This window comes from Corynebacterium meridianum (assembly GCF_016342265.1).
Classification (GTDB): domain Bacteria; phylum Actinomycetota; class Actinomycetes; order Mycobacteriales; family Mycobacteriaceae; genus Corynebacterium; species Corynebacterium meridianum.
The window spans coordinates 1-115,343 of the sequence record NZ_JAEIOS010000012.1 but is presented as its reverse complement, the minus strand read 5'-3'; the positions used below and the strand labels follow the sequence as shown (position 1 = coordinate 115,343).

Annotated in this window: 88 protein-coding genes and 2 pseudogenes (1 of these 90 running past the window's edge); 28 read left to right on the top strand and 62 right to left on the bottom strand. The window is 65.4% G+C overall.

Annotated features, from left to right (window positions below):
• Window positions 1–205 carry the 5' end (the start) of a tryptophan--tRNA ligase gene (gene trpS / locus JDV75_RS07100; RefSeq protein WP_198738568.1) on the bottom strand. The gene continues 836 nt to the left of window position 1, outside the view, so the window shows 205 of its 1,041 coding nt (coding positions 1–205); it begins with the start codon at window positions 203–205; its stop codon lies beyond the left edge, outside the window.
• 175 nt (window positions 206–380) lie between these two features.
• Here trpS and JDV75_RS07095 point away from each other — a divergent pair, with 175 nt between their 5' ends.
• From JDV75_RS07095 to JDV75_RS07075, 5 genes are all read left to right on the top strand, one after another.
• Complete coding sequence (locus tag JDV75_RS07095) at window positions 381–3,662, top strand: cobaltochelatase subunit CobN (protein ID WP_198738567.1); 3,282 nt, start codon at window positions 381–383, stop codon at window positions 3,660–3,662.
• A gap of 157 nt (window positions 3,663–3,819) precedes the next feature.
• Window positions 3,820–4,728: a magnesium chelatase ATPase subunit I gene (locus JDV75_RS07090; protein ID WP_248096006.1), complete on the top strand. Its 909-nt coding sequence runs from the start codon at window positions 3,820–3,822 to the stop codon at window positions 4,726–4,728.
• A complete protein-coding gene (locus JDV75_RS12220; protein ID WP_198738566.1) occupies window positions 4,725–6,260 on the top strand; it encodes a VWA domain-containing protein in 1,536 nt (511 codons plus the stop codon). The genes JDV75_RS07090 and JDV75_RS12220 overlap by 4 nt, the downstream gene beginning before the upstream one ends.
• Window positions 6,261–6,515: 255 nt before the next feature.
• Window positions 6,516–6,929 (top strand): helix-turn-helix domain-containing protein, encoded by a 414-nt coding sequence (locus JDV75_RS07080; RefSeq protein ID WP_198738565.1) that lies wholly within the window; start codon window positions 6,516–6,518, stop codon window positions 6,927–6,929.
• A gap of 3 nt (window positions 6,930–6,932) precedes the next feature.
• Window positions 6,933–7,538 carry a VapC50 family PIN domain-containing toxin gene (locus tag JDV75_RS07075; RefSeq protein ID WP_198738564.1) on the top strand — a complete coding sequence of 202 codons (606 nt, stop codon included), beginning with the start codon at window positions 6,933–6,935 and terminating at the stop codon, window positions 7,536–7,538.
• 145 nt (window positions 7,539–7,683) lie between these two features.
• Here JDV75_RS07075 and JDV75_RS07070 read toward each other — a convergent pair whose 3' ends face one another.
• Both JDV75_RS07070 and JDV75_RS07065 read right to left on the bottom strand, forming a co-directional pair.
• Entirely contained in the window at window positions 7,684–8,313 is a 630-nt protein-coding gene (locus JDV75_RS07070; protein WP_198738563.1) for an MBL fold metallo-hydrolase, read from the bottom strand.
• The gene (locus JDV75_RS07065; protein ID WP_198738562.1) at window positions 8,313–9,398 is read right to left on the bottom strand and encodes an S-(hydroxymethyl)mycothiol dehydrogenase; all 1,086 of its coding nucleotides are present in this window, start codon (window positions 9,396–9,398) and stop codon (window positions 8,313–8,315) included. The genes JDV75_RS07070 and JDV75_RS07065 overlap by 1 nt, the downstream gene beginning before the upstream one ends.
• Before the next feature lie 178 nt (window positions 9,399–9,576).
• Here JDV75_RS07065 and JDV75_RS07060 point away from each other — a divergent pair, with 178 nt between their 5' ends.
• The gene (locus JDV75_RS07060; protein ID WP_198738561.1) at window positions 9,577–10,113 is read left to right on the top strand and encodes a DJ-1/PfpI family protein; all 537 of its coding nucleotides are present in this window, start codon (window positions 9,577–9,579) and stop codon (window positions 10,111–10,113) included.
• Between the two features lie 369 nt (window positions 10,114–10,482).
• On the top strand, window positions 10,483–11,634 hold the full coding sequence (gene fucO, locus JDV75_RS07055; RefSeq protein WP_198738560.1) for a lactaldehyde reductase: 1,152 nt from the start codon (window positions 10,483–10,485) through the stop codon (window positions 11,632–11,634).
• A 128-nt stretch (window positions 11,635–11,762) separates the two neighbouring features.
• Here fucO and JDV75_RS07050 read toward each other — a convergent pair whose 3' ends face one another.
• The gene (locus JDV75_RS07050) at window positions 11,763–13,763 is read right to left on the bottom strand and encodes a YncE family protein (RefSeq protein ID WP_198738559.1); all 2,001 of its coding nucleotides are present in this window, start codon (window positions 13,761–13,763) and stop codon (window positions 11,763–11,765) included.
• Window positions 13,764–14,035: 272 nt separating this feature from the next.
• Here JDV75_RS07050 and JDV75_RS07045 point away from each other — a divergent pair, with 272 nt between their 5' ends.
• From JDV75_RS07045 to JDV75_RS07015, 7 genes are all read left to right on the top strand, one after another.
• Window positions 14,036–14,236: a hypothetical protein gene (locus JDV75_RS07045; protein ID WP_198738558.1), complete on the top strand. Its 201-nt coding sequence runs from the start codon at window positions 14,036–14,038 to the stop codon at window positions 14,234–14,236.
• A 374-nt stretch (window positions 14,237–14,610) separates the two neighbouring features.
• Entirely contained in the window at window positions 14,611–16,380 is a 1,770-nt protein-coding gene (locus tag JDV75_RS07040) for an L-fucose isomerase (RefSeq protein ID WP_198738557.1), read from the top strand.
• 39 nt (window positions 16,381–16,419) lie between these two features.
• Complete coding sequence (locus JDV75_RS07035) at window positions 16,420–17,880, top strand: rhamnulokinase (RefSeq protein ID WP_198738556.1); 1,461 nt, start codon at window positions 16,420–16,422, stop codon at window positions 17,878–17,880.
• Between the two features lie 65 nt (window positions 17,881–17,945).
• The gene (locus JDV75_RS07030; RefSeq protein ID WP_198738555.1) at window positions 17,946–18,611 is read left to right on the top strand and encodes a class II aldolase/adducin family protein; all 666 of its coding nucleotides are present in this window, start codon (window positions 17,946–17,948) and stop codon (window positions 18,609–18,611) included.
• A 46-nt stretch (window positions 18,612–18,657) separates the two neighbouring features.
• Window positions 18,658–20,049, top strand: coding sequence for a sugar porter family MFS transporter (locus JDV75_RS07025; protein WP_198738554.1), 1,392 nt, complete (start codon window positions 18,658–18,660; stop codon window positions 20,047–20,049).
• Window positions 20,050–20,087: 38 nt separating this feature from the next.
• Window positions 20,088–20,513, top strand: coding sequence for an RbsD/FucU family protein (locus tag JDV75_RS07020; RefSeq protein ID WP_198738553.1), 426 nt, complete (start codon window positions 20,088–20,090; stop codon window positions 20,511–20,513).
• Window positions 20,514–20,644: 131 nt separating this feature from the next.
• Window positions 20,645–21,658 carry a substrate-binding domain-containing protein gene (locus JDV75_RS07015; RefSeq protein WP_198738552.1) on the top strand — a complete coding sequence of 338 codons (1,014 nt, stop codon included), beginning with the start codon at window positions 20,645–20,647 and terminating at the stop codon, window positions 21,656–21,658.
• On the opposite strand, the gene JDV75_RS07010 is transcribed toward JDV75_RS07015, so the two are convergent.
• Together JDV75_RS07010 and JDV75_RS07005 are read right to left on the bottom strand one after the other, a co-directional pair.
• Entirely contained in the window at window positions 21,645–22,556 is a 912-nt protein-coding gene (locus JDV75_RS07010) for an exodeoxyribonuclease III (RefSeq protein ID WP_198738551.1), read from the bottom strand. The genes JDV75_RS07015 and JDV75_RS07010 overlap by 14 nt on opposite strands.
• A gap of 99 nt (window positions 22,557–22,655) precedes the next feature.
• Window positions 22,656–23,906 carry an MFS transporter gene (locus tag JDV75_RS07005; protein ID WP_248096015.1) on the bottom strand — a complete coding sequence of 417 codons (1,251 nt, stop codon included), beginning with the start codon at window positions 23,904–23,906 and terminating at the stop codon, window positions 22,656–22,658.
• Between the two features lie 267 nt (window positions 23,907–24,173).
• On the opposite strand from JDV75_RS07005, the gene JDV75_RS07000 reads away from it, so the two are divergent.
• Window positions 24,174–26,387 carry an NADP-dependent isocitrate dehydrogenase gene (locus JDV75_RS07000; RefSeq protein WP_198738550.1) on the top strand — a complete coding sequence of 738 codons (2,214 nt, stop codon included), beginning with the start codon at window positions 24,174–24,176 and terminating at the stop codon, window positions 26,385–26,387.
• 303 nt (window positions 26,388–26,690) lie between these two features.
• Here JDV75_RS07000 and JDV75_RS06995 read toward each other — a convergent pair whose 3' ends face one another.
• The 10 genes from JDV75_RS06995 to JDV75_RS06950 all read right to left on the bottom strand — a co-directional run bounded on the left by JDV75_RS06995 (window position 26,691) and on the right by JDV75_RS06950 (window position 47,160).
• A complete protein-coding gene (locus JDV75_RS06995) occupies window positions 26,691–26,966 on the bottom strand; it encodes a hypothetical protein (RefSeq protein WP_198738549.1) in 276 nt (91 codons plus the stop codon).
• A 464-nt stretch (window positions 26,967–27,430) separates the two neighbouring features.
• Entirely contained in the window at window positions 27,431–28,573 is a 1,143-nt protein-coding gene (locus JDV75_RS06990) for a hypothetical protein (protein WP_198738548.1), read from the bottom strand.
• A 13-nt stretch (window positions 28,574–28,586) separates the two neighbouring features.
• Entirely contained in the window at window positions 28,587–29,579 is a 993-nt protein-coding gene (locus JDV75_RS06985) for a hypothetical protein (RefSeq protein ID WP_198738547.1), read from the bottom strand.
• A 6-nt stretch (window positions 29,580–29,585) separates the two neighbouring features.
• Window positions 29,586–32,153: a GAP1-N2 domain-containing protein gene (locus JDV75_RS06980; protein WP_198738546.1), complete on the bottom strand. Its 2,568-nt coding sequence runs from the start codon at window positions 32,151–32,153 to the stop codon at window positions 29,586–29,588.
• A 7-nt stretch (window positions 32,154–32,160) separates the two neighbouring features.
• Window positions 32,161–34,920 (bottom strand): SaeA-related protein, encoded by a 2,760-nt coding sequence (locus JDV75_RS06975; protein WP_198738545.1) that lies wholly within the window; start codon window positions 34,918–34,920, stop codon window positions 32,161–32,163.
• A gap of 64 nt (window positions 34,921–34,984) precedes the next feature.
• Window positions 34,985–37,792 carry a hypothetical protein gene (locus JDV75_RS06970; protein ID WP_198738544.1) on the bottom strand — a complete coding sequence of 936 codons (2,808 nt, stop codon included), beginning with the start codon at window positions 37,790–37,792 and terminating at the stop codon, window positions 34,985–34,987.
• Window positions 37,792–41,409, bottom strand: a complete 3,618-nt coding sequence (locus JDV75_RS06965) for a tubulin-like doman-containing protein (protein ID WP_198738543.1) — start codon at window positions 41,407–41,409, stop codon at window positions 37,792–37,794. Before JDV75_RS06965 ends, JDV75_RS06970 begins: the two co-directional genes overlap by 1 nt.
• A 54-nt stretch (window positions 41,410–41,463) precedes the next feature.
• The gene (locus JDV75_RS06960) at window positions 41,464–44,334 is read right to left on the bottom strand and encodes a vWA domain-containing protein (RefSeq protein WP_198738542.1); all 2,871 of its coding nucleotides are present in this window, start codon (window positions 44,332–44,334) and stop codon (window positions 41,464–41,466) included.
• Window positions 44,335–44,399: 65 nt separating this feature from the next.
• Entirely contained in the window at window positions 44,400–44,759 is a 360-nt protein-coding gene (locus JDV75_RS06955; protein ID WP_198738541.1) for a hypothetical protein, read from the bottom strand.
• Between the two features lie 790 nt (window positions 44,760–45,549).
• A complete protein-coding gene (locus JDV75_RS06950; protein WP_198738540.1) occupies window positions 45,550–47,160 on the bottom strand; it encodes an inorganic phosphate transporter in 1,611 nt (536 codons plus the stop codon).
• 195 nt (window positions 47,161–47,355) lie between these two features.
• Here JDV75_RS06950 and JDV75_RS06945 point away from each other — a divergent pair, with 195 nt between their 5' ends.
• Together JDV75_RS06945 and JDV75_RS06940 are read left to right on the top strand one after the other, a co-directional pair.
• Window positions 47,356–48,132 (top strand): hypothetical protein, encoded by a 777-nt coding sequence (locus JDV75_RS06945; RefSeq protein ID WP_198738539.1) that lies wholly within the window; start codon window positions 47,356–47,358, stop codon window positions 48,130–48,132.
• 175 nt (window positions 48,133–48,307) lie between these two features.
• Complete coding sequence (locus JDV75_RS06940; RefSeq protein WP_198738538.1) at window positions 48,308–49,624, top strand: O-acetylhomoserine/O-acetylserine sulfhydrylase; 1,317 nt, start codon at window positions 48,308–48,310, stop codon at window positions 49,622–49,624.
• A gap of 411 nt (window positions 49,625–50,035) precedes the next feature.
• Here the strand turns inward: JDV75_RS06940 and JDV75_RS11950 are convergent, their stop codons facing one another.
• Entirely contained in the window at window positions 50,036–50,182 is a 147-nt protein-coding gene (locus JDV75_RS11950; RefSeq protein WP_232958312.1) for a hypothetical protein, read from the bottom strand.
• A gap of 13 nt (window positions 50,183–50,195) precedes the next feature.
• Here JDV75_RS11950 and JDV75_RS11945 point away from each other — a divergent pair, with 13 nt between their 5' ends.
• Window positions 50,196–50,747: a hypothetical protein gene (locus tag JDV75_RS11945; RefSeq protein ID WP_232958311.1), complete on the top strand. Its 552-nt coding sequence runs from the start codon at window positions 50,196–50,198 to the stop codon at window positions 50,745–50,747.
• 23 nt (window positions 50,748–50,770) lie between these two features.
• On the opposite strand, the pseudogene JDV75_RS12325 reads toward JDV75_RS11945, so the two are convergent.
• The 6 genes and pseudogenes from JDV75_RS12325 to JDV75_RS06910 all read right to left on the bottom strand — a co-directional run.
• Window positions 50,771–51,298: pseudogene (locus tag JDV75_RS12325) on the bottom strand (HtaA domain-containing protein); the annotation flags it as partial.
• A gap of 272 nt (window positions 51,299–51,570) precedes the next feature.
• The gene (locus JDV75_RS06930; RefSeq protein WP_198738536.1) at window positions 51,571–52,569 is read right to left on the bottom strand and encodes an HtaA domain-containing protein; all 999 of its coding nucleotides are present in this window, start codon (window positions 52,567–52,569) and stop codon (window positions 51,571–51,573) included.
• Window positions 52,570–52,604: 35 nt separating this feature from the next.
• Window positions 52,605–53,426: a heme ABC transporter ATP-binding protein gene (locus tag JDV75_RS06925; protein WP_198738535.1), complete on the bottom strand. Its 822-nt coding sequence runs from the start codon at window positions 53,424–53,426 to the stop codon at window positions 52,605–52,607.
• A 1-nt stretch (window position 53,427) separates the two neighbouring features.
• Window positions 53,428–54,483: an iron chelate uptake ABC transporter family permease subunit gene (locus JDV75_RS06920; RefSeq protein WP_198738534.1), complete on the bottom strand. Its 1,056-nt coding sequence runs from the start codon at window positions 54,481–54,483 to the stop codon at window positions 53,428–53,430.
• Between the two features lie 24 nt (window positions 54,484–54,507).
• A complete protein-coding gene (locus tag JDV75_RS06915) occupies window positions 54,508–55,638 on the bottom strand; it encodes a heme/hemin ABC transporter substrate-binding protein (RefSeq protein WP_418884387.1) in 1,131 nt (376 codons plus the stop codon).
• A 67-nt stretch (window positions 55,639–55,705) separates the two neighbouring features.
• Window positions 55,706–57,697 (bottom strand): HtaA domain-containing protein, encoded by a 1,992-nt coding sequence (locus tag JDV75_RS06910; protein WP_198738533.1) that lies wholly within the window; start codon window positions 57,695–57,697, stop codon window positions 55,706–55,708.
• 243 nt (window positions 57,698–57,940) lie between these two features.
• Between JDV75_RS06910 and JDV75_RS06905 the strand changes: the two genes are divergently transcribed.
• Complete coding sequence (locus JDV75_RS06905) at window positions 57,941–58,471, top strand: hypothetical protein (protein ID WP_198738532.1); 531 nt, start codon at window positions 57,941–57,943, stop codon at window positions 58,469–58,471.
• Between the two features lie 110 nt (window positions 58,472–58,581).
• Window positions 58,582–59,730, top strand: coding sequence for a homoserine O-acetyltransferase MetX (gene metX, locus JDV75_RS06900; RefSeq protein WP_198738531.1), 1,149 nt, complete (start codon window positions 58,582–58,584; stop codon window positions 59,728–59,730).
• 25 nt (window positions 59,731–59,755) lie between these two features.
• Here the strand turns inward: metX and JDV75_RS06895 are convergent, their stop codons facing one another.
• Complete coding sequence (locus JDV75_RS06895; protein ID WP_198738530.1) at window positions 59,756–60,088, bottom strand: DUF3017 domain-containing protein; 333 nt, start codon at window positions 60,086–60,088, stop codon at window positions 59,756–59,758.
• A gap of 14 nt (window positions 60,089–60,102) precedes the next feature.
• On the bottom strand, window positions 60,103–60,960 hold the full coding sequence (locus JDV75_RS06890) for a bifunctional methylenetetrahydrofolate dehydrogenase/methenyltetrahydrofolate cyclohydrolase (RefSeq protein ID WP_198738529.1): 858 nt from the start codon (window positions 60,958–60,960) through the stop codon (window positions 60,103–60,105).
• Window positions 60,961–61,048: 88 nt separating this feature from the next.
• Between JDV75_RS06890 and JDV75_RS06885 the strand changes: the two genes are divergently transcribed.
• Entirely contained in the window at window positions 61,049–61,537 is a 489-nt protein-coding gene (locus JDV75_RS06885) for a tRNA (cytidine(34)-2'-O)-methyltransferase (RefSeq protein ID WP_198738528.1), read from the top strand.
• A 9-nt stretch (window positions 61,538–61,546) separates the two neighbouring features.
• Here the strand turns inward: JDV75_RS06885 and JDV75_RS06880 are convergent, their stop codons facing one another.
• The 8 genes from JDV75_RS06880 to JDV75_RS06845 all read right to left on the bottom strand — a co-directional run bounded on the left by JDV75_RS06880 (window position 61,547) and on the right by JDV75_RS06845 (window position 71,608).
• Window positions 61,547–62,248 carry an iron dependent repressor, metal binding and dimerization domain protein gene (locus tag JDV75_RS06880; RefSeq protein ID WP_198738527.1) on the bottom strand — a complete coding sequence of 234 codons (702 nt, stop codon included), beginning with the start codon at window positions 62,246–62,248 and terminating at the stop codon, window positions 61,547–61,549.
• A gap of 27 nt (window positions 62,249–62,275) precedes the next feature.
• Window positions 62,276–63,151: a metal ABC transporter permease gene (locus JDV75_RS06875; protein ID WP_232958309.1), complete on the bottom strand. Its 876-nt coding sequence runs from the start codon at window positions 63,149–63,151 to the stop codon at window positions 62,276–62,278.
• Window positions 63,148–64,119, bottom strand: coding sequence for a metal ABC transporter permease (locus JDV75_RS06870; protein WP_198738526.1), 972 nt, complete (start codon window positions 64,117–64,119; stop codon window positions 63,148–63,150). Before JDV75_RS06870 ends, JDV75_RS06875 begins: the two co-directional genes overlap by 4 nt.
• Complete coding sequence (locus JDV75_RS06865; RefSeq protein WP_198738525.1) at window positions 64,109–64,885, bottom strand: metal ABC transporter ATP-binding protein; 777 nt, start codon at window positions 64,883–64,885, stop codon at window positions 64,109–64,111. Before JDV75_RS06865 ends, JDV75_RS06870 begins: the two co-directional genes overlap by 11 nt.
• Window positions 64,886–65,018: 133 nt before the next feature.
• Entirely contained in the window at window positions 65,019–66,221 is a 1,203-nt protein-coding gene (locus JDV75_RS06860; RefSeq protein ID WP_198738524.1) for a metal ABC transporter substrate-binding protein, read from the bottom strand.
• A gap of 240 nt (window positions 66,222–66,461) precedes the next feature.
• Window positions 66,462–67,922, bottom strand: coding sequence for a PH domain-containing protein (locus tag JDV75_RS06855; RefSeq protein WP_248096043.1), 1,461 nt, complete (start codon window positions 67,920–67,922; stop codon window positions 66,462–66,464).
• A complete protein-coding gene (locus JDV75_RS06850) occupies window positions 67,919–68,395 on the bottom strand; it encodes a PH domain-containing protein (protein WP_198738523.1) in 477 nt (158 codons plus the stop codon). Before JDV75_RS06850 ends, JDV75_RS06855 begins: the two co-directional genes overlap by 4 nt.
• Window positions 68,396–68,434: 39 nt before the next feature.
• The gene (locus tag JDV75_RS06845; RefSeq protein ID WP_232958308.1) at window positions 68,435–71,608 is read right to left on the bottom strand and encodes an error-prone DNA polymerase; all 3,174 of its coding nucleotides are present in this window, start codon (window positions 71,606–71,608) and stop codon (window positions 68,435–68,437) included.
• Window positions 71,609–71,862: 254 nt separating this feature from the next.
• Between JDV75_RS06845 and JDV75_RS06840 the strand changes: the two genes are divergently transcribed.
• The 3 genes from JDV75_RS06840 to JDV75_RS06830 all read left to right on the top strand — a co-directional run bounded on the left by JDV75_RS06840 (window position 71,863) and on the right by JDV75_RS06830 (window position 74,630).
• Complete coding sequence (locus JDV75_RS06840) at window positions 71,863–72,756, top strand: MetQ/NlpA family ABC transporter substrate-binding protein (RefSeq protein ID WP_198738521.1); 894 nt, start codon at window positions 71,863–71,865, stop codon at window positions 72,754–72,756.
• Window positions 72,757–72,906: 150 nt separating this feature from the next.
• Window positions 72,907–73,950 (top strand): ATP-binding cassette domain-containing protein, encoded by a 1,044-nt coding sequence (locus JDV75_RS06835; protein WP_198738520.1) that lies wholly within the window; start codon window positions 72,907–72,909, stop codon window positions 73,948–73,950.
• Window positions 73,947–74,630: a methionine ABC transporter permease gene (locus JDV75_RS06830; RefSeq protein WP_232958307.1), complete on the top strand. Its 684-nt coding sequence runs from the start codon at window positions 73,947–73,949 to the stop codon at window positions 74,628–74,630. The genes JDV75_RS06835 and JDV75_RS06830 overlap by 4 nt, the downstream gene beginning before the upstream one ends.
• Window positions 74,631–74,788: 158 nt before the next feature.
• On the opposite strand, the gene pelF is transcribed toward JDV75_RS06830, so the two are convergent.
• From pelF to JDV75_RS06805, 5 genes are all read right to left on the bottom strand, one after another.
• Window positions 74,789–76,651, bottom strand: coding sequence for a GT4 family glycosyltransferase PelF (pelF, locus tag JDV75_RS06825; protein WP_198738519.1), 1,863 nt, complete (start codon window positions 76,649–76,651; stop codon window positions 74,789–74,791).
• Window positions 76,648–78,150, bottom strand: coding sequence for a hypothetical protein (locus JDV75_RS06820; RefSeq protein WP_198738518.1), 1,503 nt, complete (start codon window positions 78,148–78,150; stop codon window positions 76,648–76,650). The genes pelF and JDV75_RS06820 overlap by 4 nt, the downstream gene beginning before the upstream one ends.
• Before the next feature lie 629 nt (window positions 78,151–78,779).
• Window positions 78,780–79,826: a putative glycoside hydrolase gene (locus JDV75_RS06815; protein ID WP_198738517.1), complete on the bottom strand. Its 1,047-nt coding sequence runs from the start codon at window positions 79,824–79,826 to the stop codon at window positions 78,780–78,782.
• Window positions 79,823–81,427: a glycosyltransferase gene (locus JDV75_RS06810; RefSeq protein WP_198738516.1), complete on the bottom strand. Its 1,605-nt coding sequence runs from the start codon at window positions 81,425–81,427 to the stop codon at window positions 79,823–79,825. The genes JDV75_RS06815 and JDV75_RS06810 overlap by 4 nt, the downstream gene beginning before the upstream one ends.
• Window positions 81,424–82,461 (bottom strand): sucrase ferredoxin, encoded by a 1,038-nt coding sequence (locus tag JDV75_RS06805; RefSeq protein ID WP_198738515.1) that lies wholly within the window; start codon window positions 82,459–82,461, stop codon window positions 81,424–81,426. Before JDV75_RS06805 ends, JDV75_RS06810 begins: the two co-directional genes overlap by 4 nt.
• A 152-nt stretch (window positions 82,462–82,613) precedes the next feature.
• Here JDV75_RS06805 and JDV75_RS06800 point away from each other — a divergent pair, with 152 nt between their 5' ends.
• Complete coding sequence (locus JDV75_RS06800; RefSeq protein ID WP_198738514.1) at window positions 82,614–83,285, top strand: AMIN-like domain-containing (lipo)protein; 672 nt, start codon at window positions 82,614–82,616, stop codon at window positions 83,283–83,285.
• A gap of 9 nt (window positions 83,286–83,294) precedes the next feature.
• Here the strand turns inward: JDV75_RS06800 and JDV75_RS06795 are convergent, their stop codons facing one another.
• The 4 genes and pseudogenes from JDV75_RS06795 to JDV75_RS06780 all read right to left on the bottom strand — a co-directional run bounded on the left by JDV75_RS06795 (window position 83,295) and on the right by JDV75_RS06780 (window position 87,797).
• Complete coding sequence (locus JDV75_RS06795; protein ID WP_198738513.1) at window positions 83,295–84,911, bottom strand: Y-family DNA polymerase; 1,617 nt, start codon at window positions 84,909–84,911, stop codon at window positions 83,295–83,297.
• A complete protein-coding gene (locus JDV75_RS06790) occupies window positions 84,908–85,732 on the bottom strand; it encodes a hypothetical protein (RefSeq protein ID WP_198738512.1) in 825 nt (274 codons plus the stop codon). Before JDV75_RS06790 ends, JDV75_RS06795 begins: the two co-directional genes overlap by 4 nt.
• Before the next feature lie 115 nt (window positions 85,733–85,847).
• Window positions 85,848–86,543: pseudogene (locus JDV75_RS06785) on the bottom strand (response regulator).
• 48 nt (window positions 86,544–86,591) lie between these two features.
• Complete coding sequence (locus JDV75_RS06780) at window positions 86,592–87,797, bottom strand: ATP-binding protein (RefSeq protein ID WP_198738511.1); 1,206 nt, start codon at window positions 87,795–87,797, stop codon at window positions 86,592–86,594.
• A gap of 113 nt (window positions 87,798–87,910) precedes the next feature.
• On the opposite strand from JDV75_RS06780, the gene JDV75_RS06775 reads away from it, so the two are divergent.
• On the top strand, window positions 87,911–89,236 hold the full coding sequence (locus JDV75_RS06775) for a PspC domain-containing protein (protein WP_198738510.1): 1,326 nt from the start codon (window positions 87,911–87,913) through the stop codon (window positions 89,234–89,236).
• On the opposite strand, the gene JDV75_RS06770 is transcribed toward JDV75_RS06775, so the two are convergent.
• The gene (locus JDV75_RS06770; protein ID WP_198738509.1) at window positions 89,224–91,488 is read right to left on the bottom strand and encodes a hypothetical protein; all 2,265 of its coding nucleotides are present in this window, start codon (window positions 91,486–91,488) and stop codon (window positions 89,224–89,226) included. The genes JDV75_RS06775 and JDV75_RS06770 overlap by 13 nt on opposite strands.
• A gap of 298 nt (window positions 91,489–91,786) precedes the next feature.
• Between JDV75_RS06770 and JDV75_RS06765 the strand changes: the two genes are divergently transcribed.
• Entirely contained in the window at window positions 91,787–92,239 is a 453-nt protein-coding gene (locus tag JDV75_RS06765; RefSeq protein WP_198738508.1) for an excalibur calcium-binding domain-containing protein, read from the top strand.
• A 72-nt stretch (window positions 92,240–92,311) separates the two neighbouring features.
• Here JDV75_RS06765 and guaA read toward each other — a convergent pair whose 3' ends face one another.
• The 3 genes from guaA to guaB all read right to left on the bottom strand — a co-directional run bounded on the left by guaA (window position 92,312) and on the right by guaB (window position 96,761).
• Window positions 92,312–93,898, bottom strand: a complete 1,587-nt coding sequence (guaA, locus tag JDV75_RS06760) for a glutamine-hydrolyzing GMP synthase (protein WP_198738507.1) — start codon at window positions 93,896–93,898, stop codon at window positions 92,312–92,314.
• A gap of 75 nt (window positions 93,899–93,973) precedes the next feature.
• Window positions 93,974–95,182, bottom strand: a complete 1,209-nt coding sequence (locus JDV75_RS06755; protein WP_198738506.1) for a GuaB3 family IMP dehydrogenase-related protein — start codon at window positions 95,180–95,182, stop codon at window positions 93,974–93,976.
• A gap of 52 nt (window positions 95,183–95,234) precedes the next feature.
• Window positions 95,235–96,761: an IMP dehydrogenase gene (gene guaB, locus JDV75_RS06750; protein ID WP_198738505.1), complete on the bottom strand. Its 1,527-nt coding sequence runs from the start codon at window positions 96,759–96,761 to the stop codon at window positions 95,235–95,237.
• Window positions 96,762–97,001: 240 nt separating this feature from the next.
• Between guaB and JDV75_RS06745 the strand changes: the two genes are divergently transcribed.
• On the top strand, window positions 97,002–97,373 hold the full coding sequence (locus tag JDV75_RS06745; RefSeq protein WP_198738504.1) for a DUF5319 family protein: 372 nt from the start codon (window positions 97,002–97,004) through the stop codon (window positions 97,371–97,373).
• A gap of 92 nt (window positions 97,374–97,465) precedes the next feature.
• On the opposite strand, the gene JDV75_RS06740 is transcribed toward JDV75_RS06745, so the two are convergent.
• The 16 genes from JDV75_RS06740 to JDV75_RS06665 all read right to left on the bottom strand — a co-directional run.
• Entirely contained in the window at window positions 97,466–98,422 is a 957-nt protein-coding gene (locus tag JDV75_RS06740) for a hypothetical protein (RefSeq protein WP_198738503.1), read from the bottom strand.
• Complete coding sequence (locus JDV75_RS06735; RefSeq protein WP_198738502.1) at window positions 98,419–99,015, bottom strand: sigma-70 family RNA polymerase sigma factor; 597 nt, start codon at window positions 99,013–99,015, stop codon at window positions 98,419–98,421. Before JDV75_RS06735 ends, JDV75_RS06740 begins: the two co-directional genes overlap by 4 nt.
• Before the next feature lie 257 nt (window positions 99,016–99,272).
• Window positions 99,273–99,731, bottom strand: coding sequence for a YbjN domain-containing protein (locus tag JDV75_RS06730; RefSeq protein ID WP_198738501.1), 459 nt, complete (start codon window positions 99,729–99,731; stop codon window positions 99,273–99,275).
• Window positions 99,731–100,156: a YbjN domain-containing protein gene (locus JDV75_RS06725; RefSeq protein WP_198738500.1), complete on the bottom strand. Its 426-nt coding sequence runs from the start codon at window positions 100,154–100,156 to the stop codon at window positions 99,731–99,733. Before JDV75_RS06725 ends, JDV75_RS06730 begins: the two co-directional genes overlap by 1 nt.
• Before the next feature lie 71 nt (window positions 100,157–100,227).
• Window positions 100,228–100,698 carry a YbjN domain-containing protein gene (locus JDV75_RS06720; RefSeq protein WP_198738499.1) on the bottom strand — a complete coding sequence of 157 codons (471 nt, stop codon included), beginning with the start codon at window positions 100,696–100,698 and terminating at the stop codon, window positions 100,228–100,230.
• The gene (locus JDV75_RS06715) at window positions 100,698–101,138 is read right to left on the bottom strand and encodes a YbjN domain-containing protein (RefSeq protein ID WP_198738498.1); all 441 of its coding nucleotides are present in this window, start codon (window positions 101,136–101,138) and stop codon (window positions 100,698–100,700) included. Before JDV75_RS06715 ends, JDV75_RS06720 begins: the two co-directional genes overlap by 1 nt.
• A 119-nt stretch (window positions 101,139–101,257) precedes the next feature.
• Complete coding sequence (locus JDV75_RS06710; protein ID WP_198738497.1) at window positions 101,258–103,945, bottom strand: hypothetical protein; 2,688 nt, start codon at window positions 103,943–103,945, stop codon at window positions 101,258–101,260.
• Between the two features lie 29 nt (window positions 103,946–103,974).
• Entirely contained in the window at window positions 103,975–105,804 is a 1,830-nt protein-coding gene (locus JDV75_RS06705; protein WP_198738496.1) for an HSP90 family protein, read from the bottom strand.
• Window positions 105,805–105,957: 153 nt separating this feature from the next.
• Complete coding sequence (gene groL, locus JDV75_RS06700) at window positions 105,958–107,574, bottom strand: chaperonin GroEL (protein WP_198738495.1); 1,617 nt, start codon at window positions 107,572–107,574, stop codon at window positions 105,958–105,960.
• 11 nt (window positions 107,575–107,585) lie between these two features.
• A complete protein-coding gene (gene groES / locus JDV75_RS06695) occupies window positions 107,586–107,885 on the bottom strand; it encodes a co-chaperone GroES (protein WP_198735305.1) in 300 nt (99 codons plus the stop codon).
• A gap of 203 nt (window positions 107,886–108,088) precedes the next feature.
• A complete protein-coding gene (locus JDV75_RS06690) occupies window positions 108,089–109,609 on the bottom strand; it encodes a PKD domain-containing protein (RefSeq protein WP_198738494.1) in 1,521 nt (506 codons plus the stop codon).
• 71 nt (window positions 109,610–109,680) lie between these two features.
• The gene (locus JDV75_RS06685; RefSeq protein ID WP_198738493.1) at window positions 109,681–110,124 is read right to left on the bottom strand and encodes a hypothetical protein; all 444 of its coding nucleotides are present in this window, start codon (window positions 110,122–110,124) and stop codon (window positions 109,681–109,683) included.
• A gap of 139 nt (window positions 110,125–110,263) precedes the next feature.
• Window positions 110,264–111,298, bottom strand: coding sequence for a tRNA (adenosine(37)-N6)-threonylcarbamoyltransferase complex transferase subunit TsaD (gene tsaD / locus JDV75_RS06680; RefSeq protein ID WP_198738694.1), 1,035 nt, complete (start codon window positions 111,296–111,298; stop codon window positions 110,264–110,266).
• 77 nt (window positions 111,299–111,375) lie between these two features.
• The gene (locus JDV75_RS06675; RefSeq protein WP_198738492.1) at window positions 111,376–111,915 is read right to left on the bottom strand and encodes a GNAT family N-acetyltransferase; all 540 of its coding nucleotides are present in this window, start codon (window positions 111,913–111,915) and stop codon (window positions 111,376–111,378) included.
• Entirely contained in the window at window positions 111,915–112,652 is a 738-nt protein-coding gene (tsaB, locus tag JDV75_RS06670; protein ID WP_198738491.1) for a tRNA (adenosine(37)-N6)-threonylcarbamoyltransferase complex dimerization subunit type 1 TsaB, read from the bottom strand. The genes JDV75_RS06675 and tsaB overlap by 1 nt, the downstream gene beginning before the upstream one ends.
• A 705-nt stretch (window positions 112,653–113,357) precedes the next feature.
• The coding region (locus JDV75_RS06665; protein WP_198738490.1) for a tetratricopeptide repeat protein at window positions 113,358–115,343 on the bottom strand (1,986 nt) is incomplete at its 5' end.

The window sequence follows — 115,343 nt, the reverse complement described above, 5'->3', positions numbered from 1 at the left end:
GTTCCTTCGGATCCTGGTCGACGGTGATGGCGTGCAGATCCGGGATGAAGTAGAACGCCTCGAACTCGTCCTGCAGGTTGATCCACTGCTTCAGCGCACCCAGGTAGTTGCCCAGGTGATAGGAGTCGGCGGTGGGCTGGATACCGGACAGCACACGCTGCTTCGTGGTGGATCGATTCTGCTCGGAGGGGTTCTGTTCACTCATGGATGCCACTGTAGTCCGGGGACCGGTGACGGAGTTCAACAGATGGCACACGGAGGTCATGAACCTCTGCGAGAATGCGGATGACAGGACCTGTAGCTGCCCTTTGGCTGGTTTTGGAGCCACTAAGGTGGGGAACGATCACCACCCATCCCATCCCCACGGAGCCGCACCACACATGACCACCACCATCGTCGCCTGGGGTTTCACTGGCCCAGCGCTGCTCACCATCGGACGGGCCGCCGATGAACTGGCCCGGGAGCACCATATCCGCCTGATCCGCGTGCCGCTCGACGATGACCTGCCCCCGGAGGCGGACGTCGTGTGGGTGCAGGGGGCGATGAATCCCATGCTCGGCGAGCGGATCCTCGCCGCGGTTGGTGAACGGCCCCTGTTCTCCTCACCGCCCGTCGCGCAGTCCCTCCAGATCGCCACGGCACACGGCACCGGGATGGGGCGTCCGCCTCGGAACCCCTCGCCGGAGGCCCGGATCGCGCTCGCGCTCCGCCTGGTCACGCCGGGCCGTCTGGTGCACGCGGGCCGACTGTCGGCTCTGGTCGCGGGCCACACCGACGTTGACCCGGGGCCGATGCCCGACGACATCCCCCGGGGAATCTTCGACACCGGCGGCGGGCCCGAGCACCCGGTGGGCACCTGCGGGATCATCGGCACCGGGCTGAACGTCGCCGCGGGGGACGCGGACTATCTGCACACCATCGCGCACGCCCTCAACAGCCTCGACGTCGCCACCCACACATGGCTCGGTTCCCCGGAGGACATGCCGGGCGACATGAAGAGCCGGGTGGACGTGTGGCTGAATCTCACCGGCTTCACCGCATGCGGTAACCACGGTGCACCCGCCACGGACAAGGGCGCCGCACTCGCGGAGGAGACGGACGCGCAGCTGCTCACCCCGGTCCCCCTGCAGCGCGGCACGCTGTCGGACTGGCGCGCGGAACCCGGGCCGGTGGGCCTGTGGCCCGCTGCGGTGAGCATGAACATCGCCGTGCCCGAGCTCGAGGGCGCCACGGTGCCCTGGGTGTTCATGGGTCGCGACGCGGACACGAACCACCTCACACCGGACGACGCCGCGGTCGCGCGCCTGGCGGAACGGGTGCGGCGCACCATCGACCTACGCCGTGCGCGGCCCGCCGACCGGAAGGTCTCGGTGACGATCTTCGGCTACGACGGCGACGGCACCGTCGGCACCGCAGCCCAGCTCGACGTCTTCGCCTCCCTCCACGCACTCCTGCGCCGACTGAAGGAGGAGGGCTACACCGTCGAGGTACCGGACACCGTCGAGGAACTGACGGACATCCTCGTCGGCGACGGCGCCGGCGGGGCACGCTCGCAGGCCAGCGAACTCGCCCGGTGGCGGGCAACCGATTACGCGAGGGTGCTGGGTGAGCACGCCGCACGCATCGACGGCCCCTGGGGTCGACTGCCCGGCACCGTGGACACCGACGGCCGCGACCTGATCATCCGGGGAGCCCGCTTCGGCAACGTCATCGTCGGCGTGCAGCCACAGTTCGGGGATGTCTCAGACCCGGCCGAACTGCTCATGGCGAACGACTCCACGCCGTCGCACAGTTTCGCCGCCTACTACCTGTGGCTGGAACACGTCTTCGTCCACGACGTGATGCTGCACTTCGGAACCCACGGCGCACTCGAGTTCATGCCCGGCCGCCAGACCGGGCTCGCCGCCACCGACTGGCCGGTCCTGCTCACCGGCTCCGTTCCGCACCACTACCTGTACGTGATGGCGAATCCGGGCGAGGGCACCATCGCGAAACGACGCTCAGCGGCGAGCCTCATCACCTACCTCACCCCACCGCTGGCGGACGCCGGTCTCTACGGCGCGCTAGACGAGCTGGCCGAGCTTCTCGACGCCCACCTGTCCTCCGGCACGGGACCGGGACCGGTGCCGGAGGAGATCATCGACGCCGCGCTCCGCGCCGACTTCACCGGGGAGCAGGCGCAGGATCCGGCCGAGCTGCGGCGCGAACTGGAACGGGTGCGCCGCTCCCCCATCGCCCTCGGCCTGCACACCGTGGGTCGTCCGATGGAGCAGCGGCAGACGGCCCGTTCCCTGGAACTCGCCGCCACCTACCTCGCGGACACCGGCGAGGCGGAGCGCACGGCGATCCTCGCCGACCTGGAGGAGAAACTGCAGTCCAACACCGAACTGGACGCGCTCATCCGGGCACTCGCGGGCGGCTACACCCCGCCGGTCGTCGGCGGTGACCCGGCACGCCGCCCCGACGCCCTGCCGACGGGGCGGAACCTGCACGCCATCGACCCCGTCTCCGTCCCCTCCGCCTCCGCCGTCGCGCGGGGCAGGAAAACCGCGGAGCAGCTCATCGCCGCGCACGTCGACGCGCACGGCAGCCATCCGGAGTCGGTGGCGATCGTACTGTGGGGCATCGACAACATCAAGACCGGCGGCGAGGGCCTCGCCCAGGCGTTCGCGCTGCTCGGCGTGGAACCGGTCGCCGGCCCCCGGGGCCGCGTGGACACCTTCCGCATCCTCTCCCCCGAAGAGCTCGGCCGTCCCCGGGTGGATGTGGTGTGCACCCTGTCCGGTGTGTGCCGCGATGTGCTGCCGCAGCCGGTGCAGCTCCTCGACGAGGCAGTGCGCGCCGTCGCGGCACTCGACGAACCCGACGGACTCAACCCCCTGGCCGCCCACGCCCGCGCCCACGCTGAGGAGATGGACACCACGGCGGTCGAGGCGGCGACCCGGATCTTCTCCGCGGCGGCCGGGTCCTACGGCACCGGGGTGAACAAACTGGTTCAGGCCGGCGACTGGGACGACGAGGAGGATCTCGCCGAGATGTACCTGACCCGAATGGGCCACGCCTGGGGCATCGGGGCCGACGGTACGGATGCGGGCGCGGTCCTGCGGAAGGTGCTCGGCACCGTCGACGCGACCTTCCAGAACGTCGACTCGGCGGAGACGTCCATCGCCGGAATCGACCACTACTTCGAGTTCCTCGGCGGGGTGACCAGTGCGATCACCCAGCTTAGGGGCGACGCCCCGGCGTCATTCGTCTCCCAGTCGTGGGCGGCCGACGTCAACGTCGGCACGCTCCGGGACGCGATGCAGCTCGAATCACGCACCCGACTGCTCAACCCGAAGTGGGTCGAGGGGCAGCTCGCCCACGGCTACGCCGGAGTCGCACAGGTTCGGACCAGGCTCGAGAACACCTTCGGCATGCAGGCGACCACCGGCACCGTCGACGGCTGGGTCTTCGACCGCGCCGCCGAAAACCTCCTCCTCGACGAGGACGTGCGGAGGCGCATGCAGCGGGCCAACCCCGCGGCGGTGAACTCAATGACCAACCGCCTGCTCGAAGCCGCGGACCGGGGACTGTGGGACGCCGACCCGGACACCCTCGACCGGTTGGAGGACATCGCCGACCACCTCGACGGGGTGCTGGAGGGCATCGAGGAGATGTGAACGGGACACCGGATGACGTTGAACATCAGGGGACACCGGCGCATCACCTCCACAGAGATGTCCGTCCCGTTCCCGCTCACCCGCCTCGGTGACGACAGCCGACGCAGACGGAAGTAAGGTGTGCACAAGACCCGGAGGAATCGAAGGAGCCTTACCAGTGCCCACTTACCCGTTCACCGGAATCGTCGGCCAGGACGAGATGAAGACCGCCCTGCTGCTGTGTGCCGTGGATCCACTGATCGGTGGCGTGCTCGCGCTCGGTGACCGTGGCACAGGGAAGACCACCACGGTGCGTGCCCTCGGAGCCCTTCTGGAAGGGGCGGGGCTGAGCACTCCGGTGGTGGACATGCCGCTGGGTGTGACGGAGGACCGGGTGATCGGGTCCCTCGACATCGACGCCGCCCTCGCCCGCGGGGAGACGAAGTTCCGCCCGGGGCTGCTGGCCGACGCACACGGCGGTTTCCTCTACATCGACGAGATCAACCTGCTCGACGATCACCTGGTGGACGTGCTCCTCGATGTCGCGGCGTCCGGGGTGAACATCGTGGAGCGTGAGGGCGTCTCGCACACCCACCCGGCGCGGTTCGTGCTCGTGGGGTCGGGGAACCCGGAGGAGGGTGACCTGCGGCCGCAGCTGCAGGACCGGTTCGGGCTGGCGACCTGGGTCACCACCATCACCGATCCCGCGGTCCGCCTGGAGATCGTGCGTAACCGCCTGGCGTTCGACCGTGATCCGGATTCCTTCCTGGAGTCCGTGTCCGCCCGGCAGGGTGAGCTGGGTGGGCGGGTGGTGGCCGCCCGCGGCCTGCTGCCCGATGTGACGCTCGATGACGGGCTGCTGGCACGGATCATCGAGGTCTGTGCCGCCGCGGGCACCGTCGGGCACCGGGCTGAACTCGTGGTCAGCCGGGCGGCCGCGGCGCACGCCGCGCTCGAGTCCAGGGGCTCGGCCGAGGAGCGGGACGTGCGCGCCGTCGCGAAGCTGTGTCTGCGGCACCGTGTCGCCCGCGAGGCCTTCGAGACGCCCGCGGACGTGGAGGAACGGCTGGATTCGGTGCTGGCGTGATCTCCTCCGACCTGCGCCGTTGGCTGTATGCCTGGGCCCGTGCGCCGCGGGTGGGGCTGGTGGTCACCGGGGACCCGGCTCTCGTCGACGCCGCCTGGCCGACGCTCCGGGAGCTCGCCGGTGGCGTGTCGGTCACGCCCGGGATGGAGCTGCCCGAGATCGACCGGACCACCGGCACCGCACGGACCGCGGTGGTGGCCCACGGTGACGTGCTCGCCACGGAGCAGGCCGCCGCGATCACGAGCCCCCGGGTGCTCGTCCGCGCCGCCGACCTGAACGAGGTACCGGGCGCGCTGCTGGACCGCTGCCACCTGATCCTCCCGTTGACGGATGCCGGTGGCGGTGACCCGGTGGCGGTGCTCCGTTCGCTTCTCGACGGCTCGGGCGTGCTCGGGGAAATGACCGCGGATGGTTCTCCCCGTGTCGAGGTGCCGGTCGAGCGGATCGTGGATCTCCTCACCGCCGCCGGGCTGGCTGGCCACTGCCTCGATGTCCCGGCCGTCCGTTTCGCCGCGGCGCTCGCCCGGGCCGGAGCGGATGAGGATGAGATCCTGGCCGCGGTGCACGCGCTGATCATCGCACCGCGGGTGCCGGACTCCCCACCACCAGCGCAGCAACCGCCGCCACCTGACGAGCCCGCCGAGGAACCGGAACCTACGGAGGACACGGAACCGGATCAGGAACCGGAAGATAAACCGGAACCGCCGCGACCCCGGGACGGGGAGGAACCGCCACAGGACTCCGACGGGGAAGAGTCCCCTCCCCCGCCACCGCGACTCGGCCGGGGACGTGCCCGCGGCCCGCGCTGGCCGGGCGGCGGGGGTGCACTCGAGCCCTCCCGGACGCGCGGACGGCCGCGCCGCTCCGTGGCGATGCGGAATCCGGGTGAGTCCCTCGCACTGTTGCCGACGCTCGCGACCGCGGCCCCCTGGCAGCGTGTCCGGCGACGCGCGAACCCGGACGATCCCCGCGGTGTTCTCCTGGAACGGGACGATCTGCGTACCCAGGTGCGTCTGTCCCGGGGCGGTGAGCTGGTGGTCATCGTCGTCGACGCGTCAGGGTCGATGGGCGTCGGGGCGATCCGCACGGCGAAGGCCGTGGCGCTGGGTGTGCTGGAACAGGGCTACCGGCAGCGGAACCGGGTGGCGATAGTCATCGCCCGCGGCCGGGAGGCCTACGTCGGGCTTCCTCCGACGAAGTCCGTGTCCCGCGCCCGCGACTGTGTACGTTCTCTCCCGACCGGTGGCGGCACACCGTTGGCGTCAGCCCTGTTGCTGGCGGCCCGGATCGCCGGAAGGCAGGATCCCGAGCGTGTCCGCGCACTGATCCTCACGGACGGTGCCGCGAACGTCGGTCTCAACGCGACGGGAAAGGAGGCCGCCCGCGCGGATGCCGTGCGGGCCGTGCGGCAGCTCGCAGCCGCGGTCAGCGCCGTCGACGTCGTTCCGCTGAACGCGGGTCGGGGACGGCGGCGCCGTCGGCGGCCCGGTGCCGGGGACATCGGGTGGCTGCGCGCGGCCACGGGCGGGTGACCGTACGGCACAGCCACGGTCATTAACCCTGTCGTTGCACCGGTGAATTCTTGTACGATCAACACCATAATCACCAAAACGCGCAAAACGAGCAGTTATCTCTGAAGGGTTCCCACCATGTCCTCCCCTTTCCACGCCACACACCACGTTCCCGTCACGGAGGACTCCACGACGAGAGAAAAACAGCTTCAGGTGGTCACCGACTTCTGCTCCCACCTGGAGAAGCGGACCGGGCGGTCCACTCCCCCCCGTTGCATGCTCACTGACTCCGAGACCAATGAACAGATAGAGTTGCCTCCGCAGTTCTTTCCGGTTCTACGACAGGCCGCTGAGGCCATGCGCCGTGGCCAGATCGCCACGATCATTCCCCGTGAGACCGAGGTGACCACCCAAGAGGCCGCCGACTATCTGGGTGTGTCACGATCGACGATCGTCCGCATTCTTCAGCGTGGTGAACTTCCCTACGTGAAGATAAATCGCCACCGCCGGATTCGATTCACGGATCTCGAGACTTACCGCAACATGAAACAGCAACGACAGTTCGAGGCATTGGCCGATATACCCATCGACGGCCATGAATCCGAGACCCCGGACGCTGACCATTTCCGTAACATCCGAAAAACCGTGGCAGCACACCACGGGGCGACCCGCCAGCCGACGGACAGCTGAATAGTGTTTACCGCGACCCTCGACACCTGCACGTTGTGGCCGAGCATCCAGAGGGATTTTCTCCTGTCCCTCGCCGTGGAAGGTCTCTACACTCCGCGGTGGAGTGAGTTGACGCTGGAGGAACTCCGGCTGTGTGAGATCGAGAAAGCCGGGGCCAGCGGATCCCAGGGGAGCGAAGCGGAACGTAAAGCGAGCAGGCTCATCCTCAACTTGCGTGAAGCTTTTCCGGACGCCACCGTATCTACGGAAGGAACCGTCCCTCCCGCCGAACTGCCCGATCCCGACGACTGGCATGTTCTAGCTGCATCCGGTATCGGTGCGTCGTCCATCATCGTGACATCGAATCTGCGGGATTTCCCGGAATACTGTCTACCTGACGGCGTTGAAAAGGCGATTCCTCCTGCGGAATTTGCAGCTGATACCGTCGCACTGTCCCCGACCCGCGCATATCATGCCCTTCATGCAGTCCACACCCGGCGACGAAACCCACCGCTGACCATCGGCAGCTACATAGACATCCTCGAAGACCGCTACGCTTTCCATGAAGCGGCGGAACTACTTCGGCGGGAGCACACGAAAATGACCTCCTCTCCCGGATACCCACCGTAGGAGACTGGACCGACGGTCCCAGCACCATCACTCCAGCGGAATTCTACGTGGACACACAATCCACCGGTGGAATGATCAGGCAGCGGAAACCGCGGATCTCCAAATGCGAACGATCAACCATGTTCCCCCGGGCGAACTTGGGCCGTCAGTGTCCGCGCTCGATCCACTCCCGCAGATGCGGCTTCTCCGCGCCGATGCTCGTCTCGTCGCCGTGTCCGGTCTTGACCACGGTCTCATCGGGCAGGGTGAACAGCCGCGTGCGGATGGAATCGATGATGGTGTCAAAGTCGGAGTAGCTGCGTCCGGTGGCCCCCGGTCCGCCGTTGAACAGGGTGTCTCCGGAGAACACGACGCCGAGGGACTCCGCGTGGAAGCAGGTCGATCCCGGGGAGTGCCCGGGGGTGTGCAGGGCGGTGAGCGTCGTTCCCGCGATGTCGAAGGTGTCGCCGTCCGTGATCCGGTGATCGGGTGCCGTACCGGGGAAAACCTTCTCCCAGAGCACCTGGTCCTCCGGGTTCATGTGGATGGGGGCGTCGACGAGCCCGGCGAATTCACGGGCGTAGCGGATGTGATCGTCGTGGCCGTGGGTGAGCAGGATCTTCGTCACCCGACGGTCGCCGACCACCTCCCGGATGGCGGCGGGATCGTGGGCGGGGTCGATGACGATAACCTCTGTATCATTCCCGATAATCCAGACGTTGTTGTCCACCTCCCACGTTCCCCCGTCGAGTGAGAAGGTGCCGGAGGTGACGATGTTCTCGATGCGCGCGCCCATCACAACTCCACCACCGAACGCAGTACCGTGCCGCTGCCCATTTTGTCGAAGGCCTCCTCGATGTCGTCGATGCCGATGCGCTCGCTGACGAACGCATCCAGGTCCAGTCTCCCCAGTTTGTACTGTTCCACCAGCATCGGGAAGTCCCGCGACGGCAGGCAGTCGCCGTACCAGGAGGACTTCAGCGAACCACCGCGCGCGAAGATGTCCAGGAGGGGCAGTTCGAGTTTCATGTCGGGGTTGGGAACACCGACCAGGACGACGCGACCGGCGAGGTCACGGGAGTAGAAGGCCTGCTCGTAGGTCTCCGGGATGCCCACGGCGTCGATGACGACGTCGGCGCCGAATCCACCGGTGGCCTCGCGGATGGCCGCGACAGGATCGGTGTCACCGGAGTTGACGGTGTGTGTCGCCCCGAGTTCCCGGGCCGTGGCCAGTTTCCCGTCGTCGAGGTCCACGGCGATGATGGTTGTCGCGCCGGCGAGCTGTGCTCCCGCGATGGCCGCGGTGCCGACCCCGCCGCAGCCGATGACGGCGACGGATTCTCCGCGTTTGATCTCACCGGTGTTGATGGCCGCGCCGATACCTGCCATGACACCGCAGCCCAGGAGCCCGACGGCGGCGGCATCGGCGTCCCCGTCGATCCTGGTGCACTGCCCTGCCGCGACGAGGGTCTTTTCCGCGAAGGCACCGATCCCGAGCGCCGGGGACAGTTCGGTACCGTCCTCGAGGGTCATCTTCTGGGTCGCATTCGCGGTGTCGAAGCAGTACTGCGGTTGCCCCTTTGCGCAGGCGCGACACTGCCCGCAGACGGCACGCCAGTTGAGGATCACCCGGTCGCCGACGGCGACATTGGTCACACCCTCCCCGATTTCCGCGACGACCGCGGTGGCCTCGTGCCCGAGGAGGTAGGGGTACTCGTCCCCGATCCCACCGAGTTTGTAATGCAGGTCGGTGTGGCAGACCCCGCAGGTGAGGACGTCCACCACCACCTCCCCGGGGCCAGGGTCGGGGACGTTGATGGTGACGGTCTCCACGGGGGCGTCCTTCGCCCTGGATACGACCGCCCGAACTTTGTGGGACACGATTGACCACTCCAGTTTCCTCGGAATCAGCTGTGTGCTGTGTACGGCGGCCACCCTACCAACCGTGCCTCCGGCGGTTCGGGCACAGCTGATTCCGGAGATGTCGGGGGGCCGTCGGCGGTGTCGAGTGAGCCTCGCCTGCATGGCGGAGTTCCACTGCGGGACATAGCCTCGTGGCATGGCTGACACAAAAAAGATCATCATTGTTTCCACCGACTTCGGCACCGAACAGGCGGAGATCGTCCAGCCCGCCGACAAGCTCCGTGCTCTCGGGCACGACGTCATCGTCGCGACCCCCACCGGCGAGGACGTCCAGACACTCGAAGGCGACAGGGACCCGGCTTCCGTCGTCCCGACCGACGTCAGGCTCAGCGAGGCCGTCGGCCCCTTCGACGTCGTCGTGCTACCCGGCGGGACCCTCAACTCCGATGCAGCCCGCATGGACGAAGAAGTCCGGAACCTGGTCAAGCAACAGGCGGATGAGGGGCGGGCCGTCGCCGCGATCTGTCACGCTCCGTGGGTACTGATCGAGAGCGGGGTGGCCGACGGCAAGACGATGACCGGCTACGACTCGGTGCGCACGGACCTGCGCAACGCGGGTGCCACCGTCGTGGACGAGTCGGCGAAGGTCTGCACGGCGAACGGCTGGACGCTGATCACCTCCCGTAATCCGCGTGACCTCGACGACTTCATCCGTGCGATCGACGGACTCTGAGTCCGTTCACACTCCGAAAAGCGCCGCTCGGCAGGAACGGGCCCTGCACTTCCGCGCACGCCGTGCAACATGGGAATCCATCCCTCTCCGTAATCTGCCCGCCAGGTGGCCTGGGGCGGGCGACCCGGCGAGTCTCTGTCAGATACCGCCTCCATAGTGGACGCCTCAGGTGACACGGAGAACACCAACTGGGAACGGTCACATTCACTCCGCTGGCGTATAGTTGTTGTCGCGTCCGGTTGCTCTGAAGGACTTGTTTCCAGCGTGTGGTTGAGACAGGTCCGATCACCTCCGGACGGCCGCCCGGGACCCCGGTCGGCGAGCGGACCTGACCAGGGCCACCCCCGGTGGCCCAGAAAGTCGAAACCCATGACGCACAGAATGATCTTCAACCAGACCTCCTACTTCGGTCGTGGGGCGATCTCCAACCTCGTCCCCGAGCTACGTTCCCGCAACCTGAACAAGGTTCTTCTCATCACCGATGCGATCCTCCTGGAGACCGGGGTGACCGCCAAGATCACGGATCTGCTCGACGAAGCCGGATTCCCGTACGAGATTTTCAGCGACGTCCGCCCCAATCCTCCGGTGGAGAACGTCAAGGCCGCGGTCGAGGTGTTCAAGAAATGCGGTGCGGACGCACTGATCGGCCTCGGCGGTGGCTCGCCGCAGGACACCGCCAAGGCAGTGGGCATCATCGCCGCCAACCCCGAGTTCGCGGACGTCATCTCCCTGGAGGGCGTCGCGGACACGAAGAATCCCTCGGTACCGATCATCGGCATCCCCACCACAGCCGGTACCGCCTCGGAGACGACGATCAACTACGTCATCACCGACACGGACAACCAGAGGAAATTCGTTTGCGTCGATCCGCACGACATTCCCGTGCTGGCCATCGTGGATCCCGACCTGACCGATTCGATGCCGCGTGGCCTCAAAGCCGCGACCGGTCTCGACGCCCTGACACACGCGATTGAGGGCTACATCACGAAGGGTGCCTGGGAGCTGTCGGATTCGGTCCACATGACCGCGATCCGAATGGCCGCGGAGAACCTCGAGAAGTCCCTCGAGGGCGACGCGGAAGCCGGCGAGAAGATGGCCTACGCCAGCTACATCGCGGGCATGGGCTACTCCAATGTCGGTCTGGGTCTGGTGCACGGCATGGCCCACCCGCTGGGCGGCCGCTACGGCGCACCCCACGGTGTCGCCAACGGCATTCTCCTGGCACCGGTCATGCGTTACAACGCCGAGTACTCCGGAGAGAAGTACCGCGACATCGCCGACGCCTTCGGCGTCAAGGGCGCGTACGACATGCCGCTCGACGAGGCGCGCAAGGCCGCGTGCGACGCGGTCGCGGACCTCACGGTGCGGGTCGGCAACCCCACCAAGGTCTCCGAGGTCGGGGTCGACGAGTCCGGTCTGGACGCCCTGGCCGACGACGCGTTCGCCGACGTCTGCACCCCGGGCAACCCGCGTGAGGCCACCCGGGACGAGATCCGCGAGATCTACGCCTCCCTGCTCTGATCTCTGTTTCATTCACCCGTGGGTGAACGATGGAAAAAGGAAGGACCGCCCCGGGATCATGATCCCGGGGCGGTCCTTCCTCATGGCTCCGGCTCCTCGGTCACTTCGAGGAACCGAGCCGGTGGTTCCTACAGCTTCGGGAGATTGAAGTGCCCGAGAAGTCCGGACTGGACCGCGTGGAACAGGCCTCCGATGAGTGCACCTAGGGCGGCGAGCACACCGAGGATGGCGAGCAGTCCGCCACCTGCGAAGGCGTTGGATCCCTTCACGTCAGAGGAACCCGGAACCTCCGAGGACCCCTTGATGTCGGTCGAGCCGTTGCCTGCACGGTCGACGGTGACCTTGTAGATGGTGTCATTCTCACCGAAGTCCCGTGACGGCTTGGTGGTGATGAAAACGTTGCCGTTGCCGTCGGTGGAGAGCTGGTTGGGGAGGTAGTCGATCCGCCGGGTCGCGGTGACCGCGAAGGTCTCCGGGTCGATCAGGTTCACCGTGGCGCCGAGGCGGTTGATGGAGTAGACCACGTCGTTGACCGAATCGTAGAGCACATCCAGCGGGCTCGCTCCGGTGGTGATGGTGGAGATGACCTCACCGGTGTTCAGGTCGATGACCTTGACCCAGGAAGGTGCCTGCGTTGCGACATAGAGGCGGTTGCGCTTGCTGTCGAAGGCGACGCCTGCACCACGGTCCCCCTGAACCTCGGGATTGCCGAGGTCATAGGTGGTGACCTTGTTGTCCGCACCTAGTTCGATCTTGGCGGCCGTCTTTCCGGTGAAGTCCACGGTGTAGATGGTGCGGCCCGGCTGGTCGAGCTTCAGCTCCATCGGGCCCTTCTGGAAGTTCGGGATCGAGATGGAACCCTTCTCTTCGAGCGTGTTGCCGTCGAAGATGCGGATGTTCTTCTCGGAGACATCCGTGTCGTTCCTGGAGGTCACATCGCCGACGTAGACGAGACCGGTGGTCTCATCGACCACGATGTCACGGGGGTGAGACATGCCCGACACGTTGACGGGAAAGGCCTTCTTCACTGCTCCGGTGGTCGCGTCGTAAGCGGTGACCGAACCACCGAGGGTGCGCCCGACCCACAGGGTCTTGTTCTTCTCGTCGACCGCGATACCGAACGCCCTGTCCTCGCGCGGGGTGACCTCACCTTCGGGGGTGACGATCGGATTGAATGTCGGGTCAACCTCGAGGGTATCGGGATTCAGCTTGAGAATCTGGGAGTGCTCGTCGAGGTTGAACGGCGCACGGGTGACGAAGAGGGCATTGAGCTCTTTCGAATACGCGGACTGGTAGAGACCGGGACTGACCTTCTTCTCCGCGATGACGTTGATCCGATTCTCGTTCATCACGTCAACGGCGGGAGTCACACCGTTGCGGCGGGCGACGAGAGTCTTCTCTGTGCCGTCGATGAGGCGCACCGTGGCGCCGATGGCCTTGCCGATGAGCGACTCATCGTTGGGGATGCCGACCCCGGGGACGACGAGGGTGCCGTCATCGTCAGCGGTGTAGGTGGCACCGTCCGGAAGCCAGTTCTGACCGTCAACACCGACGGCGACCAGCGTCGCACCGGGCTCAAGGTTCTGCAGCGTCGCGGTGACGGTGCCCCCGAGGGAGGTGTACTCGATGGCGGGCGCCTCGGCGCGTCCGAAGAGGACGGACTGCCTGGCCGCACGACCACCGACGAATTCAACGTCGACGCTATGGGTCACATCACCGGCGGTGAACGTGAGAGGAAGGGTCTTACCGTCGGTGTCCTTCGATGACGGTGTCATGACCACGGCTTCCAGCGCCCCGGTCTCGGAGGCCTTGACCGAATCAACCGCGGCACCCTTACCGTTGACGATGACGAAGAACTGTGCGGCTTTTCCGTCGACGGTCACGGTCACGTCCGCACCGTTGGGGAAGGCGCCGTCGCCCACGGACACGTTGGCCACGGCAACGGTTCCCCGGTTGATTCCGGTAGCCGTGATGGCTGCGGCTTCCGAGGCAGCCGTAGTCTCGACAGCGGCGTTCTCCAGTGCCAGGGCGCCCGGTGCGGTGACAGCGATACCGCCGGCGAGAAGAGTGGTGGTGACCAGTGCGGCAAGAGCCCGCCGACCGGAACGGTTATGTGGCATTACGCTCACGAAAAACTCCTAATAAGAGGTTGTCTTCAACAAGGGGAAGCATCTGAGGGAAGGACGGAGCAGCAATAATCCAGCCAACCTCAGCACAGGCTAAGCTAATCCCATTCGGAATGTGGGACAACCCCAGCCCCGCGACAGTGTCCACAATCACTGGATTTCCGCGCCACCCCCGTACACCTCGACCGCGAGCCCACCCGAAGCGCCCCCCACCCCGAAGCCACGCAACGACATTCCGCAAATCACCTACCACCCCCTTGCTAGGCTTGTGGATCATGAAACGGAAACCGGGCATCACCAAAGTCGAGCTGACAGTAGCCAGCATCGCGTTCGCGCTGCTGATGGCGTGGACCGCCGGCTACATCGACACAGCTCGGCCCGTCGTCTCAGCCTGCATCGTCGCGGCCATCTTCGCACTGTGCTTCACCGTCTTCGGACTGGCCGCCAAGGCCTACAGCCACTTCTTCCGCAACTAGCCGACACGTCCGTCGGCGTACCCAGCCCCGCAATCCTCGAGCACATGCTCAGATGCGGGGCTTTCCCACATTCACCGACCTCCGGGCGTTGACACAGGCCAACTGTCGCAAGGGAACCATTATGTGAGCGTTCCCATTTCTTCCAGTTAACTCAAAATAGTGACGGTGGACACTGCGGTGTTCAATTAAGCACCCTTTCATCAGGCATTATATTCCAGTGATCGGCGTCACCCTTGACTTTAATAGTCAGCCTCGATCACACTCAAGTAAGAACGTTCACATCAGTGGACGAACACAGGCTGGAGCGCTTGAAGTCGCTGTTGATAGCGCACCAACTACATGGGATCGTTCACACAACCTGGAAAGGATCCATCATGACCAACCATCCGGCAATCGGTATCCGCCCCCTCATCGACGGTCGTCTCGGCGGCGTTCGGGAGTCCCTTGAGGACCAGACCATGGAGCTCGCGCACAACGTCGCGAAGCTGCTCCGTGAGAACGTCCGCTACACCGACGGTGAGCCGGTCGAGGTCGTCATCGCCGACACCACGATCGGTGGTGCAGCAGAGGCCGCCGCCTGCAAGAAGAAGTTCGACGCCCACAACGTCGGCGCCGACCTGACCGTCACCTCCTCCTGGAACTACGTCACCGAGGTCATGGACCTCGATCCCTCCATCCCCCACGCCATCTGGGGCTTCAACGGCACCGAGCGTCCCGGCGCGGTCACCCTCGCCGCCGCACTGGCCGCCTACACACAGCTGGGCATCCCGGCCTTCGGCATCTACGGCCACGATGTCCAGGACGCCTCCGACGATGGGCTGACCGATGACGTCGTCGCGCAGATCCTCAAGTTCGCACGCGCCGCCATCGCCGTCGGCCAGATGAAGGGCCGCAGCTACCTCGCGATGGGCACCGTGTCCATGGGTATCGCGGGCTGCCGCGTCCCCGAGGTCGACATCCTCAAGTACCTCGGGCTGAAGTCCGAGTACATCGACATGATCGAGTTCGACCGCCGCATCAACCAGGGCATCTACGACAAGGACGAGTACGAGATCGCCCGCAAGTGGGTGCGGGAGAACCTCGTCGAGGGCGAGAACCCCAACCCCGAGCACAACCGTCTCTCCGAGGCCGAGTACGAGGAGCAGTGGGACTACATCACCAAGATGACCCTCGTCGCCAACGACCTCATGAACGGCAACCCGAAGCTCAAGGAGATGGGTTTCGCCGAGGAGGCCCACGGCCACGACGCCATCGCGGCCGGCTTCCAGGGACAGCGCCAGTGGACGGATTACAAGCCCAACGGCGACCTGCTGGAGACCATCCTCAACACCAGCTTCGACTGGAACGGCAAGCGTCAGCCCTCCATCCTCGCGACCGAGGGTGACGTGCTCAACGGACTGGCCATGCTGCTGAACAACCTGCTGACCAACCGCTCGCAACTGTTCAGCGACGTGCGCACCTACTGGTCGCCCGAGGCGGTCAAGAGGGTCACCGGATACGAACTCAGCGGACACGCGGCCAACGGTTTCGTGGACCTGCGCAACTCCGGCGCCACCGCGCTCGACGGTGCCTGCGGCGCCAAGGACGCCGAGGGCAATCCCACGATCAAGCCCTGGTGGGAGATGACCGACGAGGACATCGAGGCCGACATCAAGGCCAGCACGTTCCACGCGGCCATCAAGGAGTACTTCCCGGGCGGCGGCTTCTCCACCCACTTCAACACCCCGGGTGACCTCCCGGTCACGGCTTCCCGCCTGGTGATGGTGGACGGCCTGGGCCTCGCTCTCCAGGTCTCCGAGGGCTGGACGGTCATGGTTCCCGATGAGGTCCGCGACACCATCGCCGACCGCACCAACCCCACCTGGCCGACCACCTTCTTCGCCCCGCGTCTCACGGGCGAGGGTGCACACCGCAGCGTCTACGACTGGATGGACAACTGGGGCGCCAACCACACGGCAACCGGCTACGGCCACTTCGGCGACGAGCTGCTGACCCTGGCGTCGATGCTCCGCATCCCGGTGTTCATGCACAACATCGAACCCGAGCGCATCTTCCGCCCGCGGGCATGGTCCAGCTTCGGCACCACCGATCTGGAGAGCGCGGACTTCCGGGCCTGCGCGAACTTCGGGCCCCTGTACCGCTGATCCCCCGTCCATCCCCTCACTGAAGTAAGGAAGACTGTCATGTCCCCGAGCCAGTACGCCGCCGTAGCTCTCGATCTCGGTTCCTCCAACGGTCGCGCGATCGTCGGAGTGCTCAACGGCGGAACCCTGAAAATGCAGGAAGCCCACCGTTTCCCGCACAAGGTGGACACCGTTGACGGCGCGCTGGCCTGGGACATCGACCGTCTCCTGGACGGTGCGATCGCCGGAATCACCATCGCTCGCACCCGGGTCCCGATCGCCATCGACTCCATCGGGGTCGACAGCTGGGGCGTCGACTACGCGCTCGTCAAGAAGGACGGGCAGGTCGCGCTCCCGGTGCGGTCGTACCGCGACACCCGGATGGCGGAGCACCGCGAGAAGTTCAACGAGGCCCTGCCCGCGGACCGGGCATTCGCCCTCACCGGTATCCAGCCCGCAGACATCAACACGGCGAACCAGTTGTTCGCCGATCTCCAGCAGCACCCGGAGCTCGTCGACTCCATCGAACGGGTCCAGCTGCTCCCCGACTACTTCGCGTCCCTGCTGTGCGGGGAACAGGCCCACGGCCGCGCGATCTCATCGACCACGGGTCTGGCCACTCCGGGGGCCGCCACGTGGTCGGATGAGGTGCTCGACGCACTCGGCATCCCCCGGCGGTGGTTCTCCGAGATCTCCCGGGACTCGATGGTCCTCTGCCCGGAGACCATCACCGGGATCCCGATGGTCCGCCCCGGTGGACACGACACCGCCTGCGCCGTCCACGCCATCCCGCACGACGGGGTGTCCGCCGAGGACTCGGTGTTCATCTCCTGCGGATCCTGGACCCTGGTCGGCGCCTGCACCGACGAACCCGTACTGAGCGACGCCTGCTTCACCAGCGGCTTCACCAACGAGGTCCGTATCGACGGCGGCATCCGCCTCCTCAAGAACATCACCGGACTGTGGATCCTGCAGGACTGCATGCGCGCCTGGCAGCAGGCGGGGAAGAACACCGATCTCCCGGCGCTCCTGGTCTCCGCGGAATCCGCCCCGAGCATGAAAGTGGTCTTCGACCCGAACGACAAGGTGTTCACCACCCCAGGTGACATGCCCGAGAAGATCCACGCCCGGATGCGGGAACTGTACGGACGGGAACCGGAGAGCACCGGCCAGCTCATCCGCCTCATCCTCGAGTCGCTGGCCATCGCGCACGCTACCGCGATCTCCGAGGTCACCGAATTGACCGGGGCCCGCCCCAAGGTGGTCAACATCGTCGGCGGCGGCTCCCGGAACGGCCTGCTCTGCCAGATGACCGCCTCCGCTACCGGGCTCCCGGTCCTCAGCGGGCCCGCGGAAGCCTCCGCGGCGGGCAACCTGCTCAGCCAGTTCGAGGCCATCGGCGCGATCGAACCGGGTGAACGCGATGGAATCATCCAGCGCTCGTTCACCCCGCTCCGCTTCGAACCACGTGACCCGACCCGCTGGAACGACATGCGCAGGCGCCTCGCAGAGGTCCGATGACGCACCCAGTGCCGCCCCATGCGGCACCACACAATCAATCTCATCCAATGAAAGGAACCCCCAGAATGTCCCACACCGAGTACTCCCACCAGGAACTGCGCGAAGCCATCTGCAAGGTGGGTTACATGCTGTGGTCGCGGACCATGGTCGCCGCCAACGACGGCAATATCACCGCGAAGGTCGACGACAACCACATCCTCTCCACCCCGACCGGTGTCTCCAAGGGACAGCTCACCCCGGACAAGCTCATCGTCATGAACCTGGACGGCGACATCGTCGAGCCCGCTCCCAGCGGCATCCACAAGCCGACCAGCGAAGTGAAGATGCACCTGCGGATGTACCGGGTGAACCCCGACATCAAGGCCTGCGTGCACGCACATCCGCTGCACGGCACCGCCTTCGCCATCAAGGGCGAGGCGCTGACCAAGAAGATGATGCCCGAATCGGTCATCGCCATGCCGGAGATCCCCCTGGCACCGTACGGCACCCCCTCGACCGAGGCGGTCCCGGATTCCGTGGAGCCCTTCGCCTTCACCCACAAGGTCGCCCTTCTGGAGCAGCACGGCGCACTGAGCTGGGGTTCCGATGTCTGGGACGCCTACTTCCAGATGGAGCGCCTCGAGTACACGGCGCAACTGACCTTCCTCACCCGCCTGATCAACGGCGAACGTGAACTGCCCGCAGATGAGATCGAGAAGCTCATCGGCATGCGTGCCCAGTACGGACTCTAGAGGTCCACCCCATCCCCTTCCCCTCCGGACGTTGAAGGACAAGACCATGACGCATTCATCTCCACCCGCCGCACCCGCCGCGAGCACTGAGCTCCCGCGGACGAAACCGATCGTCTACGTGTTCGCCGTTCTCGGCGGCCTCGCAGGTCTACTGTACGGCTACGACTCGGGCGCGATCTCCCTGGCGTTGCCGGACATCTCCCGGCAGTTCGGCCTGAACCCCACCGCGGAAGGCCTGATCGTCTCCTTCCTGCTCTTCGGTGCCCTGCCGTCCATCGCGGTGGCGACCGCCTTCGAGAAGAAGATCGAGCGTCGCAACCTCCTCGTCGTCGGCGCCGTCATCTTCGGTGTCGGCTCACTGGGCTGCGCTCTCGCACCGAACCCCGAGACACTGATGGCGTTCCGTTTCATGCTCGGCATGGCGGCCGGTATCGCCAACATGTTCGGCCTCATCTACCTCTCGGAGATCGCCCCGGCGCATCTGCGCGGCATGATGGCGTCGCTGTACCAGCTCTCCGTCAACTTCGGCATCCTGATCTCCTACGGTGTCGGCCACTACTTCTCGATCAGCGACCGCTGGCAGTGGACCCTCGGGCTCGGCCTGGTTCCGGCGCTCATCTTCGGTATCGGTATGGCACTGTCGCCCCAGTCCCCGCGGTGGTTGATCCGTGACGGACAGATCGAGAAGGCACGCAAGACCCTCAGCCGGGTCCGGGAGACCAAGGAAGAGGTGGACCGTGAGGTCGCCGACATCCAGAAGTCCCTGGAACAGCAGAGCGCCGGGATGAAGGAGCTGTTCGGCACCTTCCGCCCCGTCGTCATCCTCGCCTTCGTGCTGGTCATTTTCCAGGTCTTCACCGGTATCAACGCGGCCGTCTACTACGCCCCGAAGATCTTCGAGCACCTGGACATGGGGGTCAACGCCGGTATCGTCGCCAACTACGGCGTCGGCATCGCACTCGTGATCTCGACCTTCGTCTCACTGCCCTTCATCGACCGGTGGGGCCGGAAGAAGCTGCTGACGGTCTCGCTGGCCGGACAGATCCCGCCGCTGCTGATCCTCACGTTCTTCGCGGAATCCAACGCGACGCTCGCCATCATCGCGGTCTTCCTCTTCGTCTTCTCCTTCGGTTTCGGACTCGGCCCGGTGTTCTGGACCTACGTCCCCGAGATCTTCCCGCTGCGTGCCCGCGCCCTGGGCGTCGGCATCATCACCTTCGCGCAGTACACGATGAACGCGCTGCTGTCGCTGATCTTCCCCGACCTCATCGCCGCCATCGGCACCTGGGTGTTCCTGCTCTTCGCGGTCATGAGCGGCCTGGCCGTCTGGTTCATCCTGACGCAGGTCATCGAGACCAAGGGCAAGTCCCTGGAGGAGATCGAGGAGTACTGGCAGGAGCGGGCGGACATCCCCGCCGAGGCCCTGGTCACCAAGTAGTCCACTGATCCGACCGCTACCGAACAGGAGTATCCACCATGCTGAACAACATCCCGAAGATCCTGAGTCCGGACCTCGTCCACGTGCTCATGGACATGGGTCACGGTGAGGAGATCGTCATCGCCGACGCGAACTTCCCGGGAGCCGAATTCAACGACCACGTCCTCCGGGCCGACGGCCACGGCATCCCCGAGATCCTCGAGGCGATCCTCGAGCTCATGCCGCTCGATCCCTACAACGACTGGCAGTTCGCGCTGATGAACACGCTCGGCGACGATCCCACCCCGGAGATCTGGCCGACCTACCGGAAGATCATCGAGAACGCCGAACCCGAGCACCACACCGAGGGACATTTCGACCGCTTCGATTTCTACGACCAGGCGCGCAAGGCCCGGGCCGTGCTCATCACCGGCGAGACCGCCCTCTACGGCAACATCATCCTGAAGAAGGGTGTCGTTCTCTGATCCGAAGGAGCCGATCTCATACGACGCCCCGCAGAATCCCCGACCCGGATTCTGTGGGGCGTCGTATATTCGTTTCCTCCCCCGGATTACACTGGTATTTCCAGAACCGCAGCACCACGGAGACGATCACTGTGAAATCCGCACCGAACCGCGCGACCATGCGCGACGTCGCAGCCCTCGCCGGAGTGAGCGTCCAGACTGTGTCCCGCGTGCTCAACAACTCGGGTCCGGCTTCCGAGGCCACCAGACGTCAGGTCGAGGACGCCGCCGCGATGCTCAAGTACGAGGTGAACCTCGCCGCCCGGGCACTCGCCTCGAAGCAGTCGAAGACGACGGGGCTCCTCGTGACGGGAGAGATCCGGCACGGCGTGGCCCGGTTGTTCTCCGCCCTCGAATCCGAACTGGCCTCCCGCGGCCGGCACATCGTGATCGCCACCTCCCCGACCGACAGCCCCAGCTCACTGCGCCGGGCGATCTCCTATCTGCACGGGACGAATCCGGACGGCATGGTGGTGCTCGCCCGCACCTCCGACGTGCTCCCGATCATCGCGGCGAAGGCACAGGTCCCCTGCACGGTCATCATCGCCGGACGACACGAGACCAACCGGGTCTCCACCGTGTCCATCGACCAGTACGACGGAGCGATCGCCGCGAGTCAGTACGTCTTCGACATCGGGTGCACCTCACCCGTCTACCTGACCGGTGATCTCCGCTGGCAGGACGCCCAGGTGCGACTCAACGGCTTCCGGACGGTGTGCGCGGCGAACGACACCGAACCGGACTGGCTCATCGGCGACAGCTGGTCGAGCGCCAGCGGATACGCGATGGGACAGCAGCTCCTCTCGAGGGGTCTGCCCGACGCCATCGTCGCCGGCAACGACGACATCGCCATCGGCGCGATGCACGCCCTGTACAAGGCGGGGATCTCGGTTCCCGGTGACGTCTCGGTCGTCGGCTTCGACGACATCCCGCAGGCCAAGTTCCAGAACCCCTCCCTCACCACGGTGCGGCAGGACTTCACGGCGTTGGGGAGAACCGCGCTCGAGGAACTCGACAGGATCATCGCCGGGGAACCACGCAGACACCGGCAGCTGCCCTCCGAACTCGTCATCCGGAATTCGACCCGCCCGCTCAGCGATACGTGACGTTCAGCGGCGAGTGGTCGGACCAGCGCAGCGCATAGTCGCTGGCCTTGTCCACCCAGGTCTTCTCCGCCCGCTCCAGCATGGCGCCGGTCGCCGCCTGGTAGTCGATGCGCCACCCGGCGTCCGTGTCGAAGGCCTTTCCGCGGTAGGTCCACCAGGTGTAGGGCCCCTCGCCCTCCGGCTGCAGACGCCGGGCGACGTCGAACCACCGGGGTTCATCCGGGATCACGCGTTCGGGCAGATCTTCGGCACGGACGTAGTCGACGGCACCGGCGAACACCCCGGCCCCCTCCACCTGGGTGGAGTCATCGGGGAACGTGCCGAAGACGGAGTCCATGAACGCGCGTTCGTCGGGCAGGAACCCGGACTTCTTCCTGTTGGTCCGCCAGTTCTTCAGGTCCTGGCAGCGGTGGCAGATGTTCCAGTCCCCGCCGATGACCATGTTCTCGTGGGCCTCGGCCTGTACCGCCAGGACATCGGTGAACTCGTCGAGGAAGAGGTACTTCTCGTCCTGCTTGGTGGTGTCCGCGGAACCGGAGGGGAGATACAGTGACGCCACCCGCACACCGTGCTCGACGAGGTCCGCTGCGATCCACCTTCCTGCGTCGGCGAAGGACCCGAAACCGATCTCGATGTTCGTCAACGGGGTCCGGGACAGGATCCCGACCCCGGCCCGCCCCTTGGCGACCGATTCCGCACCGGCCCAGTGCCAGCCGGAGTCCAGCGCCGGCGCGAGAGCCTCCCGCGCCTGTTTGTCGCTGGCCCGGACCTCCTGCATGAGCACGACGTCGGCGGTGGACCGCTCCAACCAGGCGTGCAGCCCGAGGTTCTCCTCGCTCCGCTTCTTCACGGCGGCTCGGATTCCGTTGACGTTGACGGTGGTGACGGTGAAAGACATGCCCACAACGATAGTCAGCGACCGCGGCGCGGCCATCCCCGGACCCGGCGTGCGGTCTCCCGTGATCTCCCGGACCGGGTACCGCAACCGAAAACCGCGTCAGAACAGTCCCCGGCGACGGCGCAGTGCCTGCCGTCGCAGGAGGTAGGTCGGTACCCAGATGCCGAGGGCGGCGACGGCGAGGCCCGCCCCGGCGAGCGCCGGAGCCGAGTATCCGAAGCCGTGGGCGATGACCGCTCCGCCGATCGCCGCACCGGACGCGTTCGCCGCATTCAGCGCCGAGTGGTTCAGCGCCGCTGCGAGCGTCTGTGCGCGCCCCGCGACGTCCATCAGCCGGATCTGCAGGGCGGGAACGAGCGTGGAACCGCAGAACCCGATGATCCCGAAATTCAGGGTGCCCAACCAGGGCTCGGACGAGGTGACGGAGAACGCGACGAGGGCGATCGCGATGGCGACGAGCGAAGCGGCGATCCCGATCTCCAGGTTCCGGTCCGCCATCCGGCCACCGACGACGTTGCCCAGCACCATGCCGATGCCGTAGGCGGCGAGCACCACCCACATCAGGTCCGGACGCATTCCAGCGTGCTCCGTCATGGTCCACGTGATGTAGGTGTAGACGGCGAACATACCGCCGAAACCGACGGTACCGATGGCGAGCGTCAGCCACACCTGCGGTCTCGCCAGCGCCCCGAGCTCCGTCGTGGGGCGGGTCGCAGGCATCCGGGTCATGTGCGGCATCAGGCGCCACAGGGCGACGAACGTGCCGGTGCCGATGGCGGCCACGAGTGCGTAGGCGGCCTGCCAGCCCAGCCATTCCCCGAGGGCCTGCGCCGCGGGGACACCGATGACCGTCGCGACCGACAGTCCCATACCGACGAAAGCCACGGCCCTCCCCCGCTGCCCCTCGGGGGCGAGAGAGGCGGCGGCCAACCCGGCGACCGAGAAGTACGCTCCGTGCGGCAGGCCTGCGATGAACCTGGCGGCGAGCAGCAGATGGTAGTTCTCCCCCAGCATCGACAACCCGTTGCCCACCGTGAAGGCGAACATGAGGATGATAAGCAGGCGTCGCCGCGGGATCATCCCGGTCACCGCGGTGATCAGGGGCGCGCCGACGACGACGCCCAGCGCGTACGCGGAGATGATCCGTCCGGCGGCATCCTCCCCGATGGAGAAGTCGGATGCGATGAGATTCAGCAGACCCATCGACACGAACTCGGTAGTGCCGATCCCGAAGGCTCCGGCGGCGAGGGCGAGCATCGTCCACCGCCGCCGGATATCCGAGATCTCGGTCTGGTCAGGAAGCGGGCGGCGTCTGGGTTCGGTGATTTCACGGATTCTTCGCAACTGCACGAGGGAACCGTACTCTCAACTATCGGTGTCAGCCTCACCACGCGGAGCGATCGTGGCGGAGTCGATGGGTGGGTGGTCGCTGTGAGCTGGATCCGGATCGCCCCCGAACCGGGTTGTCCCTCTGTCTCCCGGATAGCGGTACCCGCTGCCCCGGGCGTGCTCCGAACACCATTTCCACCCTTTTCATGGGGTGAGAACGCCACCGGCCGAACGTTGAACAGGTATTCTGAGGAGTCGAACCATATCCGATAATTCTGGGAGTCCCTCTTGGCTAAGATCATCTACACCCGCACCGACGAAGCACCGCTGCTCGCGACCTACTCGCTGAAGCCGATCATCGAGGCATTCGCCTCCACCGCGGGAATCGATGTCGAGACCCGCGACATCTCTCTCGCCGGCCGGATCCTGGCCCAGTTCCCGGACCGCCTGTCCGAGGACCAGCGCGTCGACGACGCCCTCGCGGAACTCGGCGAGCTGGCGAAGACGCCCGAGGCGAACATCATCAAGCTCCCGAACATCTCCGCCTCCGTGCCGCAGCTGAAGGCCGCGATCGCCGAACTGCAGTCCCAGGGCTACGACCTGCCCGACTACCCGGACAAGGTCGAGACCGACGAAGACGCCGACGTCCGCGCCCGCTACGACGCCGTGAAGGGCTCCGCCGTCAACCCGGTCCTGCGTGAGGGCAACTCCGACCGCCGCGCACCCGAGGCCGTCAAGAACTTCGTCCGCAAGTTCCCGCACCGCATGGGTGCCTGGACCGCCGATTCCAAGACGAACGTCGCCACGATGGACGACGGCGACTTCCGCCACAACGAGAAGTCGGTCATCATGCCGGCCGCCGACACCCTCACCATCACGCACGTCGCGGCTGAAGGCAGCGAGACGGTACTGAAGGACAACCTCAAGGTCCTCGAGGGCGAGGTCATCGACGGCACCGTGATGCGTGCCGCCGCACTGCAGGAGTTCCTCGCCGCGCAGGTCGCCCGCGCAAAGGAGGAGGACGTCCTCTTCTCCGTGCACCTCAAGGCCACGATGATGAAGGTCTCCGACCCGATCATCTTCGGCTATGTCGTACGCACCTTCTTCGCCGACGTCTACGCGGCGTACGGGGACCAGCTGATGGCGGCAGGGTTGGACGGCGAGTCCGGCCTGGCCGCGATCTACTCCGGCCTGGATAATCTCGACAACGGCGCCGAGATCAGGGCCGCCTTCGACAAGGCACTGGCCGAAGGCCCGTCGCTCGCGATGGTCAACAGCCACAAGGGCATCACCAACCTGCACGTCCCGTCCGACGTCATCGTCGACGCCTCCATGCCTGCCATGATCCGCACCTCCGGCCACATGTGGAACGCGGACGACCAGGAGGAGGACACCCTCGCGGTGCTGCCCGACTCCTCCTACGCCGGCGTCTACCAGGCCGTCATCGAGGACTGCCGTGCCAACGGTGCCTTCGACCCGACCACCATGGGCACCGTCCCGAACGTCGGCCTGATGGCGCAGAAGGCCGAGGAGTACGGCTCCCACGACAAGACCTTCAAGATCGCCGCCGACGGCGTCGTCAAGGTCACGAACTCCGCGGGTGAGACCCTCATCGAGCACGAGGTCGCCGCCGGTGACATCTGGCGCGCCTGCCAGGCCAAGGACGCCCCGATCCGCGACTGGGTCAAGCTCGCCGTGGACCGCGCCCGCCAGTCGGGCATGCCCGCCGTGTTCTGGCTCGACCCGGAGCGCGCCCACGACCGCAACCTCAACGAACTCGTCGAGAAGTACCTCGGTGAGCACGACACCGAGGGCCTGGACATCCGCATCATGAGCCCGGTGGAGGCCACGAAGTTCTCCATCGAGCGCATCCGCCGCGGCGAAGACACCATCTCCGTCACCGGCAACGTCCTGCGTGACTACCTCACCGACCTCTTCCCGATCCTCGAGCTCGGCACCTCCGCCAAGATGCTCTCCGTCGTTCCGCTCATGGCCGGCGGTGGACTGTTCGAGACCGGTGCCGGTGGCTCCGCCCCGAAGCACGTCCAGCAGCTCGAGGCCGAGAACCACCTCCGCTGGGACTCCCTCGGTGAGTTCCTCGCCCTGGCCGAGTCCCTGCGTCACTTCGCCCGCAGCGGCTACGAGCGCGCCAACGTGCTCGCCGGTGCCCTGGACCGCGCCACCGAGCGCGTCCTGAACGACGGCAAGTCCCCGTCCCGCAAGGTCAACGAGATCGACAACCGTGGCTCGCACTTCTACCTCGCCACCTACTGGGCGGACGAGCTGGCCAAGCAGACCGAGGACACCGAGCTGGCCGAGCTGTTCACCAAGGTCGCCGGCGAACTGAAGGACGCGGTCGACGAGATCGACGCCACCCTCATCGAGGTCCAGGGCGCGCCCGTCGACCTCGGCGGCTACTACCAGCCGGACGATGCCAAGACCGCCGGCGTCATGCGCCCGAGCGAGAAGTTCAACAGCATCATCGACGGTCTGAAGAAGTAGTTCTCCCGGACAGTCACCCGACGGGCCCCACCATTCCATCCGGAGTGGCGGGGCCCGTCGCCCTGGGGGTGGATCTGAGCACCCACCGCTGCCCCTCCGGCGGTGACTGCACGGCGCACGCCCGGCACGCTCCGGGACATTTCATGGCCGCGTGCAGATACGATCCGATCCCCTAGGCATACGAATTCCGGAGCTCCGCAGGTACAGCGATGACATCAGCTCATGCCGTCGGTCACCCGGTGGCCACGTCCCGGGAGGCGCCGTCGTGGTGATCCAGCGATCCATACAGAAACCGGCGACGGGTCAGGGTGCGGTGTCGACGGATCGTCCCGCCTGCTCCAGAAGGTCGATCAGTTCGTCGTTGACGAGTACCTTGCCTTCAGGGGTTTCGATGTAGTTGTTGGGGTCATTGAGGAGCTCCAGCCAGAAGAGCTCCTGCCATCCCCACGCCATCATGCCGACCACAACCACTGACGCGGCCAGGGCCGTCGTGATCAGTAGCCAACGGGCCACACCACGCTCCCAGATCTCCGCGTGTTCGGCGGTGCGGGCCTCCTCCTGCTGGAGGGCCTGACTCATGTCCGTACCGGAGGCTGCAGGATCCCACGGGGGCGCCTGGTTCGGGCTGGCGGTCCAGCCGGGGGCCGGGGCCGAAGGATCGTACGGGCCGGGGTTCCAGCTTCCCTGAGGTGGGTTCGGTGTGTTCATGGTCGATATCCGATCTGTGATGGGTGGGGGGCGGATTCTGTCGTTTCGGTTGTCGGAGGGGTGGGGCTGGACCGGGCCTCAGCGATTGCCCTTACGAAATGGTCTTCTCCGGCCGGTCGTCTTCGTCGGGGCCCCGTCCCGCCCGGGCTGGACGGGTGAGTCCCCCGATCGCGGTGGCCGTTGTTCCGGACTCCGCCCCGCATGGTCGTACCGGTCCTCCGGGCTGCCCTCCGCGCCCCGCTGAGGGTGAGCCGCGAACTGCCGTGGGGAGAGCACGTGGTCCGGTACCCGGGTGAAGTCGGCCACCGCATCGTCGAACCAGAATTGTCCGCCGGTCATCCCAACGCCCCCGGATCCGTCGGATCACCGTTGAGGAGTCCCCACTGCGCCAGGACGTACCGGAATGGGTCGAGACAGCGGAAGGGCGCGATCCCCGACCGCGACACCGATGAGCCGGTCTCCGGCGGGGTTCCCAGGGCGGACACCGCGAAACACCGGTACCGCAGGCGACGTCCGGGCTCATTGAGCCGATTCAGGAAGGCCATCGCGTCGAGGCAACGCAGCAGACTCAGGACCTCGTGGTGGAGCAGCTCCCCGTTGGGAAGGCTGTAGGGCTGGGAGACGTCACCGGATTCACGCCGGAATCCCGCTCCGAAGTTATTCATCACCCGTTGCCAGTTCACCTTGTCCTCGGACCCGTAGTACATGTCCGCCTGGTCGACCTTCGCCAGTTCCTGCATCGTGTCGAACTTCGCCAGCATCAGGGCGATGAGCGGGTCATCCCCCGGCTCGATGAGGCTGAGCAGATTCGACAGGACGGTGGCCGGATCCTCGGTGTCGTGGGTGTCGAGTTTCGGGAGCGACGGAATCGCGCCTTCGAGGAGATTGTTGATCTCCGGTACCCGCACGGGGTCGAACATGAAGATGATCTCATCGGCGAACCGGAAGAACCGCATGCGCTCGCGCATGTTGGGGAAGTGGTCCTGTGCGAAGTCCTCACCTGCGACGTCCCTGATGACGACATTGATCGGCTGGTAGACGCGCTCACCGTTCACGTCGGTTCTCAGGTGGGTACCGATGCGGAAGATCAGCGGCTGATTCTGGTATGCCCCCTCGTTCTCACCGGTGCTCGTCGGTGCGGGCAGACCCATCTGCTCGAAGAGGGGTTCCTCGAACTGTTCGCGGTAGATGTCGCGGGTCGGATCATCGGCGGGTTCGAACACGAATCCATTGTTCTCGACGAGCTGTTCCAGCAGTTTCACGACGACCGCGATGTAGAGGGATTTGCCCGATGCCCTGGCCCCCGCCATCGCGAAGGTCAACGTGCCGGTACCCGCCCACCCGTCAGGGAGTGGATAGCGTTCCGGATTCGTCTGGCAGGGAAGATCCGTGTTCTCCCCCATGATCTGGAACGTGTACGGACAGCGCGTCGGAAGTAGCGCTGTCCTGCGGTCGATGTGGGTCTGCGTATTCGTCATGTCGTTGGGTCCCCTAGAGTTTTCCGCCGACCAGCGTGCGGGCGATGGCGTGCACGTCGTCGGCGATGATGGAGGTGTCTCCGTCCGACAGCGCCTTACAGACCGCCGGGGTGAACAGGGTGTGGGAGCAGTCGCCCGCACCAATCGGGGCACGGGTCGTGAGCAGGTGCACGGGACCGTTGTGCCGGGCCAACGGAGCGGGAAGATCGTCGGAGACGACGAGTACCGCCTCCCCGTCCCGGAGTGGCCGGTTCAGCCGGAATCCGACTTCGTTGTACGGCAGTTCCAGCTGCGCCAGTCCGGCGATCTCGGCGGGACTCTCGAGCGCGCGGTGCGGTTCCCCCGCAGAGCTCGAGACAGTGATCGTCTTCCCCTGTGAGACCACCGACAAGACGCCACAGGCCACGGTGTACATAGCCGCCAAAGCGTCCGGGGGCGTGGTCCGTGACATTGAGGCAGAGGCATCGATCACCAGGGACACATCTCGGCGGAGATCGGCCGGAAGTGTGTCCGCGCCGACCGCGGTACACAGCGTTCCACGGACCCGGCTCGACAGATCATCGAGTTCCACACCGACGATCTGCTGGTTGACCTCGATGACCACGGTCCCGGACTCTCCGGAGAGCGTGCACAGCGGAAAGGATCCCAGTCCCCCTACGTTGTACCGGGGGAACTGCAGGCTGGTGTTCTGCGCTGCGGTCTCACCGTGCAGGAGGTACGACACCTGGGCACTCGCATCATGGGGGAATGCTGTACCCCCCTGCCCCGGTGTCAGCAGAACTCTGACCGACCCGGTGAGGTTGCGCATCCGCAGCCTGTCTCCACGGAACCGGAACTCCACCGAACCGCGCTCCGGGGGACTGGTGATGTCCGCCCCCCGGAGTTGCAGCTCAATGGGCAGCACGGTTTTCTGTTTCGTCACAACCTCGCAGGTCAATTCGCCGAAAGCGGATGCGGGCTGCCCGGTGTCATAGCGGTCGCCGGGTTGCAGTTGGATTGTGGGCATTGCGTTCTACTGCCTTTCCTCACCGGCAGGCGTGCTACCGGTTGACAAGTGGAGTTCGATGAGCTGACGGCGGATCGTCCAATACCGCGAGTTCGGTTTCACGACGGAAGTGCCCGGGTCCCCCAGTCTCTCGTACTCGGCTTCGAGCATCGTCCGGTGTCTTTCCCATACCGCACTGTCTGCGGTCGCCGTGGCGAGGTCGTTCCTCAGACAACGGGTGTAGAAGTCCTGCACCTTTTCGGCGATCGTGTCGTTCACGGGCTGCGCCAACGCGTCCCAGTCGACGACGTGGACGAGCATGTGGTCGAGGGCACCGCGGAACTCTCTGTCGGCCGCGCCATCGGCGCTGAGCAATGGCCCGAGATGACTGAAGTCAGCGACGGTGAAACGCAACCGCAGTAGCGCCAGCACCGCGTCGATATCGTGGGACAGTGGCCAGTGGTTCTCCCCGGGCGGAACGAGAAAATGGGAGTAGCCCGCACGCAACCTGGTGATGATCTGGTCGATACCGACAGGTGGCCCGAATGACGCCGTAAAACTCAGGGTCGAGTATCCCGAGCCGTTCACACCCCTGATGATCCTGTCGATCCGTTCCCGGTTCTCCCACTGGCTGTACCAGTCGTCCCAGCGATCGAGCAGAGGCCCCCGGACAGGCGCAATCCCGGGGTGCCGCTGGAGTTGCTGGGCGAGTTTCCCCGCCACGAGACCGTACAGTTCGACGACGTCGCGGGTCGGGGCGGACCTGGAATCGTGCAGTACCCGGTGCCCGAGGAACTCCACCCTCCGCAGGCCTCCCGTGGCTCCCGCGAATCCGAGGGCCTCACATTTGTCGACACTCGTCAACGACCCCGGATTGCCCAGAAGCCGAAGCATCGGACCGGTGTCCGATTCGACGATGCTGTTCCACCACCCCGAGATCATCGTCCGGGTCTCCGCATCGAGCGGTGGGCATCCGGCGGCGGCGAACCACTCCATGACCACACGACTGTGTGCCGCAACCGCCCCCCAGATCTCCGCCGGTGGTTGCCGGGAATCTATCAGCCCGGTCCTCACCGCCAGGTCCAGCATCTCGACTGCGGCGTCGACACAGGCTGTGGAACAGGCGGATGTGTCCGTACCGGCGGCGGCCAGGGCACCGGAGAAACCCGTTTGCAGCATCGCAAGGACCCGTTCGGACGGGAACGCAGGGGCACGACCGACGGACTCCGGGATGATCCGCAGGTCCCCGGCCGGTTGTTCCCATCCGTTGCCGGTGCACCCCAGGCTGCGCAGTTGGTCCATCACCCCGGCTTCCCACGCGACTGCGGGATCTGCGGGCTCGGGGGCGCGGGTGGCATCCACGTCCCATGATTCCGCACCGCCCGGTTCCCCGGCGACGGGATCACCCCAACCGGTGTCCCCGAACCCGTCCAGATCCACCGCCGCGGAAAGAACTCCGTCACGGTCCACATTCCCCCCGGCGATACCGGGCTCCGCCTGTTCATCTCCCCAGGACAACGTCCCGTCTCCGATCCCGGACCAGGAACTGTCCCCGGTACGTCCGACGGACCCGGATGAGACTCCGCGGAGCGCCGCCAGACCTGCACCGAATCGGGGCACCTCGTGCCTGCCCCTCAGCGGCTCGGTCAGTTCCCTGAACGCGTCGACGATGTCGTCCATGTGACTGTGTGGACCATGCCCGCCGCGGATCAGCAGTTCGGCGGTGTCCGTCGACCAATCGGTCTGGGGGCCCGCGCCTCCACCGTCAACGGATATGACGGTGATCCCGGGACGTACCGGAACCAGGTGCGTGTCGACATCGGGAACACACACCAGGGCCGGTGCACCATCGTGTCCCGAACCGGACACGGCGTTGCCACGCATGAAGGTCGAGAAACGCAGGAGGCGTTGTGCCTCGATCGGAGACATGGTCACGGACACCGCTTTCAGCCACGCGGCGGCGGTCGCACGGTCCGGGACGGGGAGAACGACGGTGGCGACCTGCGATTGCAGGGCGTCCTGGATCTGGTACAGCACACCGGCCCGCCGCTCATCGCGCAGGATGAACCCGATGGCTTCCTCAGCCGTGGGAACGGACCCACCACCCGGACGAGGGCCGCCTGTGGGGGTCCGGGCAGGTTGAACGTTGTCGACCATCCTGATCGTGAACGGCCGGAGGAAATCCGGGGATCCGAAACAGTCGACCGGGTACCACGGTGAGACATCCGACCAGGGCTGCGTGTCCACGAAGGCGTGGGTGAATACGTTTCCCTGCCGGTTCGTGGAGTCCCGGCCCGCGGGAACAGCCTGGAGGTACACGCTGGCCGCCGTACCGCCGATCGACACCTCCGGCAGGTAGGTGAAGCACCTCGGCAGTGCATCCACCTGTGCGTCGCTGATGTAGTCGCTGATCGGTTCAATCGGCGAGAGCTGCGTCACCGCGTTCTGCTTTATCCAGTCCCGCTGCTCCGGGGAGGCGTCGAGGTACGGACCGACCTGCCAGCCGCCGGTCCTGCGTCCGGCGGACGCACCGAAAGACGCGAACGTCACCTGCGCCCAACGTGCGCCCGGGGCGGCGGAACTCACACGGGACATGTGGCCCTCACCCCTGCGCCTGGTACTTCTGACCCGCGGCCGACGCCTGTCGGCGCAGATAACCGATGTTGAGCCACGCGATGTACGGATCGTCCAGCGCGATGCTCTGTCCGTTCTCGTCCTGCAGATCATCCGGGAACACCCGGAGGAACGCGCCGTCCGGGTAGTTCTCGAGCGAAGCGAGGTTGAACGTCCAGTACACCGGCGGCTGCTCCCCGCGTCTCGTGAACTCCCTCGCGAACAGTCCCTGTTGGCCGGTCCAGGACTGATCCTGGTGGATGCAGTCCACCTCCACCCGAACGCCGTCAGCTTTCTCCAGTGGAAGGCGGTCCCGCTGGGCCACCAGCGTGAAGGACCGTTCCTGACCAATCATCGGCCTTTCACCGAAGATCCCGATGGTGAATAGGCCGGGACGCTGCCCGACCGGATGGATCTCGTAGCTCATGCGCACGCATCCCCGGTAGGCGACGGTGCCCCGCTCGCCGAGAATCGATTTACGCTGGTAGACCGTGGATGGTTCGAGGATCACAGTGCCCCGACTCGGTAGCGGCGGGTGGAGCATCATTCCACCGCGTTTCGTGTACTCCTTGCGGTCGATCGTGCCGATGGCGACCGGTACACCGATCTCGTCGCCGCAGTCGTCGGGGTGTTCCTGGTGGTAGGCGGTCACCCGCGATGCTCCGTGGGGCCATCCGAAGGTGAGTAGCTGGTGGGTGACCCGTTCATGCAACTCGATGTTGGTCGCACCACCGACCCGCTTGAACGGCCGGGGGCTCCCGACCCGGCACACCTGCCCGTCCACGTGAACCGGGGTGAGGACGATCGAGTACCAGTCCCTCGGCCACCCCACCGTACATCCGTGGTCGGTCCCCTCGATGCTGTTCTGCCAATCCTGGTCGTCGAAGGTCCGCCGCAGACCGGACAGTTCGAGGGATTCGAGTCCCGTGATCTCCGGAGGTGGTTCCTCCCTGGTCCGGTAGATCCGGACCTCCCCGGAGGGGGGTTGGGCCCAGGAAACCTCGAACTCGGTGCCGTCGAATCCCTCCCGCTCCGTCACGGAGATGTCAACCGCCTGCACCTCAGCGTCCACAAGGACACTCTTCTCCTCCGAGGCGTCCGACATGATCGAATCATCGCGGATCCGCACCACGCGCGCGACGACGAATCTGTGCCTGACCCCTCCCTGCGCCGTCTGCCACTTGAAGCCCTTCCGGTTCGGAAGCTCCGCGCAGATCTCGTTCCGGCGGTGAAACACCTGCCCGTCGTCGGCACAGCTGAATACCGCGACCCGCTCGGTGGGGCCGATGTCCTCCCACTGTCCGGTGATCTCCTGACCGACGGCACTGAGGCTGAAGTTCGTGACGGGATGGATGACGTAGGTCTCGCCGACGAGCTCGGGTTCGGCGCGAAGTGCCCTCTGTTCGTCCACACCGCTGTTGACCCACACCTGGTACATGGTGACGGCCCCGTGCTGCGGCTCGGTCTCGGCCCAGGCGTTCCCGACGGTGACGCACTGCAGGTAGCCGTCCTCCGGGTCCCGTTCGAGGACCCGGTTGTCGCGGACGACACGGTACAGCCGGACCGCGGCATCACCGGTCTCCCCGGGATTCTCGTCGGGAACACTCCAGTCGAGCCGCACCGTCCCGTCCGCGTTGATCGTACGTTCCAACGATGCGCCGGCGATCGGCTGCGGTTCGTCCATCGCCGTCATCGAACGGAAGTTGTTGAAACTGTAGTCGCGGATGTCCTCCGGACGTGGCATGGTCTCAACCTCGGTCCCGGGCGTTTCGTCATCGGTTTCGGGCAGCTCCCGGGTCTCCGCCTCTTTCAGTGGGCTGATCGGGTCATCATCCGTCACCGACGGGACCGTGCCGGGGTCCTCCGACACGGGTGTCTCGGCACGGTGCCAGGAACCGTCTGCCGACTCCGGGGCGCCGGTGGTCCGCTGCTGCGGGTCACCGGTCGGTGTGGACGCAACGACGTCCTCGTCTGCGGTCGCCCTCTGCGTATGCTCCCCCGCCACACCTGCACCGGTTTCCGCCTCTGATTCCCGATCGATGGAGAAAGGCGTTCGAAACGGTGTCCGCCCCTGTCTGTTCCGGGCGTTTCCGCTTCCGTCGCCCGCCTTCGCTGACCTGTTGTTGAAGGAGATGAGGGGGGTGCGCGACGTGCCGTACGGTACCTGTGCGGGGATGGCCCCGGAATCCCCTGGTGCGACATGGTCAGGTGTTCCGTCTCGACCAGCTGGCTCCCGCCGGGTCAGGAAACGCTCCATCGATCGGTTGATCTCTCCGGTCTTGTGCGCCTCGCGGAGATCAAGCATCTCCTTCAACTGCGGGACCCAGTCCTCGACCTGTCTCGGCCGGCCCCTGACCCCTGGTCTCAGCGCAGCGGGGAAATCGTGGGCGATCTTCCGCAGGTGGGCGTCAGTCGGCAGCGCAGCCTCGTCGTAGCGCTTCAACGCGAGAGTCCGCCACCTCTTGAGGATCCCGTAGCGGGACACGATCGGGCCGCAGAACGCCGTCGGATCGTCGTCGAACTCCGCTCCCCTGCCGTCATCGGCCAACTCCACCAGCCGGTTGAGCTCACCGCGCCAGGATTGGACCCGATCCGGGGCGTTGGTGAAATCGATGGCTCCGGTCATTGCCGCGATCCGTTCCAGATGGCCGGGGGCCGGTAGCGCGGTGGCCGGATAGAAGGTCAACGCGTGGTTGTACCACCGATGTAGTAGCTCGAGGCGGGTCTGTCGGGAGTTGATGTTCGACATAATCTGATGCTGCCACCGTTTCAGAGTTGGAGGTTCGTGCCGTGGCCTGATCGCCACCGCGTAGCTACAGGTCCTTCGTCAGGTCACTGTCCAGGAAACTGAACTCATCTTCCGGCCCGTGAGGGCCGGAACTCGCCGGATCAACCGTCGGGAACGACCCCGGACCGAAGCCGGCATCCCCCGGACGGGCGGAGAAGTCGGGACCGAAATCCATCTCCGTCAGCCCGCGACCGGGTTCCTCCTGTTCTCCCGTCTCCCGGAGAACCAGGAAGCTCCGGTTCCCGGATCCGGAAAGCTGGACGAGTACCTGGCTGCTCCCGAGGCAATCCAGCGGCGAAGTACCGGACACGATGGTGCCGGATGCCACTCCGTGGAAGTTCGCCACCCGCCCCTGGTGGGTGATGAACGTACCGTTGAAACGGCCGCTGTCCTTCACCGCGGGGAAGTCCACGAGACGATCTTCCCCGAGGACCTTCCCGTCGGTCGTCGCCAGGGGCCTCAGTAGTTGTTGCCTGCGGGAATCTGTCTGAAGGGCGGTCGAGATGCGCTCCCAACGCCCGTGACTGCGATCAACACCGAAGAAGCTGGGGTCCGACATACGTCGGGACACGACATCGAGGAGGCTCCCTGATCCGCGGCCCGGCTGGGCGAGGAGAGCATCGGTGTTGACGTCGTTGTCTATCCGCCCCTCGCGCTCGTCGATCTCCGCGACGACCCGCTGTTCCGCTTTCTGGAAGCACTCGTCGAGCCAGCCGGTCTGATAGATACCGACGCGGTAGCGCTGCGCGACATCCTGGATGACGCTCTCATCTGGGCGGGCCTCGGCCAACAGCACCGAATCCGGCAGTTGTGTGGCGGGGCACACGGTGTCGACCGCGGCCGCCCGAACCGTACCGAAGGGGTACTGGACGACGGATCCGACCATATCGGACACGGCCAGGAACTGGTTGTAGGCCACCTCACAACGGCGGAGTCCGAGTTCACAGGCCTCGAGGTTCTTCTCGGCGGCCCTCAGGTCGCTCAGATACTGGTCACGGCGGTTGAGCAGGCGAATCTGTTCACCGGTGAGCGCAGCGATCTGAAGGGAGAAGAACAACAGCCACAACACGAACCAGCCACCGAAGTACCAGGACAGCGTCGATCCACTGGCAGAGTTCAGTGCGGTGATCCACAACGGTTCGAACTGCGTGTCGTCGCCACCGAAGATCTGGTTTCCGCCCCACCAGGTGAGCAGAAATCCGATGAGGGAGAGTATCGTCACCCATCCCAGCCACCGCATCGTCGAGGCGAACTTCGAGTGCTCCACGTCGGTGCGCCTCCGTGCCCGGAGCTCCGCGAGTCGCCGCTCCCGCTCCGCGTGCTCTCTCCGGAGGTCAGTTCCGGTTTCGAGAATCGACCGGCCGACGAGATTGGCGAAGCTGTCGGCGTGCTCGTCACGCCAGGTGTGGAAGCTGTTGATGATCTTCGGGATGTTCCGGCTCTGCCCGATGGTCGGATCACCCAGTGATTTCTGGAACCGCTCCGCCCCCGCGATGTCGTAGGGGGCGACCGATGACATGTTGATGCGGTTGAGCAGGTGGTGCGGCAGGTCACGTCCGAAGTGACACCCGGGGCCGGGGACCACGTCGTTCGCGGAGCGTGCCACCCGTGCCTCATCCGGGGCGGAGGGAACCTGCACGGCGACGGGCAACCGGGGTCGGGGGTCCTGTCCGATACTCCGTGGCTTGCCGTCGATCATCGTCAACGACATGTTGACGTACGTTCGCCACATGCCGCGCAGCTCCCGGGCGAGTTCCTCATCCCGGACGGCACCCGCCCTGGGACCGGATCCCCGGGAGACAGTCCCCGGGCCGCGGGGATCCCCGCCCACCTGGACGCGGCTGCCCGTCATACCGTAGAGCTTTTCCTGCAGTTTCAGTTCGGCGCTACGTTTGCCCTCTTCGGTCAACGTACTGAATACCCGTCCGGAGTGGCTGATGAAATTGACCGCGAACGTCTTCATGAACGTTCCGATCGCCTTCCCGATCGTGATCCTCTGGGTATCCTCCACCTTCGGATTGAATCTCGGTCCACGCAACTGGTCGCGGTAGTGGTGCATGAACTCGTCGGTGGCGTTCCTCGTGAACTTCTCCTTGTCCGGAGCGTAGTCCCCGTAGACGAGACGTCCCCCGACGGTTGACACCGGGCGCGGATTGGTCTCGGTGTCCAGTATCCCGAACTTGAGTTGCTGCTGCACCGCCTGGGCGTCGATACGACGGTAGTAGCTGCGGACGAGATGGAAGTTCCCGTCCCGGGAGTGCGGGAATCCGTGCGTCGGATTTCCCTCGATGCCGCACCATACCCCGAACACGCTGGTGACCCCTGCTGCGCAGTACAGCATGAAATCCTCCGAGGGACTGTCGACGTCGAAGGTCACGGCATTGTTGTTCGGCCCGAGTGAGTCCTCCGGCGCGAGCAGGAGATTGACGCAGTCCTCGAATACGGGGAGGTCATCACCCGTGCGCCCGCCGACGCGGGTGATCATGAGGTTGGTCCGCGTGATGCCTTCGTCGAGTCCGGCGTTGAAGAACGGATCGGTCATCCGACGGAACATCCGACGGTTGACTGTCCCGTCCTCCTCGTCCACGACGTTGACGCAACCGAAGCTGATCTTGTCGGGATGGAAACGCTGCAGAGCGTGCTGCAACGTCTCGCGTTCGAGGAATGGCGTTTCGTCGACGCCCATGGACGTGACCGTGGAGTGCTGGTCCTCGAACGTGTCGATGTCTATCCAGACAATGTCCTTGACCAGACCCAGCAACGCGAAATCCTCCAGGGTCTGGCGGACACCGTTGGCGAAGGTACCCCGGGAAATGAGAACCGTCAGTTCCATCACAGGTCATCGGCTCCATCGAGAAAATCTGCGGTCGGATTGTCGAAATCATTCTCCTGGGGCGCGGCACGGAAGGAACTGCCGAACAGGTCACTTTCCGGGGACTCCGGTTCGGGTGGACCCATCTTGTACGCCTCATCGAGCATGAGACTGATCTGCTTCGTCACCTCCGTGATGTCGTAGGCGATGTCACGCAGGAAGGGGAATCGCACAGCGTCACCACGTTTGCTGATGTCCCCCAGATTCTTGGCACCGTAGTTGATCCGCTGCCCCCGTGCGGCCAGATCACCGGGCATTATCTTGCGGGCGAACTCGAAGTTCCGACCTAGCCAGGCCTTCGCAGCCGCAACGCGCTCCTCAGGTGTGACATCCGGACCGGTTCCCTGGATCCGGTCCTCGGGCCGAACCGATGACGCGACGCCGGGCAGCGTGTTCGTGGTCTCATCCGGATAGAGTCCGTCGAAGATCCACCGGTTGAGCAGCCGCACACCCGACAGCACCCGGGCGCCCCGGGTCGGGGTGATCCCGTCGTCGTAGAGACCACGCATCACCGTGTACGGGCGCACCGATTCCATCAGGGGATAGCTACCGGCTCGCATCCACGCGAGGGTGGAGGATTCCAGCAACGCCGGGAGCCAGTCGATCTTGTGCCGGAACCTGCTCGGCGGAGTCAGCATCGGGGCCTCGAAGGCGATCCACTCCTGATTGGTTCCGTCGTAGACCTGAACCGGATTGTCGTCGTCCGTGTCGAGGGTGTTGGGGAACCCGATGCGACCGGTGAGTCGACCGATGTACCAACCACCGATCAACGCGTAACGTTCCGCATCCGACATCGGCATGGCACCCGTCATTGGACGGGCACGACGCCACTTCCAGAACGCCGGATCCTGACCGTGGGTCGAGTCCCACTGGGCACGGATCGGTTCCATGACGGAGTCGAACACGATCGGTGCGTAGTTCGGGTAGGAACCGAAGATGTCGATGGAGCGCTCGATACCCTGTGTCGAGAGATTCTCCCGCAGAGGTTCAGCCTTGTTCTCGGGCTTGTAGTGGTCGTAGCCACCCGCGACGTCGTTGAGTGCCTTCTCGAGGGCGGCATCGCCGGCGAGCGGGATCTTCGAGAAGTTGAAGTGGTAGCTCACGGACTCGCCGTAGAGGCGCTGCACGAGTTCGTTGTTCACCTGCGCGAGTGGCAGGGAGGCGGTCATCGTGCGCTTGAAACAGTCCGCCAGGCGCAGGATCCGCTCGTTGCGCTCCGCGTCGGTCTGCGCGTTGTAGATGTAGTCCCGCAGCGACACCGAGATGAACCGTTCGAAGGAGTAGTCGCGGCGGAGCACGTAGCTGCGTGCCCGCGACAGAACCTGCCTCGGACTGGCGTGCAGTTCCAGACGCGCCGGCTGGGGGTCCCGGTTGTCGTCTCCCGAGCCGGGGGTACGGACGAGTTCGCTGGGCACCCAGGGCTCGACGAGAACGAGGAGGTCGTTCGGTGCCTTGTCGGATCCCGCCGCGGAATCCCAGTCTCCCGCGACGATGGTGCGTGCCGCCTCCTGCAGTGCGGCGCTGTAGTCGACCGCGTCACGGACACAGGCGAGGACATCTCCCTGGAACTGCTGCGGGAACGAACCCACATCGGTGAGAAACACCTCGTTGGCGGCCTGGTAGAACCTCTCCGGCACGCGATCCATGGATTCATCCGGCCACAGGTTGGGTACGTCGGTCTTCACCTGTGCCGCGCCGAGATTGTCGTCCTTGGTGATCTTCATCGCGGCCTCGAGGTTGCGGTGCCCCGCACCGAGGATCTGCGCGAGCGGTACGAGGAAGGACCTGTCGAAGTCCTCCGCTATGGGGACCATGCGACGGGCGACGTTGATGATCGCACTGTGCCGCAGCCGCGGCACGCAGCTCTCGATGATGCGTTCCTCGAATCCCTGACCGTCCTGGATGCGGTTCTTGTTCCCCTGCAACTGACCGCGGAGCTCATCCGACACACGGAAGCCCGGGCTCGTGGCCGCGACAGCCCGCAGCGCATTGAGGGTGTTCTCCCTGAAGTCGTTGCGTAGCTTCTCCAGCAGAGCGGCGGCGTAGGGCACGCCGTACCGCGCAATCTCGGCCCGGAGGATGTCGAGGAACTTCTCCTGCAGGTCATCGGTCTGTGCCCAGTTCCAGAGTCCCTGATAGAGCAAGCCTCCGATATCGTTACCCACCTCCCCGTTGAGCTGGGCGACGGCACCGTCGATGTCGTGGATCCACTGATTTCCGGGGCGGCCGTTGGGAGCCGGTATCCGTTCGCGGAGTTTCCCGGCCATTCCCTGGGTCCAACGGTTCACCTCCGCGTTGAAACGCCAGTCGAGCCAGGCCGGGACCCGGCCGGACGGAGGCAGGAGACGACTGAGTTTGTCCTGGACAATGCCTGAACGCTTCTCGATGAGTTCGTTGATCTGGGTGTCGCCGTCCTCTGCGTTCGTCTCGTCCAGGTGCCCCTCGAGGAGACGCTGCACGGATTCGGAGGCGAGTCGCTGTGCGGCGTATTCTCCGTACCGGTCCCGACCCATCGACAGCTGCGCGTAGCCGAAGGAGGCCCAGGGGATGACATCCCGGTTGTTCACCCCCCAGCCGTATTCAGTCGATTTCATGGAGGTTCCGCCGGTGTTGGTGATGTTGTAGTTGATCAGCCCCTCCAGGGCCGACTGGTCCATCATGAGCGCAGCGAGGCCTCGCCCGAGCGCACGGTAGACGGTCCTCGGTTTTCCGTCTCCGAGCAGTGTGCCCTCGACGCCTGCTTTCACGCCGACGGGGAAAATGCGCTGCAGTGGCATCGGATTGTGGTTCGCGAGAGGGACACCGAGCGCCCGGAACAGGGTCGCGTCATCACGGAAGGCGGCCCCGAACTGCGCGGCTGTGAACTCCGCGAATACGGACAGGGCGTTCGGGTTGGTCCCAGGCCGGGCTGCGGGATCGAACGAGGAGAAGATGTCGGGTGTCACGGCGAACATCGCGATGCGCTGCGGTGGTATCAGATCCGCCAGAATCCGGCAGACGTCCAGCGCCATGGAGGCACCGGCCCCACCCGCCATCGAGGAGACGACGAATACGATCGGTTGATTCGGGGCATCCCCCTGGTGCAGCTTCTTGTGCAGCAGACTGACGTCGTTCGCGCGGGTCAGTTCATCGACCGCGCGCCCCAGCTGCTTCCGGATCTCCTGCGCCTTGGAGAGGAACAGCATGCGGCCGATCCGCCGGTACTGACCCGCTCCCGACGAGATGGCTACACTGACGTCGTCGGGTTCATCGACGAGCCACGACGACACGGTGCCGAGCTGTGCCTGATTTCCGATTGTGGCCGTGACCGTGGTGTCGATCGAGTTGTACTGTGCGTGCGCTCCACACGAGATGTAGGAACCGCCGGCCTGGGAGACGTTGGGCAGCTTGTTGATGGTCTCGCAGTCGAGGGGAACGTCGATGTTGATGAACTGCCAGCCCTTGGGCAGAGTCACCGACGCCGGGGTCGGGTAGTCGTCCGGGAGACGTTCCGCGAGCATGGACTTGAGCTGGTCCATCATGAATGCCAGGGTCTTTGCGCCCGAGCCGCCGCAACCGACGATGAGTGCCTTATGCATAGCGCGTTCCTAATCTGATTGTGTTTGTCTGGATCTCGAGAGGTTGACCGGTGATCAGGGGTGACGCCATTGTGTGGTGTCATCGTCGCCGTCCGGCGGGTCCTGTCTCCCCTGGTAGCTCCCGCCACCGAAATCGCCGGGGCCACCCGCTGTGGGGTTCTCCCCGAAGCCGCCGGGATAACCACCGAAACCGCCGAAGTCGCCGGTCTCCGGGTTCTCCCCGAACCCACCCTGGTAGCCACCGGAATCACCGAATGAAGGAGAAGCACCGAAACCGTCGGAGTCGCCGGTCTCCGGGTTCTCCGCGAACCCACCCTGGTAGCCACCGGAATCACCGAATGAAGGAGAAGCACCGAAACCACCGGACGCTTGCCCGAAGCGGTCCGGTGCGGTGGGAGCAGCGACCGGTACGACCCCCTCCACGTCGTCTCCTCCTCCGGTTACGAACTGTGCCGCAGCCTCCTCACGCTGTTGGTTGAGGAGGTCCACACGTTGCGGGACGTTGTTCGCGATGTTCTCGCAGAGGCTGTCCAGTTCCGCGGCGGAGGTGATCGGGAGACGGGGAAGGACGACCAGATCGTAGTGGCCGGGCTGATCGGGACGTGCGACGAGGAAGGAAGAACCTTGCACGGCCAGAGGCAGCTTCGCGCGGAGGTTCTTCTGGTCACCGTTAGTGTTGACTGACGGAGTCTGCTCGACCCGGACGTGAGCCGGCGCGATGGGATTGGGATGGAAGTGCTTGACCGTGAGTGTGTACGGGCCGGCGGTGACCGTCACACCGTCGTGGCCGGGCACCTGATTGCGGGACGCGTATCCGATGTCGATGCGCGGTGCGGGTTGCCCGTCATATGTGGGGTATCCACTGCTCGCGTCGACGTCTATGATGACCGCGGAGAACGGTGTGTCCGGGATCTTCGCCGTGAGTTTACGCACGAGATAGAGCAACCCGAGTGGGATGAGCAGCGCCAGCAGGAGAGCACCGATGAGCGCCGCGACGAATGTCGTCTTGTTCAGCGGGACGGTCACGTTTCCGCTGGCCGGTACGTGCACGATGGCCTCGTTCGTCCCGTCCAGCTTCGACACCTGGATGGGGATGGTGCCCTTGACCAGTCCGTCCTTCACTTCAGCAACGGTCAGGGTGACCGGAAGCTCCGCCGACTGCCCCTTGTCCAGGGTCAGCGCGTTGCCGACCCCGGTGTGGGCGCCACCGACCCGGATCTCCCCGAAGCCGTCCGGTGCAGAGACGGTGTCGACGACCGAAGCGTCGTCCACCCAGATTTTCCCAGGTCCGGTGACAGGAATATCGACGGTGACCGTGGGCTCGGTCATGGTGAAGGCCACGGTGTCGGAGATCTGCGGCATGTCGACCGGGGTCACAGACAATGCCTGCCTGACCGATACCGGCGCGAGTTTGGTTCCGGGGATGTCGCCGGTACCTCTGGTGGTGATCGAGAGCGTGGCGTCAATCACACCATTGGCGGGAATCTGCTCGATGGAGTCGATCGGTACATCCACCGGATTGCCGCCCGCGACATCGATGCTCCGGCCGAGGACGATGGGTTCCGTGGCGCCCCCCGGGGTGAATGAGACGTCGGCGACGGCACTACCGTCGAGCGCGTGTGGCCGACCGTCGGAGCCCACGACTGACAGGGTCAACGACTGATCCTCACGCACCGCGAGGGAGCCCCTGGAATCGGTGCCTCCTTCAGAGGATGCGAGACTGAGACGCAGATCAGGTTGAATCCGCACCGAGTTGAATACCCGGCCGTCACCCGATGCCCCCGTGAAGCGCAGTTTCCATGCGCCGGCCCAGTCGCCGCCGGTCCGGCGCATCTCACCGACAGCTTCCTGTACCGGCGTGGTCGAGGCATTCCAGGACACCTCCGCACCGGAGAGGGCACCGGAGTTGACGTCGTCGAGGACGAGTTCCTCTCCACCGGGACTGACCAGGGTGAGCTGCGCCCCCTCCCCGAGATCGTCGAGCCCGATGCCGACGAAGCGTACGGAATCGATGGAGTTGTCCAGGACGAAGGTGAAATCCTCCCTGACCCCGGTCACCGCGCTGAGATCGCCGCCGGTCGACAGCGCGCGGTGGAACGCCGCGAACAGCGATCCCACGCTGTCCGCGGGGAAGAACGCACCCCGTCCGGGTAACGAACCGCAGTCACCACCGGCGGTCATCGCCCGCAGAAGACTGAAGTCGGAGCGGTTGTCCGGCGTGTCGAGACCTATCCCTACGTGGGAGATACCGGCCTTCCGCAGCCTGTCCGCGATCCCGTCGGGGGCGCAGAGCTGTTGCCTGGCCCGGACATCCGCTGTGGCGGACCCTTCGGCCGTGAGTGCGCCGTCGGTGAATGTGACCAGCAGTTTACAACTGTCCGGGGATCCCGAGCGGGAGAAGTCGGTGTAGGCACCATCGATCGCATTGGCATAGTTCGTGTACTGCTCGCCGGTACGGTCGCGGGCCCCGTCGATGATCCCGGTGACGTCACCGATGCTCGTCGCGGTCAGGGGCATCCAGGTACCGTAGATATCGGCGTTTTCCGGTGTTGCGTTGTAGTTCTGACCGAAGCCGGCGATTCGGATGTTCGTGGTGAAGCCCTGGTCCTGCTGACGCTCCAGCAACTGCTCGACGAAGGAACGGGCCGCGGGGATGCGGTTGTGCGCGGCATCCGCACCCGGTCGATCGGGGCTGATGGTCCCGTCCTTGACCTCGTGAATGAGAGACTCTGTCTCATCCATGAGCAGGAGCACGTCGAGCGAGCCTCTGGATGAGACGCAGGCCCCCAGCTCAGTCAGCGAATCAGTCTGTGCTCCGGCTGCCGGCGTCTGGGCCGCAGCACCGACAGCACCGACGTACAGAATGCACGCCGCTACGGAGCCAACAGCTGCGACCCGGCGTGCGCTTCGACGGTTCTGGTTCATGTGGATGCGTGATCCTCCGGAGGTAGGTGCAACGGATTCTCGACGGGGACGGATACCTGGGGACATCACAGCTTGCCCACCCAGAGACCGATTTCCACGGCCGACCACACGACAGCGATGAAAAGAAGTGCCACGGTCGCGAAATACATGGCCTGCTTCCAACTGACGATCTGATAGAAACCGAGCGCACGGCGCTTGGTGTCGGCCGTGAAATAGAAGGACATCGCGGTGATTCCGACGACACCCGCCGCGGCCCATGCCACGAGGGACATCAAGCGATAGGGGGAATCGGTTGGCCCAACGGAACTGAAGGTGATGAAGCCGGAGAGAAAGAGACTGATGACCGCGAGAACGAGGCTCGGGACGAGGTTCACCACGGGAGCCGAATTATCGGCGATGGCGCTCGACGGCCCAGCGACAGGCACCGGATTGCTCTCATCGAAGTCGGAGCTACCCGGCACTCCGTAGCCGGAATGGGAACTTCCGTCCCCGTAACCCGATCCATACGGAGGCACCGAACCGCTGTAGTCCCGCGGTTGAGACTCAGCGCCCCAACTCGGGGGACCTGATTCTCCCGGAAAATACTGTCCACCATCGGAGCCCCGACCGAATTCGGGCGTGTAGCCATAGGGGGGCTGTTTTCCGCTCATCGGTGCATCCTTCAGCTTCTGCTCGGGCGCATGAAAGCGCGGTACTTAGCTGTCCGCCTTTGACAGCCCGGGAAGTCACCGCAGTCTATGAACCAAGCGGCTTTCCCCGCACTATTTTCTACAGACAGATATATGAATATCTTATTCGCCCTGTAGCGGCGGTGCACCAGGTTCTCAATCATGGGGGTATGTGCCGCTCAATTTCATAACCGAAATAGTTGCACCAACGACACCCAGGACCGTTCCACCTGCGCAAACCACATGGAAAAGAGGAACTTACCGAGGGGTACCCGAAAACAGTTTCTCCACCCTCTCCTGTTGCAAGCTGCGCCCGCATAAATCGTCGATCCACCAACACCACAGAATCCTGCCGGCTGTCCGACGACATGCATACGCCGCCAGAATGCCGAACCACCGGCACAGGCCGGAACCGTATCTGGACCGTCACCGATTCGGTTGGCCACGAGAGGTCAAAACTCCCACACGGACACGAGGGCACCATGTCGACGGAAACGGGCGGGGTTGGTCCACCTGGTGGACCAACCCCGCCCGTTGAAAACAGTCTCTAGCCGAATACCAACGGCAGGACGAGAACCGTCCCGGACGCGACGAGCGCGGCACAGGGAAGGGTGATCACCCAGGCGAGGGCGATGGGCTTCATGAGGCCCCAGTTGGCGGCCTTGTTGACCACACCGACTCCGAGGACCGCGCCGATGAGGATGTGGGTGGAGGACACCGGCAGCCCCAGCACAGACGCCCCCATGACGACGCCGGCTGCCGCGAGCTCCGCGGAGAATCCGGATGCCGGGTGCATCTTCGTCAGATCCGAACCGACGGTCTTGATCACGTAGCGTCCGATGAACCACAGACCCGCGATCAGCGCAATACCGAGTGCGAGCATCGCCTGCGCCGGGACCGCGGCCTTCGGGTTGATCGCCTCCGTCTTCAGGACGTCGAGCACCGCCGCGAAGGGGCCGATGGCGTTCGCGATGTCATTGGAGCCGTGGGAGAAGGCGAACGCGGAGGCGGTGAATACCTGCATCCAGGAGAACAGCAGGAACGTCGATCGCGAAAGGTTCGTCTTCTGGAGCGTCTTCGCGAAGATGAACACCGCCATCCAAACAGCGGCGGCGATCATTCCGAGAATGAGGTAGTTTCCGACGGCCGACACTCCGAGGTGCAGGTTCTTCAGCCCCTTGAAGAGCAGCATCGACCCGATGACCAGCGACCCGAGTGCGGCCAGAACAGGCACCCAGGTGACCAGCGCCTTGTGCGCCTCGACGTCGTCAGCCTGCGAGTTGATGCGGTGCAGCTCGCGGTAGTACTCGGATTCGAGTTCATCCGGATCGTATTCACCCTGATCCACGAGAACGGAGTCGCGGACCATGGCATTGGTGTAGGAGATCTGCTTCAGCTCGCCCAGGCGCTGGAATGCGGACTTGTGTTCCTCACGCAGTTCGGCGCGTTCCTTCTTGATCTTCCGGAGCTGTTCGTCGGCACGCTCGTTGTAGGAGAGGATGTGTCGTTTGACGAGCCAGAAAAGGCTGTAGGCGACGATGCCGCCGAGCAGCGGGGACAGCACCCAGGACAGCGCGATGAGTCCGATCTGCGACCACTGGACCATCTCCCAGCCGCCGGTCCCGGTGGTGAAGCCGAGCGTGAGGGAGGCGCCGACGATACCGCCGATGATGGAGTGCGTCGTGGACACCGGCCACCCCATCCGGGTGGCGATGAGCAGCCAGATCGCGGCGCCGAGCAGCGCGGACATCATGATCCACACGAACTGCATCGGCTGCAGGTCGATTCCCTCCAGGTTGACGATGCCCTTTCGCACGGTATCGGTGACCTCCCCACCGGCGATGACTGCACCGCCAACCTCGAATACCGCCGCGACGATGAGGGCTTGCTTGATGGTCAGCGTGCCCGCGCCGACCGACGTACCGAAAGAGTTGGCGACATCGTTGCCGCCGATGTTGAACGCCATGAACATGGCGAACACGATCGTCGTGAAGAGAACCATCTTGTTCGCACCGTCACCGACATAACCGTGGGACCACAGGGTGAAGCTGACCAGAGCGATGGCGAGCATTGATCCGAAACAGAGATGCCACCACTTGTCCGTCCGGGTATCGGTCTCAACGACCTTCTGGACGGCTTCTAACGTGCCTGTCGACATATGGATGTTCTCTTTCGTTTTCACTTGGCTGGATGAGGAGTGCCAGGCAGACGTTAGAGAGCGCTCGTGAACAAACGGTGAACAGCCCCGATACCTTGGGTGTCCCGGTGACGAATAGTTGGACGTTCCGCACGGACCTCGCCCTCCCGTCTCCAGAGCCATCATGGGACGGACCGATTGAAGGATAATGGACCCATGTCCGCACATTTCCCCTCCCCTGTCACCACCCCGTCGCCTCGTCTCCGCCTCCGCTATTCAGGAATCGCCGCGACTGTGATGTGCACACTCGCGTTGTGCGGACCGATGACACCGGCGGCGACAGCCTACACGGTCACCGCTGACACAGACCGGATGGTCTGCCGCATCGACCCGGAGGAACCGGGGTCGGATGTCGTCCAGTTCTGGACCTCATTGGAGGATGACGCCCGGAATCAGAGACTGAATGAACTGGACGAGGCGGACCCGGGGCTCAGAGACGCGATCGAAGCGTACGACTCCGACGCAACAGGTCCGGACACCCCGAGCCCCACGGATCTCCAGCACCGAATCGGCGAGGCCGGCGGAACCGAAGGACTCGGAATGCTGACCACACTCACCGCCGAGGATGCGGGTGTCCTCAGCGAGTCCGCCAACCAAAAGACCGAGTACACCGAACAGGAAGCACGTGAGGCCGCAGCCGCCATCGGCACCGACCCGGGGGCGAAGGTCGCAAAGGCGTTGTGGGAGCAGGCGGCTGTGGGTCCGCGTCTCGACACGATCAAGGCGGAGCTATTCATGTCGAGGACGGCGACCTACAACCGCACCCAGGAGCACCTGCGGGAGAGTCTGGTGAACTGCGCGGATGAGCTGAATTCCGCCGAGCCGCTCCCCAGCTGGATCTGGATCCTCGGCGGTGCCGTGGTTGCTGCCCTCCTCGCGGTCGTTGCCACCGCGATCCGGAACTCCCGTAAGCCGAACAAGCACGCCGCATAGCCCCGACACCTCGGCCACCCCCGAATGAGAACCGAGCTGTCTATTTTTTTCAAAGTCTTGGCCTGCACTTTTTCGATTTAATAGACAGAGCTGTTTACTTTTTTTCCTGTTCTCCACTACGGTGATCTCCAGCGCAAACGAACGCAACCGACACCGAAGAAGGACACTGATCACCATGACCCAGTACGACAACAGCATCGCAGATTCCTGGGGTTTCGAGACCCGTTCCGTGCATGCGGGGCAGCCGGTCGACTCGGAGACCGGCGCCCGGAACCTGCCGATCTACCAGACCTCCTCCTACGTCTTCCGTTCCGCGGAACACGCCAAGCAGCGTTTCGCGCTCGAGGACCTGGGTCCGGTCTACACCCGACTCACCAACCCCACAGTCGAGGCCGTTGAAAATCGGCTGAATTCACTGGAGGGCGGTCTGCACGCGGTTCTTTTCGCCTCCGGCCAGGCTGCAGAGACTGCGGCCATCCTCAACATCGCACGCTCCGGCTCACACATCGTGGCTTCTCCCCGACTCTATGGCGGCACTCTGACACTGCTGAGCGTCACCCTTCCGCGCCTCGGCATCGAGACCACCTTCGTTGAGGATCCCGACGATCCAGCCTCCTGGCGGGCAGCCGTCCGGGACAACACCGTGGCCTTCTACGGAGAGACCTTCGCCAATCCCCAGGCTGATGTCCTGGACATCCCGGCCATCGCGGAGGTCGCCCACGACAACCAGGTCCCGCTGATCATCGACAACACCCTCGCAACGGCCGCTCTCGTCCGCCCGCTGGATCTCGGAGCCGACATCGTCGTCGCATCCACCACGAAGTTCTACACCGGAAATGGCTCCGCCCTCGGCGGAATCCTGGTGGACGGCGGCAAATTCGACTGGACGGTCGAGCGCAATGGCGAGCCGGTGTTCCCCGATTTCGTCACCCCCGACCCCGCCTACCACGGACTGAAGTACGCCGATCTGGGCGCAGCGGCATTCGGACTCAAGGCACGGGTCGGCCTGCTCCGCGACACGGGTGCAGCACCCTCGCCGTTCAACGCATGGGTCACAGCCCAGGGACTGGATACCCTGTCACTGCGAGTGGAACGCCACAACGAGAACGCCGCGAAGGTTGCTGAATTCCTCGCCGCCAACGACAAGGTCGCCACCGTCAACTACGCCGGACTCCCGGATTCTCCGTGGAACAAGGTCAAGGAGAAGTTGGGGCTCAAGTACACCGGTGCCGTCCTCTCCTTCACCATCAACGGTGGCCGCGAGGAAGCCTGGGCGTTCATAGATGCCCTGAAGCTCCACTCCAACGTGGCTAACGTCGGTGATGTTCGTTCACTCGTCGTCCACCCGGCATCGACCACCCACTCACAGTCCGATGAGGCGGAACTGCTCCGCGCCGGTATCACCGAAGGTACGATCCGGCTGTCGGTCGGTATCGAAAACATCGACGACATCATCGCGGACCTGAAGCGCGGGTTCGAAGCGATCAACTGACAACCGGGTTCAATCCGAACCACAGCATAGCTCCACCTCGCCGATTCGGCTGAGGTGGAGCTATGCTTTTGGCGGAGCCGGTCGCACCGGCGCTACGGAAGGAGCACGGCGCAGTGCATGTCACTTTTTGCAGCGGTTGCGAGAAGCAGGGGATCACCCGCTCCTCCTACCGGCGCGTGGAACACCGTTCTCCGGCAGATCTACAGACGGAACCAGGACCTACAGGGTCCCTCTCGGCCGGCGTTCGACTTGCAGTGGAATCGACGCACTCTTGAGTATCGGCGTCCCCGATCATATGAATGCACATGATCGGGGACTCTGAAGATCGGTGAATGATGGAAGAAGCGGCCCTTGGTGTACCAGGGGCCGCTTCTACGCCGTTATCCGCGCAGTGGAGTTTTCGTCACGGATCTACCGGTGCAACATCGTCACATTGACGAAGTGAGCGATACCCGCAATGATCGCGATCGCGGACCCGATACCTAGGGCTGCGATGACACCGTTGCTGTTGAACAACCTGTTGAGCAAGTTCCTCAGATTGTCCAGAACGCGATTCACGGAATCACCGTTGATGTTGTTGACGTTGTTGGAGGAACCGGGCTTCTCCGTCGTGGTCGGTGCGGCAGTCGTGGTCGGTGCAGCCGTCGTGGTCGGTGCGGCAGTCGTGGTCGGTGCAGCCGTCGTGGTCGGTGCGGCAGTCGTGGTCGGTGCGGCAGTCGTGGTCGGTGCAGCCGTCGTGGTCGGTGCGATAGTCGTACTCGGTGCAGCCGTCGTGCTCGGTGCAGCCGTCGTGGTCGGTGCAGCCGTCGTGGTCGGAGCAGCCGTCGTGCTCGGGGCAGCCGTCGTGGTCGGCGCGACCGTGGTGCTCGGTGCAGCCGTCGTGGTCGGAGCAGCCGTCGTGCTCGGGGCAGCCGTCGTGGTCGGTGCGGCAGTCGTGGTCGGTGCAGCCGTCGTGCTCGGGGCAGCCGTCGTGGTCGGTGCGGCAGTCGTGGTCGGTGCAGCCGTCGTGGTCGGTGCGGCAGTCGTGCTCGGCGCGACCGTGGTGCTCGGCTCCGGCGACTCACACTTCTCAACCAACGTCGCCGCAACACTCACCGGCGCCAGCTCCTGGCCCTCCGGATAGAACTGGGCGAAAAGCTCAGTAGCCCCCACCTCAGTCAACTTCACATCAGCACCAGAAAGATCAACAGCACCGGCAACCAGATTCGGCGCAGAATCCCACGTCACATCCGCGATAACCACATCGTCACCGGTGTAGGGCGGAAGGCCGCCCGGATTGGGGTACCGCGCCGAGGAAAAGTCCACGATGATCTGACCCGACGTACCATCAACCGCGATCTTCGCATCCGAAATGGTCTGATCAAGCTCCCACTCATCACCCTTCTTGTGACCGTGAATATCGATCGTGCCCTTCAGCCCGAACACACCCTTCGACGCGGACTCAACCGAGGAACGCTCCGGATCAACCTCGAACTCGAACGGACCCGTCTTCGGGTTATCGATGGTCACACCGTCAGAAACAATGACCTCACCCAAAGTGATCGGCAACGTCAAATAATTCAGGTAACTCTTCTTGATCGACCACTCGGCCTTACCATCACCAACAGACGTCACACACTTCGGAGCTTCATCCTCCGCAAACGCAGTAGGTACCAGGACTGAGCCAGCGACCATGGTCAGGGTGAATATGCCGGCGGTGTAACGAACAGTGTTTTTCAAACCAAGCTCCTAGAATGATGTTTCGACCAAGTAGGCCAAATTAATTGAGGCTAGGCTCAACCTACTAAGGTTAGGCAATATAGTCAACGCTCAGGTGGCTATTCCACTGGTTCGAGATGCGCCTAATTCAATTAAACACGCTGTTCGAGACAACAATGCAGAGCCTGGGACCCGACTGCGGATGAGGGATGCGGGGGTGCATCGCCATCTTCACGCTGCACCAGTCGTTATCTTTTGAAGAGCAATGCGAGATGCTGAAGCACGACACCGAAGATCGCTCCTGCACCAAGCATCACGAAAATGCTCATGATTCCGTTGATGGGGCTGGTCATCAGTGTCTTGATGAGCTCTGGTCCGATAGTGGATCCCTGCACGCTCTCGTCGTCGTCTGGAGCGGCCGTCGTGGTCGGAGCGGCCGTCGTGGTCGGTGCAGCCGTCGTGGTCGGAGCAGCCGTCGTGCTCGGGGCAGCCGTCGTGGTCGGCGCGACCGTGGTGCTCGGAGCAGCCGTCGTGCTCGGTGCGGCAGTCGTGCTCGGCGCGACCGTGGTGCTCGGCTCCGGCGACTCACACTTCTCAACCAACGTCGCCGCAACACTCACCGGCGCCAGCTCCTGGCCCTCCGGATAGAACTGGGCGAAAAGCTCAGTAGCCCCCACCTCAGTCAACTTCACATCAGCACCAGAAAGATCAACAGCACCGGCAACCAGATTCGGCGCAGAATCCCACGTCACATCCGCGATAACCACATCGTCACCGGTGTAGGGCGGAAGGCCGCCCGGATTGGGGTACCGCGCCGAGGAAAAGTCCACGATGATCTGACCCGACGTACCATCAACCGCGATCTTCGCATCCGAAATGGTCTGATCAAGCTCCCACTCATCACCCTTCTTGTGACCGTGAATATCGATCGTGCCCTTCAGCCCGAACACACCCTTCGACGCGGACTCAACCGAGGAACGCTCCGGATCAACCTCGAACTCGAACGGACCCGTCTTCGGGTTATCGATGGTCACACCGTCAGAAACAATGACCTCACCCAAAGTGATCGGCAACGTCAAATAATTCAGGTAACTCTTCTTGATCGACCACTCGGCCTTACCATCACCAACAGACGTCACACACTTCGGAGCTTCATCCTCCGCAAACGCAGTAGGGGCGGTGAGTCCCGCAGCGAGTAATGCCGTGCCTGCGATGAGAGATACGGATGTCTTTGTGGTGTTGTTCATTATTCTCCTTGTGAGATGATGGTTTATGAAGTTGATCAGGTGTGTATGAGGGCGAAAAGCTCACCGGCCGCAGAGCTGGTTTTCTTGCCCATTCCCCGTTCCGGGACGACCTGGAACTGTCCGGGATGGGGGCGGAGAACCTCGATGGGCCAGTCGTAGACCTCACTGAGGATCTCTTCCGTGTAGACATCTTCGACAGTTCCCTGGGCTGCGACGCCGCCTTTGGCGAGACAGGCAATGCGGTCACAGTAGGCGCCGGCCGCATTGAGATCGTGCAGGACGACAACCACAGCGGCACCGGCACGGGCCATTCCCCGTGCGAGTCCAAGCGCCTGTTCCTGGTGTCCGATGTCGAGCGCCGCCGTCGGCTCGTCGAGCAGAACGACAGGGGTCTGCTGGGCGAGGACACGGGAAAGCGCCACCCGGGCGCGCTCCCCGCCCGACAACGTCATGATGTCCCGCTCTGCGAGATGATCGACCTCCGTCGCCTTCAACGCCGCATCGATCAGTGCTTCATCGTTCTTCGCCCGCTTCGTGCGGGCCCAGGGCCGACGTCCCATGGCTACTACATCGCGGACGAGGAAGGCGAAGGACACGGAGACGTCCTGCAGCATGACCGAACGGGTCCTCGCAAGTTCCAGGGGCGTTGCTGTGGTGGGGTCAAGGCCATTGATCGAGATACTGCCGCTGCGCAGGGGAATGTCTCCGCTGATAGCCGAGAGGAGCGTCGACTTTCCGGCACCGTTGGGACCGATGAGACCGAGGACTTCCCCGGCGTTGGCGGTGATTGAGACGTCCCGCAGTAGGACCCGTTCGCCGAAGGCTATGCTCACGTCGCGTGTTTCGAGGATGCTCACGTCACGCCCTCCCCCGCCGCATCATGCGGCGCAGCAGAATGAAGAATGTGGGACCACCGACGATCGCGGTGAAGATACCGATGGGTAGATCCGCGAAGGCGATGAGCGTTCGGGCTGCGATGTCCGACAGCCCGATGAGCACTGCCCCCGCGAGAGCGGATGCCGGCATCAGAATCTTGTTGGACGGTCCGGTAATCCCTCTCAGAAGGTGCGGGATGATCAGACCGACGAATCCGATGAGTCCCGCGTAAGCGACCGCTCCCGCGGTCAGCAACGTCGATGCGCCGATCGCGGTGATTCGGACAGTCTGCACGTTGACACCGATATGCCCCGCGGCCTTGTCCCCGAGGGCGAGAATGTCGAGGGCGCTCCCGAGAAGCAGGGATATGATCACCCCGACGACGATGATCGGCAGTACAACCGTGACGTACTTCCACTGGGCACCGTTCAGGGATCCCATCTGCCAGAAGATGATCTGCTCCCGGGAGGTGGCGGGCGCTATGTAGACCAGGAGTGAGATGGCGGCACCGCACACCGCGTTGACCGCGATGCCCGTCAGGATCAGGTTGAGGACGTGGACCTGTCCGTCGTGTCTCGCGAGCTGGTAGACGACCACCGTGGTGATGACGGCCGTCACGAATGCCGCCGCCGGAACCGTGGACGTGCCCAACCAGTTCCAGTTGAAGACAATCACGACCGCTGCGCCGACCCCGGCACCTGAGGTGACGCCGATGACGCTCGGTTCCGCGAGCGGGTTCGCGAACACAGCCTGCATCAGCGCGCCGGCCACCCCGAGGGCGGCGCCGACGATGATGCCGAGCACCAGCCGGGGCAACCGGATGTTCCACAGGACGGACTGTTGGATCGAATCCTGCCCGGGCCCGGCCAGGAGAAGTCCCGGGAGTTCAGAGGCGTCCAGCGTGTACTGCCCGACGACAACCGAGAAAATCGTCGTACCGATGAGCAGCAGCACGAGGACGATGAAGAGAATGATCCGGTTGCGCCGCCTGGCCTGGAAGGCATTCCGGTCACGTATTGACTCCGGTTGCTCCCGCACGGGTGCGGTTGTCGACGCCGCCACCTACTTTTTCTCCGGGGCGTAGAGCTCGATGGCGAGACGTTCGAGGAGATCGCCGGTCTGTGGTCCGAAAGCGAGCGCCTGGCCATCCGGAACCGTGACTATCCGGCGGTTCTGTCCGGCGATGGTCTGGGCGACACCGGGACGCTCCAGCAGACCGTCTACTCCGTTGGTGGACTCCAGCCCCTTCTCCATCATGATGAATACATCGGGATTGAGTTTGGCCAGGGACTCGGCATTGGCCGGAGACGCGGTACGGATGCCGTTCTCCGTGGCGACGTCGATGCCGCCGACGCCCTTGATCAGCTCGTTCACACCGTCTTCTTCTCCGAGGATGAAGAAGACACCACCGGTACCTCGTGCATAGAGAAACGCCATGCGCAGCGGGTCTTCCGGGGTTATGGTTCGGATGTCCGCCACGGCCTGCTCGTACTGCTTGACGGAGCGCTCGGCGAGCACCTCCGCGTCGTCGGGCAGTCCGACGACGCTGCCGAGAGTGTTTATGTCCTCGCTGATTCCGTCGACGGTGTGGAGTGGCTCCATGACGACCACCGGAACACCGACGTCACGGATCTGGTCGATGGCCTCGCGCGGTCCGATCGAGTGATCGACGATGACCAGACTGGGATTGAGTTCGAGTACGGCTTCGACGTTGATGTTGTGGCCGCCCTGGGTCACCACCGGGAGATTGGCGAGGGAGGGTTCGTCGGAGCTGACGGTCCGCCCGATGATCGAATCTCGCATCCCCAGGCCGATGAGGGTCTTCGTATAGGCACCGTAGAGATCGAGCGCGAGAATCCGGGAGACATCGTCCACCACCACGTCGTACCCGTCAGCATCAGTCAGTTCGACCGGCAGCTGGGGCTGGGGATCGTCCGTGACCGGAACGGGTTCCCCGACCCCGGTGACTGCGCTGACGCCGGTGATTGTGCGCGGATCCGGGAGATCCGCCGGATCGGGCAATTCGGGCAGCTCGGCGCTGACCGCGGGTGCGGCGGACGCCCGCTCCGGTGCTGCATCACCGTCGGAGCCGGAACAACCGGCCAGCACGGAGGCCGTGCACGCCAGTGAGATAACTGTCGCGAACGCCTTTCGGGTGAGCCGTGATCGGAGATTGTGGCGGTTGTTCGACAACGTTGAGGACCTTTCGCGGGGAGAGTTTGAGTCAGTGGGAGCGCTTCAGGAGCATTCCGGTTTCCGGCTATCCCATCGGGTTCCGGGAGACGAACGAGGTCAGGGTGGCACCGGCGACGACGAAGGCGGCGAGAATCAGCAGGAGCGGTGTGACCAATGTCCCGGTTTCACTGCTGACCGCCACATTCTCGGTGTCCGGGGATTCGGCGGAGGGGCCGGTGGACTTGATCTTGAACTTTCCTGACCCGCCCTTGTCCGCACGGAAACTACCGTCGCCGTCCGTTTTACCTGTCACTCCGGGTAGACCGGGTTTCTTGGCGGCCGAGCCCGCTGCCCCGCCTGCTTTCGCGCCGAGCCGTGCCGCGGCTCCACCACCTCCGCCCGTACCGCCGGATGCGGCGGCGTTTCCACCCTGGCCGGCAGCGCAACTGGCTGATCCTCCGAGTGCCGCAGCGAAACTGAGTGGCGCCATCTCTTGACCCTCGGGGTAGAAGTCGGCGAACGCCGAGGATCCCGCCTGGGTCAGGGTGACCGAACTGGTCTGACCGGCCACGGCGTCGGAAGTCACGTCCAGCTGGCTGAATGCCAGGTTGGCGATGGCCACGCGACCGTAGCTGTTCGAGGCTCCTTCCATGTCATTCGATGTGACATCCGCGATGATGACACCGGAGTTTCCGTTCCACTGGATCTCCAGATCAGCGATGGTGAGGTCGAGTATTCCACCGTGTCCGGTGAACCTCACCGACCCGGGCATGAGCAGGGATCCGGTTCCGGCGGAGGGGTTGACGGCACCGGAGTTTCCGGAGAAGAGGAACTGTCCGTTGCTGTGCCCGACACCGTTGAGTTCCCATCCTCCGTTGGCGATCGTCCCGGAGATGTAGGTCTGGAATGAGGTCTTGACGCCCCATGCGGCCTGGGCTTCGACCACGCCGAGCGAACCATCGTCGGTGCAGACGTCTCCGCCGCCCGGATTCGCACCGGCGGTCCCGGCATCTGAGGTGTTCCCGCGACCGGCGGCCGCGCCGACGGATACGGCACCGGTGTTCCCGACTGCGGGGTTCTTTGCCGCACCGGTCCCGGTGGACTTGCCGCCACCACCGGTCGCTGCGGTGGACTTGCCGCCTGTCGTACCCGTGGTCCCACCAGCTGCGGACTTACCTTCAGCGGAGGTCCCCCTACCGGTGAGGGCCTTCCGGTCGTCGGAGAACCGCTTGTACAGCTTGTCACTGTTCCCGATGAACTTGTCGGCGGTCCCCATGAGGTTGTTCAGGGAAACGAGGTGATCATTGACGGAGTTGACCGCATCGATGCCGACGGACTTGGTTCCGGTACTCTTTCCGCCGCCGGCTGCGCCGCCTGTGGAAGGCTGCTTGCCGCAGACCTTCTCGAGTGTGGCACTCAGCGCGATATCGTCGAACTCCTGTCCCGGCTGGTAGAAACCGGCGAAGATGGCCGCGCCGGCGGAGGACAGGTTGACGCTACCGGTGAAGTCCAGGGACCCGGACGTGAAATCGGGGGCCTGCGAGAGGCGTATGTCCATGAAGTCCGCATCATCGGCGCTGGTCTCCCCGGCGACGTTCGTCGTACCTTCCTCGAGTTCCAGCCCCTTGTAATCTGCGACGAGCGTGGCATTGGTCCCGTCGACGACGAGCTTCATGTCGGAGAGCGTGAAGTCGAGGGCGTATTCTCCGGGGCCCTGGCCGCCTTCACCTTCATGCCCGAAGAACCGCAGGGATCCCTGCAGGGGAATCGTGGCGGTGTCCTCGTCAACGACCTTCATCGCGTTCGGGTCCGGGGTGAGCACGAATTGCTCTGAGCCACTGTCGAAGCTCATTCCGTCGAGGTCCCACCCTCCCCGGGTCCCACCGGACCGGATGTAGGAGAGGAAGGACTTCTTGAAGCCCCACCGCATTGCCCCGTCGATCTTGGTGTAGGACTCGGAGCAGTCTTCAGCGGTGGCCGGGAGGACGGGCAGGACCATGAGCCCCACGACCGCGGTGGCGGCAGCGGTGGCGGCGGCACGACGTACCGGTCGGTTGAATGGCGAACGCAGGGTCATGCGTCGTCCTTTCTTGGGGTGCAGATGTTGTTGATGCCTGAAACGGTGGTTTGACGAGGGGTCTACCCCGGGGATGAATGCCGGGTGCCGTGATCGGAGCGCGAGCCCGCGTACCACCTACCGGAGATTCCGGATAACGGGTGGACCACTTTACATTTCACCAGGCTAGACTAACCTAACGGACTCGCCGAACATTCGGAACCCCGCACCCCACCCCCCGCACTAAGGATAGCCGCAGCAATCATGAGCGAGAACACATTCGATCGCCTCTACCCCGACGTCGACCCGGCCACACCCCTCCCCCCGACCAGGGGAGAGAGGGTGGGGATGACGGTGTCCGTCGCGGTGTTCGCCTTCGGCGCGGCGGCGGGCGAGCTCATCGTGGCCGGAGTGGGGTTCGGACTGCTGATGTTCTGTCTCATCGCGAACAGTCTCAAGATGCGGCGGAAGATCCGCAACGAGGCCCGCTCACGTTTTCCCGGCGAGGATTGGGCGGAATACGGGGTCGTCCGGAGTCTCCGTCTCGACATTCTCGTCCCTCTTCTCTGGCTGATTGCGACCGTGACGTGCGCTCTCGTGTTCTTCTTCACCCCGGCCAGCTGGTACCCGTGGGCCCCCGCGGGGGCAGCTGGCCTGGCCGCGGCGATCACGTGGTTCATGCCTGGAATGTCTCCGGCCTGGTCGAGCCGACAGCAGGATGACGTCCCCGATGACGAACACAGGGACCTCACACCAACCCCCTATCCAGAGGGCTCTGAAACGCAGACCGCATAGTCTGGCTCTCCGACTCCGACGCACGCCAGCGGGCCGTTTCAACCGATATTGAACTAGACAGAGCGGTCCGTCTACGATGGTTGCACAGTGCGCCAACCAACGGAGACCCCATGAGAAGCCAATCATCCGAGCAGTCAGTGCCCGCTCCGCGATCAGCACCGTTCCCCGAGGACGGTGAGGTGGCGGTACTTCCCGTGGGTGACGTCCACACCGAAGCGGGTGGAGTGGTCCGTGACGTGAGAATCGCCGTACAGCGGTGGGGCGAACTGCGCAGGGAGCCCGACGGATCCACCAACATCATCCTCGTCGAACATGCACTCACCGGCGATTCGGACGCCTTGACCTGGTGGAACGGCCTGATTGGACCGGGTTTACCCCTGGACACGGAGCGTTTCTGCGTGATGTGCACGAATGCACTCGGTGGGTGCTCCGGCTCCACCGGACCGGCGTCCCGACACCCCGATGGACGACCCTGGGGCTCCCGGTTCCCCGCCCTGTCCATCCGGGATCTGGTCACCGCGGAACGTCAGCTTCTCGATGCCCTGGGGATCGATCGGGTCACTGCAGTGGTCGGCGGTTCCATGGGCGGTGCGCGGGCCCTGGAGTGGACCCTCATGCATCCGGAGCGGGTGGGGGCAGCTGCGGTTCTGGCGGTTTCCGCCCGCGCCAGTGCCTGGCAGATAGGTATCCAATCGGCGCAGATTTCGGCGATAACGAATGATCCGGAATGGCTGAAGGGTGACTATCATTCATCCGGCGGATACCCCCGACAGGGGCTGGCGGCAGCTCGCCGGATAGCACACCTGACGTACCGCGGAGAGCAGGAGATCGACGAACGCTTCGGCACAGATGCCCAGGACGGGGAGAATCCGCTCGGGGTATTCCGCGATCCGAGCCAACGCTTCGCGGTGCAGAGTTACCTCGACTACCAGGCGAGGAAACTGATAGAGCGCTTTGACGCGGGATCGTACGTCGCCCTGACTGAGGCGCTGAACCGCCACGACATCGGTCGCGGGCGCGGCGGACTGAACAAGGCGCTGTCGGAGATAAGCGTCCCAACTCTCGTGGCCGGCGTGGACACCGACATCCTCTACCCGTATCACCAGCAGGAACACATCTCGCGCAACATCGGAAATCTCCTGGGAATGGCGAAGATCGTCTCGCCGGTCGGACATGACGCCTTCCTGACGGAGACCCGCCAGGTCGCCCGGATACTGAGGCGTTTCCTGCTGCTGGCGGCCGACGAGGATCAGGAATGAGCCCGGGTCGAGGAACGGTCCACCGCTAGCTGCCGAGCGGATCGACCGACATCGCCAGGAAAACCATCGATCCCCCGACGAGCAGGGTGAATGGGGCGTCGAACTTGCGGGAGCGGACGGCGAGCACCCCGAGTATCCGGGAATCGCAGGTGACGCGGATGACACTGAGCCACATCAACGCACATCCGAGGAGGAACGTGGCGCGTCGCCAGTGTTCGGTCAGCGCGAAACCGATGACCACGAGAAACGCACCGATGAGCAGGGCCATGAACACCCGTTGGATGACGCGCGGAACCGCGGACGGTGACAGGCTGACGTCGTGCGGGTTGTCTATCCCCGGGATGTAGGAGGAACCCATGGGTCGTTTCCCGGTCACTCCATCCCGGCCAGAAGCTCCGCGCGCTCCACGACGTTGCGTACGAGAAAAGCTCTGGTGAGTGGACCGACTCCACCGGGATTCGGGGACACCGCACCGGCGACCTCCCACACGTCCGGATGAACGTCCCCGGCGAGCTTGCCGTCCTTCCGGGACACGCCGACGTCGAGAATCGCGGCCCCCGGCTTCACCATGTCCGGAGTGATCATGTGCGGGACACCCGCTGCGGCGACGATGACATCGGCGGTGCGGGTCTCGGCGGCCAGATCCTTCGTGCCGGTGTGGCAGAGCGTCGTGGTCGCGTTCTCGCTGCGCCGGGTGAGCATGAGGCCGATGGGACGCCCGACCGTCACGCCGCGTCCGATCACGACAACCTTCGCGCCGTTGAGCTCGATTCCGAATCGCCGGAGGAGGTGAATGGCACCGTTCGGGGTGCACGGCAACGGGGCCGGCTCGTTGAGCACCAGTTTGCCGAGGTTGACGGGGTGCAGGCCGTCGGCGTCCTTGTCGGGGTCGATCCGCTCGAGGACGGCGTTCTCGTCGAGGTGTTTCGGCAGCGGCAGCTGTACGATGTAGCCGGTGCAGGCGTCATCCGCGTTCAGTTCGTCGATGACCGCGTTGAGCTCCTCCTGGCTGACGTCGGCCGGGAGATCCCTGCGGATCGAGTTCACCCCGATCTGCTCGCAGTCCCGGTGCTTCATCTTGACGTAGCTGTGACTAGCCGGGTCATCCCCGACCAGAACGGTCGCCAGACCGGGAACCACGCCACGCTCGGCGAGCCGTTCCACCCTCCTCGCCAGGTCCTCGAAGATCTCGTCGCGGTAGAGCTTGCCGTCAAGTTTCTGTGCAGTCACGCGGTCCATTATTCCACGTACCGGAGGATCCCCGCAGGTTCCCGTCGTTGACGGGGTGCGGGACCGCCGGCCACTAGGATCTGGGACCATGAGTGAGACCAGCTGCTCCGCACCGCTGCACGTCGTTTTCGACCGGCCGTGTATTCCACCGAACACGGGCAACGCCATCCGGATGTGCGCGGGCACGGGTGCGCACCTTCATCTCGCGGGCCCCCTCGGATTCGATCTCGAGGAGAAGAACCTCCGGCGGGCCGGTCTGGATTACCACGACCTGGCGCAGGTGAGTGTCCACGAGGATCTGGCTGCAGCGCTGAGTGCCGTACCGGGTGCAAGGGTGTTCGCATTCACGACGACCGCGACACGCTGGCACACTGACGTCAGCTACGAGCCGGGCGATGTCCTGTTGTTCGGAACGGAACCGACGGGGCTGGACGCCGCGGCACTCTCCGATCCCCGGGTCACAGAGCAGGTACGGGTACCGATGCTCCCGGCACGACGTTCGATGAATTTGTCCAACTGCGCTGCGGTGGCCACCTATGAGGCGTGGCGCCAGCTGGGACACCCGGGCGCGGTGTAGCGGGGTCGGTCAACCGCGGATGACGGAGATGGCCGCGATGCCCGCAGTCGTCATTGGGACGTCGAAGGGTGCATCCGTTCCTCGGGTACCTGACGGACGTTCGACCCGGATGACGGACATGCCCGGGAACGGGGGCGGAAGAACGCTCAGTCCGGCACCGGGCCGGATACCGTGGTCGGCGAGGTAGCGGAGCAGTTCCGGATCCCGGTCGCTGACCCTGTCCACGGTGACGTTCGCACCCTCCTCGACTCCGCTGAGGGGCTCCGACATGCTGTCCACCATCGCTCCGTCGTGGTCCGGTATCGGGTCCCCGTGGGGGTCACGCACCGGATGCCCGAGGTGGGCGTCGATCCTTTCGATGAGTTTGTCGGACACGGAGTGCTCCAGCACATCCGCCTCCTCGTGCACCTCGTCCCATGTGTAGCCGAGGGTCGTGCAGAGGAACATCTCGAGGATGCGGTGGCGACGCATCATGCCGATTGCCAGCCGGGTCCCCTCGTCGGTGAGGGTCACCCCCGAGTACGGGCGGTGTCTGACCAGACCGCGCTCCGTCAGCCGTCGTACGGCTTCGGACGCCGTCGAGGTCTTCTGCCCGGTCTGGGCGGCGACATCCTTCAGCGCGGCAGGTTCACCGGTGCGCTCGCAGATGTCCCAGATGACCTTGAGGTAGTCCTGGGATCTGTCGGGCAGATCCGAGAGACTCGTTCCCACTGTCGTTCTCCTTCCCTGTGGGTTCCGCTAGCCCCGTCTGGCGAGCAGTTTTCCGACGACGAGACAACCGACGTAGAACACGCCTGCGGTCAGTGCGATCATGCCCCCCGCGGAGAGGTCGGCCTTCACGGCGAACGCGAGTCCCACCGCGCCGATGGCGACGCCGGCCACGGGTGCCGCGATGAACAGTCCCCGGGTGGATCGCACGAGTGGTTGCAGCCCGGCGGCGGGGGCGGCCACGAGTGCGATGGAGAGAATCGTACCGACGGCGGGGATGACCACGACGATGGCCGCACAGATCAGCCCCAGAATGACGCCCTCGGCAATGGTGGCGCTGTGTCCCGCGGCCCGGTACCCGCCGCCGTCGAAAGCATAGAAGATCAGCTGCCTGCCGAAGGTCACGAGAACGACGATCGTGATGATGAGCACGACGCCTGCGGCGAGGACGTCGGTCCGGTTGACGCTGAGCACGGATCCGGTGAGGAAGGACTCGATCTTCAGTGGCAGGGGCTGGAACCACTTGCTGAGGAAATAGCCGAGGGCGAATCCCAGGGTGAGCACGATACCCGCCGACGCCTGGGAGGACTGCCCCGCGATCCGGGTCAGTCGGTGCATCAGCCAGGACAGCGGGACACACGCCAGTAGCGCACCGGCGAAGAGAAAGAGGGAGAGCACGGAATGCTGCGTGTCGTTGTCCAGGTCCCAGCCGGATGCCAGGCCCTTTCCGAGGACGACGCCGAGGATCGCTCCGGGGAAGGTGCCGTGGGCGACGGACTCGACGAAGAACACCCGCTGGTGGAGTACCGCCAGGACCCCGACCAGTCCGGCGAGGACGCCGACGACGATGATCTCGAGGATCGGGAGTTGGAGGATCGTCCACAGGGTGGAGTCGAAGAAACTCATGCCGCACCTCCGACGGTTGTATCTGCTGGTGTGGGGGTGTCGTCCCGCCCGGTTGCGGCTCGATCACGCGCGAACCGGGTGCGGAACCACTTGACAGGCAGCGCGAGGAAGAACAGGGCGATGACGGACAGGGCGACCGACGCCTGCGGTGAAACGGGGTGCGGGGTGTCGAGGGTCATGATGATCATGCCCGCGTACCCACCGATGACGCCCACGGCGATGGCGACAGGGATCATCAGCGAGACCCGGTCCACCAGGAGTCGGGCCGTGGCACCGGGGACGACGAGGTATCCGATGACGAGGAGAACACCGACGGCGGATGCGGAGGACACGACGACCGCGGCGATGGCCGCGTTGACCATGAGGTCCACGGCGAATCCGGAGATTCCCGCGGCGCGCGCTCCGTCCCTGTCGAAGGCGGTGAAGATCTGTTCCTTCCAGGAGACGGTGATGATGGTGAGTGCGACGAGACACACGAGGATCGATTCGACGAACCGGTCCGGGGTGACCTCCAGGAGACGACCGAACATCAGCGCCTCCAGCTGGCCTGACCGGTCACCCTTGTACAGGGAGAGCACGATACCCGCCGAGAAGAAGGAGGTGAGGACGACGGCGGTACCGGATTCGGAAACCTTGGTGTTCCGCCTGCCGACGGCCGTGAGCGCGATGACGATGAATACGGCGCAGATCGCCGCCCCGGGGATGATCATGTCGAGTCCCCCGTAGACCGCACCGGCGACGATGCCCGGGAACACGGAGTGCACCATCGCCTCGGCGTTGAATTCCAGGCAACGGAGGTTGATGATGACGCCGACTAGACCGGCGACGATGCCGAGGAACATGAGCATGAGGAACGGCCGAAAGAGATAGGGGGCCGCGGCAACGGTCTGCAGCCCCGGCACGTCCGTCACCGCCAGCCGCAGGGATTCGACGGCGTCGGTGACGCCGAGGATGAAGCTATCCCACATGGATTTCCTCCCCGAGGCCCGATCCGACGAGCTCGTCGGAGCTGCGTCCGCCGTAGGCCTTCTCGAGGTTGTCCGGGACGAGCACTTCGTCGATCGGCCCGAAGGCTATCTGCTGTCCGGCCAGCAGTGCCACGTCCTCACAGCATTCGTACGCGAGCTTGAGATCGTGGGTGGACACGACGACGGCGACGCCTTCCCGCTTCACGGAGTGGATGATCTCCAGCAGCGCCTCACGGTTGGGTTCATCCAGGCCGTTGAAGGGCTCGTCGAGGAGGATCATCTTCGGCGAGGCGACGATCGACCGGGCGAGCAGCACGCGTTGACGCTGGCCACCGGAGAGTTCGCCGAACCGCAGTCCCGCACGATCGGACATGCCGACCCTGTCCAGTGCTGACTCGACCCGTTTACGGTGTGCGGAACCGGGACGGCGGAACCACCCGAGTTCCGCGTAGAGCCCCATCATGACGACCTGACGGACGGTCACCGGAAAGGTGACATCCAGGTCAGCGACCTGGGGCACGTACCCGATGGCGCCCTTCGGGACCTTTCCGTCCGTTCGACCGAGGATCTCCATGGTCCCGGACACCTGGACGGTACCGAGGATGCCGCGGAGAAGTGTGGTCTTACCGGCTCCGTTGGGCCCGATGAGTGCGAGGGCCTCACCCGGCTGGATCTCCCCGGTGACTCCGGTCAGGGTGGGGGAACCACCGTAGCTGAAACTCGCTTCTTTGTAGCGCAGTGCCGGGGCGGCCTGTGTCGTACTCATTGATATTCTCCCTTGATGGAACCGGTATTTATTATTGGTGAAACTGAATTCTTTTAAGGTCCTGAACGCACGAGAGCCGCACCCCGGGCTACGGGACGCGGCGAACTCGCTTCGAGGAGACTGAGACGGCGGTCTACAGGTCCTTCGGGGTGTACGGCTGGAGAATTTCCGGGACGGGAGCGACTGTGCCACCCCACGCACGAACGAGGTTGGTGACGTTGTGCATGATGGCTCCGATGTAGGTCTCCCCGTCGGTCCCGACCGGACCGAGCGAGTCACCGTAGAGCGCGTCATCACCGATAACGGCCTTCACACCGGCGGCGCTGGCGATGGCCTCGATCGACTTGGAGTTGTTGGAGTTCTCCGCGAACAGGGCCTTCGCGCCGGATGCACGGACCTTGTCGGCCTCGGAGGCGATGTGTTCGGCCGTGGCGTCAGCCTGATCGTTGAAGTCCGTCAACGCGGTGCCGATGAAGTTGATGTCGAACTCATTGGACAGGTATCCGAAGGCGTCGTGTGACGTGAACAGCACCCTGTCCTCGTCCGGGACGGAGGCGAAGGACTCCGCGGCCCAGTCATCGAGGGCGGTCAACTGCTTCTCGAAGCGTTCGACGTGCTCCTGGAAGAGTTCGGCGTTCTCCGGGGAGGCAGCCTCCAGCGCGGCACCGATGTTGGTCACCTGGACCATGGCGTTGTGCGGGGAGGTCCAGACGTGCGGGTCGTAGATGAACTCGGGCTCCTCGCCGGCCGCGGTCGCGAACGGCCACTCGTTGATGTCCACCTGCTCCTCACCGCGGTAGACCTTGTACGGCAGGCTCTTCTCCGCCTCGAGCACGGCCTGCTCATCGGACTTCTCGTCCGAGGTGAGGAAGCCGCTGGTCACCACGAGGGTGCCACTGAAGCCCGACGCCTCAACCGCACGGTCGAGGAAGTGCTCCAGGTCCACGCCGTTGACCATGAGGAGGTTCGCCTCGGTCATGGCCGCCATCTGCTGGGGGGTCATCTCGTGGTCGTGGGCGGAGGCGTTGGGCGCCAGGATGCAGGTGAGATCAAGCTCCGACTTGGCGGCGTCGGGATCGGCCCCGAAGTGGGTGGTGTTTCCGTCCGACCCGGTCTTGTTGAAGGAGAGCTCCGCGTCATCCGACTCGTCGGTGGCGATCTGGGTGACGTAGTCACAGATCTGGGTGGTGGTGGCCACCACCTTCACGGGCTCACCGGAGACCTTCTCAACTTCCCCGGAACCGGAGTCACCGGATCCGGAATCCGATCCGCACGCGGCCAGAACGAGCGAGGCAACCGTGCAGGCAGCGAGGGCCGCAGCTTTTCCAAGCTTCATGGTTCACAGTCTCTTTTCAGCAGTCTTCCGGGTTGCCGCCCATCGGGTCCGGAGCGAATCCGCGGCAGCCACCCACCAGTAAGTACATGGTAACCATACCCAGAAAGACCGATGAGACAAACCTAATTCTTCAACTCACTGAACTTTATTGTGCCAACCGAAGTTTAATTGCATATGAATGCCATTATTGCCCCAGCACACACACTCGGGCCTCCCACCACGAAAACCCCGGGGCACCCCTCATTCAGGGGTAGCTCCCAGCGGAGCCAGGGCAGGGAGTCGACGCCGCCTCAGCAGTTCGAGCAGCCACACGGCATCGGCGTACCGGAGATCACCCGCCACCATCTGCACCGGCCCCTCCACGAGATGCAGCTGCACCGAAGCGATGTCCAGCAGTCGCGCGATCGGCCCCTTCCCCAGGGTGATCTCCTGAATGTGCGGCAGTGCGACCATCGACACCCTGCGGGACAGGCGCCCGCCGTGCAGGATGATGACCTCCGGGAGATCTTCCCCGGTGACATCCGTTCCACCCGCGAACGTCACCGCCCGGCGACTCCAACAGATCGGCGACACCCACCTGGCCCGGCGCGGGCTCCGCAACACCGGGCGCGTCCATCCCTCCGGTTGAGCCGATTCCTCGACATCCGGAGCCGTCAACGGGCTGAGCAGCGCCGCTACCCGGATCGCCTCCGACCGGGTCCCCACCGGGAGAATCCTGGTGGTCCCGGCGGCGCCGGACACCCCGTAACCCGCGACACAGACCTGCACCGACCACCATCCCGTGAGCCGCCACAGGACCCGCTGGCGGATCTCCACGGAGTGAACCCGGGACAACTTCAGCGTCTGCCGGCGGCGATCGGCGAGACCATAGGTGATGTCCAGATCTTCACCGTCTTCTCTCCGGACGGTGAACCGCCAGGAGTTGTCGATGATGTTCCATGTGGCGGGGATCGCACCGATGAACAGCGGCCACAGCATCCCCAGAGAGGTCGGCTGGATGACGACGATGATGACAGCCGGTACGGCGAGCAGGAACCACCCGGAGAGAAATGCCGCGGCAAGTGACCTGAACACGGGAATCGGGGCCACGACGACTTCACCGGCAGCCGACGACGGCGCAGCTTCCGCATCCCGGGATCCGGCGGGCTGGACACCCCGCGCGGCGGCCCCACCGGTCTCAGGCTCCATCAGGCCGAGGATCTCCACACGGAGCCGCTCGGCCACCTTCTTGTTCAGGTAGGAGATCTCGATGACGGAGTCGTCCCCACCCGCTGTCTCGACACGGACGGCCGCGAGTCCGAAGATCCGGGCGATGACCGACTCCACGAGATCGACCGCCTGGATGCGGTCGTAGCGTGCGGTACGGACACGGACCCCCACCACGCCCCGGCGGTGAATGATCTCCTCTCCGGTGAGCCGGTATCCGGCGGCCCGCCACCAGATGCCGGAGACGAGCCAGATCAGCGCACACACCGCGACGAACCCACCGGCCCCGACCAACAGTGGACGGACGTCCACGTGGATGTCCCCGGATATCAGACCCCGGAGGAACCCGAACGCCGATTCCCCCATGTTCCCCACCGCGACGGCAACGAGTGCGAGCAGAACCGTCCAGAATTGCAGCAGTGGGCTGATCCGGTGCACACGCCGATATCCACCGGTACCGGCGTCATTGACATAAGCTTCCGGGGAAGTGCTCACAGCCCGCTCATCCTCTCCCGGGCCTTGACCGCGAGTCGGTCCCGCAGAGCTTCGGCTGTGCCCGCGTCCAGCCCCGGAATCTCGCTGTCGGAGGTTGATGAAGCGGTGTGCAGGGTGAGGGTCCGGAGCCCGAACCGGCGCTGGACGGGACCCGAGGTGAGGTCGACGAACTGCACCCGGCCGTAGGGAACGACGGTGAAGGTGTACCAGATCCGCCCCTTGGTGATGAGCAGTTCATCCGTGGTCTCGGCCCACCCGAGGAGCCGGACCTGCGCGGGAATCAGCCATGCGAGGTACCCGGCGGTGATGAGCATGAGCCCGGTGCCGATCCAGAACCACGGGGTCCACCACCAGGCCACAACGGCGCACCCCAGTGCGAGGATCACCGGTCCCGGGATCGCGACGATCAGCCGGGCCTTCGAGAGAGCCGGCGATACCGGATTGAGCTGGATCGAGTCAGTGGGGTCTGTCATGGGTCCCACTATGCCGAAACCCGTGAGGATCATGCACGGTCACCGGAAGTCCCGGGAACCGGTGGAGAGCAGTTCCGCCGCGGGGAACGGTTCCAGCAGATCAGCCAGGACCGCCGCCGCACCCGAGGCGTTCTGGACGATGCCCCGGATGATCAGGGCGTGGGCGGTCCGGGCGAGCAGACGCTGTCTGGCCCAGAGCCCGGGTGGGACGATGATATTCATCAGGCCGGTCTCATCCTCCATCCCGAGGAAGGTCACACCGCTGGCGGTCCGGGGTCGTTGCCGGTGGGTGATGATGCCCGCAACCCTGATCCGGGCACCGTCGCGTTGGTCGAGAAGACGGTCGGCGGGGACGATCCCCCGGGCATCGAGCGCGGTGCGCAGGAGGGCGACCGGTTGCCTGTCGTGGGTGACTCCGGTCGCCGCGATATCGGCGGCCAGTAGCTCGAAGGCCGTCATCCCGGGGAGCGCGGGGGACTCGATCCCGGAGACCCCGGGCAGCATCCCGTTCTTCTCCGTCGCGGCGACACCGGCCTCCCACCGGGCCCGGCGACGTCCCACCCCCAGGCAGTCCGTCGCCCCGGCCGTGGCCAGAGCCTCCGTCTGCGCGACGCTCAGGTCCGCCCGCCGGGCGAGGTCCGCGATCCCGGCGAATGGCCCTCCGGTGGTCCGCGCCCCGATGATCCGGTGCACCGCCTTCTCCCCCACCCCCCGGACGAGGTCCAGCCCGAGCCGGATACGACCGTCAGGACAGTCCGCGACAGTGCCGGAGTCGTTGACGGAGACCGGATCGACCGGAATTCCGTGGCGTCGTGCATCGGCGATGAGGGACTGCGGCGAATAGAAACCCATCGGCTGCGCCCGCAGGAGACCGGTGCAGAACTCCGCCGGGTAGTGGTACTTGAACCAGGCGGAGAAATAGACCAGCGACGCGAAGGACTGGGAGTGGGATTCGGGGAAGCCGTAGGCGGCGAAGGCCACCATTTTGTTCCACAGGTTCTCGGCGATGTCCCCGGTGATGCCGTTGTTCTCCTCGAGCCCGGTGAAGAACCGGTCGCGGATGCGGGCCATGCGTTCGGGGGAACGTTTGGACCCCATGGCACGTCTCAGTGCATCAGCCTCGGCGCCGGTGAAGCCCGCGGCGTCACGGGCCATCTGCATGAGCTGTTCCTGGAACAACGGCACCCCGAGGGTCTTGGCCAGCGCGGGCTCCAGGCAGGGGTGGTCGTAGGTGACCGACTCCTCGCCGTTGCGTCGTCGGATGTAGGGGTGGACGCTGCCGCCCTGGATGGGGCCGGGGCGGATGAGCGCGACCTCGACGACGAGGTCGAAGAACTCCCGGGGTTTCAGTCGCGGGAGGGTGGACATCTGGGCCCGGGACTCGACCTGGAACACGCCGACGGCGTCGGCACGCGCCAGCATGGCGTACACCTCCGGTTCCGCGAGGTCCAGCTCCCAGAGGTTCACCGTCCTGCCGCGGTGTTCGGCGACGAGGTCGATCATGTGGTGGAGTGCCTCGAGCATGCCGAGGCCGAGAAGGTCGAACTTGACCAGCCCGGCCGCGGCGCAGTCGTCCTTGTCCCACTGCACGATGCTGCGTCCGGCCTTGCGCGCCCACTCCACGGGCACGACATCGGCGATGGGGCGGTCACAGATGACCATGCCCCCGGAGTGGATTCCGAGGTGTCGGGGTTGTCCGATGAACCGCTCCGCGAGTGCGACGACCTCCGGGGGCGGCTCGGCGGTTCCCTTCGCCCACGCGTCACAGGCACCCTGCGGGTGGCCGAGCGCCCGGCCCGCGTCGCGGACGGCGCCGCGACGTCGGTAGGTGATGACGTTCGCAACCTGGGCGGCGTTGCCCCTGCCGTAGCGGGAGTAGGCGTACTGGATGACCTCCTCGCGCCGGGTGGACTCGATGTCGATGTCGATGTCCGGCGGCCCGTCCCGCTCCGGTGAGAGGAAGCGCTCGAAGAGCAGGCCCGCACCGACGGGTTCGACGTTGGTGATGCCGAGCGCGAAACAGACCACGGAGTTCGCCGCCGAGCCGCGCCCCTGGCAGAGGATGTCGTGCTCCCGGCAGAAGTCGACCAGATCACAGACGATGAGGAAGTAGCCGGGGAAGTCCAGTTGCTCGATGATGTCCAGTTCATGTTCCAGTTGCGCGCGGACGAGCAGTCTGAGGTCAGCTTCCCTACGGGCGTACCGTTTGCGGGCGCGCCGCTCCGTGAGTTCCCGGAGCCAGCTCATCTCGGTGTATCCGTCGGGCGTGTCGAACCGGGGAAGCTCCGGGGTGATCAGGTCGAGGGTGAATGCGCATTCGGCGGCGATCTCGATCGTGGTCCTGAGTAGCCGGTCGCTGCCGGGCAGAGCCCGGACGATGTCACCACCGCTCCGGAGCCAGGTACCACCCATCGGGTGCAGGTGAGATTCCGCATCCGCAAGCCCGGTGCGGAGGCGGAGGGCGTGTTTCGCTCCCGCCACGCGCGCATCGTGACGGGTGGCGGCCCGGGGCATGGCGCTGACCACGGCCCGCAGACCGAGCCGTTCCGCTTCGGCGAGCAGACCTTCATTTCCGTCCACGTCCCCGGGGCACATCGTCCAGGACAGCTGGACCGCGACGCATTCGGTACCGAATGCGTCGATCAGTTCAGGCAGACGTTCCGACCAGGTGGCGTCGGCGAGGAGCTGCCAGGTTCCGCCGGCCTGTTCGGCGAGCACCGGAAGCCCCGGATAAACCGGTCTCCCCTTGGCGCCGGCGGCCATGTGCGCGTCAGTGATGGCGTGGCTGAGACGGCGGTAGCCCTCCGCACCACGGCAGAGCACGCAGAGGATCGAATCTTCGCCGAGGGTAAGTTCCGCGCCGAATACGGTGTCGAGTCCGGTTTCCGCGGCAGCCTCGGCGAAGCGCACCGCGGAGTAGAAGCCGTCACGGTCCGTGATCCCGAGTGCAGTGAGCCCGATATCGACAGCGCGTTCGACGAGCCTTTCCGGGTCTGACGCGCCGGAGAGAAAGCTGTACGTGCTCCGGGCACGGAGCTCCGCGAAAGGGGGGCCGCCACCGGGCCCGGTGGATTTATCTGCCTTCTCCACCTTTCGCGCTTTGACAGGTGCGGAAGGGGTCCGATTCCACATCCCTCCGGAGAGCACCGTCTCCAGTGTGTGCCAGTCCATCGGACGACCGTTGAAACCGACACCTCCACCGCCCCATTCCATATAGAACACACTAGCGAACCGGTCACCGTTCCGGCACCTCTCACGCGCATGCAGTGCGACCACCTGCACAGTCCGCCACACACCCCATCACTAGACCGAGCTGTACACGAACACGACACGCTGCTACGGTGAACGAGCGGAACGACAGAATGCTCTGTCTAGCCCCACCGGGGCGTCCGCGAATCACTTCTCCACCACATCAACCGGGTGGAACAGATAGACAACAGTCAGACCCCGACAGAAAGCTTGAACCCATGAACCTCCGCCGTTTCACCACCATCGCCGCCGCCGGCATCTTCGCCGCGGGTTCCCTCGTCGCCTGCGGTAACGACTCCGCAGATTCCACCGGCGCCTCCGGTGAAGAGAGCACGAAGATCACCATCGGCACCACCGACGCCGGCGGCAAGGCATGGGAGGTCTTCGAGGAGGAGGCCGACAAGGCCGGTATCGACCTCGACATCGTCAACTACTCGGACTACAACACCCCGAACAAGGCGCTGTCCGAGGGACAGCTCGACGTCAACCTCTTCCAGCACCTGAAGTTCCTCTCCGAGTACAACGTCGGCACCGGCGACGACCTCACCCCCATCGGCTCCACCGAGATCGTCCCGCTGGCGCTGTTCTGGAAGGACCACGATTCCCTCGACGGCATCGAGGGCGAGTCCGTCGCCATCCCGAACGACTCCTCCAACCAGGGCCGCGCCATCAACGTGCTGGTGCAGGCCGGCCTGGTCACCCTCAAGGAGTCGGGCCTGATCACCCCGACCCCGGCAGACATCGACGCGGACAAGTCCAAGGTCTCCGTCACCCCGGTCGCCGCCCCGCAGACCACCACCGTCTACCACGAGGGCAAGCCCGCGATCATCAACAACACCTTCCTGGACCGGGCGAACATCGACCCGAAATCCTCTGTGTTCCAGGATGACCCGACCTCCGAGGAGGCCGAGCCCTACATCAACGCCTTCGTCGTCCGCGCCGAGGACGCCGACAACGAGGGTATCCAGGAACTCGTCGAGATCTGGCAGAGTGACGCCGTCACCGAGGCCGTCGCCGAGGAGTCCAAGGGCACCTCCGTCCCTGTCAAGCGCTCCGCCGCCGAGCTGAAGGAGATCCTGGATCGCCTCGAGGACAAGCTCAAGAACCAGTAGGCGGGATCCTTTCCGCGGGTGATCCCCATCGCTGACGCGGATCACCGGCCACCCGGCCCCGGCGGAGAACCGTCGGGGCCCTTCGTACGTCGTGGCAGCGGCGTCAATCCAGCAGAAAAATGCTCCTCCGCACAGAATCGAGCACACACCGTGGCAGACACCGACACCTCACAGCCGGGAACCAGGGTCGAGTTCCGGAACATCACCAAGGTGTTCAGGAACAAAAAGACCTCGACCACCGCTCTCGACGACGTCTCCCTGACGGTCGAACCGGGCGAGATCATCGGCATCATCGGATACTCCGGCGCCGGCAAATCGACGCTGGTCCGGATGATCAACGGTCTGGACACCCCGACATCCGGGGAACTCCTTCTCGACGGCGTCGACGTCGTCAGTATGTCGGAGAAGAAGCTACGCCGGTTGCGTAGCCGAATCGGCATGATCTTCCAGCAGTTCAACCTGTTCAACTCCCGTACCGCCGCGGGAAACATCGCCTATCCGCTGAAACTCGCGGGTGTCGGGGCTGCGGAACGCAAGCGCCGCGTGGCGGAACTTCTGGACTTCGTCGGACTGGGTGACAAGGGCGACAACTACCCCGAGCAGCTTTCCGGCGGACAGAAGCAGCGCGTCGGCATCGCCCGCGCCCTGGCGACCAATCCCTCTCTCCTGCTCGCCGACGAGGCCACCAGCGCCCTGGACCCGGAGACGACACACGACGTTCTGGATCTGCTCCGAAAGGTCAACCGGGAGCTCGGCATCACCATCGTGGTGATCACCCACGAGATGGACGTGGTGCGCAAGATCGCGAACAAGGTGGCCGTGATGGAGAACGGTCGAGTCGTCGAGTGGGGCAGCGTCTACGAGGTGTTCTCCGCTCCCCGAACGGAGGTGGCCCGGAAGTTCGTGGCGACCACCCTGCGCAACACCCCGGACCACGTCGAGGCCGATGATCTCCTCGCCGGTGAAGGCCGCCTGTTCACCATCAATCTCACCGAGAACTCGGGCTTCTTCACCGCAGCCGCAGAGGCACGCTCCGCCGGTGTGGGCATCAACATCGTCCACGGCGGCATCACCACCCTGGAGCACCATTCGTTCGGCAAGATCACCGTCCGACTCACCGGCGATGACGCCCCCATCGAGAAGTTCCGTGACGCCCTGGACCGATCCACCGACATCGAGGAGATCCTCAGATGACCATCACGACCCAAGCCCTGGACTTCAACTGGGACCGCTTCGGCGGCACATTCATCGACGCGATCGGCGACACGCTGCTCATGGTCATCGTGACCATGATCGTCGGCGGATTCCTCGGACTGATCATCGGCGTCCTGCTCTACAGCACACGGGACCAGGGGGTGCTGCGGAACAAGTTCGTCTACACCGTGCTCAACCTGCTGGTGAACTTCATCCGCCCGATCCCCTTCATCATCCTCATCGCCGCGATCGGCCCACTGACCCTGAAGGTCATCGGCACGACCGTCGGCACGAACGCGGTCATGTTCGTCATGTCGATCGCCGCGACCTTCGGTGTGGCCCGGATCGTGGAGCAGAACCTGGTGTCCATCGACCCCGGTGTCGTCGAGGCCGCGCGCGCCATGGGGGCCTCCCCGTTGAAGATCATCACCTCGGTGATCATCCCCGAGGCACTTGGACCGCTGATCCTGGGCTACACCTTCCTGTTCATCGCCGTCGTCGACATGTCGGCGATGGCCGGGATCATCGGCGGTGGTGGTCTCGGTGATTTCGCCATCACGTACGGCTACCAGTCCTTCAACTGGTCCGTCACTCTGGTGGCCACCCTGGCGATCATCGTCATCGTGCAGATCGCCCAGCTTCTGGGGAACTGGCTGTCCAGGAAGGTCATGCGCCGCTAGTCCTCCACGACGGCGTTCCCCGGATACCGGATTCCGGTATCCGGGAAGCGGTGAGCCGGAAGACCCCGGTACCCGGGACCCGACACAGGTCCCGGGTACCGGGGTCTTCCGGCTGTCTCCGGGCATTCCCGGAGGCGGGGATGAACTGACCCAGTCAGTCAACGTCCCATCACGCGGAGTACCGCCCGTCCCGCGGCGCGGGCGGTGGCTCCGCCAGCGTCCCGGACACCCCACGTGACCTTCTTGACGCAGCTGCGGATGGCGGCGGAACGGTGGGTACCGGTCAGCATGCGATCTTGGCCCCAGTCCTCCTTCCGACCCCGCAGCCAGCGGCGTTTCGGGTAGTCGCGGCCGACCTCGGCGATACTCGTGGCATCGACGATGTCCTCCGAACCACGTCCGAGGTCGGCAGTGCGGTCTCGGACGACATCGGGGCTACCCGCCCCGAGTCGGCGGTAGATCGCGTTGTAGCGGGCCATCACGGTCGGCATGAGGAATGTTCCCCGGAGCCGGGCCAGCGCATTGAGGTGCCAGGTCTTGTAGAGTTCACCGGATTCCACGACCGATGCGATGCCCCGGGCCAGGGCTTCGGTGTCCCCGGGGCTCACGAGGACACCGCAGGGGCCCACGACCTCACCGTCAGGCCCCGGAAGCGGTAGACAGACGAGCTCATCCATGCCGCCGACATCGGTGCCCACGATAGGGAGGCCGCAGGCCATGGACTCCAGGACGACGATCGGCTGTCCCTCGTTGAAGCTCGCGAGCACCAGCCCATCGTAGGTGTGCAGGCGTTCCCGGACGTTCACCGTCCCCTCGAAGTTGACGTAGTCCCCGATGCCCAGTTCCCGGACGTAGTCGAGGCACTTCTCGTAATATTCGGGCAGATGATCCGTCGGACCGAGAATGTCCACGACGATGTCCTCGTGACCTCCGGACACGAGTGTCGAGACGGCACTCAACAATTCGTGGATTCCCTTTATGGGCACGACCCGCGCGATGCAGGCGAAACGCCATTGTCTCTTGGTTCCCGCGGCGATCTCGGCCAGTGCCACTTCGCGGATGGCGCGTCCTTCCGCGAAGTCCTCCCAGCGCATACCGTTGGGCAGGACCTCGGACTTGGTGGGATCACCACCGAGCACGGCAGCCTCATCGATGGCTGTGGGATACAGATAGGTGATGTGGTCGGCAGACGGATAGAGGATCGCACCCATCTCGATCCACCATCGGGTCCACAGGTAGTCCCGGGTGTTCGTGGGCAGCTCCAGATGAATCTCCCGGGTGACCGGTAGGCTCATCGTGCGTCCGAGGAGGGTGTTCACCGTGTCACGGATGTAGAGGTTGTGTTCCGTGAGCAGGAAGGCCGCGTCATGCTGCCGGGCGGCCACCGCCGCGACGAGGCTCGCGTAGCCGGTTGTGTGGGCGTGGTACACCTTCGCGGGCGCGTGGACGCGGTCGATGAGGGCGTAGGCGAGTGAGAAGAAGTCCCGGACGGTCCAGAACAGGTCCCCCACCGTGGCGTCATCGTGGTCGGACATCGCCCCGATGGCGGCCTCCATCATCGGCCGGGTCCGGATCACCGGCCAAATCCGCCAGGTTCGGGTCACCGGGTTGACGGAATCCTCCCACAGCTCCCACAAGCTGTCGGGTTCTCCTGCTATCGCCGATCTGAGAGCGGTCACGAAACGCTCCGCCACCTCGTCATCGGATCCCCTACCCCACCCGGTACGGTCGTGGACCGCGACGCTGAAGTCGTCGTGATTCTCCTCCAGAGAGAGGTAGATGACATCGATCCACGCCACATTGTCCGGCACCCCGTAGAGGTCCTCCTGCGGGCTCCGTGAGTCCCAGGCGATGTGAATGATGCCGTACGTGAATTCCGGGTTGTGGGTGATGATGTCGTGGACCACCGCGGAAACCCCTCCCTTCAGGAAGGGATAGGTCGATTCCATGACGATGGCGACATCGACCGGTTCAAGTTCGCTGTCGTCACCGGGGAGCCGGATCCTCACGTTCGGGGTCACCACTCCACCGCCTGTTTCCAGAACAGTTCGAATGAGGCGTCTGAGACGACCCTCCGACACTCCCGGCCCCCCCACATCGCTGCGGCCACGTCGATGACGGCCAGGACGAGCAGCGCTGGCGCCAGCGGTACGAGGCTGATGAGGGGAACCGCAGCGACGAGATGCACCGCACAGAGTCCTCCGGCGAGCCAGTGGCTCTGCAGTTGGGCCATCTGGAACGTGACGAGCATGAGCGTCAGCATCGCGAGGGGGCTGATGGTCAGAGCGAGAAGTTCGAACGAGTACACGAAACCGAACCACCGGAACGCGAACATCATGCCGAGTCCGACCGCTGCCGCGACTCCCACTGTGACGATGACGGTGTTCTCGACGCGCCGGGCGACCTGTCGCAGGTTCTCCTGCAGGTGTCGGGCGGGGACGACATCGACCAGGGTCCGCATGTCATCCAGGGCTTCACGGAGCACCTCGTACTGACCGGCGAAGTAGACGCCGGTGGCGACGACCATCGGGACGAGAGCGACGTACACGACGTAGATGTCAATGCCCTCCGGATATAGGTGACCGACGATCAGGAATTTATCGGACCACAGGACGCAGGCATAGAGCAGACCGAGAATCAGTGCTGTTCCGGTTGCCCTGCCGGGAAGCCGGGTCGGAGTGAACACCCGGAGGAGTCCACGTCCGAGGATCGCCGCCGGAGGGATGACCCCGACAACCGGAGCCAGCCACCACAGGCCCGGGGCGATGAACAGGAAACCCGCGTAGCAGCCCCAGGCCGCGATCATGGCCCGGAATCGGCGGGTCTCCTGCAGCGGGATAAGGGACTGGGCGAACAGCATGTTGGTGAATACGCCGAGCGCATAGATCGCGGTTTCCTGTGCTCCCCACCCGAAGAAGATGTTGATCACGAGGGTGGCGGCTGCGAGCGGCGGGAGGATCCAGACCACGAGACTCGGCCACACCGAACAGAATTCACCGTAGAACCGGGTCCGTTCCTCGGAGCGGATCCCTTCCGGGCCACGGGCGACCCCGGACAGCGGCTCGTAGACGGGCATGCAGACACCTCCGGAGAGCCACGGGACCGTGACCGAGACCGCCAGCACGACCGTCATCGTCGTCGTCTGCCCGACGGCTGTCCGGAGAAGGGTGTCCGTGATCGTGGGGAACACCGTCATGAGCAGGATCGTCGGGGAAAGCACCGAGGCAAGCTGCACAAGGCTCGTCCGACCACGCCCACCGCGACCGGTGAGCCAGACGGCACCGGCACCCGCGACGACAAGGATGCCCACCGCGAGGACGGCGGACATGGTCTGCGGGATGCGGTGTTCGGCGAGCAGTGACCATGCCCCCACCGTGAGAACGGCGAGTCCGGCGAGCACGAACCACAGACCCCAGGTCCTGAGAAATTCCTTCCGGGCCCCGGAGACCTCCGAGGAAGCCGGTGATGCAGCGGTGCCGGATCTTCTGGTGATGTGACTATCGGGGATGGTTGTGTGCATAACTGGCCGCTCCTCGGGCAATCGTGTCGGACGGGGCGTCGAATGAAACCTCAGGGGACGCTCCCAGGGGGCATCCCTGAGACGTCATGGGTTACCGGCGGATCGGCCCCGAACGGTGCCGGGACCGTGTCTCGTCTCCGGAGACGGCTGGAAACGATGCCGGACGCAGCGGACGCGTACACCGTTCACCGCCCCTGACGGCAGAGCCTCGGTCACCGGATGATCGGAATCGCTGCCCTGTTCCACCATCTATGCCGATAGATTCCGGCCACGCAATGTCCGTGTCCCGGGAGGCACCCCCGGGACACATCAGCAGAATCTTTATATTGCCCACGAACGTTTGTGGGCAATACTCATACACATAAAGCTCGCGACCTGCGGTTAGCTCTCCGAAACGAACTTGTTGAAGGTGCTCCGTGCTGACGGGAAAATGAACACACCCCTATGGCTAACATAATTAGCCATAGGGGTATTTTATTACTTGTAAGGTATCGGTAAGGTCACGATTGCGTATTTTATATCCTCCACCTAATAATACCGCCCGAAACAGCCCCCAAATGAGTTACCAATGCGTGAACGTAGTGAGTTTTACAGATCAGAAAAGAGGTTTAGCTCACTCTTTTCTTCGATTAATGATCAGAGCAAACGATCCCACGCCATGGATCAAGGACGACTCCTCCCCACCTGGGCTCCAGATGAACCCGATCAGGACACAGGTTGATAACAGCATGGCCACGGGATAGTCGCCTCCCGTATACGCCTTTCCCCAGCTGGATCACCCCCTCTGGAGCCGGCTCGCCCAGATCAAGTTCCACCAGTTCCGTCCACGGGGCCGCATCGTATCCGTCATGGCTCGTCGCGGTGACCGCAATATCCGACGTCGGCGCGAACACCCATGCCGCGGCCAGGGCGAGAGTCAGGTGGGGGTCCCCGGGATATCCCGTCCCCGGGGTCCGGGCGATCGTTAGCCCCGGGGCATTCAGGCTCTCCACCTGCGCGAGAACCGCAGGCAGGTCCAGCCGCTCCACATCGGATGTTCCCCACGCCATCCAGCACTCCTCCAGTCCACCACCGTGACGACTGTGCCGTCGCCACCTCCCTTCCTCTCGTCGGGATTCGGCGATGTTGGGGACGAGAACCTTGCCCACGTCGTTCAACGCCCGCCCCGCGGCGGACACCAGCTGATCGAGTGCCGAGCGGATCTCCGGCAGCCCGACGCCGTCCTCCAGCGGCGGACACAACCCGTAGTAGTCGTCGAACACATCATTGTCGGCCATCACCCCGTCGAACGGGGAGTCCCGGAAGTTCGACACCACCGATTCCACCCAGGCTTCGCGGTATCGGGGCTCCCAGACCCGCTGCTGGAGATGGCCCGGATACCGCGCCCACTCGATGAGGGAGCCGTCGAGTCTCCGGGCGCAGGTATCGAGGTCCCGGGCTGTTGCCGGTGGAAGCCCGGAACTGTAGACGGGGCCCGGTTCATAGGTGCGTATCGACGAAAGGCACTGGTAGGCGAGGACGGTCATGTCACTGTTGTGGGCCTTGAGCTGTTCCGCGAAGCGGGTCTCCCAGGGCTGGAGGATCACCGCCCGGTAGCGTCCGGCGGCCGTCGCGATCTGTTCCTCCGGTAGCGGACCACCGTAACGGATCCAGGCGAGTCTGGGACGTGGTTTCACTGGTGTTCTCCTCGATGGGGACGGTTGTAGCCGGTACCGAACAGGTGGCGTGCGGTCGACACTCCGGGTGCTCCGGAGGCCGCGGTTCCCGGGCCGGAGACCTCCCGCAGAACCACCGGACGATGGCGCGGCGCCTCATCCGGCGAAGGTACCCGTGTTTCCGGGACCTTGATGCCCACCTCCCGCCACACGTCCCGGTATGCGGTCACGGTCCGGGTGGCCGGGTGCCCAGCTCCCCTGCGGCGGGCTGCCCTGGTCCAGGCCCGATACCGGGCACCACCCGCGGTCAGCGTCTCCAGCGCGTCCGCCAGGTCCGTCACGGATCCGGGCGGCACGACGGGCCCCGCGGGCCGGTGGCCGGGACCTGCGACCAGATCCGCGACGTCACCGACGTCGGTGGCGACCACGGGGACACCGCACGTCATGGCCTCGAGGACCGCCAACGGCTGTCCCTCCCCCAGACTCGGCAGGACGAGTGCGTCATATCTGCAGATCACGGAACTGAGCCGACGGGGGGCGACCGCACCCCTGAACCTGACCATGTCCGCGACACCAGCCTGTTCCGCACTTTTCCGGCACCGGGCGACGAGGTCCGGGTCATCCAGCGGCCCGATGACGTCGACGGTGACCTTCCTCCCGTCAGCGGCCAATCGTGCGACCGCCGCCACGAGAATCTCGATGCCCTTGTCCGGCACGACCCGGGCGAGACACAGCAACCTGTTCCGGCGTGCGGGGATGAAGGCCCTGGACAGAAAGCGCACGAACGGCGTTATCCGGGCGAGTCCCTCCACCCCGTGTGTACCGTTGGGCACGATCCTGGTCAGTCGCGGCCGGCAACCGAACCCCCTGGCCCGTTCCGCCGCCCGACCGGACAGAAACACCGACGCATCAGCGGCGCCGTGGACCGCCACCGCCAACCCGCGGTACCAGCGCAACCACACCGGATCGGCGGAGTGCACCCCGCCGAGATCCCGCGCAGCGTCCTCGACAGTCAGGGAGTGCTCACTGACCACGAGCGGTGCTCCGGTCCGGGACGCGACCAGCACCCCGAGTGCACCCGCCCACCTCGCGGACTGCACGTGGACCACACCGGTCACGGGGTACTTCCGCGCGGAAAGCCGCAGCACCACATCCACGAGCACCCCGACCGCCACCCGTGCAGCCCCCGTCACGGACCAGTGGGAGGCGAGCGCATCGACGAGCACCGGGGCTGAATACCCTCCGCCGGATACGTCGTCGGCCAGGTAGCCGAGCACCCGGTCCAGCGCGTCCGCGTCGCCGGTGGCGACGGTCTCCAGCAGTGCGGGGAGCTGTTCCACCGGTCCGGCAACCGGGCGGTGACCGGCTGCGGTGTCGACCAGCGACAGCACATCGATCCAGCGGACCGACGTCGGCACCCCGTAGCAGTCCGTTTCCGGTTCGGTCAGGCAGAGGTGCACGATCCCGAAGCTCAGTTCCGGGTTCCCCGCCAACAGCTGATCGACAACGGTCCCGACACCACCGATGTGGAACGGATATCCGGAATCGACGATGAGCAGCACATCGACCGGGGGCAGCTCAGTCGTGTCAGCCCCCGACCTGCGGATGATCAGCTGATTCACGCTCCCTGATCCAGACTCCGGAATCCGACCACTTCCCAGGTGTCGGTCGCAGCAGGTTCCTTACCGCAGGACTTCAGGACCGGAGGAAGATCCAGGTGCCGGAGTTCCACGGACCAACGGCCCCCGTCGGGGCGGGTGACGGTGCGCCGCACGGTGTCCGCACCGGAATCCCCGCACCCGAACACGGCGAGTTCACCCGGCGACACCGGAAGTCCCCTCGCGGACAGCTCCGCGGCCACGTGCACCTCGGCGGCCTGCCCGGGCCCGTCGTAGCAGCCCCTGCCCCGTAGACCGGGCAACGGCAGCTCATCACGCGCCAGGGTCGCCAGCATCGCCATCCCCTGGTCCGTGCCGATCCGGCCGTAGGAGTAGCCCCAGGGCAGGAGAATCATCGACGGTGCGAACCTGTGCCCGCCGGTGTGCGAGGACTCCCACACCACATCAGTTGACTCGTCGGCATCGGACGCTCTCCCGGTGTCGTCGACGGAACAGGGTTCCGTGGTTCCCCTGCGGAGAAGGGCGTCCATCGAGGACGCCGCGGCGCGCATGGCGCTCGCCATCGGTCGCCCCTTCACCGCACAGCACAGATCCCGCTTGCCGTGCGTGCAGACGAGCACCAGGGGGTGGGGAACCGGGCGCGCCCCCAGCGCAGTGTTGCGTCCCGGTCCGCTCAGATCCAGGACGAAGATGTCCTCGATTCCGCCCTGCAGGTTGTAGGCCTCGATCGTCGGGGCCGGGGCGTCCGGGTCGGGCGATGATGTGAAGATCAGGTAGGCCCGGGTCGCCGTGCCTTCCCGGACGGCACGGCCGGGGCGGCGGATCAGGTGGAACGCGGCACCGGCAGCCGCCACGAATTCCCGGATCCGGCCTGCGAGCTCCTCGCCGAGGGCGTCTCCGTCGAGAACATCCCGTCCCCACCCGTGGGAATGCTCGACGATGAGATAGGTGGTGCCTTTCTTGGCGGTTCCCGGCAACGGCTCACCGTGAACGTCGGAGCACCTCGGGGGGCGACCGGAATCCGTTCTGGAACTCATGCGCCCAGAATAACCGCGGCCTGACCGGGCACATGCGGGTGGGCGGCTCCGAGTCAACGCGCGGGGGGTGTTTTCACAACAATTCTCTCACGATCACGCACAATTCAGCCGAGGACTTTCGCCGACAGCCCGACGACAGTTACCGTGAAGCCATGACACTCCCGCCTGTGAAATTCTCGCCGCGACGCACCGTCGGGGTGCTCGGGGTGGCCAGCGCACTCGCACTGTCCGCCTGCGCCACCACTGACGGCGACGATCGTTCGGTCGACCCCGTCACCGCGGTGGGCACCGTCACCTCCACCATGACGAAGACATCCTCCCCGAACGCCCGGGAGACGACGGACGCCACCGGGACAACCCGTGCCGACGCGGGACTGACCCCGCTGGGTGACGCCGACACCACGATGAAGACGCTGCGCCCGGAACCGAGTTCCCAGCTCGTGGTCACCGGAGTGCGCCTGGGAACGCACGCAGGCTTCGACCGTGTGGTCTTCGATCTCACCGGCGAGGGATCCCCCGGCTGGTTCATCGACTACAACGACCGCCCGGTCCAGCAGGGCAGCGGTTTCCCGATCGAGTTCCCGGGAGACTCCGCGATCGAGGTCAACATCGACGGCACCACCTATCCCTTCACTCTCGGTATAGAACCACCCCAGATCGGCACCACCATGGGACCGGGTCCGATCGTGGCCGGGGTGACCTCAAGCGGAAGCTTCGAGGGCCGCACCCAGTTCGTCATCGGTGTCAACGGTGGCAGGCACCCCTACTCCGTCCAGACCCTGGAGAACCCCTCCCGGCTGGTCATCGACATACTGCAGGGCTAGGAAGGCCGGTCAGCGGTAACTAGCCTCGATGAGCCACCGCCCCGCCAGCCACACGAGCAACCACGCCTGACGCCCGGAACCGTCCCGTTCCGCAGCGTCTTCGGCTGTGATCTGCATGCGCGCACACCTGAATCCGGTATCCGGGTCCCACCACCGTTCATCCACCGGCCACGGTCCGGCCCAGCCGGTGACCCGGTACCGGGCCGTGCCCCGACACACCGTGTGCGGTGTACGGTCGAGCAGAACCTCAGCGGTGACCTGCACCGGGTGATCTCCGGCGTCGAGGAGCCGCACCCGGGACGCAGGGTGCGTCGGTCCTCCCCCACGTCTGGCCGGGTGTGGACCGGGCAGTGCACCGGACCATCTGGAATCACCGCGGACCGGTCCGCGGTCCTCCCCCACCGGGACGAGCTCGACACGATCCACCGGGCTCCGCCCCCCGGTGGCCTGCGGACGGAGAACCGCGTCCACCCCCAGCACCGACTGCACGCGGGCGATCACCCGTCTCGCGGCCCCGTCAGCCGCGGTCCCGGTGTCCCACAGTCCCGCCCCCTCCGGGGTGGTGACCTCCACCGGATCGAGTGTCAGCCGGATGATCCCGGAATCCGGGGTCCCCTCCCCCGGATCCATCGACCTGGCCGTGAGCCAGCCGTCAAGCTGCCACCGCACCCGCTCCGCCGTCGACTGCTCGGTGAGCGGTTCCCGGGTCCGCCAGATCCGCTCGAGCACGCTCTCCCGCCCGTCCATGAGGATCGTGGCCCGTACCTTCAGCCGTCGACAACACAGGCCCGCATCAGCCAGCAGCAGGTGCAGTCGCGTGGCCAGCGTGCGCGCCAGGAACGCGGCCTCATCGACCCGGGCCACGGGAACGTCCGGTTCCTGACTCACCGCGAGTGGGGTCGTCGGGAGTACGGGGGCGATCCCCCGGACGGCCTCGGCGCGGGACAGTCGGTGCAGGGCCGCCCCGGCGACACCGAACCGGGTCATCACCGCCGACAGCGGGAGTGCCGCGAGTTTCCCGAACGTCTCCACCCCGAGTTCCACGAAGGTCTCCACGGTGGCCGGGGCACAGCCGAGTGCCTCCTCCGCAACGGCCAGCCGGAGCGACAGTGGGGCCAGGAACGCGGCGGAGCCACCCTCCGGGACCACCGCCCCCACGCGTGCGGCGATGACTGCGGTGGCGATCTCGTCGGCGATCCCGGCGAAGCAGTCCACACCGGCGAGCGCCGCCGCGTCGATGAGCCGCTGGGCCGCGGTGTCCTCACCGCCGTGGTACCTCGCCGCCGCGGCCGCATCGACTATGAGCAACCCGGGGCGCAGCACCTCGACGGACGCGGAGACATCATCCACCCCGGCGAGCACCTGCTCGAACACCCGCGCGTCACGGTCCGGGACGTCGTCGATCAGCGTCAGCGGCGGACAGACCTCGCGGGCCCGTCGCAGCCTCATTCCACGGCGCACACCGGCCTGTCGGGCGGGTTCCCCGCAGACCTTCACCACACCCCGCATCGGACCCGATCCCGCGACGGCGACCGGACCGCTGTCGTCGGACGCATCACCGGCGAGCACAGCCGCCTGGACGGGCCAGTCGGGAAACCACAGCGCCAGAATCCGGTTCCCGCTCATCCCGTCCGGACCACCCGCAGATCGGGAATCCGGGGCACCCGGAGGGCGCCCACCGGCACATCATCAGTGCCCGGATTCCGCCCCACCCGCAGCAGCACCTCCCGCGGCGGTGTCCCTTTCGTCGCAATCTCCAGGGAGACATCAAACCCCCTGATCCGACCTGAACCGGCACCGACGCCGTGATAGGCCGTGACGTCCGCACCGATCCGTACCGCGGGTGCCGGGAACCGGGCCCCGACGACGAGAAGGGCTGCGGTCCCCCGCCGGACCCTGGCGAGCAACGGTCGGGCCTGCGTGGCATTGATCTGTACGTTCTCGGCGCTGCGGTGGACGACCATGTCCATTCCCTCGACGAGCATGCCGGTGACGGCGAAGGGTCGGTCCCCGGGGTCCGGGACGACCACGATCGAGTCGAGGTCCCCACCGGCTTCGGCGACGCCGGTGAGCAGCAGCTCCGGCCAGCCGACCACGGCCACGTGGGAACCGCCCCCTGTCGCCGCGGCGAGGAGTTCGATGATGAACGCCGGGCAGTCCGCAGCCGCGGTGATCGCGCGGCGCGGGAGTCCGCCCCCGGGCAGGCAGTCGGCGAGCACCCCGGGGACCGGGACCACGGAATGCGCGGTGACACCGGCCGCACCGGTTTTCCCGGCGGCCGGCAGGGAACGGTGTCTCCCTCCGGGTGTCGTACCGGGCACGGACGCGGAACGGAGGTCGGCCGCGGTCACGGGGGACGCCCCGCCGTCCAGCGTCGCGAGAGCGGCCTTCAGGGCACGGACACGTTCCGGGCGGTCCAGCCCGGAGAGATCGGGTGCGCGGACCACACCGCCACTGATTCGAACGTGTGTGCCATTCACGCCCTCAGTCAACTCGACCCGGAAGGCGATTTCAAGCCGGATCCGGATGATTCCCGGTCAACGCAGGTGGAAGGAGGTTTCGTCAGTCCAGCTGATGGGACTGCGCCCACCGGGTCAGTGCGTGCCGGTTGGACTGCTGGGTCTTGCGCAGGATGTTCGAGGCGTGGGTCTCCACCGTCTTGACCGAGATGAACAGCTCCGCGCCGATCTCCCGGTAGGTGTAGCCGCGGGCGAGCAGGCGCAGGACCTCGAGTTCCCGTCGGGTGAGCGCGTCAACGATCGGATCCGCCTGCGGTACCGACTACTGCCTCTCGACGGCGGCGTCCGCCTCAGGCGCATCCACCACGCCGGCGCCGGCTCCGGCGTCCGGCGCACAGAAGGCGTCGAGGACGAATCCGGCGAGCCGCGGGGAGAACACCGCGTCCCCGTCCCGGACCCGGCGCACCGCGTCAGCGAGCGCCTCTCCGGAGATCGTCTTGGTCACGTAGCCGCGTGCCCCCTCACGGATCACGGCGATCACGTCCTCCGCGGCGTCAGACACGGACAACGCGAGGAACACCGTGTCCGGGCACCGGTTGCGGACCTCCCGGATCACCGCGCATCCACCGCCGTCCGGCATGTGGACGTCGAGCAGCACGACGTCAGGGGTCGTCGAGATGATCCCTTCGACCGCCTCGGCCACGGTGCCCGCTTCCCCGACGATGTCCACCGCCCCGGCCAGTTCCGCCCGTACCCCCGCGCGGAACACCGAGTGGTCATCCACCAGAAACACCGTGATCATGTCCGCTCCATCCACCTCGCCTGTCATGCCTGCCCACCCCTGAGATTACCCGTCGACGGGTACGCGGAGTATGACCTCGGTACCGTCCCCGGGGGCGGATCTGATCTGCACGGTGCCGCCGGCGCGGGTGACCCGGCCCCGCACCGATTCCGTCAGTCCGTGGTGTCCGTCCGGAATCTTCTCCGGGTCGAATCCGCAGCCCCGGTCCCGGACGTAGACGGACAGTTCCCCGGCGAGATTCTCGGCGTAGACGTCGATGTCCCGCACCCCGGAGTGCCGGGCTGCGTTGACCATCGCTTCCCGGGCCGCGAGGGCGACCGCCCGGGTGGTCTCGGTGAGGGGACCGTCCGCGCCTACGGTGACCGGTGAGATCCGGACGGAGTAGGTGTCCTCGACCTCCCCGCACGCGAGTTTCAGCGCGGCGAACACGGTGGTGGCGGCACCTGCCGCGGAGTTCTCCTGCTGGCCGAACAGCCACTGCCGGAGCTCGCGTTCCTGACTGCGCGCGAGTGCGGCGATCTCCGTGTCCTCCCCGGCGCGCTTCTGGATCAGCGCGAGTGTCTGCAGGACCGAATCGTGCAGTCGGGAGGCGATCTCGGCGCGTTCGGCGGCCGCGAGGCGTTCCGCGCGTTCCAGGGTAAGCTCCTCCCACATCTTCAATCCGAGCGGCACGCCGAGAACCGCGACCCCCGCGAGGGTGAGCAGCACCGCCATGAGGGTCGTCCCGAAGGCCTGCCGATTCTCCCAGTTCACCAGCACGAGAACGATCCCGGTGAGCACGAGCGTCCCGCCGGCCAGGAGCGTGGGAACCCCACCGCGCAGCTCCGAGAAATCCATGCCGCGGTCATAGGTGCGCCAGACGATGACGGCTCCCAGCCCGATGATCAGAAGCGGCCACCATCTCACCGCCGTCGACCCGGCCACCAGGGCAAAGGCCGTCAGTGCCCCGACGACGGCGAGCACGACCAGGAGATGATCCGTCCGTGACGCCTCCGGCGCCCCGTCCGGTGATCCGGGGGCCGGAACACCGTCGGTCTGGCTGAACAGCACCCAGATCAGCGCGTAGCAGAGCACCCCGGCACCACTGAGCAGGCAGCTGAGGGCGAGCAGCAGCCGCACGACCCGCACATCGACCCCGAGGTGCCGGGACAGCCCTGTGGCCACTCCCCCGATGACGCGCCCCTGACGGATCCGGGTGAAGCGGGGATAGGGGCGTGGTGGTGTCTGGGCCGGAGCAGGGGGCGTCGCCATGATCCCAATGATCGCACCGGTCCCCTCAGGGGGCATCGGGGACCACCCTGATTTCCCGATATTCAGGGTGGTCCCTGATGTGCCACCACCGTCACGGGGATCAGAATGAAGACATGGACAACACACCTCCCCCCATGGCCCCCGGTACCCGAGACATCAGCGACACGCTGCGTCAGATGTGGGCGACCCGTCCGCCCCGCATCCCCTCCGACCAGGGTGGAAACGGAAAGATCGCCGGTGTCTGCGAGGGGATCGGTACCCGTTACAACGTCGATCCCACTCTCATCCGTGTCGCCTTCACCGTCGCGGCCCTGTGCGGTGGTGGAGTGCTGCTCTATCTCCTGGCGTGGCTCATCATGCCGCGCTGGTCCGTCCCGGTGTCCCCGGTGGAGGCGATCAGCCGGGCGGGCTCCGACCCCAGGTTGAAGAGCGAACGTTCACTCGGCTACACGCTGATCATCGTCATGCTGCTGGTCGCCTGGCCCGCCAGTTCCTCCGACGTGTTGTCCTCGTCGACGCTGCTCACGGCACTCGCAGGCTTCGCCGCATGGTGGCTGCTGCACAACCGGCAGCCGGACCCCCCGGAGGGACTGCTCGTCATCTCCCCCGACACCACCGGTAACGGAGCGGACGGCACCACCGGCCCCCGGTCACCGGAACCCGGAGACAACGGGATGAGGGTCTCACCGAATCCGGGTCTCGTGCACCTGAAGCCCGCCGAGGGCTACGACATTCCGGACGCACAGCCGGTGCCGCCCGACTGGGATCCGCTGGGCACGGTACCCGAGCTGTGGAACCTCCCGGAACCGGGTCCCGTCCCGGCTCCGCCACCCGCCAGGAGCCGGTGGATCACCGCGGGCGGGATCATCGCACTCGTGATCGGAGCGGCGGGCGGGATCGGACTGATCGCGCTCGGTGTCGGTACGGCGTTCTTCGCCCTCACCGTTCCCTCTGTGGCCTGGACGTTCTGCGTCGGGGCACTCATCGGGGGAACCGGGATCGGCGTGGGGATGCTCTCCCGGGGAGGTCTGCGCAAATCCGCGCTGATCCTGGGAATCGGTACCGTCGTGGCCCTGAGCGTCACGGCGAGCGGTACCCCCAGGATCAACTTCAGGGTCGGGGGTGACACCGCATCGACCCGCATCGCCCCGACGTCCGGAGACACTCTCCCGTCCGACGTGGACAACGGTGTCGGGAAAACCGAACTGGATCTGCGTGGACTGCAGCCGCTGACCGAGAGCCGGAAGGTGGACGTGTCCAACGGCGTGGGCAAGACCGTCTTGTGGTTGCCGACCGATGTGCCGGTCACACTGAACTGCTCGAACGGCGTCGGCAAGTTGGTGTGCACACCGGGTGACTACAACCCCGGTGCCGAGGGCGAACGACTCACCCTCGACGTGTCGAACGGCGTGGGCAAGGTCGTGGTCTACACCGAGTGACCGGCGGGTTCACTCCCGCCCCGGAGGACGGCCCGGAACCGTTCCCGCAGACCGTCGGACCAGGTGCCGCGGTCCCGGTCGGCGCGGTCGGCATCCGGGTCACCGTCCTCCGTGCGGAGCAGCTCCCTGACCCGCACGAATCCCGGGGACCCGACCAGCAGATGGGCGACGAGCACAGCGATCCACGCTCCCGCGAGCTGTGCACCGTACAGCGTGGGGGCGGGATCACCGCCCGCGATCTGCCGGTAGGCCACCAGGAAACCGACGGCGACGGGAACCGTGATGAGCACGGCGGTGAACAACTGACGACGCAGGTGCAGCACGAAACCACTGACCCCCGCGTCCCGGTCCGCCGCGTAGTCGGCACGACGGCGTTCCCACATCCGGGCCCCGGCGGTGAGTGTCAGCAGGTAGAACACGGAGAGGGCCACCGCGAACAGCAACGCGGTCAACAGGGCCGCCGTGGCCGAGGACCGCTGGACATCGGTGTACACACCGTCACGCGCTATGGGGTAGACACGATCACCCGACTCCTGATCCCCCACCAGGCCGGTGAGGGCAAACGCCGTCCCGATGAGTTCATCCGGGTCACAGAGGCACGTGACGGATTCGGCGAGTTCGCGTGTCCCCGGGAGCAGATCGGGGGCGAGAACCGAGAAGTCCCGCGGGGTGAGGGCCACGATGGGCCGGTTGTCCGGACGGTTCGGCGCACCGGTGCCGTCCAGCATCGACACCGCCGCAGGATCGTTCCCCTCCCGGATGACGGTGAGGCCATCGGTGACAGCGGAATCGGTGACGGTCTCCGCGTCCCCCCACACCACGGCGACCCCCTGGCGGAGCTGGCCGGTGGCCGGGATCGACTCCGGCAGCCCGACGATGAGCAGGACCCTGTCATCGGCGACAGGGATCTGCGCGGTGAGACCCGGATTCTCCTCCATCTCCCCGGCGAGCACCAGCAGATCGGGGCGTACCTCGAACGCCTTCGAAATCTCCTCCATCCGGGCCTGGAATTCGGGATCGACGTCGGACGTCCGCAGCACGCTGACGGGCCCGTCCGGTTCATTCGCCGCGACCCCCAGCTCCCGCATCTCCCCGCCACTGCGCGCTGTCGCGAAGGTGAGCGCCATACCGAGGACGAGACCACCGACGACACAGAGCACCGCCCATCCCGGAACAGACGCCAGGTCCCCGGGCAGACCACGCCTCCGGTCCACCACAGCTCTCCCCTTCCCGAGGTCGCCGAGGGAGATCTTCGCGGGGATGATCAGGACGGCCCCCATGATCACCGCCCAGATCACGGCGCACAACAGCAGAGACAGCAGCCCGACGGTGAACACCGTCCCGAAACCGACGAGCGTCGTCGCACTGAGTCTGACGAGGTACACCAGCCACACCGCGAGCACCCCGGCCCCGGCACCCGCGGCGAGCACGGAAGCGAACCGGATCAGCCCTGCCCGGCCGTCGACACGGCGTAGCTGAGTCACACTGAGAGCGCCGCCCACGGCGAGCAGGAGCAGCATCGTCGCGACACTGAACTTCCCGAACGTGGAACCGGCGAAGTCACTGCCGGAACGGGGCAGCGCCACGGTCGTCTCCACATCATCGAGACCGGCGGACCGGAGAACATCCCCGACGGCGCCGGCGCTCTCGGGTGCCCCGTCACCGGCGAACAGCCACGTGTCCCGGGGCCCCGGGACCTCGAAGCCCTGCAGCGCCACGACCGGGGTCTTGCCCACCAGGGCACCGGCGGGGAACGTCCCCGCGATCGGGTGATCCAGAGGCGTGCTGAACACCGTCTCATGGAGGAATCTCCGCTCCTGCGACGCCGACAGCACCGGTGTGCGCGCCGACTCCCCGGAGGGATCCGGCAGGGCGGTGGAGATCAGGGTGCGGTCCTTCCCCAGTTCCGCATCCAGCTCGTCCAGGCCCGCGACGTGGAAGCGACCGTCCGGATCGTGCACCGCGAACGCCCCGGTACCGCCGCTGGAGGAGGCCAGCACCGACATGCCCCGGGAATCCGCCAGATCGGCGATCTTCCGCTGCAGCTCCACCTGCTCCTCCGGATCGAGGTCGCCGGCACCGGTGGCCGTCGCCTGGAGCGTCGGCCCGGAATACCCCAGCCGCATCGCGGTGGCGATCGAGCCACCTTCGACCACCAGGAGCATGAAGATCATCACGACGACCGCGATCAGAGCACTGATCACACCGGGGAGGACGATACGTGCGGGATTCCTGTCCACGTTGACTGCCACCTATTCTTCGACGGGTACCGCCCGGGCCATGACCGACCATCCGGCGCCCGGACGCAGAGCTGACCACCTCGGACGGTGGTGTTTCCCCCACAGTAACCCAGGCCGGATTCCTCCGTCCGCGGGGTCGTTTTGCGGTGCCCGGGCCGAAAGCTGCGGATCCTGTACCCCCGGATGCGGTGCATGACCGGAATACGGCAGATCACCCGGTCGGCATCACCTACCGTGGAGAACTGAGAGTTTCTCCGGGCCTTCCCAGGATCCCCACCGCACCGTTCAGCCACCCGAATCGAGGAAAACCATGTCACCCCAGCACAGGTCCGGACCCGCACGTATCGCGCGGATCACGTCCCTCGCCCTCGGAGCCGTCCTGTCGTTGGGTCTGCTCACCGCCTGCGATGACCCGGAGGAGCCGGCCGGGGAGGACACGGGAGACCGGGTGACGGTCACGGAAACCACCACTGTGAGCACCACCGAGGTCCGGACCGAGACAAGCACGGAGACCGAGACCGTCACCGAGACGACGACGGTCACGGAGTCGCGGGAACCGGCGCCAGCGCCTGAGCCGGAGGCCAACACCCAGATGCAGGGCTTCCTCGCTCCCGCTCCCGCACCGGCGCCAGCCCGCGCCGCGTCCACGCACTTCTCGAACTGCCGGGAGGCCCGTGCGGCAGGCGCTGCCCCGCTCTACGAGGGCAGCGCCGGGTACAGCCGGAAACTCGACCGCGACGGCGACGGCGTCGCCTGCGAGTGATCCCCGGCCGGAGACAGGAGGAAGGCCCCGCACACGGTGTGCGGGGCCTTCCTCACTAAACGGGAGCGGAATCTACTCCCACTCGATCGTTCCCGGGGGCTTCGAGGTGCAGTCGAGCACGACGCGGTTGACGTCGGCGACCTCGTTGGTGATGCGCGTGGAGATGCGCTCCAGGACGTCGTAGGGGATGCGGGTCCAGTCGGCGGTCATCGCGTCCTCGGAGGACACGGGGCGCAGCACGACCGGATGCCCGTAGGTGCGTCCGTCGCCCTGGACACCGACGGAACGGACGTCGGCGAGCAGCACCACGGGGCACTGCCAGATCTCCTCGTCCAGGCCCGCGGCGGTGAGCTCGGTCCGGGCGATGAGGTCCGCGGCGCGCAGCGTCTCCAGTCGCTCGGCGGTGACCTCACCGATGATGCGGATACCCAGTCCCGGACCCGGGAAGGGTTGACGGCTGACGATCTCCTGTGGCAGGCCGAGCTGCCGCCCGACCGCACGGACCTCGTCCTTGAACAGCAGGCGGAGCGGCTCGACGAGCTCGAACTCGACGTCGTCGGGCAGGCCACCGACGTTGTGGTGGCTCTTGATGTTCGCGGTACCGGAGCCGCCCCCGGACTCGACGACGTCCGGGTAGAGGGTGCCCTGTACCAGGAAGTCCACCGAGGATCCCTCGGGGGCGGACTCGAGGACACCCGCGACGGCGCGCTCGAAGGAACGGATGAACTCCGCGCCGATGGCCTTGCGCTTCGCCTCGGGGTCGGTGACACCGGCCAGCTTCGACAGGAAGGCGTCCTGCTCGTGGACGGTGACCAGCTTCGCGCCGGTCGCGGCGACGAAGTCCCGCTCGACCTGTTCCCGCTCCCCGGCACGCAGCAGACCGTGGTCCACGAACACGCACGTCAGCCGGTCACCGATGGCGCGCTGCACCAGTGCCGCGGCGACGGCGGAGTCGACGCCACCGGACAGTCCGCAGATCGCACGCCCCTCCGGTCCGATCTGCGCGCGGACCGCCTCGACGAGCTCGTCGGCGATGTTCGCCGCGGTCCAGTTCTGCTCGATCCCGGCGATCTCGGTGAGGAACCGGGTCAGCACCTCCTGGCCGTGCGGGGAGTGCAGGACCTCGGGGTGGTACTGGACACCGGCCATGGACCGTTCCGCGCACTCGAAGGCGGCGACCGGTGCGCCGGCGGAGGACGCGGTGACGGTGAATCCCTCGGGTGCGGCGTGCACGGCGTCGCCGTGGCTCATCCACACCTTGTGGGTCGCCTCAAGGCCGTCGTGCAGGACGCCGCCGTTGACGTTGAGATCGGTGCGCCCGTACTCGCGGTCCCCGGTGTTGGCCACGGTGCCCCCGAGAGCGTGGGTCATGGCCTGGAAGCCGTAGCAGATACCGAACACCGGAATCCCCAGGTCGAGCAGCTCGGGGCGCAGCTCCGGCGCGCCCTCCGCGTAGACCGAGGACGGTCCACCGGAGAGCACCAGCGCGGCGGGGTTCTTGGCCCTGATCTCCTCGACGGTGGCGGTGTGCGGGACGACCTCGGAGTAGATCCGTGCCTCACGCACCCGGCGGGCGATCAGCTGCGCGTACTGGGCGCCGAAATCGACGACGAGCACCGGGCGGTGGTTCGTTGCGGTAGCTTGCTTTGAGTCAGTCACGGGACGTACTTTACCGCACCCGCCGACCCGTCCCGCGCCCGGAACGACCCGCCCGGGCACGGGGAATCGGGGAACTCAGAAACCGAAGCCGGCGGAGACGCTGAGCTGTACCCGCTGGAAGCTCTTCAGGTCGGTGTAGCCGCACTTGGCCATCGCCCGGCGCAGTCCGCCGACGTAGTTGAGCATGCCGTGCGGATCGGTGGACGGGCCGTGGAGCACGGTCTCCAGGGTGGGGGCGTTCTCCGTGGCGTCGACACTGCCGGAGTCCGGCCCATTCAGCTCCGCGGCGAACGTGACGTCCACCCAGGACGGCTCGACGATGCCCCGGGGGAACCGCGGATGCGCCGCGGAATGGGGCCAGTAGCAGCCCTTCGCAGCGGCCTCCCGCGCCTTGGCCAGCGGATGCCCGAGAATGACACCGTCCGCACCGCAGGCGATGGCGGTCGCCGCGTCCCCGGAGGTCTCGATCTCCCCGTCGGCGATGATGTGCACGTAACGCCCGCCCGTCTCATCGAGGTAGTCGCGGCGGGCCGCGGCGGCGTCGGCGATGGCCGTGGCCATCGGACAACCGATGCCCAGAGCCACGTCGTTGGTGCTCGCGCCGCCACCGACGATGACACCGGCCGCGCCGGTCCGCATGAGGTGCAGCGCGGTGGTGTAGTCCGCGACACCGCCGGCGATGACCGGTACGTCGAGGGAGCCGATGAATTCCTTGAGGTTCAGCGGTTCCCCACCAGTGGCCACGTGCTCGGCGGAGATCATCGTGCCCTGGATGAACAGCAGCTCGGCACCCGCCTTGATCACGACGGAGGCGAGTTCCCGGGCGTGCTGCGGGGTGACCCGGACGGCGACGGTGGTGCCGGAGGCACGGACCTCGGCGATGCGGGCGGTGAGCAGATCCTCGTCGATCGGGGCCGCGTGCAGTTCCTGCAGGACACGGGTCGCCTCGGAACCGTAGAACTCGGGGCCGGACATCTCGGCGTTGATGGCGTCCCGGACACGCTCGACGGCTCCCTCGAGGTCGGTCTGTCTACCCCACAGACCCTCGGCGTTGATGACGCCGAGCCCGCCCTGGCGGCCCATCTCGATGATGAACTCCGGGGTGGCCAGGGCATCGGTCGGGTGGGAGATGAAGGGGTTGTCGAAGGTGTAGGCGTCGATGTGCCAGCTGGTGTCGACGTCCTTCGAGGACCGGGTGCGCCGGGAGGGGATGATCTGGATGTCCGACAGCCGGTAGCTGCGGCGGGCCTCGCGCCCGATTCCGATTTCGACGATGTCACGCATGGTGGTGGTGCTCCTTGGGTGGTGTGCCCGACCGGGGCCGGGCGGCCGGGGTTCAGCGCTGGTAGTAGTTGGGTGCTTCGACCGTCATCTGGATGTCGTGCGGGTGGGATTCCCGCAGACCGGCGGCGGTGATCTGGACGAACCGGGCGCGCTGCAGGTCCTCGATGGACGCGGAACCGGTGTAGCCCATCGCGGCCCGGAGTCCGCCGACGAGCTGGTGGGTGATCGCGTCGATCGAACCGCGGAACGGGACGCGCCCCTCGATGCCCTCGGGGACGAGCTTCTCCTCGCTCTTGACGTCGGCCTGGAAGTAGCGGTCCTTGGAGAAGGAACGCTTCTCGCCGCTCAGGCCACGGCCCTGCATCGCGCCGAGGGAACCCATGCCGCGGTACATCTTGTACTGCTTGCCGTTGACGACGACCGTCTCACCGGGCGCCTCCGAGGTGCCGGCGAGCAGCGAGCCGAGCATCACGGTGGACGCGCCGGCGGTCAGTGCCTTGGCGATGTCACCGGAGAACTGCATGCCGCCGTCGGCGATGATCGGCACACCGGCGGCCTTCGCGGGCACGGCGGCCTCCATGATCGCGGTGATCTGCGGCGCACCGACACCGGCGACGACGCGGGTGGTGCAGATGGAGCCGGGCCCGATGCCGACCTTGATGGCGTCAGCACCGGCGTCGATCATGGCCTGCGCCGCGGCGCGGGTCGCGAGGTTGCCTCCGATGACGTCGACCTTGTGTCCGAACTCCTTCTTCACCCGGGACACCATCTCCAGCACGCCGCGGTTGTGGGCGTGCGCGGTGTCCACGACCAGCACGTCGACACCTGCGTCGACGAGTGCCGCGGCGCGGCCCCATGAATCGTCACCGGTACCGATGCCCGCGCCCACGAGCAGACGTCCGGACGCGTCCTTGGATGAGTCCGGGTACTTCTCCGTCTTCACGAAGTCCTTGACCGTGATCAGTCCGACCAGACGCCCCTCGTCGTCGACGATGGGGAGCTTCTCCACCTTGTTCGCGCTGAGCAGCTGGAGCGCGTCCTCCTTGGCGACGCCCTCCTTGGCCACGACGAGCGGCGTGGCCGTCATGACCTCGGCGACCTTCCGGGAGAAGTCCCGCTCGAAGCGCATGTCCCGGTTCGTGCAGATACCCACGAGCCTGCGGTCCCCGTCGATGACGGGGAGGCCGGAGATGCGGTAGCGGGCGCACAGGGCGTCCACCTCACCGATCGTCATGTCCGGGGTGCAGGTGACCGGGTCGGTGACCATTCCGGACTCGGAGCGCTTCACCATCTCGACCTGCTGGGCCTGGTCCTCCACCGACAGGTTGCGGTGCAGGACACCCATGCCACCCTGCCGTGCCATGGCGATGGCCATGCGCGCTTCCGTGACCGTGTCCATCGCGGCCGAGATCAGCGGAATGTTCAGCCGGATGTTGCGTGTGAGCTGGGAGGAGGTGTTCACCTCACTGGGGATCACATCGGAGGAGTCCGGGATCAGCAGGACATCGTCGAAGGTGAGTCCAACGAGCGCGACCTTGTTCGGGTCATCGCCCCCGGTGGAGACGCGGTTGTCAGTCAAGGTGGGTCATCCTTTTCTCGGGTGGTGGGGCTGAATCGGCACGGGGTTTCCCTCCCCGGAACGGCTTCCGGCGCCCGTTCTCACGATCGGGTCCGGAGACACGCCCGAGCTGCATCGGGTCGGAGAGGTGCCATGACATACAACAGTAGCGCGCAGGGTGATAGCGGGGGGCACCGACCGGGAGTTCGTTTCGCCTGTCTTTGGTTGCCGTTTACGGGCCACACCCTTAGGGTGGCCTGTGTGAACTTCGATTCTATGATGCCGCCGGATCCCTTCGCGGGAGACCCGAACGACCCCGCGTCGTTCCTTGAGGCGGACGAACCACTGCCGCCACTCAGCGATGAGGAACGCGAGCGGGTCCGCGAGGATCTCGAGCTCGTCGGCGAATTCCGCCGTGCGCTGGAACCCCGGGGAGTTCTCGGAGTGTTCTTCATGTGCGAGGACTGCGACGAACAGCACTACTACGACTGGGACATCATGGCGGCGAACATGCGCGCCACCCTCGCCGGGGAGCTGTCCCCCGTGCACGAACCGTCCGCGCGCCCAGATCCCTCGGCCTATGTCCCCTGGGACTACTGCCTCGGGTTCCTCGACGGGATGGAGGCGCGGTAGACCGCACCGGTATATCGGACTCGTGTCCCCCGGGACACGGAAAACCCCGGATCCTCCAAGACAGGGTTCCGGGGTTTCGTCGTCTCCGCGGATCAGCTCTGACCGGGCGGCAGGGCAGCGTCGGTCGTGGGGGCTGGCCCGGCGGGGACGTCGACCACCTCCCCGACGTTGTCTGCGGCCGCTCCCCCACCACCGCCCGGAACCGGAGGCATCTCGGTGTCATCACCGGGTCCGTCCGGGACCGGTAACGGAGAGGTCGTGGGCGGCGTCGCAGACGGCGGCACCGCAGGTACCCCGGGCTCGGTAGCGGGGAGAACGTTGTTCGGCGTCGACGAGGGGACCTCGACGGTGGAGGTGACGGTGACGGTCATCGGCTCCGGCGGTGTGGGCTGTTCGGGTGTGGCGGTGACCGTCACGGTACGGGTGGCCAGCGGACGTTTGCCCGCCTCGGTTTTGTCAGCGTTCCGCGCATTGATCTCCTTCGCCATGAGCTTGGCCTGCTCCAACAGCTCCAGAGCTCCGGCGACATCACCGTTGGCGTTGCGGTTGTCCGCTTCCTCCAGGGTGCTCGCGAGCTCCACGACGGACGCGTGGTCCCCGAACATGGCGGTGTTGACGCCCCAGAGGGCGCTCCCGGGTTCCGCGTTGTAAACGGCGGTGCCGCCGCCCGCGATGACGAGTGTCGCCGCCGCCGCACCGATCAGCCCGTGAACGAAACCGGGGACGCCCCGGCGGCGCGCCTCCAGGCTGACCACCCGCGCGCCACCACCGTCACCGGCGGCAGGTTCCTCTACCACGGTCCCGGTGACGGGGGCGAACCGGGTGGTCGCCGGTGCAGCGTCGGTCAGACCCAGCTGATCGAGCGACGGGGCCGGCGGCATCGGTGCGTCGACCTCCGCCTTGAGACCGAGCAGCAGCCCGGCAAGTTCATCGTCTCCCCCGGAGGGGTCAACACCGTGGGCGAGGTCGTCAAGGAAAGCGTCGGTGCGGAACAGGTCGTCTCCCTGTCCCCCACCCACGCCCGCGTCCTCGGGTCGGTGGTCACTCATGCCTGGTGCTCCTGCTCATTCAGCTTCTTCCGCAATGCTGCGAGCGCCCTGTGCTGGGCCACTCTGACTGCTCCTGGGGTACTCCCCACGATTCGCGCGGTTTCCTCCGCGGACAAGCCCACGAACACCCGGAGGGTGACTATTTCACGTGCCTTGTCACTCAATGAATCGAGAAGTGCGTGCACTCTGTTACTACCGTCGCTGACCAGCGCATAGTCTTCAGGCGTGTCTCCGTCCCGGATGTAGTCGGGCACCTCATCGGTGGGATTCGACAGATCCCTCGACAGCGACCGGTGCGCGTCCGCCACCTTGTTGGAGGCGATCCCGTAGACGAATGCCATGAACGGACGGCCCCGGTCGACATAGTTCGCGACGGAAGTCGTCACAGCGAGACAGATCTCCTGGGCCACATCCTCAGGTGTGGGGTGCCGCCCGCCGCTGATCCGGGCGCGGGCGTACCGCAGCACCATCGGATGCACGATCTCCATGATCCGTTGGAGCGCAGACCGGTCGCCACCGGCCGCCAACGGCACAAGTGCCGCCAGTTCGCGCTCTGCATCATTCACGCTGTGGACCTCTGCATATTCCGACATTTCTGGACACGCTAACCCCGAACCTCCGCCTGCGGCATGATACTGACAGGCGGAAGGCACGGGCTCACTGTCTCGACAGTCTAGTTCACTTAGGGCGCGCCGGGGCTCAGGACCGGACAGGTACCCCGGTGTAGCGCCGTCCGCGGTCGATTCCGGGGATCCGGCCGGGGGATCGGCGGGCCCGCCGGGTACTCTCCGGGCGTGATTCCCGCGGTCTTCCACGAATGAGCAACCGGTGGGTCTCCCGCGGCTCCGGGCTAACCGGCGGTGAGCCCGAACTCCGTGCAGAATCTGTCGATGGTGGGCAACACACCCTTAAGCATCAGGTCAAGCTGCTTGTCCAGCTGTGCGTCCGTGAGACCGGCCTTGATGAATATCCCACCCTCGGCCTTGATGTGGATTCCGTCGGCGTCACGTTTCTTCAGTGCGGTGATGAGGTGGTTTCCGGCGTTGAATGCCGTCGTCCAACCGAGAACATCGTCCTCCCGGTCGACGGGCAGGCGGGGGCGCATCTCGGCACTGACGACGGCGAAGGCGTCGGATGCGAGGATGAACATGACCGGAATGCCGTTGAAGAAGCAGTAGTACACGGGCAATTCACCCTGCATCTTCGACACCGCGAGATTCTGCCTGGCCAGGGACTCCTCCAGGCGTTGCGGGGTGACCGGCGTGGGGTCGTCCGCGACCTTCTTCGAACCGAACTTGAACCAGGCCATCAGTTGTCTCCTTCTTCCACCGGCTGCACGAGGCCGGGAAATTCTTCGTCGATTCTGTCGGCCGCGCGGAAACTGACCTCGAACGCGACGTCTATGAAGGTGCCGAGCTGCTCGTCCGTGAGCCCGGTGTCGGTATCGACCACATTCTCGAAGACGATGTTGTTGCCGTCGCCCGAGATAACCGTTCTCGGCATAACCATTTCCGTGTTGAGGGCGTTGGCGGCTGCGGCCGCGCGTCCTTCATCGTCCTTCAGCTTTCCACGCCGATAACCGGCGATCCGGAGCAGGTCCTCTCCGATGGTGAAGAAGAAGAAGATCTCCTCGTAGCCGACGACGATGTCGTTGTCGTTGTCCCTGGAGAAGCTGAGCCCTTTGCCGGTGAGATAGTTCTCCACCCGGGCATCGGTGACCCTGGGTAAAGCCATGTGCTGTACTTCCTTTCACTTGTCTGCGCGGGCCTACGGCCCGCAGGTATCGGGGAGAGTCGACCGTGGGGTCAGTTGTCCTCCCCCGGGGTGCCGGGTTCGAGATCGAACTCCTGGCAGAAGTTCCCCATGGTGCTCAGGGTCCCGACGAGCATCAGCTCGATCTGCTCGTCGAGCTGTTCCTCCGTGAGCCCGCCCTCAATGAAGAGCATCCCGTCGGCCGCGGCGTAGATGCCGTCGTCATCGACGTTCTTCACGGTGGTCACGAAGTGGGTTTCGGCGTTGACCGTCTTCGCCCAGCCGAGGACCTCCTCTTCCCGTTCCACCGGCAGTCGCTCAAAGGTCGAGGCGCTGAACACCACGGCGAAGGGGAAGGAGGCGTCCACGATGACCGGGAAACCGTTGATGATGCAGTAGAACCGTGGGGCTCCGTCATCGGCACGGTCAGTCGTGAGTTCCTGGCGGGCCAGTGCAGCCTCGATGCGTTCCGGGGTGACCGGCGTGGGGACCTCGGCGGTCGTCTTCGATTTGAACCAGGCCATCAGTTCTCCTCCTCGGGGGACTCTTCTGCTGCGGGTGCGAGGTCGGGAAGATCAGTCGCGAGGCGTTCCGCCACCATGAAACTCGTCCGGAGAGACATGACGAGAAATGCTCCGAGCTGCTCGTCCGTGCGCCCCGCGGTCGTCTTCAGCGCATTCTCGAAGATGATGCTCGGCCGCGTGCCCCCGATGACCGTCTTCGGTGCCACGAGATCCTGATTCAGGGCATTGGCTGCGGCGAGCGCCCGACCGACCGCATCATCGTCCGTCAGTTCCGCGTGCCACCATCCCGAGACCCGCAGAAGGTCCTCCTGAACGGTGATGAAGAATGTGAGACCGTCGAAACCGACGACGATGTCGTCATCGTCGTCCCTGCCGAAGTTGAGGCCCTCACCGGTGAGGAAACTCTCCACCCGGGCGTGGGTGACCTTGGGTAACGCCATGTTCGGTGTATCCCTTCATGTCTGGGGCCCTCCCGGCCACGGCCGTGCCGTCCGGGGTGTGCTGGAGCACACGGCCCACTGTAGTTTTATGTGACTATTCTCGCTATACGGGGATCGATTCAGTGGTCCCCCACTTCCCGGATCCGCTGTTCGGCCGCACGTCGTACGGGGTGACCGATGAACCGCTTCCCGGCCAGGACCCCGAGTGCCTCGCGGGCCGCCTCCACGGAGGCCTCCGGCTCGTCGCCGTAGAACCGGGCATCGGACGCCATCATCAGGGCGCGCGCCCGGTCCACGGGTTCATGGAGCTGTTCGAACCCGGACGCCGCTGCGGTTGCGTAGTCCACCGCAGCGAGGAACCGCATCGCGTAGAGGTACATGTACGCCTTGTCCACCAGCCAGTCCGCCTCCCGCCATTCCGGGGTCTTGGGTCCCGGGTGCTCGGGATCGTTGACCAGGACGCGCAGGGTGTCGAGGAGATCATCGACGACGGCCATGTCGGCGTCTCCCACATATCCGGGCTGATTCACCGCTGCGGCACAGCACTTGTAGAGCGCCAGGGCGTAGGCCTCGCGGTACCTGTCCACCTTCTCCCGCAGCTGCCCCTCCGAGCCGTCTCCCGCCGCGAGACGATCGGCCGCTTCCCGCCACATGGAGCGGGACACCTCGATGATCCGGTGCCAGGTCGACACCGCTCGACGGGATTCCCCGGCGTGGTCGAACGCGACTGCCGCCTGCTGCAGCGCCCCGAGCTCCCGATCCCGGTCCATCCGCCGGGCCATGTGCCCGGCGATCTTGAGAAGTTCCTCCCCCGCTTCGTCGTGGAACTCGAGCTTGGCGAAGACCCGGACCAGCGATTCACGGAGATCCAGTTCGGCCCGCGACCCGGGATACCCGGAGATCTTCATCAGTGCCGTCTCGAGGACCTCCGCGGCCTCGTGGTACCGGTGCGCGGAGATCAACAGTTCCCCGAGTGTCTGCGCCGCGATGAAGGTCAGACCGGGTAACTCAGCCGCGGCACAGAGGTTGAGCATCTGCCGGGCGCAGTCGATTCCCTCATCGAGGTAGCCCGCGTCACGGGCACCCCGGGCGAGGAAGAGCAGGGCCGTCAGCCGTACGCCGACGGGTTCAGCCGACCCGGTCCGCATCGCGGTGTCCGCGGCCTGGCAGGCCTCCATGACCTGTCCCGAGCGGAGGGCCGCCGCGGCCTCCTCGATCAACCGGTACGCAGGGTCTCCGGTCGTGCCGGGGAGTTCCTCGGTCTCGGCGTCGAGATCGACCCCGAGGAACCACTCCGCGTCGCCGACGGCACGCTGCCACGCACCTCGAAGCTCGTCGGGCACACCGGCGGCCTCCGGGCTGGTGCGCAGCCCGGGATGGTCGAGCAGGAGGTGGACCGCATGGTGCCAGTGGACGGTCTCGATCTCGTCTCCCACCGCAGCGTTCGCGGCGAGTGCCTCCGCGAGATCGTCTCCGCGCCACCAGCCGGTGACGTCGATGGGGACCACCGGTGGTTCGTCCTCCCCCGGATCCGGGGCCGTCGTGGTCTCCGTGGCCGGTCCGGTGGATGCCCCGGGGGAGGTGATGACCTGGTAGTCGGCTTCATCGGGGGTGAACATGCCGGACACGTCGGCGACGGTGCCCTCCGTCGGTTCGGGCAGCGGGGTGACGGGTTCCGGCTCGATGAGCCGATGCAGCGACGCGACGTGCACCGCGTGCTCCATGCCCGGGCGGGCGTCGAACTGTTCGGCGATCGTCGTGGCGAGGTTGAGGAACCAGGCCCGCGCCTCGGCGAGGGTCGGGTGAGCCAGCGTCTCGATGCCGGTCACCCACGGCAGGCTCTCACCGGGCAGAGTGACATCCAGGGTGCGGTCCGTGGCACCGGGGATCCGGTCGAGGAGCACGACCGCGGCGGCGGCGAGATTCAGCAGGTCCCGGTGGTCCTCGGCGCGTTCCCACCAGGGCAGGTGACGGATGAGGATGGCCTCGGCCCGCTCGAGGCGTTCCGGTCTGCCGGCGGCGCCGGACAGTGCGAGGTAGCGGATGTGGTCCGCGTGCTGGGCGAGATCGGCCGGGTCGCGGCGGTAGCGGCGGTATCCGCGCACGTGGGCGGCCCAGGCCCTGGCGTCCTGCCCCGTCCGCAACCAGGGTTCGAGCATCTCGGTGAGCAGTCCCTCGGGTTGTGACGAGCAGCTGTTCTCCATGTCGGGAAGCGCCGCCTCGCCGATCTCCCGGGCGATCTCCCACTCACCGCGGCTGGCGTGATACTCGACCCGCTGTTCGGGGCCACAGCCGGCGCAGTCGGCGAGCTCGGAGTCGGGGAGGCCCAGCCACTCGGCATAGGTGTCCTCGACCCCGTCCCCGCCGGTGTTCCGGAGGAATCCCAGGCGGCGCATCGCCACGGCACGTCCCGGATCCCCCAGCTCCCGGTAGTAGTCGGTCATCAGATCGAGCAGCGAGCGGTACTGCGCGACGGGCACATCCGGGTTGTTCGCCACCGCGGAGAGCACGTACTTGAGGTTCCAGGCGTGCTTGTGGTGCAGGCCGGGACTGAACAGATCGGGCCGGCGGGAACGCATCTCCTCGACGTACGAGAAGGGCGCGATGCAGCGGTAGTTCCGCCCGTCCATGCAGTAGGCCGTGCAGAGTTCCGCGTGGCAGATCAGTGCCTCCTCCAGCCGGTCGGTGTCGACGGCGAGCTGGGCGGCCTCCGCCCAGAGTTCACTGCAGGTGCTCCCCCACGGTGTGCTGTCGGCACGGTGCATGAGGAGGCGGAGTTCGTCGTGCTGGTTGTCGGACTCTGTCATGGGGTGCTCCTGGTCGTCGGGTACGTGGTTCATGCGGTGTCGCCGCCATCGAGGGACGCGCTGATCAGTGCGGTGAAGAGGTTGGAGGACCATGCCCGCACCTGGGCGTCCATGCGGTGTCTGCCACTGAGGAGGGCCTGGACGTAGAACCCCCGGATCGCCGATTCCACGACCACCGGGCTACCGCCGCCGACGGCGGCCCCGGCGAGCTGGTGGATGATGCCGGCGTCGGCGTTCAGGATCAGCTGCGGCGCGTGGTCATCGGCCTTCTCGGGGTGCATGAGATCGACCAGCCCGGCGAACAGACCCTCGTCGCGCCGCTGCCTCTCCTCCAGCGCCCGGCCCGCGGCATCCGGGTTGGGCAGGAACAGAACCGCCATCGTGGCGGGCAGGAACTTCCGCACGACGATGTTCAGTTTCTGTCCCTCGAGGGCGAGTTCGGCGGCGTCCACGAGAGGGATCAGCGCCGCCTCGGTACCGAGGTCGACCTTCTCGAGGACACCGAGGACATCCCGGGGGTCGAGTTCGGCGATGTCCGCTTCCGGGCGGTCGAGTCTGATCTGACCGATGACCTCCTCGTCGTAGGAGAAACCGGCGTTTACGATGCACAGTCCGTTGGCCTCGGCCACGGGGCGCAGGGCGCGGAACCGGTCGTCGGTCGTCGCGTAGGCGATCCGCCCGTGTTTCCCGAGGATCTCGTCTAGGGTGAGCATCCCGAGTGAGGTGGAGAACGGGACGCTGGAGGCGACCAGTGCGCGGGTCTCCGCGTCGGTCACGGCCAGGGCCTTCAGCCCCGTGAGGTGGAGGGCGAGGAACTCGCGGAACCGGGCGGGCTCCCGCTCGGCGAGGTTGTTCATCCAGTCCCGGATCGCGGTACCGATGCCCTGTCGGGTCTCCTCCAGCAGTTCGTCGTCGAACAGGCCCTCGCGGGAGGCGGTCGGTTTGAGGTGTTCCGCATCGGCGACGACACGGACGAAGTACGCCCACTCCGGCACGACGTCGTAGGCGCGCTCGGACAGCAGCATCCGGCGCAGATACACGCGGTGGTGCTGTTCCTGGCCGGGATGTCCCGCACGCGCGGACACGAATGCGATCCCGCGGAGACCTGCGACGGGAACATCGAGTGGAACCTGGTCGAAGGGAGCGAATCCGAACTCCTCGTCACACCATCGGGCCGCAGCGTCCCGATCCATCTCCCAGGGCGCGACCGCCGCGCTGAGGCACTCCGGCTCGGCTCCCCTCCGGGCGAGGGTCACCGTCACCGGGAGGTGACTGCCGTAGGACAGGATCCGGCGGCGCAGCACCTCGTGTTCGGCGTGCCGCTCCCCCGGCATCACGTCGAGGGTCACGGTGGTGCCGGGGCCGGTGAGCTCCGGGGGAAGTTCGTCGTCGGTGACCACGCCCGCGGACCAGGTTCCGTCGTTGGAGCCACGCCAGCACACCGGTTGCCCGGGGGTCGCGGCGGAGCGACTGTGGACGGTGATCCGTGGGGAGACCATGAAGCAGGACAGTAGTCCGATACCGAACTGCCCGATGAAGTCGCTGCGGGACATCCCCCACTCGTCGCGTTTCGACGACGCCCCGATGGTGGCGAGCAGCCCCTCGGCCTGCTGCGGGGTCAGTCCGATGCCGGTGTCGGTGACGGTGATCGTGGTGCCGTCGGTGACGATCCGGATCTCGGCGGGGCAGCCGGGGTCGATCGCGCGGTGTGCGGTGATCGCGTCGACGCCGTTCTGCAGGAGCTCCCGGACGAAGACCTGGGGGCCGGAGTAGAGGTTCCGGCTGAGGATCTCGACGATCCCGCCGAGATCGACCTGGAAGTTGTGGCTCTCAGCGCGTGCGCCGTCGGGCTGGGTCATGGATCGTTCGATGCCTTTCTCGGACGGTCTCCGGGGACTGCACCAAGAATACGGTTTCCCCGCGAAAATGGAGCAGACCCGGCCCCTCCTTCCACCGGACGTCGGGCGTTCGGTGTGGTGGGGCCGGGTCTGTACCGGTGTCAGTCCTTCGACCTAGTGATGGTGGTGTCCACCGGCCGCGGAATCATCTTCCTCGGCGGGCTTCTCCACGATCGACGCCTCGGTGGTGAGCACCATGCGGGCGACGGAGGTGGCGTTGACCACCGCGGAGTGGGTGACCTTCACGGGATCGATGATGCCCGCGTCGATGAGGTTGCCGTACTCGAGCGTGGCGGCGTTGAAACCTTCACCGTTCGGCAGTTCGGCGGTCTTGGCGACGACGACGGAACCGTCGACGCCTGCGTTCTCGGCGATCCAGAACGCCGGCTTGACCAGCGCCCGGGACAGGGCGAGGACGCCGACCTTGGCGTCACCCTCGAACTCCTCGGCGTAGGTCTTGAGCTCGCGGGCGATCTGCACGAGTGCGGAACCGCCGCCGGCGATGACACCCTCCTGCGCGGCCGCACGGGCTGCGTTGATGGCGTCCTCGACACGGAGCTTGCGCTCACTGACCTCGGTCTCGGTGGCGGCGCCGACCTTGATGACGGCGATACCGCCGGACAGCTTCGCCAGGCGCTCCTGCGCCTTCTCCCGGTCCCAGGAGGAGTCCGTGGACTCGATCTCACGGCGGATCTGGCCGCGACGGTTCTCGACCGCCTCCGCGCTGCCCGCGCCGTCGACGATGACGGTGGAGTCCTTCGTGACGGTGATGCGGCGTGCGGAGCCGAGTGCGTCGAGGTCGATCTCGGAGAGGTTGATGCCGACCTCCGGATCGACGATCGTCGCGTCGGTGACGACGGCGAGATCATCCATGAACGCCTTGCGACGGTCACCGAAGTACGGGGACTTCACGGCGACGATCTTCAGCGTCTTGCGGATCGAGTTGACCACCAGCATCTGCAGCGGCTCACCCTCGATGTCCTCGGCGACGATGAGGACCTGCTTGCCGGAGTCGACGATCTTCTCCAGCAGGGGGAGGAAGTCGGGCAGGGAGGAGATCTTGTTGCGCACCAGGAGGATCAGTGCGTCATCGAGGATCGCCTGCTGCGCGTCGATGTCGGTGATGAAGTACGGGGACAGGAACCCCTTCTCGAAGGAGATGCCCTCGGTGATGTCGAGGGTGGTGTCCATCGTCTGGGACTCCTCGACGGTGACGACACCGTCCTTGCCGACCTTCTCCATCGCGCCGGCGACCATCTCGCCGACCTCCGGGTCGCGGGAGCTGACGGTCGCGACGTTGGCGATGTCCGATGCGGAGGCGACCTCGTTGGCGCGTTCCAGCAGCAGTTCGACCGTGCGCTCGGCGCCGGCGGCGATACCGCGGTTCAGCTCGATCGGGTTCGCGCCGGCCGCGACGTTGCGCAGGCCCTCGTTGATGAGTGCCTGGGCGAGCAGCGTCGCGGTGGTGGTGCCGTCGCCGGCGATGTCGTTCGTCTTCACGGCGACGGACTTCACCAGCTGGACGCCGAGGTTCTCGAAGGGCTCGTCGACGTCGATCTCACGGGCGATGGTCACACCGTCATTGGTCACGGTCGGGCCACCGAAGGGCTTGTCCAGCACGACGTTACGGCCGCGCGGGCCGAGGGTGACCTTGACCGCGTCGGCCAGGGTGTCTACACCGGCCTGGATGCCCTTGCGGGCCTCCTCGTTGAATGCGATCAGTTTAGTCATGGAAAACCCTCTTACTTGGTCACGATGGCGAGAATGTCACGGGCCGAGAGAATGAGGTACTCCTCGCCCGCGTACTTGATTTCGGTGCCGCCGTACTTGGAGAAGATGACGGTGTCACCCTCGTTGACGTCCAGCGGGATGCGGTCGCCCTTGTCGTCGAAGCGGCCCGGGCCGACGGCCACGACGGTGGCCTCCTGCGGCTTCTCCTTGGCGGAGTCCGGGATGACCAGGCCGGATGCGGTGGTGGTCTCAGCTTCGTTGATCTGGACGAGGATCTTGTCCTCGAGGGGCTTGATGTTGACGTTCGCCACGATGAATTCCTCCATGTGCTCGGGAAGTTGAATGTGATTGTGCCGGTTGAGCTTGCCCAGCACAGCCGTCGTCGCGGGTGAACAACTGTGTGTCAAACAACCTACTGGCACTCTACCCTCGCGAGTGCCAGCACTCAACCGCGTGGTGTGCCACCCGGCGCCTGCCCCGGGACCGCACCACCCGGCACTCCCCGTGCTTTCCGTCACACACTCCCCGCCCGCGCGGGCATCGACCGGAACGCCGTATCCAACTCGGCGGCGACATCACCGGAATAGATCCGTACCCACCGGCGATCCACCCCGGTACGGCCCAGGGAATCCGTCACCGTCAATGTCACCGGATAGGTTCCCGGGGCCCGCCACACGTGTTCCACATACTCCCGGCCCGCAGGATCCACGACCGTACCGTCCCCGAAATCAAGTCTCTGCCGGACGGGCCCGTCGACGAACACACGGGACAGCATTCCCGTCACTCCGGCGGGTTGACCGGCGAACCAGATCCCCGGCGCGTCGAGGACCGCATTCGGCGCCGTCACCTGATCGGTTACCGTCGTGAGAACCACGGATGCGGCGCCGGCCGCAGTATGGCTGATGATCTTCCGCCCCGCGCGTACCTCCGTATCGGTCACCGTGATCACGTTCCGTACCGAACGCCCCTCGGGCTCCGGATCCGTGAGGATGTCACCGATGGGCGGTCCGTCGGGAGCGGAAAGGACAGCCGCGACGGCCCGGGTGTCCCGGGTCGGTGGAAGCAGCCACCGAGCCGCCCCGTCGCGCACCACCGCCACTCCGACGCGCGACTCGGGGTTGGCCCCGGTGACCGCCTGCACTATCCGGGGAATCCCGCGCACGAGAGCCGCGAGAACCGCCGGGTCGGAGGTGTCGAGGACCAGGATCTCTTCGACGGGGCGGGTCACCGCGACGCGTTCCCCACCGTCCAGCTGCGCACGTGCCCGGGCCATCCAACCGGTGAACGTTTCGATCACCGCGCGGTCCGCAGCATCCTCGTCGGGATTTCCGGTCAGGTAACTGGTGTGGGTATCCACCGACGTTCCGCCCGGATCGCAGAAGATGTCGTTCCGGTAGCAGTAGTCGATGCCCTCCTGTCGCGGGGCATTGAGCGAGGGTGCCGGTTCCCAGGGCCACACAGCAGGGAATGCACGACCGGGAACCACCGGTGCGCTTCCGGTGTTCCGGGGCACGCGGCCGTCCCGCATCGGATTGCCCAGGTACAGCACACCCGGTAGATGGGCGGCGTCGGCGAGCGCCCGCTCGGCACCGTTGAACACCATCGCGCCCTGCGAATATCCGACGGGGATGACCACCGGTTGGCATCCGGCCGCCTGCATGTCGGCCACCCGCCGCACGGTGGACCGGCGTCCCTGCTCGATGGATGTCATGATTTCGTCGAGACGCCAGGCCTCGACGGCGGGGTACTCCTCCGGGGTCAACGCCCGGACCGAGAATCCGTGGAGATCGGCGCGTTCCAGCAGCCGGGCGATGCCCTCCCCCTCCCACCCCGTCGACGGGCCGACTGCCCCGGGATACTGCCGGGGGCCGCTGAACTCAGATCCTGACCCCCGGGCGGCGAGAACCACCGGCTCCGGGCACAGCGGAACCGTCGGCGAGGTCGCGGTCTGCGCCGCAGCGATCCCGGTGGTGCCCGCCGACGCCCCGGTGAGCAGCAGCGCGAGGAGCGCAGGGACGATTCTGCTGCGGGACATGGGGCACTCCTGACGGCCTGTCGTTCGTTTTCCCGGCAATCCTAGCCGGAACCACAGCACCAGTGCTGAAACTAGGAGACGTCGGCGTCATTCTCCCGGCGCGCGATGGCGAGCACCGATCCACGCCACAGCGAGTACTCGTCGGTCTCGTCATCCCGGTAGTTGCGCACCGCCCGAATACCGCGGTCGACCTTGGCGATGTCCTTCTCGGTGACATCCGCACCGTCCGCACCGATGAAGATCACCGGCCCGCAGATGGCGGACGTCGGATCGGTCAGGAAATTCGCGTTGCCCGTGGCAGCCTTGTTCCGGGCCATCGACGCCACCGGGTTCGGTTCCGCACCGTTCGCTTTCGCCCCCGCCGAGTACAGCGCCGCCAGGGTCTCGCCGTCGTCCTGGAAGGCGACGTAGACGCGGTCGTTCTCGAGGTCGCCGAGGAAGCGGGCCGCCTCGTCGATCTCGAAGGTGAGGGTGCGGCTGGTCAGATCGGGGTAGACCAGGTAACCGATGCTCATGCGGGGGATACTCCAGGGGTTTCGTCGGGACGGGCAAAGTTCAACGAAGCAAAGGTATCCCGTCCGGCGCACCGGGAACGGCGATGTCGGGGCATCTTCCCCGACAATTCACCGGCGCGTACCCGGTTGTTTCCCGGGGTTACACCTGCGGGATCTCAACATCGAGGCCGGGGTCCGTCCCCGCCGACAGCTCACTCGGCCCAGCACCCGCAGCGATCCGGTGCGCGGCGAGAGCCGCGATCATCACGCCGTTGTCCGTGCAGAGTCTGAGTTCCGGGACCCGGAGCTCGACACCGGCGGCACGGCAGCGTTCCTCAGCCAGTTCCCGCAGCCGGGAGTTCGCGGCCACTCCCCCACCGAGGAGCAGCACCTTCGCCCCGACGTCCCCGCACGCGCGGACAGCCTTCCGGGTGAGGACGTCAACCACGGCCTCCTGGAACGACGCGCACACGTCCGGCACGTCGATGACCCGCCCCTCGCGCTCGGCGGCCTCGACGTGGCGTGCCACCGCCGTCTTCAACCCGGAGAAGGAGAAATCGTGGCGGGAATCATCGCGGCGCATCATGCCCCGCGGGAAGTCCACCGCCCTCGGGTTCCCCCGCCTCGCCAGGCGGTCGATGACCGGGCCACCCGGGTATCCGAGCCGGAGCAGACGCGCGACCTTGTCGTAGGCCTCACCCGCGGCGTCGTCCAGGGTGGACCCCAGCTCCCGCATCGGCAGCCCGACACCGTCGACCTCGAGCAGCTGCGTGTGACCGCCGGAGACCAGCAGCGCCACCGAGTGCGGCAGGTCTCGGCCGTCGAGCGTCGCCACCGCGACATGCCCGCCGAGGTGGTTGACCGCGTAGAACGGCACCCCCCACGCCGCCGCGAAGGCCTTCGCCGCGCTCGCGCCCACGAGCAGCGCACCGGCGAGCCCGGGACCGATGGTGCACGCCACGGCATCCGGGCGGTCGATGCCCGCCTGCCGGAGTGCCTCCCGGGTGACCGGGCCGATCGACTCCAGGTGCGCACGCGACGCGATCTCGGGCACGACGCCGCCGAAACGGGCGTGCTGATCCATCGACGAGGCGACGACGTCCGCGAGGATCTCCAGTTCGGGTGTCACCCCGGGACCGTGGGTGATGCGCACGATGCCGACGCCCGTCTCGTCGCAGGAACTCTCGACGCCCATGACGATGGTGCGGCGGATCGTGTCGTCACCGTTCTGTGCCGGTTCCGGGATGGTCGACGTGTTCACAGGTCGTGTCCTCACAGGTTGTCTCCGGTGGCAGTCCGCGCTGATGCGGGATCGCGACGCATGGTGTACGCGTCCGCACCCGACGGCTGATAGTAGTTGCGGCGCACACCCAGACGGACGAATCCGTACCGCTCGTACAGGGTGATGGCCGGTTCATTGTCGCACCGCACCTCCAGGAACACCGGGCCGGAGCGTTCATCGGCGGCGGCGAGCATGGCCTCCAGCAGCTGACGTCCGATACCGCGACGCTGGTGTGCGGGGTCCACACCGATGGTGTGCACCTCGAACTCGGGGTCATCAGGAGGGCCGGCCATGGCGAGGATCGCGTAGCCGACGAGGCCCCCTGCCCCCTCGACCGTGGCACCCGGACCACGGGACTGATCCGCGTCCCCGGTCTCCACCGCCGCGAGGCAGAGGCAGAACGGGTTGGCCATCTCCGAACGGAACGCCGCGGCACTCCACGGATCATCCCCGGGGAAGAGAATCCGCTCAAGCTCGGAGCACCGCTGCGCGTCGCTCGGGGAGAGACGCCGGATGACGACGGAACCCATCACAGTTCCACGTCCGGCACAGCCGGGCTGATCGGCTTCGGCTTCGGCGGCACCGCGTCCGGGCGTCGCAGGTAGAGCGGGACGATGGGCACCGGTTCGCAGTCCAGATCGGCCGCACGGACGAGCGATACCGGCGACGGGGAGAGGTTCAACGCCTGCACCTCGGCGAGTGTGTCGACGCGGAGCTTCTCCGCCAGGCTGTCCGGGACGCTGAGCGCACCGACGACACCGACGAGTTCAGCGACGTCGGCGGGCTTGTTCACCGCCGGTCCCCCGACCCGGACAGGTACCCCACCGGTGTCGGTGCGCTCGTAGCTGCCCCAGTAGACCTCCCGTCGGCGCGCATCGGTGGCGACGAGAAGCCGGGACTGTCCGGGATTCTTTTCCGCAAGCTGGATCGCAATCGAGTCCAGCGAGCACACACCGTGCACCGGGATACCGAGAGCCTCCCCGAAGGCGGTGGCGGTCGCCATCCCCACTCGCAGACCGGTGAACGGCCCCGGCCCACTCCCGACGACCACCGCGTCGAGATCCGCCGGCTTCAAACCGGCCTCATCGAGACACTCCAGGATCGACGGCGTCAGACGCTCCCCGTGCTGGCGGCAGTCCGGGAGAATGCGCTCGGCAACGGAGCGAAACACAGGACGGGTGGTTGAACCGTCGACCGGCACGCCGAAGGCGGCGACGATACCGGTGACGATGGTCGGCGTGGACGTGTCGATGACGAGGATGTGCACGGGGGACACTGTAGTGCACACGGTTCGGGCTCGGGCTCAGAAGTCAAGGAACGCGAGAAACTGCCGAAGTGGTGATGCAATTTTGCCGACTACCGGGTATTTGAGCCCCCAAGGAAAATCCTGATGAAGACCGCAGACACAGCTGCATACCGGGACGCAGACACACGACGCATGAATACGCGATACAGCAGTTGAAGGTATAGGACGACGGATCATTCCACCCGAAAATCTGACCACTAATATCAAATAGATGAAACCTGATCCAACATATACCACATTTGATTAAACCCGAAGATAGATTGAAACTCGAATTTCCAGATCCGCCCAAGACTCAGCATACCTACCATAACCACACCCACTACCTTCGAAGAACCCGAAAATCCGAAATTACGGAGCGCAGCTTTATTATGCCCCCGAAAAAAAGAGTCGCACTCGAGCGATCTACAGCAAAGATTGATCAGGAATCCGAGTTCAGCAATATCAATATCCTCATCACCACAAATATGAACGGTCCGCCCGAGATCGAGCCAGAAACTACCACCATCGCCCTTCGGACATATCCGCCTAAATATGAAATGTACTATACAATTCCGGTAATTTTATCCAACCGAATATAATTAAAGTCGTTTATCGGTAAATCATCGCGGTCGGACCGGTAATAGAACGACGCTACCGATCACAAATCATCCACGTACGGAAACAGGTCTATTTCACCTGTATCGTGAGGCGCTCATCGTTCACCAGCCAGTCCCCTAAAGCGATATGCCCATCCGGCATTCTCAGCTTCGGCGCTTCCGACATGCGTAAACGTGCCCCCGCAATTAGCCCCACAGAACCGCCCAAAGTTAAAGCCGATCCCACACAACCGATACCATCCGGAATTTCTTCATGAAACCGACTTCCCACGAAAGAATCACGACGAAGAATAAGTCCTCCGACGGAATCATTCTCAAAAGCTGGACCACGTTGAGGAAAAACCAACCCCAATAAGTGATCCTCCGATGCGAACCAGGGGAGAAAATTAGTCTCCTGACGAGACGGAAAGATACTGCTGCCCCTGCCCAGGATCTCAGTGTGATGCACTCCGGCATTAACGACGGTTTCCACGAGATCACATATCAATCTCTCATTTTTCATCAACACAGCCAACCGGAAAACCAGGACAATGGATTTCGATGTTACCTGAGCCCAATGTGATCGTGCAGATGCGGTCGCGAAAGTCGATTTTACACGGTTAAAAAGAATCATCGCGGGAAGCGCCAAATCAAGGGCGGACTGCAACTGCGACAACTCCCCCTCTCCACACGTGAAATCGCGCGCTGTTCTGCAATTATTTGAGCTACCGCCGACTGTTTTCTCAAAAATCAATTGAGCCCGTTCCACATCAATCCACGCACAGGGCAGCAAATTCAGGTCCTCTGAAGACGAATATATTTTTCGCGCCTTTTTAAAAAATGACTCCGCGCGGTCCCACTGACCGTGTGCGGCACAATGTCGAGCCCGCAATTCTAATGCATTTACTTTTCCAAATGCTATGTTCATATCCTCATAGATAAATGAGGCTGCGTCGATGTACTTTTTGAATTCAACCTCATTTTCCTCCTGTGAAGAAATCAACGCTAGCCATAAGAGGCATCTTGCTTCCTCTAATCTATTTTTTTTACACCTCCAAATATTAAGACACTTTTCAATTTGAGGCTTCACCCCTTCAATCTGACCCAATTCTCGCGAAATGAGAGCCAACTGCATATCGCAATATGCCTCAGATTCTAACGAGGCACTACGTCTATACATTCTTTTTGCTATAAGCTGCAGCGTTCGCGAATCCTTATACTTTTCTAACTCAAAATATATCAAACCGAGCGAATGAAGACAGTTTGCGACAGATGTTTGGGTGTTTCCATTATTCACTTTTCCAAAAGTCTCAATCGCAAGCTGAGTGTCGTCGACCGCCTTTGCCAGATTACCACTTCTTCGCTCAAGAATTCCCCGAGAGTGCAGACAACGGGCCACCCCAGCTTCATTCCCTAAACTCTGGTATATCAAGATGGCCAAATCTAATAGGTCTCTCGAATACGAGAGGTTTCCGAAATCCCGCTCGACGCGAGACCACGCTTTGACAACCTCCGCGCATTTCAGATCGGATTCGCACTCATTGAACAACTCATAAGCTTCTCGAAAATGGTCACGGGCTTCAATACCGTTGATTCTCCAAAATATGATTCCAAGCTCTAATTGACATTCTGCCCGCACCATTGCCATTGTTTCCGCTGATACTTGATTCAGTTTTTCGAGTGCCCGGCCCTGAAAAGCAATTGCTTCGCTTCGGTTTCCGATTCGTCGCGCCAGCCGCCCGCGTTCAACAAGAAAAACCGCCTGCGCAAATCTGTCTTGGTTTTCTACGGCAGATTTATAGGCACTGTTTAAAATACGGTCCGCCCGAGCGGCTTCATTTTTAGTCCACGCTTCTTCGACTCCGTAAATAATGGGATTTATATCCATCGCCGCGTCGGGCGAATTTCCACTGCGGAAATAGTAGGGTCGATCCTCTTTTCCGGATGGTACGAAGTCTCGTCGTTTGAGGGCTTCCTCCGCAGCCCGCACAGCAACCCGAACATCCTCCACCGAACCCTCAAAACACCCCACCACACACACCCCATCCCCATAAAAACCAACAACCACAACAACCAA

What these genes read in the sequence shown, in the direction of transcription:
- JDV75_RS07095 (WP_198738567.1), top strand. Translation starts at nt 381, where the DNA reads ATGACCACCACCATCGTCGCCTGGGGTTTCACTGGCCCAGCGCTGCTC.
- JDV75_RS07080 (WP_198738565.1), top strand. Translation starts at nt 6,516, where the DNA reads ATGCTCACTGACTCCGAGACCAATGAACAGATAGAGTTGCCTCCGCAG.
- JDV75_RS07070 (WP_198738563.1), bottom strand. Translation starts at nt 8,313, where the DNA reads ATGGGCGCGCGCATCGAGAACATCGTCACCTCCGGCACCTTCTCACTC.
- JDV75_RS07060 (WP_198738561.1), top strand. Translation starts at nt 9,577, where the DNA reads ATGGCTGACACAAAAAAGATCATCATTGTTTCCACCGACTTCGGCACC.
- fucO (WP_198738560.1), top strand. Translation starts at nt 10,483, where the DNA reads ATGACGCACAGAATGATCTTCAACCAGACCTCCTACTTCGGTCGTGGG.
- JDV75_RS07045 (WP_198738558.1), top strand. Translation starts at nt 14,036, where the DNA reads ATGAAACGGAAACCGGGCATCACCAAAGTCGAGCTGACAGTAGCCAGC.
- JDV75_RS07040 (WP_198738557.1), top strand. Translation starts at nt 14,611, where the DNA reads ATGACCAACCATCCGGCAATCGGTATCCGCCCCCTCATCGACGGTCGT.
- JDV75_RS07035 (WP_198738556.1), top strand. Translation starts at nt 16,420, where the DNA reads ATGTCCCCGAGCCAGTACGCCGCCGTAGCTCTCGATCTCGGTTCCTCC.
- JDV75_RS07030 (WP_198738555.1), top strand. Translation starts at nt 17,946, where the DNA reads ATGTCCCACACCGAGTACTCCCACCAGGAACTGCGCGAAGCCATCTGC.
- JDV75_RS07025 (WP_198738554.1), top strand. Translation starts at nt 18,658, where the DNA reads ATGACGCATTCATCTCCACCCGCCGCACCCGCCGCGAGCACTGAGCTC.
- JDV75_RS07020 (WP_198738553.1), top strand. Translation starts at nt 20,088, where the DNA reads ATGCTGAACAACATCCCGAAGATCCTGAGTCCGGACCTCGTCCACGTG.
- JDV75_RS07010 (WP_198738551.1), bottom strand. Translation starts at nt 22,556, where the DNA reads ATGTCTTTCACCGTCACCACCGTCAACGTCAACGGAATCCGAGCCGCC.
- JDV75_RS06995 (WP_198738549.1), bottom strand. Translation starts at nt 26,966, where the DNA reads ATGAGTCAGGCCCTCCAGCAGGAGGAGGCCCGCACCGCCGAACACGCG.
- JDV75_RS06990 (WP_198738548.1), bottom strand. Translation starts at nt 28,573, where the DNA reads ATGACGAATACGCAGACCCACATCGACCGCAGGACAGCGCTACTTCCG.
- JDV75_RS06985 (WP_198738547.1), bottom strand. Translation starts at nt 29,579, where the DNA reads ATGCCCACAATCCAACTGCAACCCGGCGACCGCTATGACACCGGGCAG.
- JDV75_RS06980 (WP_198738546.1), bottom strand. Translation starts at nt 32,153, where the DNA reads ATGTCCCGTGTGAGTTCCGCCGCCCCGGGCGCACGTTGGGCGCAGGTG.
- JDV75_RS06975 (WP_198738545.1), bottom strand. Translation starts at nt 34,920, where the DNA reads ATGTCGAACATCAACTCCCGACAGACCCGCCTCGAGCTACTACATCGG.
- JDV75_RS06970 (WP_198738544.1), bottom strand. Translation starts at nt 37,792, where the DNA reads ATGGAACTGACGGTTCTCATTTCCCGGGGTACCTTCGCCAACGGTGTC.
- JDV75_RS06965 (WP_198738543.1), bottom strand. Translation starts at nt 41,409, where the DNA reads ATGCATAAGGCACTCATCGTCGGTTGCGGCGGCTCGGGCGCAAAGACC.
- JDV75_RS06960 (WP_198738542.1), bottom strand. Translation starts at nt 44,334, where the DNA reads ATGAACCAGAACCGTCGAAGCGCACGCCGGGTCGCAGCTGTTGGCTCC.
- JDV75_RS06950 (WP_198738540.1), bottom strand. Translation starts at nt 47,160, where the DNA reads ATGTCGACAGGCACGTTAGAAGCCGTCCAGAAGGTCGTTGAGACCGAT.
- JDV75_RS06945 (WP_198738539.1), top strand. Translation starts at nt 47,356, where the DNA reads ATGTCCGCACATTTCCCCTCCCCTGTCACCACCCCGTCGCCTCGTCTC.
- JDV75_RS06940 (WP_198738538.1), top strand. Translation starts at nt 48,308, where the DNA reads ATGACCCAGTACGACAACAGCATCGCAGATTCCTGGGGTTTCGAGACC.
- JDV75_RS11945 (WP_232958311.1), top strand. Translation starts at nt 50,196, where the DNA reads ATGTTGTTGACGTTGTTGGAGGAACCGGGCTTCTCCGTCGTGGTCGGT.
- JDV75_RS06930 (WP_198738536.1), bottom strand. Translation starts at nt 52,569, where the DNA reads ATGAACAACACCACAAAGACATCCGTATCTCTCATCGCAGGCACGGCA.
- JDV75_RS06910 (WP_198738533.1), bottom strand. Translation starts at nt 57,697, where the DNA reads ATGACCCTGCGTTCGCCATTCAACCGACCGGTACGTCGTGCCGCCGCC.
- JDV75_RS06905 (WP_198738532.1), top strand. Translation starts at nt 57,941, where the DNA reads ATGAGCGAGAACACATTCGATCGCCTCTACCCCGACGTCGACCCGGCC.
- metX (WP_198738531.1), top strand. Translation starts at nt 58,582, where the DNA reads ATGAGAAGCCAATCATCCGAGCAGTCAGTGCCCGCTCCGCGATCAGCA.
- JDV75_RS06895 (WP_198738530.1), bottom strand. Translation starts at nt 60,088, where the DNA reads ATGGGTTCCTCCTACATCCCGGGGATAGACAACCCGCACGACGTCAGC.
- JDV75_RS06885 (WP_198738528.1), top strand. Translation starts at nt 61,049, where the DNA reads ATGAGTGAGACCAGCTGCTCCGCACCGCTGCACGTCGTTTTCGACCGG.
- JDV75_RS06875 (WP_232958309.1), bottom strand. Translation starts at nt 63,151, where the DNA reads ATGAGTTTCTTCGACTCCACCCTGTGGACGATCCTCCAACTCCCGATC.
- JDV75_RS06870 (WP_198738526.1), bottom strand. Translation starts at nt 64,119, where the DNA reads ATGTGGGATAGCTTCATCCTCGGCGTCACCGACGCCGTCGAATCCCTG.
- JDV75_RS06865 (WP_198738525.1), bottom strand. Translation starts at nt 64,885, where the DNA reads ATGAGTACGACACAGGCCGCCCCGGCACTGCGCTACAAAGAAGCGAGT.
- JDV75_RS06860 (WP_198738524.1), bottom strand. Translation starts at nt 66,221, where the DNA reads ATGAAGCTTGGAAAAGCTGCGGCCCTCGCTGCCTGCACGGTTGCCTCG.
- JDV75_RS06850 (WP_198738523.1), bottom strand. Translation starts at nt 68,395, where the DNA reads ATGACAGACCCCACTGACTCGATCCAGCTCAATCCGGTATCGCCGGCT.
- JDV75_RS06845 (WP_232958308.1), bottom strand. Translation starts at nt 71,608, where the DNA reads ATGGAATGGGGCGGTGGAGGTGTCGGTTTCAACGGTCGTCCGATGGAC.
- JDV75_RS06840 (WP_198738521.1), top strand. Translation starts at nt 71,863, where the DNA reads ATGAACCTCCGCCGTTTCACCACCATCGCCGCCGCCGGCATCTTCGCC.
- JDV75_RS06830 (WP_232958307.1), top strand. Translation starts at nt 73,947, where the DNA reads ATGACCATCACGACCCAAGCCCTGGACTTCAACTGGGACCGCTTCGGC.
- JDV75_RS06820 (WP_198738518.1), bottom strand. Translation starts at nt 78,150, where the DNA reads ATGCACACAACCATCCCCGATAGTCACATCACCAGAAGATCCGGCACC.
- JDV75_RS06805 (WP_198738515.1), bottom strand. Translation starts at nt 82,461, where the DNA reads ATGAGTTCCAGAACGGATTCCGGTCGCCCCCCGAGGTGCTCCGACGTT.
- JDV75_RS06800 (WP_198738514.1), top strand. Translation starts at nt 82,614, where the DNA reads ATGACACTCCCGCCTGTGAAATTCTCGCCGCGACGCACCGTCGGGGTG.
- JDV75_RS06795 (WP_198738513.1), bottom strand. Translation starts at nt 84,911, where the DNA reads ATGAGCGGGAACCGGATTCTGGCGCTGTGGTTTCCCGACTGGCCCGTC.
- JDV75_RS06780 (WP_198738511.1), bottom strand. Translation starts at nt 87,797, where the DNA reads ATGGCGACGCCCCCTGCTCCGGCCCAGACACCACCACGCCCCTATCCC.
- JDV75_RS06775 (WP_198738510.1), top strand. Translation starts at nt 87,911, where the DNA reads ATGGACAACACACCTCCCCCCATGGCCCCCGGTACCCGAGACATCAGC.
- JDV75_RS06765 (WP_198738508.1), top strand. Translation starts at nt 91,787, where the DNA reads ATGTCACCCCAGCACAGGTCCGGACCCGCACGTATCGCGCGGATCACG.
- JDV75_RS06755 (WP_198738506.1), bottom strand. Translation starts at nt 95,182, where the DNA reads ATGCGTGACATCGTCGAAATCGGAATCGGGCGCGAGGCCCGCCGCAGC.
- JDV75_RS06740 (WP_198738503.1), bottom strand. Translation starts at nt 98,422, where the DNA reads ATGAGTGACCACCGACCCGAGGACGCGGGCGTGGGTGGGGGACAGGGA.
- JDV75_RS06735 (WP_198738502.1), bottom strand. Translation starts at nt 99,015, where the DNA reads ATGTCGGAATATGCAGAGGTCCACAGCGTGAATGATGCAGAGCGCGAA.
- JDV75_RS06730 (WP_198738501.1), bottom strand. Translation starts at nt 99,731, where the DNA reads ATGGCCTGGTTCAAGTTCGGTTCGAAGAAGGTCGCGGACGACCCCACG.
- JDV75_RS06725 (WP_198738500.1), bottom strand. Translation starts at nt 100,156, where the DNA reads ATGGCTTTACCCAGGGTCACCGATGCCCGGGTGGAGAACTATCTCACC.
- JDV75_RS06720 (WP_198738499.1), bottom strand. Translation starts at nt 100,698, where the DNA reads ATGGCCTGGTTCAAATCGAAGACGACCGCCGAGGTCCCCACGCCGGTC.
- JDV75_RS06715 (WP_198738498.1), bottom strand. Translation starts at nt 101,138, where the DNA reads ATGGCGTTACCCAAGGTCACCCACGCCCGGGTGGAGAGTTTCCTCACC.
- JDV75_RS06710 (WP_198738497.1), bottom strand. Translation starts at nt 103,945, where the DNA reads ATGACAGAGTCCGACAACCAGCACGACGAACTCCGCCTCCTCATGCAC.
- JDV75_RS06705 (WP_198738496.1), bottom strand. Translation starts at nt 105,804, where the DNA reads ATGACCCAGCCCGACGGCGCACGCGCTGAGAGCCACAACTTCCAGGTC.
- groL (WP_198738495.1), bottom strand. Translation starts at nt 107,574, where the DNA reads ATGACTAAACTGATCGCATTCAACGAGGAGGCCCGCAAGGGCATCCAG.
- JDV75_RS06690 (WP_198738494.1), bottom strand. Translation starts at nt 109,609, where the DNA reads ATGTCCCGCAGCAGAATCGTCCCTGCGCTCCTCGCGCTGCTGCTCACC.
- JDV75_RS06685 (WP_198738493.1), bottom strand. Translation starts at nt 110,124, where the DNA reads ATGAGCATCGGTTACCTGGTCTACCCCGATCTGACCAGCCGCACCCTC.
- tsaD (WP_198738694.1), bottom strand. Translation starts at nt 111,298, where the DNA reads ATGGGCGTCGAGAGTTCCTGCGACGAGACGGGCGTCGGCATCGTGCGC.
- JDV75_RS06675 (WP_198738492.1), bottom strand. Translation starts at nt 111,915, where the DNA reads ATGGGTTCCGTCGTCATCCGGCGTCTCTCCCCGAGCGACGCGCAGCGG.